The sequence below is a fragment of the Nitratireductor sp. OM-1 genome (assembly GCF_003296175.1).
GTDB classification, from domain to species: domain Bacteria; phylum Pseudomonadota; class Alphaproteobacteria; order Rhizobiales; family Rhizobiaceae; genus Nitratireductor; species Nitratireductor aquimarinus.
The window spans coordinates 3839762-3947568 of the sequence record NZ_CP029208.1; the positions used below are offsets into that span (position 1 = coordinate 3839762).

Below are 107807 nucleotides of genomic sequence, written 5' to 3' on the forward strand. Positions count from 1 at the left end.
TGCCTCGTCGTGGTCGGGTATCTCTCCGTCACCCTGTGGGTGGCCGGTGCGGTAAGCGTCGGCGCCGTGGCCGTGGTGCTCGGCCTCGTGCTTCGCCTGTGGGGCATGTCGCAGTGGATCATGTGGGAGCTGACGGCGCTGTTCGAGAATGTCGGCACCGTGCAGGACGGCATCAGCTCGATCTCCATGCCCCGACTGGTCGATGACAAGCCGGACGCAAAGCCCCTTGCAGTGCCGGAAGGCAAGATCGAATTCGACGGGATCGGCTTCCACTACGGCAAGAAGGGCGGCGTCATCGAAGAGCTGTCGCTGAGCGTGAAGCCCGGCGAAAAGGTCGGCCTCGTGGGCCGTTCGGGCGCGGGCAAGTCGACGCTCGTGAACCTGCTCTTACGCTTCTACGATCTGGAACGCGGGCGCATCGTCATCGATGGCCAGGACATCGCCGACGTGTCGCAGGACACGCTGCGCGCCGCGATCGGCATGGTCACGCAGGACACGTCCCTGCTGCACCGTTCGGTACGCGACAACATCCTCTATGGCTGCCCCGACGCGACCGAAGAGATGATGCTTGAAGCGGCCCGGCGCGCCGAGGCGATGAGCTTCATCGGCGGACTGACGGACCCGAAGGGCCGCGTGGGCTTCGACGCCCATGTGGGCGAGCGGGGCGTCAAACTGTCAGGCGGCCAGCGCCAGCGCATTGCCATTGCCCGCGTCATGCTCAAGGATGCGCCGATCCTCATCCTCGACGAGGCGACCTCCGCACTCGATTCCGAAGTCGAAGCGGCGATCCAGGAAAACCTCTACCGCCTGATGCAGGGCAAGACGGTGATCGCCATCGCCCACCGGCTCTCCACGATCGCCGCCATGGACCGCCTGGTGGTGATGGACAAGGGCCGGATCGTCGAGGAAGGCACGCATGACGATCTGGTTGCCGCCGGTGGACTCTATGCAAGCCTCTGGCAGCGCCAGTCCGGCGGGTTTCTCGATCTCGAAGCAAACGAGGCTGCGGAATGAAGGAAGACAGCGAAAAGACGGAGCCCCACCAAACCGACAGCCTGTGGCGCAGTCTCGAAGAGGTCATAGACCCCTTCGGCGACACGCCGCGGGCGGTCCTGCCGGTCAAGGCGCATGAGTTCATTCTCTTCTTCGCCCGGCAGGCCAAATGGCCGTTCATCCTGCTGCTGATCGCCGGCGGCCTGATGGGGGCCGTCGATGCGGGGCTTTACTGGGCGCTTGGCTGGCTGATCGACCTGCTGGATTCCTCCTCGCCGGCAACGCTCATCGCCGACCACTGGACGAAGCTGGCCGGTTTTCTGGCCCTGCTTCTGGTAATTCGCGCCGTGGTCATCATCGTCAACACGGTGCTGGAAGAGCAGGTCATCGCGCCTGCCTTCTACCAGCGTGTGCGCTGGCAGTCGTTCCGGCGGGTGATCGAACAGCCCTATGAGTTCTACCAGAACGACTTCGCCGGCCGCATCGCCACAAAGATCCTGCAGGGCGGCGAAGCCACGGGCGACTTCATCATCAACGTGCTGCAGACCATGTGGAGCTTCCTCACTTTCGTGGTGCTGGCGCTCTCCATCCTGACGGTGCTCGACCCGTGGATGGGCGTGGTCATCCTGCTCTGGCTCGCGACCTACATGGCCATCGCGCGCTTCCTGCTGCCGCCCCTGCGGCGGGCGGGCCGGCGCACGGCGGACCAGCGCTCGATCCTCAACGGACGCATGGTTGACGCCTTCACCAACATTCTGGCGGTGAAGCTGTTCGACAGCGGCCAGCGCGAGCATTCCTATGTGCGCGAGGGCATGGCGCATTTCCTGAGCGCAGTGCAGAAGCTGACGCGCGCCATCACCCGTGTGCGGGTGACGGTGGCCATCGTCAACGGCTTCATGATGGCGGCAATCTTCGTGCTGGCGGTGTCGCGCTGGCTCGACAGCGCCATCACCACAGGCGAGATCGCGGCGGCCATGGGCCTCGTCTTCCGGCTGAACCAGATGTCGGGCTGGATGATGTTCAACATCAACGGGCTGATCCGCAACTACGCGACCGTGCAGGACTCAACCACCGTCGTTTCGGTGGAGCCGTCCATCCGCGACGCCGAGGGCGCAAAGGTCATGCCGCGCGCCAAAGGCGACATCCGCTTTGACGACGTGACGTTCAATTACGGCAAGGAAAGCGGCATCATCGAGGGGCTGAACCTGCACATCAAGCCGGGCGAGCGCGTGGCGCTGGTCGGCCCTTCGGGCGCCGGCAAGACCACCATTGTCAGCCTGATGCTACGGCTTTTCGAGGCCGAACACGGGCGCATCCTGCTCGATGGTCAGGACATCACGCAGGTGACGCAGGCCTCGCTGCGCGCACAGTTCGGCGTGGTGAGCCAGGAGCCGATGCTGATGCACCGCTCGATCCGCGACAACATCGCCTATGGGCGGGGCGACGTCACCGAAGAGGAAATCATCGCGGCGGCCAAGCGCGCCTCGGCGCATGAGTTCATCCTCGATGTGACCGACCCGAAAGGCCGGACCGGCTATAACGCGGTGGTAGGCGAGCGGGGCGTAAAGCTCTCCGGCGGCCAGCGCCAGCGCATCGCCATCGCCCGGATGATGCTGAAGAATGCGCCGATCCTCATCCTTGATGAGGCAACATCGGCGCTGGATTCGGAAATCGAAGCGGTGATTCAGGAAAATCTTGAGCGGTTGATGGAGAACAAGACGGTTATCGCCGTGGCGCACCGGCTCTCCACCATCGCCGCTCTCGACAGGATCATCGTGCTGGACCGGGGCCGCGTTGTCGAAGAGGGCTCGCACGACGCGCTGGTGGAACAGGACGGGCTTTACGCCCAGCTGTGGAAACGCCAGTCAGGTGGCTTTCTGGGCGAACGGATGGCTGCTGAGTAAGCCTGGACACGAATGCCGGTGGCTGCACTGAAGGTGCGGCCATCGGCTCTTCTTCCTCATGGTCTTCAAAGTTGGAGCGACGCAGCGGCAAATCCGCCAACTCGCGCTCCGACATGCCGCGAAGAGCCGGATGCGCCAGCGGATCACGCCACCAATTGTCATCCCAGGCATCCTGCACCGCTCGCCGGTGATTGTCCCTGAAGGTTTGAACCATTATCCAGAAAAACTGAAACATGGGACCTTCTCCATCTATGAGATTTCTCTACGAGAGCCAAAATCCCGGCGTTTGGCATTATTTTCAATGGAGATTGCCTGCTCTTTGTTATAGAAAAACTATATGAAACACCTGCCACGTGTTCACCTGAACGGATTGCGCGCCGTCGAAGCGGCGGGCCGGTGCGGCTCACTCAGTGCGGCTGCCGATGAACTCGGCGTTTCAGTGGGAGCCGTCAGCCAGCAAATCATCAAGACCGAGGCACAGCTCGGCGCGGCAATCTTCGAGCGGACGGGACGCGGCATCCGGCCAACCGGGCTCGGCCAGCAGTTCATCGACCGGCTGAGCCTCGGCTTCCAGACACTCGATGCGGCGGTGGCGATGACGCGTCACGATACGGATTCGGTCCTGACCATCTCGGTCGCGCCCGTCTTCGCATCCAAATGGCTCGTGCCACGGCTGGCGCGCTACACGAGAGCGCATCCGGAAACCAAGCTGCGGCTGGAGGCCTCGACCGACCTCATCAATCCCGACAGCAGCGACATCGACCTGGCGATCCGTGTGGGCGAAGGCGACTGGCCGGGCGTGAAGAGCGAATATCTTCTGCCGCAGGAAGTGTTTCCGGTCTGCGCCCCGGCGCTGGCAGATGCGCTCGAAACGCCCGAAGACATCCTCACAGCGCCGATCATCCGCGACGCCAACTCGAACATTGCATGGGATGTGTGGCTGAAACCGCTTGGTCTTGACCAGCGCGACCTCGTTGAGGGCGACAGCTTCACCGACGCCGCGCTCTGCCTTGATGCAGCCATCGCCGGACAGGGCGTCATGCTGGCCTGGCACACACTCGCCCATGACGCTCTCGAAGGCGGGCGACTGGTCGCACCGTTTCAACAGCGCGCCAGAACACGCTACAGCTATTGGCTGATCACCTCGGAGAACCGGCAGGAACCGGCAAAGGTGCGTGAATTCAAGGCATGGCTGCGCGGCGAAATCGCGGAAATGCTGGAGATATGACGGCACGGCGGCCACCGCCCGGCTTCAATCACGTTTGTTTCCGCCAGCAACCTCTCGCCGCATTCCGTGTTATAGTTTAAGTCACGCATCAACCGAGAACAGGAGGACAGTCTCATGAAGGAATTTCATTGCGGCTCGCTCGTTCCAGGCTGCGACTGGCACACACGCCATGAGGAAGAAGCGGAGGTCATCCGCCGCGCAGCCGAACATATGCGCGATGCCCATGGTGAAACGGTGATCCGCGAGAGCATGGTGGAAGCCATCCGCTCACGCATCGGACAGGCCAAGAACGCGGCCTGAGCCGCGCCCTGCCCCGAAAGACTGCGGCCCCCGAAAAGGGTCAGCCTGCGGTCGAAATCATCTTTGCGGCGCGCTCAAGCAGCGCGTCGCGCTTCATTGAGAAATCAGACTCGATCCACTCGTCCTGAAGCCGCGACAGGACTTCACCGACTGCGCGCCCCTTTTCCAGCCCGAGCTTTGCCAGATCGCCGCCATCGACCGGAAGCACCGGCTTCCGCCATGCAGCGGCGAGCTTCATCAGACGGGTGAAGCCGGCAGCCTCCATCAGCGCCTTGTCATCCTCGGCGGCGCGCGCCCGCGCGCTCACAAGCGCAAGCTTCAGCCGCCACAAAAGACCTTTTTCATCAGACCTGTAGGCAAGTTTTCTGAATCCGGCCTCATCGAGATCCGGCTGCGGAACCGGCGCCCTCGCCCAACCCAGGAGCGTCGCCTTTTCCGCGTTGGAAAGGCGCAGCCGCTTGCCAAGTTCCGATATGCGCGGCTCATGGGGCGGAATGATCGCCGCAAGACGCAGAAGCGGCTCCGGCTCCCAGCCAAGCGTGCGCTCCGCCTCCATCAGCGGGCCGATCGTGTCGATGCCCCATTTCTCCGATTCCGGCAGGATCTTCGTCAGCACACCGGTCTGGCGCATCCACAGAAGCGCACGCGAGGGATCGGGCGCGGACAGAAGCTTCTTGAGTTCCGCCCAGACACGCTCGGCGGAAAGACGCTCCAGCCCGTCGCGGTGCCGCGTGCAGGCCTTCAGCCCGGCGGCATCCGGACGGCCAGCGCCATACCAGGCGAAAAAGCGGAAGAAACGCAGAATGCGCAGATAATCCTCGGTGATGCGGGTGTCTGCATCGCCGATGAAGCGCAGGGTGCGGCTGTCGAGATCCGCAAGCCCGCCGACCAGATCGATGATGTCGCCATCGGCGCGGGCATAGAGCGCGTTGATCGTGAAGTCGCGGCGCTCGGCATCGTTCTGCCAGTCGCGCCCGAAGGTGACGCTGGCGCGGCGGCCATCGGTTTCCACGTCGGCGCGTAGCGTCGTCACCTCATAAGCGTGACCATCGGCAATCACCGTCACGGTGCCATGATCGATACCCGTCGGCGCGGTGCGGAAACCTGCCTTGCGCGCGCGGCGCACGGTTTCATCCGGCGTCGTGGTGGTGGCGATATCGATGTCGGTGACAGGCTGGCCAAGCAGCGTGTTGCGCACCGCGCCGCCGACGACGCGCGCCTCATCGCCCCCGGTGGAAAGGGCTGCGAGCAGTTTCTGAAGCTTTTCGTCGGCCAGCCATTGCGATTCTGAAATCAGTCGCTTGTCCATCAAGCATAAAGTCTTTCGTAAAGGGTGCGGATAATGCCGGCGGTCACGCCCCAGATGAAGCGCTCGCCGAATGGCATGGTGTAATAGAACCGTTCCTTCTCCTGCCACAAACGGCTCTCACGCCGATGGTTGGCGGGATCCATGAGAAAGGCAAGCGGCACCTCAAAGGCGGCATCCACTTCGTCGGGATTGAGGTGCAGCCGGAAGCCCGGACGGACGATACCAAGCACCGGCGCGATGCGATAACCGCTGCCGGTCGAATAATCGGGCATGCGCCCGACCACATCGACGATGCGGGGCCGAAGGCCGATTTCCTCATCCGCCTCGCGGAGCGCCGCAGCCTCGGGCGACACGTCCTCCGGGTCGATGCGGCCGCCGGGAAAGGCGATCTGGCCGGAATGGTTGCGCAGCGCCAGCGTGCGCTGGGTCAGGATGACCGATGCGCCATCGGCGTGATCGACAACCGGAATGAGCACCGCCGCATCGCGCAGGCCGGGCCGCACGATCATTTCGCGCAGGTCCGGGTTCAGGCTGTGATCGCCATAGTCTTCCGCCCCTGCCGGTCCCTGCTGTCTTGCAGCGCGGCGGCGGAATTCCTCTGCCGAGAACAGGCTTTTGGGCGCGGTCGTCATGGTCATTGCGAAAGTCTATCCAGTTCGGCGACAGGCATCACGGGAAAAACCGAACCGCGCGAGCGGATGGCAAACATGAGCTGCCCGTCAATCTCGATCTCCTCGCCCGCTTCCACAAGATCATACATGACCGAGCGGGCCACCAGCGCCTCGAGACGCCCGCGCACATGGAGATAGGGTTTTAGCCCGCCGGTCTCCGGCTGGTCCACGAAGCGCAGTTCATGCTCTGGCCCGGCCTCGACCAAATCGCCGACATTGGTGCGGAAAGTGAGCGCCTGTTCTTCGCCCGCGCCGGTCACGACCATCTCCACGGCGAGGAAAGGCGCATCCTCGACGCGGATGCCAACTTTTTCCACCGGAGTTACGAGATAGGTTTTGCCGTCCTCATCCTTGCGCAGAACGGAGGAGAAAAGCTGTACCAGCGCCGGGCGGCCAATCGGCGTTCCCATGTAGAACCAGGTGCCATCGGCTTTGATCTCCATGTCGAGATCGCCACAAAAGGCGGGGTTCCAGCGTTCGACGGGCGGCGCGCCTTTTCCGGAGCGGGCCGCGCGCGCTATCATCGCCTCAAGACTGACGGCGTCGCCAGCTTCAGCGAGACTTGATGTGCTCTTAGTCGTTTCATCGTCCATGGTCACGAAATAGTCACTGTTGTTTCGCTTGTCAGCCTTGTTCAGTGTTTTAAATTTCCCAAAGGGACGTGACGGTACGAATCGCTTCAGACACGTGCCGGCCTGGTCCGTTCCTCCCGCCCCGCACTATACCCGCGGGCCTCAACAAGGATCGAGACGGCATGAGCATTGTTTCCAAGAACGAAGTCCCCGGCGAAAAGCCCATGAGCGACAAGGAGATGATCGCCGAGGCCGAACGCGCGCTTGCGGACATCGCCCGGGTGCGCGATGGCGTCGGACAGGTGATCTTCGGCCAGGAAGCGGTGGTGGAGCGCACGCTGGTGGCGCTACTGGCCGGTGGCCATGCGCTTCTCGTCGGTGTTCCGGGGCTGGCCAAGACCAAGCTGGTGGAAACGCTGGGCGTCGTGCTCGGCCTCGACGCCCGACGCATCCAGTTCACGCCGGACCTCATGCCCTCCGACATTCTGGGCTCGGAAGTGATGGAGCAGGATGAGAAGGGCAAGCGCTCCTTCCGCTTTCTCCCCGGTCCGATCTTCTCGCAGCTTTTGATGGCCGACGAGATCAACCGCGCCAGCCCGCGCACCCAGTCGGCCCTTCTCCAGTCGATGCAGGAATATCACGTGACCGTGGCCGGCCACCGGCACGACCTGCCCGCGCCCTTCCATGTGCTCGCGACGCAGAACCCGCTGGAGCAGGAAGGCACCTATCCGCTGCCGGAAGCGCAGCTCGACCGCTTTCTGATGCAGGTGGACATTCTCTATCCCGAACTCGAAGCCGAGCGCCGCATCCTTCTGGAAACCACCGGTGTGGGCGAAGCGGAAGCCGCCAATGTGCTGACCGCCGAGCGGCTCAAGGAGATCCAGATGCTGATCCGCCGCATGCCGGTGCCCGAAAGCGTGGTCGACGCCATTCTCCAGCTCGTGCGCACGGCAAGGCCGGGCGTTGGCAATCCCGACACCGACCGCCATGTGGCGTGGGGTCCCGGCCCGCGCGCCAGCCAGGCGCTGACCCTGTGCGCCCGCGCCCGCGCGCTCTATGATGGTCGGCTCGCGCCCTCGGTGGACGATGTGCGCGCACTCGCCGAACCCGTTCTCCAGCACCGCATGGCGCTCACTTTCGCGGCCCGTGCAGAAGGCATGACCGTGCGCGACGTGATCCGGCGTCTTGTGAAAACGCTCGACTAATGGGCGGCCTGCCCCAGATAGGATCTTGATGGCAAAGATCGGCGAAGTCTCCACACCGGTTGCATCGAACGATGCGCTGGTTCGCGCTCGCGCGCGAGCCGCGCTGATGCCTGACCTGCTGGTGGACGCCCGGCGCGTGGCCAACAATGTGATCGCCGGCTGGCATGGCCGCCGCAAGCGCGGCATTGGCGAGAATTTCTGGCAGTTCCGGCCCTATGTGGATGGCGAGGCCATCTCGCGCATCGACTGGCGGCGTTCGGCGCGCGACGATCATCTTTATGTCCGCGACCGCGAGTGGGAGGCTGCCCACACGGTGTGGCTCTGGGCCGACCCGTCGCCCTCCATGCTCTTCAAATCCTCGCTTGCGCCAACCGCCAAGGAATCGCGCGCGCTGGTTCTCACCCTTGCGCTGGCCGAGCTTCTGTCACGCAGTGGCGAACGCATTGCCTGGCCGGGTGTCACCGACCCGTTTTCCGCCCGCAGCGGCGCTGAGCGGCTGGCGACGCAGCTCATGCACGCGCCGAGCCTTCCCGCACGGCCCGACCTCTTGCAAGTGCGCCGCTTCTCCGACGTGGTGCTGGCGAGCGATTTCCTCGATCCGGTGGAGGAAACCATTGCCTGGCTCGACCAGTTGGCGGGCCGTGGCGCACGCGCCCATCTGATCGAGATTGCCGATCCGGCAGAAGAGAGCTTTCCCTATTCCGGCCGCACCGAATTTGCCGATCCGGAAACGGGCGACAAGCTGACGGCCGGCCGTGCGGAAACGCTGGCCGACGATTATCGCCGGCTTTATCTCGCGCGGCGCGAAGAACTTGCCGGCTGGTGCAAGCGGCTTGGCTGGAGCTACACCGTGCATCACACGGACCGGCCAGCCGCACAGGCGCTCGTAACGGTCCATAACGCCATGAGCGTTGACGCAGGCTTCGGCATGGAGGGCGGGCTTTGAACTGGCTTTCCCTCTCTTTCGCACAACCGTTTCTGCTCTGGGGTCTGATCGCCCTGCCCGTGATCTGGTGGCTCTTACGTCTCACCCCGCCGCGCCCGCAGACCGAAACCTTTCCGCCCCTGAAAATTCTGGCCCGCGTGGCAAAGCGCGAGGAGACGCCCCACAAGAGCCCGTGGTGGCTGACGCTGCTCAGGCTGCTGCTTGCCGCGCTGGTGATCCTGGCGCTTGCCGATCCCGTGCTGAACCCGCGCGAGAAGGCGGCCGGCGACGGCGCTGCGCTCGCCATCGTGCTCGACAATGGCTGGGCTTCCGCGCCCGACTGGGATGAACGCGTGGCCACCGCCGCACGCCTGATCGAAGATGCCCGCGCCAATGAACAGCCGGTCGTTCTGGCGCTCACGGCTGAAGAACAGAACCAGGAGATCGGCCCCTTCGACGCCGACACCGCGCTTGAACGGCTGAACGCCGCGCAGCCCCGCCCCGTGCCGGGCAACCGGCCTGTAATCTATGGCCGGGTGGCAGGCGCGCTGGAAGACTTTCCGGGTGCGGCCATTGCGGTGCTCTCCGACGGGCTCGCGGCGACGGGCGATGAGGCGGCGTTCGGCGAACTGTTCGCCAGCGCACCGGGCGAAGTTCTCTGGGCATCGCCCGAGCGGCTCGGCCTACTCGCCGCAACGGATGCGCAGAACACGGCGGAAGCCTTCGAAGTGACGGCGACACGTGCCGCAGGCGACACCGGGCCACGTCAGGCGGTCGCCTTTGCGAGCGACGACAGGGGCCGGCGCATCGCCGAAACCACGATCACGTTCGGCGTCGGTGAAACCCGTGCCGTGGGCGCAATGCGCCTGCCGTTTGAGCTGCGCAATGATTTCGTTTCCGTGGGGCTTGAGGGCGAAAACCAGGCCGCCGCCCTTCGGGTTCTCGACGAAAACAGCAAGCGCCGGCGGATCGGCCTGATCTCCCAGAGTGAGGCGGATCAGGCGCAGCCGCTCCTTTCGCCGCTCTACTATATCGAGCGCGCGCTCTCGCCCTTTGCCGACCTGTTGCAGCCCTCAAGCGCGGAACTGACGGAAGCGCTGCCGGAGCTTCTGGAGCAGAACCCGGCCGTGATCGTCATGGCCGATGTGGGCACGCTTCCCGCATCACCCCGTCAGGCGCTGATCGACTGGGTCAACGCCGGCGGCACGCTGGTGCGTTTTGCCGGCCCAAGGCTCGCCGCAGCCGAGAATGACGAAGACCTGCTGCCGGTGCGGCTGAGGCTGGGGGAACGCTCACTGGGCGGCGCGCTCTCCTGGACCGAGCCGCAGCCCGTGGCGGAGTTCCCGCCCAATGGCCCCTTCTCCGATCTCGCCCCGCCCCGCGACGTAACGGTGAACCGGCAGGTTCTCGCCGAACCTTCGCCCGACATCGTGGAACGCAGCTGGGCCAATCTGGCCGACGGCACACCGCTGGTAACCGGCGTTGCGCGCGGCGAAGGGCAGATCGTGCTCTTTCACGTCACGCCGGAGGCCACATGGTCGAACCTGCCGATTTCCGGCAGTTTCGTGGAAATGTTGCGCCGGATCGTCCAGCTCTCGCGCAATCAGGGCGCCCTCAATGAGCCGGGCGCCGAAGGCGGTCGGGCGCTTGCCCCCTACCGCATGATTTCCGCCGACGGACGCCTCGTCCCGCCATCGGGCGATGCCGAACCGCTTGCCGCAGGCGCAACCGCCGTCACGCTCAAGAACCCGCCCGGTCTCTATGGAAGCGAAGAAGGCGTCGTGGCGCACAATCTGCTCGCACCCGATGCGGAACTCACCCCGATCACCCGCCCGGAGGCCCCTGCCCCGATGACCGCGATCAGCTATGGCTTCGATGAACAGCAGCCGCTAAAGGGGCCGCTCTTTGCCGCCGCCCTCGCACTGCTTGCGCTCGATACGCTGGCCGTTCTGTGGCTTGGCGGACGACTGCGCCGCAAACCGCAACTGGCCAGGGGCGCGGCCGCCATGCTCGCCATGGGACTGGCGCTTGCAATCATGTCGCCGGATACAGCCCGCGCGCAGGACGAGCGCACCGGCGAGGCCGACGCCATCGCCGCCATCTCGCAGACACGCATTGCCTATGTGCTGACCGGGCTTTCCTCGCTCGACGCCACGAGCCGCGCAGGCCTTCAGGGGCTTTCCACCTTCCTCGCCGCCAAGACCGCGCTCGAACCCGGGGAGCCGGCAGGCGTCGACATCGCAACGGACGAGCTCTCCTTCTACCCGCTCATCTACTGGCCCATCGATCCCGACGCACCGATGCCCGGCGAAGAAGCAATAGCCCGCATCGACGCCTACATGCAGTCGGGCGGTACGGTGCTGTTCGACACGCGCGACCAGTATTCCACCGGCTTTGGCTCTGATGCGGTGACGCCAGCAACGCAGCGCCTGCGCGACATCCTTTCCGGTCTCAACGTTCCGCCGCTGGAACCGGTGCCGGAAGATCACGTATTGACCAAGGCCTTCTTCATCCTGCCGGAATTTCCCGGCCGCTATCGCGGAAGCCCGCTCTGGGTGGAAGCCTCGTTCAACGCCCCCTCACGCACCGACCGCCCGGTGCGGGTGGGCGACGGGGTGACGCCGATCATGATCACCGGCAACGATCTGGCCGGAGCCTGGGCGCTCGACGCCAATGGCGAGCCGCTTCTGCCGACCGTGCCCAACGATCCGCTGCAGCGCCTTTATGCCTACCGCGCGGGCGTGAACATCATGATGTACATGCTCACCGGCAACTACAAATCGGACCAGGTGCATGTGCCGGTCCTGCTTGAACGACTGGGGCAGTAGCATGAACTGGTCGCTCAGTTTCGAACCCTTCTTCTCCTGGCCTGTGCTGGCCGCCCTTCTCGCGCCCGTCGCGCTTCTGGCGCTTGCCGGTCTGTGGACCCGGCAGCGCGGGGCGTGGCTGCGGCTTGCAGCCCTTGCCGCACTGGGTGCAGCACTTGCCAATCCCGTCCTGCTCGATGAGGAACGCGAACCGCTCAAGAGCGTCGTGGCCGTGGTAGTGGACGAAAGCCAGAGCCAGACCACCATCGACGGTCGCAGCGAGATGACCGACCAGGCCGCTGCCGAACTGGAAGCGCGGCTGGCGCGTTTCAAGGAATTCGAAACCCGCGTGGTGCGCACGGGCCGCGCGTCTTCGGCAACGGAAAACGCACAGACACATCTCTTCGAGGCGCTGGACGGCGCGCTGCGCGACGTGCCGCCCTCCCGCGTCGGCGGGGCGGTGCTGATCACCGACGGGCAGGTGCATGACATTCCCGAAAATGCGGCAGCCCTTGGCGCGCCGGTTCATGGTCTGATCACCGGCGAAGCGGACGAAATGGACCGCCGCATCCGTTTCGAACGTGCGCCGCGCTTCGGCATTGTCGGCAAGCCGCTGGAGATGACCTACCGGGTGATCGCCACGGACGAGCAGCGCGGACCGGTGGAAGTGCGCGTCATCATCAATGGCGAGGAACTGTTCATCGAAGACGCCCTGATCGGCCGCGAAACGCGGCTCGAGATCGACGTGCCGAGCGCCGGGCGCAACATCATCGAACTGGCCATCGACCCCGTTGAGGGCGAGCTGACCGACGTGAACAACCGTGCGGTCGCGCTGGTCGATGGCATTCGCGAGAACCTGCGGGTTCTGCTGGTTTCGGGCGAGCCGCATTCTGGCGAACGCACCTGGCGCAACCTCCTGAAATCCGACGCCTCGGTGGATCTGGTTCACTTCACCATTCTGCGTCCGCCGGAGAAGCAGGACGGGACGCCCATCAACGAATTGTCGCTGATCGCCTTTCCCACCCGTGAGCTCTTCGTGGAGAAGATCGACGATTTCGATCTCATCATCTTCGACCGCTACCAGCACCGCGACGTGCTGCCGATCCTCTATTACGACTACATCGCAGAATATGTGGAGAATGGCGGCGCGCTTCTGATTGCAGCCGGACCGGAATTCGCCGGCAACCAGTCCATCGCGCGCACCCCGCTCATCTCCGCTCTGCCGGGTCTGCCAACCGGCGACGTGCTCGAACAGGGGTTTCACCCCCGCCTGACCGAAACCGGCGAACGCCACCCGGTCACGCGTGGCCTTGAGGGCTCGGCATCCGAACCGCCGGAATGGAGCCGCTGGTTCCGTCTGATCGGCATAGACCGGCCCGACGGTCAGGTGGTGATGCAGGGCGCGAACGACCAGCCGCTTCTCATCCTCAACCGCAAGGGCGAAGGCCGCGTCGGCATGTTTCTGTCCGATCAGGGCTGGCTGTGGGCGCGCGGGTTCGAAGGCGGCGGCCCGCATGTGGCGCTTTATCGGCGCATCGCCCATTGGCTGATGAAGGAACCGGAGCTGGAAGAGGAGCGCCTTTCAGCGGCAGGTCGCGGCATGCGGCTCGAAATCACCCGCCAGACGATGGAAGAGGGTGCACCACCCGCCGAGATCACCACGCCGTCCGGCAATCTGCTTTCCGCAGAGCTTGGCCCGGCTGGCCCCGGCCGCTTCTCCACCAGTCTGGAAACCAACGAGATCGGCATCTACAGCATTGCCAATGGCGAGTTGACGACACTCGCCCATGTCGGCCCGGTCAACGCACCGGAATTCGGCGACATGGTTTCGACGCTGGAGAGGCTCACGCCGGCAGCAGATGCAACGGGTGGCTCGGTGCGCCGGATTGCCGATGGCAATCTGCCCAACATCGTTCCCGTCCGCCGCACCGGCACCGCTTCGGGCAATGACTGGATCGGTTTCAGAACAACGGATGACAGCGTGCTGAAAGCCGTGCGCCGGGTGCCCGTCTTCACCGGTCTTCTGGCGCTCGCCCTGCTGCTCTTTGCTTTCGGGGCGATGTGGTATCGCGAGGGACGCTGAGGGAAGCGGCTTCCCGCCCTCGTGGTTCGACAGGCTCACCATGAGGGCTGTGGTTGTGCAGCGGGGGCATCAGCCTGGAACACAGGCGCCACCCGAGCCCTCATGGTGAGCCTGTCGAACCACGGGGGCGGAGCGGTTTTCCGCAGTTTTTCTGGACTGCCCTATCGCGCCAGCGCCGCGTGGGTGACATCACCCTGAAGGCGGACGACCGCGCCTTCCTGCAATTCCACCGCCAGAAGTCGGTTTGGATCAACCGGGCGCGGCATCTCGATCTGGCCATAGGGGATTTTCTCAAACCCCAGCGGCCCGTAGTAAGGCGCATCTCCCACGAGCACGACAGCGCCCGCTCCGGCCTCACGCGCGGCCTCGATGGCGATGTGCACCAGCTTGCGGCCAATGCCGATGCTCTTGAAGGCAGGCCGCACCGCCAGCGGCCCGAGCAGAAGCGCCCTGCCCTCGCCGGCGGCGATCCACGTCATCCGCACCGAGGCGATCACCACATCCTGATGAATGGCGACAAAAGAGAGCACACGATCATGCAGGCCGCCTTCGCGGATCTTGTAGGCCGCGCGGGTGAAGCGGCCGGGGCCGAAGGCTTCTTCGTTGATGAGTTCGATTTCAGCGTCGTGGGCCGGCTGTTCCGGCAGGTAATGAATTTCGGCAGAAGCCATGATCGTCTAGTCCGGTGGTCTCGAAAGGTGGAAGCGGCCATAGGCCCGCCCGCCCCATGCCAGGGGCCTTTAGTCCTTTCGTCGTCGCTCCACCAGAAACAGGATCATGTCGTGCGTTTTCCTCGCTGAATGGTTTTCCCGCTACCAGCAATTCCCTGCCTCGTCCACTGGAACTTTACCGCGGAACCAAAATTGTTGACGCAGTGTTTACAACCAGAACGGTTGGGTTCACCCCGGCAATAACCTACATGCGGCTGGAACAAAGGAGTTTCGAGAATGGGTTTGCTCGTTGACGGTGTCTGGCGCGATCAGTGGTACGACACCTCCAAGACCGGCGGCCGCTTCGAGCGGTCCAAATCGCAGTTCAGGGATTTCGTCACGAAGGACGGCGCACCGGCTGAAGGCCGCGAGCGCGGCTTCAGGGCCGAACCCGGGCGCTACCACCTCTACGTATCGCTCGCCTGCCCGTGGGCGCACCGCACGCTCATCTTCCGCAAGCTGAAGAAGCTGGAAGACGTGATCTCCGTTTCGGTCGTCCATCACTTCATGGGCGAAAATGGCTGGACCTTCCTCAGGGAAGACGGTGCGACGGGTGACGACCTCTACGGTTTCGACTTCATGCACCAGATCTACACCAAGGCCGACCCGGATTATTCCGGCCGCGTCACCGTGCCGGTGCTGTGGGACAAGAAGACGGAAACCATCGTCTCCAACGAGTCGGCGGAGATCATCCGCATGCTGAACGAAGCGTTCGATGAGTGGGGCGACGCCACGCTGGATTTCTATCCGGAAAACCTGCGCGCCGAGATCGACGCCACCAATGATCTTGTCTACGACAACATCAACAATGGTGTTTACAAGGCCGGTTTCGCCACCACGCAGGCCGCCTATGAAGAGGCGTTCAAAGCGCTCTTCGATACGCTGGATCAGGTGGAGGACCGCCTCTCACGCCAGCGCTACCTCACCGGCTCACAGCTGACGGAGGCCGACTGGCGGCTGTTCACCACGCTGGTGCGGTTCGACCCGGTCTATGTCGGTCACTTCAAATGCAACCTGCGCCGGATCGACGACTATCCGAACCTGTCGAACTATCTGCGCGAACTCTATCAGGTGCCGGGCGTGGCCGAGACCGTCGACATGCTGCACATCAAGGCCCACTACTACGGCAGCCACAAGACCATCAATCCGACCGGCGTGGTGCCGCTTGGACCGGAACTCAATCTGGACGCACCGCACAATCGCAGCGAATGGGCAAAGGCAGCCTGAGTTTTTCAGCCTCTAAGGAACGTGCGCCAACGCCAAAGCCCCCTTCTCCCCGCATGCGGGGAGAAGGTGAGGATGAGGGGCCAGTGCCTGCGGTGGCGACCAGCGCATGGCACTGAGTGAAAGCGGGAACATTGTTCTTGGCAGCGCCCGCCCCTCATCCGCCTGCCGGCACCTTCTCCCCGCTCACGGGGAGAAGGACGAACACCAGTCCCGCCGCACTACCACTCGTCGGAAACGGGTGCGTTGTCGAAAATCTCCGCGATGCGGCGGCGGGTGCCGTCGCTGGTGCCGTCCGGCAGCGCGTTCAGCGGGAAGAAACGCGCCTCGGCAATCTCCCGGTCGGGCACATGCGGATGCGTCTGGCGAAAGCCGGTGATGAGATAGACCGCCACATGGTCACGATTGCTGGCCATGCGGTTGAAATGAAACGACCGCAGAACCGGCCTTTCAAGAATCTCGATATTGCCTTCCTCGACAAGCTCGCGCGAAAGCGCCGCCTCGGTGCTCTCGCCCGGCTCCACGCCGCCACCGGGAAAGTGCCAGCCCTTCACATAGGTGTGCCGCACGAGGAAGACCGCATGGTTCTCCGCGTCATAGACCACACCACGCATGCCCAGCGTCATGGGCCTGCTCAACCGCAGCCAGAAATGAAAAAGACGGGCACTGAGCGCCGCCTTTCGGGGCGGTGAAGCAGGTGCGTTCATCGGTTGCCCCCGGATCGGCCTTCGACAGAGAAGCGGCCGGACCGAAAACCGGATGACACTTTTCGCTCCGGTGCTCTGGCGGGCTGGTCAGCGCGGTTTGCGTGTTCTACACACGAAACATGTTTCGCCTTGCGCATTTTTCCGACATCCATCTGGGGCCTCTCCCCGCTGTTACCTATCGTGAGCTCGCTTCCAAGCGCATCACCGGCTACATCAACTGGCGGCGCAACCGAAGGCTCAATCTCGACCACGGCCTGATCGACCGCATCACCGACGACATGCTCGAAGCCGCGCCCGACCACATTGCGCTTACGGGCGATCTGGTCAACCTCGCGCTCGACAAGGAAATCGAGATGGCGCGGCTCTGGCTGGAGAGCCTCGGACCTGCGGACAGGGTCTCGGTGGTGCCGGGCAACCACGACGCCTATGTACCGGGCGCGCTTGCGCGCTGCTGCCGCGCCTGGGCCGCCTACATGACCGGCGACGACGGGACACCCCCAAAAGGCAAAGACGCGTTCCCCTATCTGCGGGTGCGCGACCAGGTCGCCATCATCGGCGTTTCCTCGGCCCGCGCAACCGCGCCCTTCATGGCGTCGGGCCATTTCTCGAAAGCGCAGGCCAAGCGGCTGGCGAAGATGCTCGACGCCACCCGGGAGGCCGGACTGTTCCGGGTCGTGATGATCCATCATCCCCCCGTGCGTGGCGCGACCAATGCGAGCAAGCGCCTTTACGGCATCGGCCGGTTCCAGAAACTGATCCGCAAGCATGGCGCGGAACTCATTCTGCACGGCCACACACACAAGCCGACCGTCCACCGCATCGACGGGCCAAGCGGAGCTTCCGTGCCGGTCGTCGGCGTCGCTGCAGCCGGCCAGTCCCATGGCAGCGCCAAACCGCCCGGTCACTACAATCTCTTCGAAATCGACGGAAAGCCGGGCGCATGGGAAATCCGCTTTTCCCGCCGCGGCGTGACCGATGGCAATGGCACGATAGGCGAGGTTTCGGGCGCGCTCCTTACCGGAGACGTGCAGGCCGGCTGAGGATCAGGAGGCGCGCACGCACCGCCATGCAGCAATGCCAAGGCCGAACGTGCCGCTCGCCGCGCCAAGGGCCACGGACAGGGAACCGAGCGCAATCAGCGCAAACGGCTCATGCAGAAAACCTTCGGCATCAACACTGCTGCCGATCCAATTGGCTGCAAACAGACAAGCGCCACCGGCCACAACCAGAAAAACGGCGCAAAAGAACAGAAACTTCATCAAAATCGCTCGCAAACAGGTCCCTTCATCACGCAGGAAACCACATAAAGCGGGCGAGACTTTGATTTCTCCTCAGAAGCGGGAGAGGAACGCATCCAGTTCGGGGAAGCGGTCCCACATGGCGACGACAACCGTGGCGACACCGACAATGCCGCCCAGGATGACGAAGGCGACACCGCTGAAGAAGCTGCTCCAGGCGCTCCTGTTTGGCGTGGGAGCAACAGTTTCCTGCTCCTGTTTATCGCCGCGCGGCAGCGGCTCCACATCACCTTCCACGGCCCGCTGACGCTCCACAAGGCGCTCGGCAATGTAGCGCGTTACCTGATTGGCGACAGGAGCGATCTCCGCGCTTTCGGCAAGCACCACGCGGCCAAGACGTGTATCGCGGACAAACCGATAGGTGCGGCGGTCACGGCCCATCGCCACATGGGCAACGGCATCGATCCACAACCGGGGCTGCTCACCGGAAGAGATGGCGAAATCGAAGGTTGGATCGTCCGCCGGAACATCGTCGAAAACGGGCTGGAGTTCCTGCGCCAGAAGCTCAAGCCGCGTGCGGCTCGCCTCACGCATCTCCACGACCACATCCGCCCTGTCGGCAGCCGCATTCTTCATCTCGCGCATTGCATCGGAAAGCCTGCGCACATTGGTAACCGAAACTGCGGACTGACCAGCCTCACTCATGGGCGGTACTCCTGACGACAAGGAAGCGTTAACCCATCGTTAACATGGCTAAAACAGAAAATCATCACGTTTTGTTCCGCTCCTGAAAGCGGCGTAAACAAGACGAGTTTAAGGAAAACACGAGGGGAAAGCCGAATATCCGGATCAGACTGCGCCAGTGCTTTCAGCGATGATGCGCGCAATCTCGAACGGTGCCTCCTCCGGCAGCATGTGGCCAAGCCCCGGCAACCGATGCACGATGAAGCTCTCCGGCAACCCGTCCGCCTGATGCGGCGGCAGCACCGCATCGCACGACCCCCATGCCACGTGAACGGGCATGGCAAGCGCCTCCAGCATGGCGCGCGGGAAGGCACCCTGCTCCCCATCACGCACGATCAGAGAACTGATCTCGATCAGCTTCTCGCCTTGCCCCGGAACAGAATTGAGCTCAATCGCCGCTTCGACCACACCGCTCTCAACCTGCGTCTGCGCTCCGAACATCGCCTGAACGGCAGAAGCGATCTCATCGTCGGTGCGTGCATGGGCGCGCGCCGCCATCAGATCGCCGGCAATCTCGGGACCAAAGCCACCCGGTGCAATCAGCGCCAGAGAGGCGACGGACCGGGGCGCAAGATGAGCGGCGAGCACTGCGACCGCACCGCCGAAGGAGTGTCCGGCCAGGTGATATCGGGCAATGCCGCGCGCAGCGAGATCGTCGACAACCGTTTGCGCCACGGACTTGGCCCTGCCGGCGCCCGGCAGGCCAAGCGAACGGGCATGGCCCGGCAGATCATAAGCGATAATGCGAAGGCCCTTGGGAAGCGCGTTGGGCAGCACCTTGGGCAACGCCTTGCGCACGCCCTCCCAGACCCGGTGGCTGCCGGCAAAGCCATGCAGCAAAACGAGGGCGCATTCGCCCTCGCCCGTATCGTCAGCGTAAAGCGCGCGCGTCAACCGATGATCCGGTTGGCCGCCGAAACCACCGCTTCGAGCGATGCCGCGACGATGTTGGTGTTCACGCCCACGCCAAACAGCTTGCCGCCGGGATGCTGGACTTCCATGTAGCAGATGGCCGCCGCATTGGAGCCCTGCTGCATGGAATGCTCGGAATAGTCGATGACCGACATGTCCACGCCGAGATGCTTGGAGAGCGCGTCAATGAAACCATCGACCGGGCCGGTGCCCACGCCCTTGATCACGGTTTCCTTGCCGCCATCGGTGATCGTCGCCTCGACAATGCGCTGTCCCTTGACCGAAGTATCGGGGAAGGTCTGGTGATCGACAAATTTGATGCGCGCGTCCGGCTGGTCGACATAGAGCTCCATGAAGCGCTCATAGATCTGCTTGACCGGCAGTTCCTTGCCCTCACGGTCGGTAATGTCCTGAATGTCGCCACGGAACTCGACCTGCAGATTGCGCGGCAGGTTCAGGCCGTAATCGGCCTGCAGAACATAGGCGATGCCGCCCTTGCCCGACTGCGAGTTGATGCGGATGATCGCTTCGTAGGAGCGGCCAACATCCTGCGGATCGATGGGCAGGTAAGGCACTTCCCACAGCGGCTTGTTGGCCGTCTTGATGGCCTTCATGCCCTTGTTGATCGCGTCCTGATGCGAGCCGGAGAAGGCGGTGTAGACCAGTTCGCCGACATAGGGGTGACGCTCGGGAATGACCAGCTGGTTGCAGTATTCGTAGACATCCTTCATGCGGTTGATGTCCGTGCAGTCCAGCTCGGGATCCACGCCCTGCGTGTACATGTTCAGCGCCAGCGTCACGACATCCACATTGCCGGTGCGCTCGCCATTGCCGAACAGCGTGCCCTCGACGCGATCCGCGCCGGCCATCAGGCCCAGCTCCGTGGCGGCAATGCCCGTGCCACGGTCATTGTGCGGGTGCAGCGAAATCAGCAGGCTGTCGCGCCGGTCGAGATTGCGGCACATCCATTCGATCTGGTCGGCATAGATGTTCGGCGTCGACATTTCGACGGTCGACGGCAGATTGACGATCAGCTTGTTGTCGGGCGTCGGATCAATGATCTCGATGACAGCGTTACAGATCTCCAGAGCCACATCCAGCTCGGTGCCCGTAAAGCTCTCCGGCGAGTACTGGAAGCGATAGCCGCCGCCTGCCTTGGCGGCCATGTCCATGACCATCTTGGCGGCGTCCGTGGCGATCTGCTTGATGCCGGCAACATCCTTTCCGAACACGACACGGCGCTGCAACTCACTGGTGGAGTTGTAGAAATGGACAATAGGGTGCTTCGCGCCCTGCAACGCCTCGAAGGTGCGCGTGATCAGTTCGGGACGGCACTGCACCAGCACCTGCAGCGAAACATCGTCCGGCACGCCGGCTTCCTCGATGCACCAGCGGGCGAAGTCGAAATCGGTCTGCGAGGCAGATGGAAAGCCCACCTCGATTTCCTTGAAGCCCATGTCCACCAGCAGCTTGAACATGCGCGCCTTGCGGTCATGCCCCATCGGGTCGACCAGGGCCTGATTGCCGTCACGCAGATCGACGGAGCACCAGATCGGAGCCTTTTCAATGCGCCTGGAGGGCCAGGTGCGGTCTGCGAGGTCGATCTGCGGATAGGGCTGATATTTGATCGAAGCATCCGCCATGCCCTTGCGGCCCTGTGCGGTTGCTTCACCCTGTACTCGGTTTTCTGCCATGTCAGTCATTGTATGCGCGTCCATTCCATTTTCTCCCGGCACCGGTTGCGTGCGCTCGGCACGGCGGGCCTGTCAACAACAAATCGCGGTTTTGGAGAAAGAGCTGATGCCAGGCGGCGACATCGATCGCCGGGCGCTCCTTCAACGGACCCGGCGATCGCCGATAAGGCCAAGAAGAAGGAGGCTGGAAAATAGCGCGCGAACGGTCTCGCCGACGAAAGCGGCGCGACTGGACAAGATATCTGTCTGACGCGTGATCATGGGAGCTTCATTAAACGACCCCGGCGCGGCTTGCAAGTGCGGTGGACGCCTTGCGCGCCAGCACCTTTTCATAAGCCGCCTGCAAACGCATGCGCACCCCCGGTTCGCCGGCATTTTGCGCGGAAGCCAAGCCCAGGTGCGTCTCGCGCAATTCCTCCATGAACGCATCCCAAAGCGATGGCCCGCCTTCCGCCAGAAGCTTCGCGCGGATCGACAGCTCCTCGCTCACCGGCAGCCATTTGCTGCCCCATGCGCCAATCATGGCGAAGACCGGAACCAGCTCGATGCCCTTCTCGGTCAGGCTGTAAATCGACTTCTGCTTGTGGCTCGGATCATCCGCCTTCGAGACAAGGCCCTCCGCCAGAAGCCTGCGCAGCCTGTCGGCGAGAATGTTGGAGGCAATCCCCTCTTCCGAACCGGTCAGCAGTTCGCGGAAATGGCGGCGGTCGCCGAACATCATGTCGCGCACCACGATCAGGCTCCATTTGTCACCCAGCACCTCAAGCGTGAGGTTGATGGGGCAGCCCGAGCGATGCGGTGCGGCGGTCTTCCGGGTCTCGTTCAATCTGCGCCTCCAGAATCTGATTGCAAGATGCCACCGGGTTGACTCATTCGCAACCAGTTGCAAAACTTAATCAGTCTGTGACTATCGACAGGGAATGGCGGCCCGGAGGAAAATCGCCCCGGATTTTCTGCCACCGCATGTCGGATCGGAGGAACCCGTCTGCGTCTTATCCCTGACCGCGAGCGCGATACCGCGCTCGAACATGCAAGGAAGCGAGGAGGAAACCACAATGACCGCCCCAGAAATCGCATCCCGGGAAGACTGGCAGAAAGCGCGCGCAGTGCTGCTTGAAAAGGAAAAGGCGCTCACCCGCGCCCATGATGCGCTGGCGGCCGAGCGGCGTCGCCTGCCATGGGTTCGGGTCAAAAAAGACTATGCCTTCAGAAGCCCGGAAGGCACGCTGACGCTCAACGATCTGTTCGAGGGACGCCGCCAGCTGATCGTCTATCACCACATGCTCAGGCCGGCTGATCCTTCGCCATGCGCCGGCTGCTGCATGTTCGTCGACAATCTCGGCCACGCCGCCCATCTGAACGCCCGCGACACGACACTGGCGCTGGTCTCCAGCGCTCCAGTTGGCGAGATCGAAGCCTTTCGCAGGCGCATGGGCTGGCCGCAGCGCTGGTATTCCGTGGAGGACAGCACCTTCAACGAGGATTTCGGCGTTACCGGCGGCTTCGGCCTCAACGTCTTCATCCACGAAGGCGACACGGTGTTTCACACCTATTTCACCAGCGGGCGCGGTGTCGAGGCGCTGGGCAGCAACTGGACATTTCTCGACCTCACACCCCTCGGACGTCAGGAAAGCTGGCAAGACGCGCCCGAAGGCATCTCCCAGACGGCACCCTATCAATGGTGGCGGCTGCACGACGAATATGATGCGGAGACGACGGGATGACCGAAGTCCCCTCGCTTTCCCGCCGCCGGCTGATGACCGGTGGTGCGGCACTGGCCTTTTCTTCCGCCATCAGCAACAGGGCGACCGCCATGAACACGCTTTCCCCAAAGGCACTGGAAACGCTGAAAGACACCATGGAAGCGTATGTCGCCGAAGGCCGCATGGCCGGCGCGACATGGCTGATCCATCACGATGGTGTGGATCATGTCGGCACTGCCGGCACGTTTGCGCTGAACGGCAAAGGCGCACCCATGGCCCGCGACACGATCTTCCGCGTTGCCTCGATCACGAAGCCGGTCACGGCGGCGCTGGCGATGATGCTGGTGGAGGATGGCGTGCTGACGCTCGATGGTCCCGTCGATAACCTCTTGCCGGAACTCGCCGACCGCCGGGTTCTGAAACGCCTTGATGGACCACTGGATGACACGGTTCCCGCAAACGGCCCCGTGACGCTGCGCCAGCTCCTGACCATGACCTTCGGGCTTGGCGCGATCATGGTGTTTCCGGACGCATATCCGATCCAGAAAGCCATGCGCGAAGCCGGCATCGCGCCGAGTTGGGTGCTGCCGAAAATGTCGTCCGACGACTACATGGAGAAGCTGGGAGCCCTGCCGCTGGCAGCGCACCCCGGCGAGGATTTCTTCTACAACAACGGGCTCGATGTGGCCGGCATCCTGATCGAACGTGCAACGGGGCAGCGGCTCGGCGCTGTCATGCGCGAGCGCCTGCTCGATCCGCTTGGCATGAAGGACACGGGTTTTCATGTCCCCGCAGAAAAGCAGGACCGGCTGCCGAACCAGTATGGCCCGGATTTTACCATTGGAGGAGCGGAGCTTATCGTCTTCGGGCCGGAACAGGGCGTGGACTTCACCAATCCGCCGCCCATGGATTCCGGCGCAGGCGGTCTGGTGACGACGGTGGATGATTACGCCGCCTTCTGCCGCATGATGCTTCATGGCGGGACGCTGGACGGCAGACGCTATCTGAAGGCCGAGACGGTGGCCGAAATGACGCGCGATCAACTGACGCCCGAGCAGAAGTCAGCCCCGCACGCGACAATGTTCATGGATGAAGGCGGCGCAGGATGGGGGCTTGGCATGTCCGTCGGCCTAAGGAGAACGCGTCCCTGGCTCACACCGGGCAGTTTCGGCTGGAATGGCGGGTTCGGCACCACCGCCTATACCGATCCGCAGAACGGGCTGGTGGGCGTGTTCTTTAGCCAGAACATGATGACATCGCCCGAGCCACCCCGGACCTATATGGATTTCTGGACACAGGCCCATCTGGCCATTGCTGCCTGACGGTGCGGTGCCCTAGCCACCGGCCCAGCGCGCCACCATGCGGCTGATGGGCGGACCGGCCAGAAGCACAAAGAGAAAACGCGCCATCTGCACTGCCATGATGAAGGACAGATTGACGTTCTGCGAAGCGGCAGCCGCGATGATGGCGACCGAATCCATGCCGCCAGGGCTCGTCGCCAGATAGGCTGTCAGCGGGTCAATGCCCCATTCCACATGCAGGAACCAGGCGAGCGCGCCGCAGAAGGCCATCAGCGCCACGATCGATATCACCACCTGCGGCAGCGCCTTGAAAGCGGTGCGCAGAAGCGCCCGGTCGAATTTCAGGCCGATGGTCCAGCCGACCATCATGTAAGCGCCCCCCATCAGCCATGGCGGTAGCTCCAGCGTCAGCCCGCCGCCCAGATGCACCACCGCACCGGCCAGCATGCCACCGAGAAAGAACGGCGCAGGCAGGCGCACCAATCGCCCGAACGCCCCGCCCACCATGGCGGTTGCCAGCGTGATGGCAAAGGCGTTGAAGTCGATGGACGGGAACCACACGGTCGCGGGAACCTCAACGCCCGACGTGTCCACCCACAGCCTGGCGATAACGGCCGCAGCCACGGTGACGAAGATCACCCGGAGATACTGCATGAAGGCCACAAGCCGCGCATCCGCGCCAAACGCGCCAGCCATCAGCACCATCGCCGTGGCCGCACCGGGCGCGGAGCCCCAGACCGCCGTGGTGCCGGGCAGGATCTTCCAGCGGCTGACGATGAAACCCAGAAAGCTGCTCGCCCCCACCGTCGCCACGACGGCAATCAGAAGGATCGGCCAGATATCGACAAAGGAAGCGAGAATGGCCGGCTCCAGCGAACCACCGATCAGAAGCCCGACCAGCGTCTGCGCGGCGGCGAAAACCAGCCCCGGAACGCGAATGCCCGCGCCAAGCGCGCCCATGGTCACCGCCGCCAGCATCGGCCCGATGAGCAGCGCCGCCGGCATGGTTCCATAGAGCATCACGCCGGCAAACACCGCCGTAAGGCACACCAGAAAGAGCCACTGCAGAGCAGGCGTCAGCCGGGTAAGAGGGCCCTCGAAAGTTGCCTGCGGTGCGGTGTCCATCAAACCATGCGTCCTGAATTCTTGCCATCACGGCATACAGGATTGCCGGGCTCAGGGAAATGAGCCAGACGCGGACACGCGGATGGCCGCCCCATTTACCCTTTTGGGATCAGGCGAATTTCGCCTTGTGCGCGGGCTCCACATGGATGGTGACTTCAGCGCCAGGCTGCGATTTTTCAAGCGCGCCCTCGATGCGGTCACAAATGTGGTGCGCGACTTCAACCGTCATGTCGGACGGCACGACGAGATGGAACTCGATGAAGCGGGCGCGGCCTGCCTCGCGGGTTTTCAGGTCATGAAATTCGAGCGCACCGACACTGTTTTCTTCAACGACCCGGTGAATTTCGGCCAGTTCCTCGGGCTCGACAGACACGTCCATGAGCCCCTGTACGGAATCCCCCACCAGATGCCAGCCGTGCCACAGAATGTTGACTGCAACGATCAGCGCCATCACCGGATCGAGCCATAGCCAGCCTGTCACGACAGCCAGAACCAGACCGAAGATGACACCCGCCGAGGTGACGACGTCCGTCCAAAGGTGTTTGCCATCGGCAACCATGGCCGGCGAACGGGCCTTGCGCCCGGTCGAAATGAGGAGCCACGCCCAGAGACCGTTGCCCACCGCCGCCAGCGCATTCACCAGAAGACCGGCCACCGGCGCTTCCAGCGCACGCGGCGCAAACAGTGCGGTCCATGCCTCGTGGATGATCAAAAGCGCTGCAACAACGATCAGAACGCCTTCGAGAACGGCGGAGAAATACTCCGCCTTGTGGTGGCCGAAGGGGTGATTGTCGTCTGCGGGCCGGTGCGCGATGCGCAGCGCATACCAGGCGACGAAGGAGGCCACCACATTGACCACCGATTCCATCGCGTCGGAAAACAGCGCCACGGAATCGGTCAGCCACCACGCCGACAGTTTCAGCCCGAAAATGCCGAACGCCACCACGATGGACCACAGGGCAATACGCTGAAGATCACCGTTGGACGGCATGGTGGTTCCTTTCAATCGACGTCCTGCCCCACCGGGCAGGACCTTCACAGGGCATTACATGCCGAATGTGTCAGGCTGCTTTCACCCGCGCCTTTCGCGGCAGATGCGCCACCACATTCTCGATCATGCGCATACCGGCATTCTGTCCGAGCGTCATGATCGATTCGGGATGGAATTGCACGGCTGCAACCGGCTCATCCTCATGTTCGATGCCCATCACGACACCGTCATCCGTTTCGGCGGTGATCGTGAAGCTGGCTGGCAGACGCGCCGGATCGGCAAAGATCGAGTGATAACGCCCGACTGTCACTTCCGCAGGCAGGCCCGAGAAGACCAGGCTGTTGCCGCTGACGCGGATGCGCGAAGGCTTGCCATGCATCGGTTCGGCTAGCTGCCGCAGCTCGCCGCCATAGGCTTCCACCAGTGCCTGCAGGCCAAGACAGACGCCAAAGACCGGCAGCCCGCGCGCACGGCATTTGGCAATGGTGGCGCTACAGTTGAAATCTTCCGGACGTCCCGGCCCCGGCGAGAGCACGACCAGTTCCGGCTCCACCCGGTCGAACACATCATCGGCAACGGGCGAGCGCACCGTCACCACATCCGCGCCCGTCTGGCGGAAATAGTTGGCAAGCGTATGCACGAAGGAGTCCTCGTGATCGACAAGCAGGATCTTCACGCCCTCACCAACACGGGCGGTCGTGCGCATCTCGTTTTCCATATTGGTCTTCCCGGCATCGCGGATCGCCGACAGCATGGCCGACGCCTTGAGTTCCGTTTCGGCCTCTTCCTCCTGCGGATCGGAATCGAACAGAAGCGTGGCCCCTGCCCGCACTTCCGCCACGCCGTCCTTGATGCGGATCGTGCGCAGCGTCAGGCCGGTGTTCATGTCGCCATTGAAATGCACCATGCCGATGGCCCCGCCATACCAGGCGCGCGGGCTCTTCTCGTTTTCCTCGATGAAGCGCATCGCCCACAGTTTCGGCGCGCCGGTCACGGTCACGGCCCAGGCATGGCTCAGAAACGCATCGAACGCATCCATGCCCTCGCGCAGCCTGCCCTCAATGTGATCGACCGTGTGGATGAGGCGCGAATACATCTCGATCTGACGGCGACCGATGACACGCACCGAACCCGGCTCGCAGACGCGGCTCTTGTCGTTGCGGTCGACATCCGAACACATGGTCAGCTCGGACTCGTCCTTCTTGGAGTTCAGAAGCTTGATGATCTGTTCGGCATCGGCAATGGCGTCATCGCCACGCTTGATGGTGCCGGAGATCGGGCAGGTCTCGACCCGCCGGCCATTGACCCGAACAAACATCTCCGGCGATGCGCCGATCAGAAATTCCTGCTCCCCCAGATTGATGAAGAAGGAATAGGGCGACGGGTTGATCTGCTTCAGCCGGCGCGAAATCTCTGAAGGACGGCGCTCGACGCGCTCCATGAACATCTGGCCGGGCACCACCTCGAAGAGGTCGCCGCGATGGAAGCTGTGCTTGGCCTTCCCGACAAGACGCGCATATTCGCCGGGCGTGTGATCGCCACGCGGCGGCGCTTCCGCCGCTGGTTTGAATGTCTCGCACGCGCCCTCACGCGGCAGGCCTTCAGTCGAAAACCCTTCGCCCGCATAGTCGTAGCGATCATGCCAGGCTTTTGCCGCATGATGGTCGACCACGAGAATTTCGTCCGGCAGGTAAAGCACCAGGTCGCGCTGGCTCTCCGGCCGGTTCAGGGTCTGTTTGATCGGGTCGAACTGGAAGGCGAGATCATAGCCAAACGCGCCATAAAGGCCGAGATTGGAATCCTGATCGGAATGGAAGAGTGCGGTGACCGACCGCAGGACGGTGAAAACCGTCGGCGCGCGCGAACGCTCTTCTTCGGAAAACACGCGGTCAGGCTCGGCCACCGTCAGGGCAAGGCGCGTCTCGTCACGCTCGCGCACCGTCACCGTATCCAGTGCGGCAACCACATCGGCGATGATCGGCAGCAGCGCCTTGCCGCGCGCGTTCAGCGCCTCGATCTTCATCGCGCGCCCACGCGCCGAGATCACCAGCGGCGGGTCGATGATGGCCGTGTCCCAGCGCGTGTAGCGGCCCGGATATTCGTAATTCGAGGAAAAGACCGCGCCACGGCGCTCGTCCAGCGCATCGATATAGGCATCGATGGCGCCCGCATAGGCGGTCTCCACACGGCTTCGCGTGATGGTGACGCCGCCCGCCGTCGCAAAACGCTCGGCGCCATTTTCCAGAACTTCCAGGCTCATCATATGCTCCCTTTTTCAGGCATCGCCGGGAAGCGCAGACAAAAATGGCCGCCCGGTTTTCACCTGCGGCCATGGTCTTTCTTTACGCGCACACTGCACGGTTGGCCGCTGTTAGCGAACCCACCACCAGAGATTTGCGCAAGAAATCGTTGTCATGGCTTTTCCATAGCGTCCGCCGGGCTCTCGCGCAACTGGTTTCCCGCGCCATTCGCAAGCCTTTTGCCGCGATAAACCGCCAGCAGGCTGAGGCAGAGCCAGGTGAAGCTCGCCCAGGCAGCACCAAGCGCCCAGCCCGCCGCAACGTCGCTTGGCCAGTGAACGCCAAGATAGACGCGGCTAACGCCGACGATGAATGAAACGAACACCGCAACCGCCAGCACATAGAGCCTGACGCGCCAGTCGGGGAAGAAGCGGATAACGAGGGCCGCAAGCGTCAGATAGGCCACCGTGGTGACCGTGGCGTGACCGCTCGGAAAACTTGCCGTGTGGATCACATCCAGATGCTCCACGATGTCAGGTCGCGGCCGCTCGTAATAGTGCTTGAGCAGGTAAGAGACGAGCGCCCCGGAGCCCACGGAAAAGAGGGCGTAGAACGCCGCGCCATAGCGCCGCGTCACCACCAGAAGCCCCGTCACCACAAGAAGCGAAATGATGATGACCGGATAGCCGCCAATGGCGGTGATCTCCAGAGCGGTCTCCTCAAGCCATGGCGGCCCGATTGGATCGCCCGGATCCGCGGCAGTGCGCATCGAAAGCAGCACCCGCTCATCGAACGCCTTTATCTCGCCCTCGGCCACTTCATCGGCGATGGCGAGAAACACAAAGGAACCGACCGTCAGAACCAGAAGGAGCAGCGCCGGAGCCAGTGCCCTGCGCCTGCGCGAAACCCGCTGAATGAAGCCTTCCGTCTCAACCGTCATACCCACTCAACTCTCTCAAACAGATGATCCTGCAATGGCTCGATGCCAACACGATGCCGGATGCCAACACGATGCCCGATGCCAACACGATGATTGTCACCTAAATAAGGTATATACGGTTGTTGCCAACTGGAGCGACGTTCATGGGCTGGTCTTTCAACATCGGAAAAATCGGTGGCACAGTGCTCAGGGTGCATGTCACCTTCTTCCTGCTGCTGGTCTGGATCTGGTTCATGCACTACCAGATCGGTGGAACGGCAGCCGCATGGGAAGGCGTCGCCTTCATCGTCGCGGTGTTCGCCTGCGTGGTCCTGCACGAATTCGGTCATGCGCTTGCCGCGCGCCATTACGGCATCAAGACACCGGACATCACGCTTCTGCCCATTGGCGGGCTGGCGCGGCTGGAGCGCATGCCGGAAGAGCCAAGGCAGGAGCTCGTGATCGCCATCGCCGGCCCGATGGTGAATGTGGTCATCGCCGCGCTCATCATCTTTGCGCTTGGCGGCACCGCCGGCATCGAGCAGATGCTTCAGGTGGAAGATCCGCGCGCCGATTTTCTCGTACGGCTGGCCGGCGTGAACATCTTTCTCGTCCTGTTCAACCTCATTCCCGCCTTCCCCATGGATGGTGGCCGCGTGCTGCGCGCGCTTCTGGCAACCCGGCTGAGCTGGGCCAAAGCGACACAGATCGCCGCCAATATCGGACAGGGGCTTGCCTTCCTGTTCGGTTTTCTGGGACTGCTCTACAACCCGCTCCTCATCTTTATCGCCATCTTCGTCTATCTCGCGGCCTCTGCAGAGGCCCAGAACGCCCAGATCAAGAGCGTGGCCAACAGCGTTCTGGCGGGCGACGTGATGGTCACGAAATTCGCCACGCTGAGCCGTTCGGCAAGCATCGGCGAAGCCATCGACCTTCTGCTCGCCACCACACAGAACGAGTTCCCCGTGGTGGATGCACAGGGCCATCTGGAAGGGCTGATCACCCGTAACGACATGATCCGCGTGCTGCGGGATGCGGGGCCGGACGCCCCAGCCGCAAGCGCCATGCGGGCCGGCCTTCCCACCATCCACAAACAGCAGAGCCTGACCGAGGGCGTGCGCCTGATGCAGGAAACACAGGCCCCCGCCGTGGCCGTTCTGGACAGTCATGAAAGGCTTGCAGGCCTCATCACCCATGAAACCATCGGCGAAATGATCATGGTGCGCGCGGCAATGCCCGAGGGCTTTCGCTTTGCCGCCCTGCGGAAGCGAAACAGGCGCAACATGCAAGACCGGGCATAACATGTCACCGCATGATGCATTTACCGAAACTGCCTTGACATCGCCCCATCTGCGCACCACGTTTAGCACATGAGCACGAACCGAAAGCACATCTCCGTTCTTTTCCGGGTATGTCCCATTGCGGGATATTGACCCCCGGTTCGGTGCTGTGCGCCTCCGAACCGAGGGGCGCGTTTCCGTCTTCCGATCGATAGATCGAGTTTGAACGGCGGAACGAAACTCAGGGCGCATCACTTAAAAATTCGAACTACAGTCGAAGCCTGACCGGCACGCACAGGAGTTGCGTGACCGCACTATTCGCATGGACAAGCCAATGCAGCAGAAGACAGGGCGCAAGCCGAGCATCACGATTTCCCAGACCGACTATGATCGCCTCACCGGCCTCGCCGAAGCGCTGGAAGATCGCAATCCCGAGGTGTCGGAAACCATGATGGCCGAACTCGACCGGGCGCGCGTCGTGCGCGACGGATCGCTCGCCGCCACCGTCGTGCGCATGGGTTCCACCGTCGTCTACACAGCCGACGAAGGCCCCGAAAAGACCGTGACGCTGGTCTATCCCGGCGATGCCGACATCGAGAAGGGCCGCATCTCCATCACCACGCCGGTGGGCACCGCGCTTATCGGCCTCAAGGAAGGCCAGTCGATCAACTGGTCCGCACGCACCGGCCAGACCCACAAGCTGACCGTTGTGCGCGTGACGCAGGAAGAAAAAACCGCCTGAGCCACCAGCCCCGAGTTGGCGACCCCTGGTTGGAAAAATGACTGGTCCACATCACCGTTTCTTCACGGGACATCTCCTGACGGGAGCCTAGCCCCTGCGCCACAGCCTTTCGGCGCAGGGGGGCCGCTCGACCGATATTCAGTCTGCGCAGCCGCAGTGAGGCCGCGCGGGTTTGTTTGTTCGCGGTCTCCCGTCACGAAGCGCGGGAACCGCGTTGGAGATCGCCATGTGGACCAGACAGGGTTGCATCCTCACCACCAAGGATTTCACCATCCTCGAATTCCTGCAGGAGCGCAGGCACAGGTTCAGCGAAGCCTATGCCACGCTTCTGCGCGCCAAGCTTGACGGGGCAACGGTCATCTTTCGCGAAGACGTGCCGGCGAATGTGACCACGCTCAACAGCCGCGTGCGCTACCGCATCAACGGCGAAGCACCGCAGTCCCGCATCATCAGCCACGAGGAGCTGCAGGGCTTTGTCGGCCTGACGCTGCCCCTCACCACCCTGCGCGGTCTGGCCCTACTCGGCCTTTCAGCGGGCGATACGCTCGTCCTGCCCCACGAAGGCGCGGACACGCCCGACCGCATCACGCTGGAAGAGGTGGTCTATCAGCCCGAGTCCGCACGGCGAAAGATGGGCGCTTCATCGCAGCCACGGCCTGCCCTGCGGCTCGTTCACAGCGCAGAAGCGCCGGCGATGGCGCAACCCACATTCATCGCACCGGGCGGTGATGACGATCCCGGTCCGAGCGCCGCTTGACCCTCACACAGCGTGAGGGATTGTCCCTCCTGTCCTGCGGAGGCGCGTGTGATGAGAGAATGGACCGTCAGTGAACTGGCGAGGCTTGCCGGCATCTCGGTGCGGGCGCTTCACCATTATGACGAGATCGGCCTTCTTGTCCCCGCGTGCGTCGGCGAAAACCGCTATCGCCATTACGGTGAGGAGGAGCTGCTGCGCCCGCAGCACATCCTCCTTTACCGCGCGCTTGGACTGCCGCTCGAAAAGATCGGCGCCATTCTCGACGATCCCCATTTCGACGGCCTGACGGCGCTGCAAGGGATTCATCGGGAAGCAAGATCGATGACCGGCAGATAGCAACACGTATGCGGGATCTGGCCGGGATCGAAGCCAGCCTCGTCAAGGCAATGCAGAACAGCACGGTTCCCGAGGCACGCGCTCTCGACACCGCGCTCAAGGGGCAGCGGGCGTGGGTTTCAGACATGTGGAACAGGCCCTGCACGCCGACCGCCTATGCTGGTCTTGCAGACATCTACGAGAGCCACCCCGACTTCGTCCAGCGCGATCAGACGCTGGGCAAGGGCTTTTCCAGATGGCTCCCCGCGGCCATGCGCGCCGGCGCAAGGCGCATGCCGGAAGCCTAACGCAAGTCCCCGAAAAGCGGAGATGCTCCAACGCAGGACCTATCCCCTGCTTCCCACCCAGTATCGCGGCCCCGGCCCCGACCGGCTCGCCCGGTCGGCCGGGTTCGTGAGCGCGCATGTCTCCAGTGATAGGCAGCCGCAGGAGATGCATTCGGTGAGCCCGCGCTTCAGCCGCTCCATCTCTGCAATGCGCTCGTCAATGCGTTCAGTCCAGCTTTCAGAAAGACGCGCCCAGTCATCGCCCTTGGGCACATGATCGGTGGGCAGCTTGTCGAGTTCGGCGCGGATCTCATCGAGCGAGAGCCCCACCCGCTGCGCAAAGACGATGAAGGCCACGCGGCGCAGCACAGCGCGCTGATAACGCCGGTGCCCGGAGCCTGCGCGTTCGGAGACGATCAGCCCCCGCTCTTCGTAATAGCGCAGCGCGGAAGCCGCGACGCCACTGCGCCGCGATACCTGATTGATGGTGAGCATCGATGCCATGACGGTCTCCTCCAGCTTCAGCTCCAGCTCCAGCTCCAGCTCCAGCTCCAGCTCCAGCTCCAGCTCCAGCTCCAGCTCCAGCTCCAGCTCCAGCTCCAGCTCCAGCTCCAGCTCCAGCTCCAGCTCCAGCTCCAGCTCCAGCTCCAGCTCCAGCTCCAGCTCCAGCTCCAGCTCCAGCTCCAGCTCCAGCTCCAGCTCCAGCTCCAGCTAAGAAGCTCTCACAGGCCGGCTTCCAAATTCAAGCTCAATTGAACTTAATTTTTATACGGCACAGAGCTTTTTAGGAAACACGTTATTGCACAGTCCGGCATCGCAAATCCGGGGTCTCAGGCCCAGGGGCGCAAATCCGGTGTCGCAGGTCCGGAGGCGCAGGCCCGGCATCAGATGCAGTGGACAATCCGGCATCTCCCTGCGATGAGCCGGGCCAGCGCGCACCAGCCTGCGCCCCCCGAGCACCACCAACACAGCCTGCCGCTCGCGCCCGACCGGCGAAAGCACCACGCCAGTACCGGCCAACAAAAAGGCGGGCTTGCGGCCCGCCTCCTGCTTTCCGACTCAACTTATCAGGAAAGTCCTTCGATCTGCCCGTCATCGTTGAGGAAAATATGCTCAGATGACGGCACTTTGGGCAGGCCCGGCATGGTCATGATCTCACCGCAGATCGCCACCACGAAACCGGCGCCGGCGGAAAGCCGCACCTCGCGGATCGGCACCACATGCCCCGTGGGCGCGCCACGCAGATTTGGGTCGGTGGAGAAGGAATACTGCGTCTTCGCCATGCAGACGGGAAGATGGCCATAGCCCTGCTCTTCCCACTGCTTGAGCTGGTTGCGCACGGATTTGTCGGCAACCGCCTCGGACCCGCGATAGATGCGCTTCACCACCGTTTCGATCTTCTCGAACAGCGACATCTCGTCGGCATAAAGCGGGGCAAACTGCGAGACGCCGCTCTCGGCCAGCGCCACCACCTTGTGCGCCAGCTCCTCAATGCCGGCGGAGCCTTCCGCCCAGTGCCGGCACAGAATGGCCTCTTCGCCCTGCTCGGCCACATAGGCCTTCACCGCCTCGATCTCGGCATCCGTATCGGTGTGGAAATGGTTGATGGCGACAATGGCCGGCACGCCGAACTGCTTCACATTCTCGATATGGCGTCCGAGATTGGCGCAACCGGCCTTCACCGCCTCGACATTCTCCGCGCCCAGATCTTCCTTCTTCACACCGCCATTCATCTTGAGCGCCCGCACGGTCGCAACGATGACGGCAGCAGCCGGCTTCAAGCCCGCCTTGCGGCACTTGATATCGAAGAACTTCTCCGCGCCCAGATCCGCACCGAACCCGGCTTCGGTCACCACATAATCGGCGATCTTGAGCGCCGTCGTGGTCGCCATTACCGAGTTGCAGCCATGGGCAATGTTGGCGAAGGGGCCGCCATGAACGAAGGCGGGATTATTCTCCAGCGTCTGCACCAGATTGGGCTGCAGCGCGTCCTTTAACAGCACCGTCATCGCGCCATCGGCCTTGATGTCGCGCGCAAAGACCGGGCTCTTGTCGCGGCGGTAGCCGACGATGATGTCACCCAGACGCTTTTCCAGATCTTTCAGATCGGTCGCAAGGCACAGAATGGCCATGACCTCGGAGGCCACGGTGATGTCAAAGCCCGCCTCGCGCGGAAAGCCGTTTGCCACGCCGCCCAGCGAGCAGACGATCTCACGCAGCGCCCGGTCGTTCATGTCCATCACACGCCGCCAGGTCACACGGCGCGTGTCGATCTCTTCGGCATTGCCCCAATAGATGTGGTTGTCGATCAGCGCCGAGAGCAGGTTGTGAGCCGAGGTGATGGCGTGAAAATCGCCGGTGAAATGAAGGTTCATGTCCTCCATCGGCACCACCTGGGCATAGCCGCCGCCGGCGGCCCCGCCCTTCACGCCGAAGCACGGGCCGAGCGAGGCTTCGCGAATGCAGATCGCCGCCTTCTTGCCGATGCGGTTCAGTCCATCGCCAAGCCCCGCCGTCGTCGTGGTCTTGCCTTCGCCAGCCGGCGTCGGATTGATCGCCGTAACGAGGATCAGCTTGCCGCCCGTGTTGTTGCGGGTCTCTGCAATGAACTCGGCCGAAACCTTTGCCTTGTCATGGCCGTAGGGCAGAAGATGCTCGGAGGGAATGTCCAGCCGCGCACCGATCTCCTGGATCGGCTTTTTCTTCGCCGCCCGGGCGATTTCGATGTCGGATTTCATTTCGGCCATGACGATGATTCCCTCTCCCGATGGTCCGCAACGTTTGCCGATTGGCATAAAGCCGCGAATTGAAAACGTCCACCGTCGCAAAAGAGGCGCACAATGCGTGAAATGCGACAGGCTGCGTTCGACAGTGGTGGTGAAACGACAGGCGCGCGAAAAGCCGCGCCTGCCACACAGTGGCGAACCGGATTAGCGGTCGAGAACGAGGCGCAGTTCAACCAGGTTGGAGCGCACCCGCAGGATGTAGAAGCCCATCGTGGCCAGATGCGTGGGCATGATCCACCCATCCTCACGCCCATTGGAAATGATGAAGGGCTGCACGTTGAGCGCCGCGCGGAACTGCTCTTCCGTCGTGTCCCAGAGCGAGCCGAGCGAACGCTGCTTGATAACGTCCTCGAAGTCCGCGCCCGCTGCCGTCAGGAGGCCGTAATAGGCATAGAGCTGGCCATAGGCGAACCAGAAGCGGTCATCCGCACGCGTGTCGAACCAGCCAGAATTGTAGTTCTCCGAACGCTGGCGCAGCAGGTCCGAGGTCGACCCCAGATCGCTGGCGATGCGGTCGAGAAACTGGATCAGATTGTCGGCGCGGGCGTCAAAAACCGCCTCGCAGCTTTCAAGCCGGTCGTTGAACTTGCGCAGGTCGCGGATGGCGGACCGGTAGAAGCTGGGCGTCGGCGTCTTAGGACCAAACGGGCTCAGGCCGAAATACCAGGTTTCCTCATCGAAGGTCAGCGCACCGCGCGCATTCTGCAGATCACGGTCGATCTGCGACGTGCCGCGCACACGCCCAAGCGCATCCACCAGTTCGATGGCGCTGCGGCGGGCCGCCTGGTTGATGCCGCGCTGGAACGACGCCTTGTTGTCGAAGAAGGGCGTGTCATCCCAGTCGAGCGCGAAGAAAAAGCCGAGCTTGTAGAGCAGCATGGAGGAAATCCATGCATTCTCATTGACGTTGAAATCGGTCAGATCCGCCGTCACGTCGACAATGGCCGAGCGTCCGCAGGTGCGCGTCTCGCCGCCCTGTGTGGCAGCGGTCTGCTCGCCGGCGGAAACGCTGCGCTCCTCCAGCTTGTACTCTTCCACATAGTCCGGATTGAAGCCGGTCCAGACCTGCGTCTGCCAGAAGAAGTATCCGTAGAAACCCACGATCACGAGCAGCGCGAGACCAACGGAGCCGCGCACGATCCAGCCGCGGCGCGTGTACCAGCGCCCGACCGCCATGAACGGCCACAAGATCCAGGCGATCACGAGCCCGATGCCCCGGCCGATCCAGTGAAACACACGGGTGAAAAATTCAACGATCGGATCGAGCACGAAGCGCCTCCCTCAGGCGTTTTTAATCCAAGCCATAGAGGCGCTTTCTCAGCGCCGGTTTATCCCTGAGATAAGCGGTTTTGAGCTGCGCCACAACATATTCGCGCCAGGCGTCGGAATAGCTCTCGTAATCCTTGTAGAAACCCTGCTTGTTGAAAACATAGCGGGCGATGAAATCGGACGGCACAAAGTCGGAAATCAACCTGTTGGTGAGCCATGCATCCGGATGTTCAGGATCGGCCCGCGTAACGAGAAAGCGCAGGCGCGGCGGGATTTCCTCGATCTTGAGCCTGCCCGTCTGGCTGATCTCACGCACGGCGGCATTGAGGAAGGGAATGCTCCCCTCGCCCGCCACCAGCCCGGCATTGCGGTGTGTCCAGGTCTGCAGCCAGACCGGGTCGACGCGCGCAAAATCCGTATCCGGGTTTTCGCGGCGCACCAGATCAAGCAGCACCATCTCGCCGCGATGGGCAAGATAGTTCGACCGTTCGATCCACGAGGCGCGCGGCAGCTGAATGCGGCCCGTCTCCGCCAGAAAGCGGAAGATGCGCGCCGGATCGTCCTTCGACAGATAGCTCACCTGCCATGGCCGCGAGCGGCGAAAGCCCGGCGTTGCCGGATCGGCGATCACCGTTGTCGTGTCGCGGTCAATGAAGATGTAGACGCCGCCGAAATGGCTGGTCCAGTAGGCGTCATGGCGAAACACCACCTGTTCCGGCACGAGGCTGTTTTCGCGAATGTCACCGGTCTCGCGTGCAAGCGCCACCATGCGGTTGAGCAGCGCATCGTCACGCCAGGCATCCGGCTCGTGCTTCACCCGGTCGGCCAGCCGCCCCAGTTCCGCCGCCTTGCCGAGCAGGTCCTCCGCCGAGAGAACCTTGAACTCCACCTGCACGATGGAGAGCAGATCCTCTATGTCGCGCACCTGGTTCACCTGCTCCTCGATCTCGCCATAGACCACATCCTTGATCGTGATGGCGTTGATGGCGCGCGCATTGGCCATCATGAACTCGTAGACGAGCTGCGAGGTGTTGGAGAAGGCCGTGTGAACCACCGGCAATTCGATCTGCGCCGGTGTCAGAATGATGAAGCGCCGATTGACGCCATTGGGATCGAGGTACTGGATATCCTCCAGTTCCTCGGCGATCTGCGGCGAGAAGCCGGTGCGATCGATCTCGAAGGAAGCAAGCTTCGTCTGCGGCACACCAAAGGCATCCAGCGCCTTGTTGTAACGCGCAATCAGATGCGGCTCCTCGATCCTGAGCAGGCGGCCAAAAATAAGGTCGTTGTCACGCAGGAGGTTCATGACGCCAGCCCCTCCCACTGCACGCGTAAAAATGGAAGCATAAACGTCGCGGCCATCCGCCTTCTCCCCGTACTCACGGGGAGAAGGTCCCGGCAGGGGGATGAGGGGTCGGCTGGCAGATGAAAGCGGTGTAGCAACCGGAGCGCCAAAGCGCCCATGATGCGCCGAAGCCTTACCGGTCGCGCTTGCCCCTCATCCTCACCTTCTCCCCGCACACGGGGAGAAGGGCGCGCAGACGCCGGTTTGTCATTTCGAACGGGTCTGCTCATGCCCTGCGAGCGTTCGCGAACTCCCCGGTCCGGGAGTTGCAATTGACCAGCAACTGGCGCCTCGCCTCTGGCCAGCCTCCTTCTCCCCGCACCCGCGGGGAGAAGGTCCCGGCAGAGGGATGAGGGGCCGGCTGGCAGATGAAAGCGGTGTAGCAACCGGAGCGCCAAAGCGCCCATGATGCGCCGAAGCCTTACCCGTCGCGCTCGCCCCTCATCCTCACCTTCTCCCCGCACGCGGGGAGAAGGGCGCGCAGACGCCGGTTTGTCATTTCGAACGGGTCTGCTCATGCACCGCGAGAGTCCGCGGACTCCCCGGTCCGGGAGTTGCAACTGACCAGGAACTGGCGCCTCGCCTCTGACCAGCCTCCTTCTCCCCGTACTTACGGGGAGAAGGTCCCGGCAGGGGGATGAGGGGCAAATGCCTGCTTCAAAACTCAACTCGTTCACCTTTCACGATCCTTTGCAGGAGCAAACCGCATGTCATTCGCCACGACGGCCGACGAAAGCCGTTCCTCCAGAACAGCCAGAATCGTTTCAAGCACCTGTTCCCGCTCTTTCAGAACATCGACATTCCAGAAACGCAGCACAGACCACCCCTTCTCGTTCATATAGCCATCGCGACGCCGATCCGCAGTGTTTTCAGCATGTTGACTGCCATCGACTTCGACCACAAGGTGCTTCTCCCTGCAGGCGAAATCAGCAAAATACGCCCCGACAGGAAGCTGCCGTACAAATTTGAAGCCGTTCAACCGACGATTTCTCAGTTCCGACCACAGGGCTTCTTCCGCATCGTTTTCGGCGCGGCGCAGGGAGCGCGCCCTTTCGGTCTGCTCTGGCTTCGCATTCCGCATGGCGCTCGCCCCTCACCCGCCTGCCGGCACCTTCTCCCCGCGAGCGGGGAGAAGGAAGCTCACTCAACCGCCCCACACGCCCCTCGCCTTCATGTCCTCGATCTCGCGCAGCGCGCGTTCGCGCAGGCGCTGGTCGCGGACGATGCCCGAAACGGCGGCATCGTCGGAGCGGTCCGAGTAGCGGAACTCCGAATCCGCGTAGCGATTGATCTCCTGCATCACCATGTCCATCGTGAATGGCCGGCGCAGCTCGGCGATCATCGCTTTCTTCTCGTCATAGCCCCGGCGCATGAAGGCTTCGGGCGTCTCGAACCATTCGTCGGGAAGCTCGATATCCATGGCGCGCATCTTGATGGCGTCGGTGATGTTCTTGATGGCGCGGCCAGTGAAGCGCGGCTCCGCCAGCTTGATCTCATGCAGATAGGCGCCAATATCCGTCAGCGTCTTCGGCTCGCCGCGATCGTTCAGGAAGCGCTCATAGACTTTCGCAAGCCCGTCTTCCTGCGGTCTGGAATGCGCCTCATAGGCGGTTTCGACCGCGCGCTTGATCTCCTGCGTGGCGTAAAGCGCGTGCTCGCCAAGCGGGATCGAATGGTTCTTGCCGGCCAGAAGCACGAAGATGTCGACATAATCCTCAAAAGTCTGCGGCCCGTCGACAAGCCAGCGCGCGCCGGCGCGCTGCCGCAACGCGTCGTCCACATTCTCCGGATAGTTGGAGAACATGCCGAAGGAGCAATTGCCGCGCACCACCGTGCCCGCACCCGCAAAGCTCTCCATCAGAACGCCCGTCACCTCCTGCTGACCGGCAGACGCCCGGTCGTCGGAGCGCTTGGCCGCCACCTGGTCGATGTCGTCAATGGTGCCAAAGCCGATGGCGCGCGGGCTCAGCACATTTTCCACGAACTGCTTGCAGTTCTGGCCCGACTTGCCCTGATAGGAGGAAATCTGGTCGACGCCGAAATTCTCGTAGTGGAACGGCACGCCCGCCACCTGGCAGTAATCGTTCAACAGCCCGGCGGTCATCTGGATAAGGATGGTCTTGCCGGTGCCCGGTGCGCCATCACCAATGAAGGTGAACAGAAAGCCCCCCAGCTCCACGAAGGGGTTGAGCTGGCGGTCGAAATCATAGGCCATCAGCATCTTGGCGAGCTTCATGGCCTGATATTTGGCAATGTGGTTGCCGATGATCTCGTTGGGCTTCTTGAACGTCATGACAAGCGGCTTGCGCCGGCTTCCCGGCGCAATGTCGAACCCGTCCAGCGTGAAATCGTCGCCCTCAAGCCGCATATGCGTGTCTTCAAACGCGCCGAGACCGGTGAAACGGCCGCGCCGCTGCAACAGCCCCTCGATTGCGACGCGGGCAAGCGCGCGGGCGCGCGCCGTCATTGCCGTGTCGTCGGCAGCACCCGTGATCGCCCCATCAAGCGCGGCAAGAACGCTCTTCAGCGCATCCTGCGGCGTGTCGAACTGAAAGTCCGGCTCATCCGTGTCATTTACCGGCTCGCTGTCGGCGTCGAGCATCTGCAGGAGATAGGAGGAGAGCGTGAAGGCCGCGACATAGGCCGAAGCCTGCAAAAGCGCGTGATAGGTCTGCGCCGCATCGCCCTCAAGCGGGCTGCGGGCGTTGCGCTCCTGAAGGCTTTCAAGCTCGGTTGACCGCGCGAAGACATCGGCCACCGCAAGCGCCACTGCCGCCCCGCGCCGGGCGCGGAAAAGAAGCGTGTGCTGCGCAATGGAGAGCATCGGGTCGCCCTGGCGGATGGCGGCAATGGTTTTCGCCAGCTCCACCTCACGCGTCCTGCGCAATGCGCCGGTGGAAACGGTCGAAACGAAACGCCGCCCGGTGCCGGCAAGCCCGGTGCCGGAGCGGCCGCCATCGGCCTGAAGAACCACGAAGCGCGTCACAAGGCTCTGCGCCGTCGCCCGGTGCTTCTCGATGTCTTTCTCGTCGATGGTCGTCAGGCCGGTGTCCATGGAATGTCCTATACGTCGGTGATGACCCGCCCGCCCGAAATGACGTGCACGTCGTAGCCATCGAAAATCTTCTGCGCTTCGCCTGCGGCATAGAGCGCCTGATAGGCCTCATGCGGCACGAGCGCGTGCTGCTCATAGGCGCTCACGCCCATGCGGGCGGCGTCCAGATCGTCGGTATCAATGAAGAACTCTTCGCGCGCCGGCTGGCTGGACCACAGCCCCTTGCGGGCCGGGCGCTCGGTCTTGGAATAGACCTCCTGCACCGTCCAGGTGAGAAGCCACGCGTTTTCGCGCCGGCGCACCCTGCCGAGCACGTCAGACACGGTGGAATTGTTCTCCGTGATGCCGGCCGTGTAGAACGGCCCCAGCACCACCCGGCGCAGCTGCTTGGGGTGGAGATGGTCGAAATCCTTGTCGAGATTTCCGGCAATGGTGGCGGGCGACAGGGAATAGGCGGAGTTCTTTTCCGCGAAATCGTCGAATTGATGCGCAAGCTCCGGGTTGAGCAGACCGCCGACCGGAAACCCGATATCGACGTCCTCCCTGAGCTTTCCTTCGTCGGAAACCAGCGCCTTGAGCATGCCGGGCGAGGAATCCTCGACCGCCGCCATGTAGACCATGGGCAGGCTCGAATTTCCGTCAAAAGCGCCCCAATGCACCAGATAATAGGGCCGTTTTGTCTTCGGATTCACCGAAACGCGCACGGTTTCCGGCAAAATGAAGGGCGAGAAGATCTTTCCCTCCTTCACCTCCTCCAGATAGAGGCGCTCGGCCATGGACTGCTGGAGATCCGCAGGGAACGCGCGGTGACGCAGAATGAAATCGACCATCTCGGCGCGCAGCTCGTCCGGACCGGAAATGCCGGCCAGCCGCTGTTCCGCCTGCCGCCGGTCGTTCTCCAGTTCCAGAACGCTCTGAAACACCGGATATCCGCTTTCGGCCCGCTGGATGCGGAACTTTTCCATGAAACCGAGCCGGTTGCGCCAGCAGTCGAAGGACCGCTCCAGCCGGCCGATATAGGGCGCAACCACTTCGGCCACGAGGCCGTGGGACTGAAACGGCGAGGCCGTGCGGTCGCCGAAATAGACGCCTAGCCCTTCGAGCGCGGACGCAATGGCATCGAAATAACGCGCTGCGGCGTCAGGAGCGGTGTTCATGCAAAAGACCTGTTCTGGGACCTTGGCGTACGCCCCTCATCCGCCTGCCGGCACCTTCTCCCCCCATGCGGCGAGAAGGAAGAGGGTCGCCATGTAAACGTCCCCCTCTCCCCGCGAGCGGGGAGAGGGCAAGGGTGAGGGGCGAGGCTCCGCATTGAAGGTCCGCGCACTGTATGTCGTCACGCCCGGACGTAATTGGCCGCGTCGTGCTTCTTCATGACGTCTTCGAAGCGGCGGGCGAAGGCATCGTCGGCGAGCTTTTTGCGGCGCTGAATGTCGGCGGTGGTGACCATGTTCTTTTCGTGCAGCTCAAGCAGATCGCCAATGTGGCGCTGCGCGGCGGCGCCGATGCCGGCCATGGTTTCCTCGGCCGTGTTGTCGACCTGCGACCCAAGCGTGTTGATGCGGTGAGCCACATCCTGCTGGGCGGCGGTCTTCAGCGAATCTTCAAGCGCCTTGTAGAGAACGATGCGCTGCTCGGTGTCGATGGTCAGCTTGTTGATCAGCGTCGACTGGGCAGCGATCTGGTTGTTGAGCGAATCCACGAAGGTCTCGAACATGGACGTGTAGCGCTCAAGCGTCTGGCTCTCGGCGAGCAGTTCCTGCTCTTTCGCCTGCGCCTCATTGTATTCGGTGGCAAGCTTCGAGCGCTCGCCCTCAAGTTCCGTACGATCCTTCTGGTTCGTGGAAGCGGCAATGCGGTTCTCGATGTCGAGCAGCATCGGGTTCAGCTCCTCGATGCGCTTCTGCGTCGTTTCCAGATTGGTCATGGTGGATTTGCGGCGCTCGATCACCTGCCCAAGGCTTGTCTCGGACGTTTTGTAGCGGTCCTGAAGAACCTGCTTCTGGTCCTGAAGAATGCCGGTGATGGTGTCGGATTTGGCAAGCAGTTCCTGCAGATTGCCCGACAGCGACATGTTGCGCACGCGCTCGGTGCGCATGCGCTGCTTCTTCTGCTTGGAGAAGATGCCGATGAAGTTCTCCCAGCCGGTATAGCTCTTCATGCTTTCGAATTCGGAGCCGAACACATTGGTGGCGTCCTCGAGCCCGATGATCAGGTCGGCGATGTTGGCCTCCATCACCTTCTGCTGCGAAAGCACATCCTGAATGCGGGCGTTCTCGATGTCGAAATCGGCCTGGCCGATCTTCTCGTCGGTGCGCGCGAGCTTGTCGAGAACGGTTCCCGACTGCTCGATCCTGGAGCGCATGTCATCCACCACCTCGCGGGTCTTGGCGATCTCGGTGTCGAAATTCTGCAAGGTGGCCATGCTGGTGCGCTCCGCAAATGTCAGGGTTGCGGAAATATATGTGTGTCGATTGACGATTGAAAGACGTTGCCGGCCTCAACACACAATTCCTCCAGCGCCGTGGCAGCCCCACTCTGGCGTCTTTCCCTGTGTCGCAACAGGCTGAAATCACGCGCGCCGAGGTCGATATTGGCCAGTTTCAGCAGGCCGCGCTCCACCAGCGGCCCGGCAGCGGCCATGGAAACGGCAGCCGCGCACCCGCCTTCGCGCACGGCCGAGAGAACCGCCTCATTGGAAGGAAAATCCATCACCAGATCGAGCGCGGCCGGGTCGATGCCCATCTCCACGAGCGTGCTTTCAAACGCCGTGCGCGTGCCCGATCCCTCCTCGCGCATGATCCACGCCGCCCCCGTCACGAGATCGGCAGGTTGCAGGGCGGCGCCCGACGCCCAGACATGGTCTGGCGCAACGACAATCGCCATCACGTCGCGGTCCACCCGCCGGACGGAAAGGGCCGGTTCGTCCACCCTGCCCTCCACCAGCCCGACCTCGGCCACGCCCTCCAGCATCGCATCGGCCACCATGCGCGTGTTGCCGACCGTCAGCTTCAGGGAAATGCCCGGGTAGAGCTTGTGAAAACGCATCAGCACCGGCGGCAGCCAATAGCTCGCAACGGTCTGGCTGGCATGAACGTTGAGCGTGCCGCGGCGAAGCCCGCCAAGCTCGGACAGCATGGTTTCCGCCGAACGCACACGCGCAAGCGTCGCCTGCGCCTCGCCCAGAAACACCCTGCCGACACGGGTCAGCTCGATGCGGCGGCCAACCCGGTGAAAAAGCTCCACGCCGTAATAGCTTTCGAGCGCCTTGATGGAGGCGCTGACCGCGGAAGGCGTGCGCCCCACGGCGGCAGCTGCCTGGGTCAGGTGCTCCCGCTCGGCAACGGCTACAAAGATCAGCAATTGTTCAAAGGTCATGGCATCATTCGATTTTTACGAACGATATATGGCAAACTATTCGATAGAAGTCGATAAAGCGCCATGCGACCAAGAATGCGTCATTGCATCAGGTCGCATTCATGTCCGCACTTCGCCACCCGCTCCGGCTTCTGCCGGGCCTTCTTCTCTCCGTGCTCGTCGCGGGGCTGGCGCTGGCGGCCGCATGGGCGGAACAGGCGTGGTTCGGCGAGGCGTGGCTTGAAGGGCTTGTGCTCGCCATCCTGTTCGGCGCGGCCATCAGCTCCCTTGCCCGATTAAGCCCCGCCTTCCGGCCCGGCATAGACTTCTGCGCCAAGGCGGTTCTGGAAGTGGCGATCGTTCTGCTCGGCGCATCGATCAGCATCGCCGCGCTGGGGGAAGCCGGTCTCGGACTGGTGGGCGGCATCGTCGGCGTGGTCGCGCTGTCGCTCCTTGCGGGCTATGCGATCAGCCGCGCGCTGGGCCTTTCGCCCGGCCTTTCGACGCTGGTTGCCTGCGGCAATTCCATCTGCGGCAACTCGGCCATCGCCGCAGCAGCACCCGTGATCCGCGCCGAAGCCTCGGAAGTCGCGGCGTCCCTTTCCTTCACGGCATTCCTGAGCATTCTTGTCGTGCTGCTCCTGCCGGTCCTCTATGTCGCCATCGGCATGAGCCCGGTGCAGTCCGGCGTCTTTGCCGGCCTCACGGTCTATGCGGTGCCGCAGGTTCTGGCGGCAGCTGCGCCAGCCGGGGCCATCGGCATTCAGGTGGGAACGCTGGTCAAGCTGGTGCGCGTGCTCATGCTCGGACCGGTCATCTTTCTTCTCGGCCTAGCCCATGGCCGCAAGACCGGCGCGAAACTCACCTTCCTGCAAATGGTGCCGTGGTTCATCATCGGCTTTCTGGCCATGATGGCGCTGCGCTCGGCTGACCTGATCCCCGCCGCCGCACTTGCTCCCATGCACGAGGCATCCGGGCTTCTGACCGTGGTCGCCATGGCAGCGCTCGGCCTGACGGTGGATATTCGCAGCGTGATGAAAAGCGGCGGCCGGGTGATCGTCGCAGCGCTTCTGTCGCTCACCGTTCTGGGCATTGTCAGCTATGCGCTGATCCGGTTTCTGGGCGTCGCCTGACGGGGCGCTCTACCCGGCGGCGCTGCCGGCAAAGCCCACGAGATCTTCCGCCTTCCAGCGGCCCATCTCTTCTTCCCAATGCTTTCTACAAAGCGAGACATAGACATCCTTGCCGATGGCGACCTGTGCGCCCTTCCTGGCAACCTTGCCGTCCGGCCCCAGCCGCACCACCATGGTGGCCTTGCGGCCACAGCGGCAGATCGTGCGCACCTCGCGCAATTCATCCGCCAGCGCCAGAAGCGCCTGCGATCCGGTGAAGAGATTGCCCTGGAAATCGGTCCTCAGCCCGTAGCACATGACCGGGATGCCCAGCCTGTCGGCGACGCGGGCAAGCTGCCAGACCTGCTCTTCCTCAAGGAACTGCGCTTCATCGACAAAGACGCAGTGAACATTCGTGTGGCCGTGATGCTCTGCAACGCGGGCGTAGAGATCGTCTCCGTCGCGGAACATCTCGGCATCGCTTTCAAGCCCGATGCGTGAAGAGATATAGCCGCCGTCTTCCTTGCGATAATGACCGGCCACAAACAACATCGTGCTCATGCCGCGCTCACGATAATTGTAGGACGCCTGCAAGAGCATGGTCGACTTGCCGGCGTTCATCGTCGCATAGTGAAAATAGAGCTTTGCCATCGCGCTGCCTGTATCTTTCGCGCTCTTAAACACCACCAGCGCTCTTTAGAAAACGCCGCATTGTTTTTCTTCCACCGGAATACCGTCGCCAACGGCACGTTGCATGGCGCAAACAGACACTCGTTTGCACTTGCAGCGCCCCCGAATTGGTGGTTGCCTTTGAATAAATTGGCAAAGCCGGTTAAGACCCGCCCTTTGCCGGACAACAATCATAAAAGGAGAGCTGTCATGTTACCCAGCCGAAAGAAGACACTGGTACTCGGGCTCGCCGCAAGCCTGTTCTCGGGCGCAGCGTTCGCCGCAGAAGCCGATTCCTGCAAGGCCATCACATTCTCCGACGTCGGCTGGACCGACATCACCGCAACCACCGCAACCGCGTCCGTGGTGCTGGAAGGCCTCGGCTATGAGCCCGAAACCCAGGTGCTTTCGGTGCCGGTGACCTATGCCTCGCTGAAGAACAACGACGTCGATGTGTTCCTCGGCAACTGGATGCCGACCATGGAAGCCGATATCGCGCCCTACCGCGAAGACGGCACGGTGGAAACGCTGGTCACCAATCTGGAAGGCGCAAAATACACGCTGGCCGTTCCGAAATACACCTATGATGCGGGCCTCAAGAGCTTCGCCGACATCGCCAAGTTCGCAGACGAGCTGGATGGCGAGATCTACGGCATCGAGCCCGGCAATGACGGCAACCGCCTGATCCTCGACATGATCGAGAACGACACGTTCGGCCTGAAGGATTTCGAGCTCGTGGAAAGCTCCGAAGCCGGCATGCTCTCGCAGGTCCGCCGCGCCGTCGGCTCCAAGAAGCCCATCGTCTTCCTCGGCTGGGAACCGCACCCGATGAACGCCAATGTCGAGATGACCTATCTTGAAGGCGGCGACGACGTGTTTGGCCCCAATTACGGTGGCGCAACCGTGCACACCAACACCCGCGCCGGCCTTTCCGAAGAGTGCCCGAACCTCGGCAAGCTTCTGAAGAACATGGTCTTCTCGCTCCAGATGGAGAACGAGATCATGGGCAAGATTCTCGATGACAATCAGGAGCCGCAGAAGGCCGCCGCAGAATGGCTGAAAGCCAATCCGGACGCGCTCGGCCCGTGGCTTGAGGGTGTGACCACCTTCAGCGGCGAGACCGGTCTCGACGCCGTGAAGGCCCATCTGGACATGTAGTCCGGCAGCCGGCGCGCAGGCCTGCATGAGTGCAGCTTCGCGCCGGCTCCTCCTCCTCCTTCCCGACCGGGAACGGAGACTGCCGGTTCTTCACCCGGCACCTGCACACGCAAGAAGAAGAAATCCGCAGAAAGGAACTCCCCGGGCTCATGGACCCTGTTTCAGAATGGATCGCAGACTGGAAAATTCCCATCGGCCGGTGGGGCCGTGACTTTTTCGATTTCCTGACCACCAATTTTGCCTGGCTGTTCGACACGCTTGCAGAGGTGCTGGCCGACATCCTCGACGGCATGGTCGACCTTCTGCTCGCCATCCCGCCCATCGGGCTGGTGCTGGCCATTGCCGCCCTTGCCTATGGTCTTCAGCGCTCGTGGAAGCTCGCGCTTGCCGTGGCGCTCGGTCTTGCCTTCATCATCAATCAGGGGCTCTGGGAAGAAACGGTCGAAACGCTTGTGCTCGTCGTGGCCGCGGCCGCCGTATCCATGGCCATCGGCGTGCCGGTCGGCATCTGGGCCGCGCACAATGCGCGCGTCTACCAGTTCCTGCGCCCGGTCCTCGACCTGATGCAGACGCTGCCAACCTTCGTCTACCTGATCCCGGTGCTCATCCTGTTTGGCCTCGGCGCGGCCCCCGGTCTCATCGTGACCGTCATTTTCGCATCGCCCGCACCGATCCGCCTCACCTATCTGGGCATCACCTCCGTTCCACAGCCCATGCTCGAAGCGGGCCAGGCCTTTGGCGCAACCAAGCGCCAGCTTCTGTGGAAAGTGGAGCTGCCGGCTGCCCTGCCCTCCATCATGGCGGGGCTGACGCAGTGCATCATGCTGTCGCTTTCCATGGTGGTGATCGCCGCCCTGATCGGCGCTGACGGCCTCGGCAAGCCGGTGGTGCGCGCGCTCAACTCGGTCAACATTCCACTCGGCCTTGAAGCCGGTCTCGCCATCGTCGTGCTGGCGATCATTCTCGACCGCATCGCGCGGATCGAACGCAGGAGCGACAAATGAGCGTGGCCGTCGAATTCCAGAATGTCGACATCCTGTTCGGCACGGACAAACAGAAGGCCGACGCCCTGCCGCTGGTGGACGCGGGCAGGAACCGCGAGGAAATCCTTGCCGAAACGGGCGCGGTGCTTGGCTGCGCGGGCTGTGACCTCACCGTGGAGCGCGGCGAGATCTCCGTTCTCATGGGGCTTTCAGGCTCCGGCAAATCCACGCTTCTGCGTGCGGTCAACCGGCTGAACACGGTGGCGCGCGGCAATGTCATCGTGCATGACGGCGAGTGGCAGGCAGATGTGGTCAACTGCTCGCAGGCCGAACTGCGCAAGATCCGCCGCGAATGCGTGGCGATGGTCTTTCAGCAATTCGCACTCCTGCCGTGGCGCACGGTGGCGGAAAATGTCGGCTTCGGGCTGGAGCTTGCCGGCGTGCCCGCCGCCGAACGCAAGGAGCGCGTCATGGCGCAGCTCGAACTGGTTCACCTGACCGAATGGGCCGACAAATATGCCCATGAGCTTTCGGGCGGCATGCAGCAGCGCGTGGGCCTTGCCCGCGCCTTCGCGACGGAAGCGCCCATCCTGCTCATGGATGAGCCGTTCTCCGCACTCGATCCGCTGATCCGCACCAAGCTGCAGGATGAGCTGATCGAACTGCAGGAACGGCTCAAGAAGACCATTCTGTTCGTGAGCCACGATCTTGAGGAAGCGCTGAAGATCGGCAACCGCATCTCCATCATGGAAGGCGGCAGGATCGTTCAGACCGGCGCGCCGGAAGACATCATTCTGGCCCCGGAGAACGATTATGTGCGCGAGTTCATCTCCAATGTGAACCCGCTCTCGGTGCTGACCGCTTGGAACGTGATGCGCGATGTGCGCGATCTGGAGCCTGCCGGCGAAGGCTGGCTCTGGCTCGACCGCCGCCGCACCACCCGCTTCAAGTTCGATGAAAACATGCTGGTCATCGATGCCGAGCGCAACAAGAAGCCGGCCATCTGGGTTTCCTGCGACAATATCGAGAATCTGCCGGAAGACAGGCCAAAGGTCTTCTGGGCGACGGCCGGCACATCACTGAAAACGGTGATGCGCGCCATGCAGCAGTCGCAGACCGCGCCCGTAGCGCTGTTCGACGATGCTTCCCGCTTTGTCGGCGCCATCGGCATCCGCGACGTTCTGGGCTCCATCATCCGGCGCTGATGCAGCTTGAAACGCCTCGCTCGAATGAAGGGCGGGGCGTTTGATCCCGGACGAACGAACCGAAACCAGTTCGCCGTTTCCAGCGCCCGTGAACCGGTCTAGTCTGCCTCCCCAAATCAAAGGGAGGTCTTTTCATGAATCCATCCGGCGTTGTTGCACTCGTTTCGGGCGGCGGCTCGGGACTTGGCGAAGCCACCGCACGCGCACTTGCCGCCAGGGGGGCCAGGGTGGCCATCGCCGATATCGGCATGGAGCGGGCGGAAGACGTTGCCGCCGACCTTCAGGGCATCGCCGTCAAATGTGACGTGAGGAGCGAGGAGGACGTTCAGGAAGCGATCCGCATCACGACCGAAAAGCTCGGGGCCCCACGCATCCTCGTCAATTGCGCCGGCATCGCCATTGCGATGAAGACCGTCGGCAAGGATGGTCCGCACCCGCTCGACCTCTACCGCCGGGTGATCGAAATCAACCTTCTCGGCACGTTCAACATGATCCGGCTGTTTGCCGCACAGGCGCAGGAGCTGGAACCGCTCGACGGTGGCGAGCGCGGCGTGATCGTCAACACGGCCTCGGTCGCCGCCTTTGACGGGCAGGTCGGCCAGGTTGCCTATTCCGCCTCCAAGGGCGGCGTGGTGGGCATGACGCTGCCGATCGCGCGCGATCTTTCGCGCTCGGGCATTCGCGTCTGCACCATTGCGCCGGGCATCTTCAAGACGCCGATGATGGCCGGACTGCCGGAAGACGCACAGGCCTCGCTTGGCCAGCAGGTGCCCTTCCCGCCGCGCCTTGGCGAACCGTCGGAATATGCAGCGCTCGCCTGCCACATCGTGGAAAACCAGATGCTGAATGGCGAGACGATCCGGCTCGATGGCGCAATCCGCATGGCGCCGCGATAGGCAGGTCCGGATATCCCCGCCGGGGACTTGAAGCCGCCTATTTCTTGAGCGAAAGAAGCATATTAAAACAGACGAGGCGGCAATGAGCGACGAAAAGAAAAAAGACGTTATCCTTGAAACCGATGCAGACGCGATCCGTCTCGGGCGCACGCTGTTAAGGGTGTCGCGTTTTGGCGCGCTCGCCACGGTCGATCCGGACGACGGCGCTCCGTTTGCAACGCGCGTCGCCACCGCCACCGATCTTGATGGCGCACCGCTCATTCTCGTCTCCGGCCTCTCCGCCCACACAAAGGGGCTTGAAGCCGATCCGCGCTGCTCGCTGCTCATCGGCGAGCCCGGCAAAGGCGATCCGCTGGCCCATCCGCGCCTCACCGTAAAGGCCACGGCGCACAGGCTGGAGCGCGACGGCGATGCCCACGCGCTTGCCAAGCGCCGCTATCTGGCGCGCCATCCCAAGGCGAAACTCTATGTCGATTTCCCCGACTTCGCGATCTATCGGCTGGAGCCTGAAACGGCGCTCCTCAATGGCGGCTTTGCCCGCGCCTACAGGCTCACCCGAAGCGACCTTCTGAGCGACAGCCCGGCCCTTGCGGGACTGGCCGAGGCAGAGGCTGGCGCGATCGCGCATATGAACAGCGACCATGCCGATGCGGTGGAGAACTATGCCCGGCATTTCGCCCGCGCGCAGGCCGGAAAGTGGCAGCTCACCGGCATCGACCCCGACGGCGTGGACCTGGCGCTTGGCGACGATACGCGCCGCGTCTTTTTCGCAGAACCGTTGAGCGACGCCGCACAGATGCGCCCCGCCCTCGTTGAGATGGCCAGGGAAGCGCGCGCCGCGCTGGCCGCATGAAACGCACGCTGATCCGCATCGAAGAGGCTGACGATCCGCGCATTGCGGCCTATCGGGATATTCGCGAGCGCGATCTGGTGGGCCGGCAGGGCCGCTTCGTGGCCGAAGGCCGCGTGGTGCTGAACGTACTCTTCTCCACCAGCCGCTTTTCGGCAGAAAGCGTCTTTTTGCGGGAAAACCGGGTCGACGGCCTCGCCGATCTGATCGAACACATCCCGGACGACGTGCCTGTCTATGTGGCCAGCGGCGCGGTGATGGACCAGATCGCCGGATTTGAAATCCATCGCGGCATTCTGGCCATTGGCAAAAAACCGGAGACGACCGGCAACGAGCTGCTCGACACGCTGCCGGCGCAGGCGCTGGTCGTGGCGCTCTCCGGTATCTCCAATCATGACAATATGGGCTCGATCTTCCGCAACGCGGCGTCATTTGGCGCAGCCGCAATCCTGTTGACCGACGATTGCTGCGACCCGCTCTATCGCAAGGCCATCCGGGTTTCGGTCGGTGCAACGCTCAAAGTGCCGTTCGCGCGGATCAGCGATCCCGACGCCCTTGCCGGAGCACTGGAGAGCCGTGGCTTCTCCATTCTTGCGCTCAGCCCGCGTGGCGGGATCGACATTGCCGATGTGGAGCGCACGCCGCGTCACGCGCTGCTTCTGGGCAGCGAGGGGCACGGGCTTTCACAGGATGTGATGGACCGGCTGCCGACTGCACGGATTTCCATGGCGGATGATTTCGACAGCCTCAATGTGGCTGCGGCGTCGGCCATCGCGCTTCATCGGCTCTGGCGCGGCTGAACGCGGCGTTTGGCGATTTAGCCCTTCGTCTGCGCGCGCAGCGCACGCACCCGCTCGGCAAGGCTGAGCGGGCGACCCTCGGCGCCTTCGGGCTCCGCCTTTTCAAGCAGCCTGGTAATCGGCGTGTCCGTGCCTTCCAGCGCCGCCGTTAGGCTCACAACCTCGGCTGCGAGGCTGTGGATCTGCTCGCGCAGCGCATCGTCTGCGCGCGCGGTATCGGCTGGAGCCTTCTGCTTCGCGCCGCCAGCGGTCTTCGCCTTTTGGGCTGAAAGGTCTGCGCGAAGTTTCTTGTTTTCCTGCATGAGGCGCGAAATGCGTGTCTGCAATGTCTCTCGCTCGTCATTAAAGTCTTGCGCTGGGAAGCCTTGCGCCCGGAAGTCTTGCGCCGGCGTGCTTCTGCGCACGCCGCCTTCGCTCAGAACCGTTCCAAGCTGCAGCGATTTGTCGGCCAGTTCACGCGCGAGCCGGTCGCGCTCTTCTTCTGCTTCGCGAAGCCGCCGGGCGGCCTGCGTGGAGAGGCTTTCCGTGCTGGCGTTCGTAATGTCCTGACGCAGCCGCGCGATTTCACCCTCGCGGCGCTCCAGCTTTTCCTCAAGCTCGTAGAGAACCCGCATCTGGCCCTCAAGCTTCTTCTGCAGATCCGCATTGCGCTTCTCGGCCACCTTGAGCCCGGCCTCGGCCTGATCGCGCGCCGTCTCCGCGTCGCGCGCTTCGCGGATCGCTTCCTTGCGTTCCCGGCGAAGCAAGGCCAGATCGCCCTCGACCTTGCGCAGCTCGGTTTCGCGCGCAACGAGTTCGATCTGCCGGCTGCTGGCAAGCAGCCGCTCTTCCTCATAGGCGTCGTTGAGCTGAAGCAGCCCCGCGCTGCGCGTCTCGAGCTCGGCAAGCGTCTCATCGAGCCTTGCTTCCAGCGAGGCAATCGCTTCGGCCTTCTCATCGAGCGCCTTGGCCTGCCGCTCAACCTCCCCCTTCAGCCGGGCGATCAGCCGCTCCTGGGCAGCCCGCTCTTCGGAAAGGCGGCGCGCCTCTTCACTCATGCGGGAGAGTTCGACCAGTTGCGCGGACGTCTTGTGGTTGAGATTTTCGATGTTCATCTCGAGCCGGCGCGCAGCCATGGCGTGGCTTGCGCGCAGCCTGTCCTTCTCCGCCTCCAGCTCATTGGCCGAAAGCGGCATGCTGGCTTCAATGCGCTTGGTCGTGAGACGCACAGCACGACGCCAAAGGATCGGCGCCAGCAGAAGAGCCACAAACCCCGCTATGAAGAAGCCCAGAAGAAGGAGCAGTATGGTCTTGATCACCGCATGAAACCCATGTCGTCGTGAAAGCCACAGCGATTTGCCGCTTGCAGCCGGTTCCTTGGGTCACGCAAAAAGGCGTCCACGTCAAGCTGATAGGCACGCCTGCACGGCCCAAAGACGGAAAGAGCGGCGCATCGCATCTGCGCGGCGCCGCTCCCGAATGGTCTGACGTCTGGTCTGGATCAGAAGGGATTCCAGGTCGGACGCGGGGTCAGCTTCAGATAGCCGAGATTGACGCCCAGACGCGCGCCGACACCGGTACGGATCGGAACCAGAACCATGTTGTCGTTGGTCAGCGCGTTGAAACCGAGACCCGCAACCAGATAGGCCGAGCCGGCAACGCCGCCGAAACGACGGTAAAGATCGTTCACCGAGTTGAGATTGTAGACCAGGATCATCACGCGCGATCCCTGGCCGCCATAGTCCCAGCCGATGGAAGGCCCCTGCCAGAAGACCTTATGGTCACCGGCATTCTTGGTGTAGAGCATGCCCTCGCCATAGGTGAGGCCGCCGATGAAAGCGCCAGACCCTTCTTCGCCGAGAACATAGCCGTTCGGCAGACCGTAATTGGAAAAGATCCGCTCGACCACGGCGGCAAGACCGCCGGTCGTCGCGCCGAAGAAGCCGTGACCGGCCTCAACGATCTCTCCTGCCGAGTAAGTATTGTTGGCGCGCGCCGCGTTCGTCGTCAAAGACAAGGCGCCAAGGCCGACCGCACAAACAATCAACGCGGCCTGGATGAGCCGCGTCCAGTCAAAAAGCCTTGCAGGCATTGTTCATTCTCCATCAATGAGTGGCTGTCAGAGACCGCCCCGTCATCGCCCCGCACAGAGCCACAACTGCTTAAAACTAGGCTCCGAATCTTTTCTAATTGTTAACCTCACATCAAAGATGCTTGGCAAAGGTTCTTCAGACCCCGAAAAACCGGCCACGGCAGCCGGATCTGTTTGCGATCAGAGCCAAACTGTTGCCGGTTTTAACGGGCCTGTGTAACCAGAAATCGTGCGTTTCATGATCTGATTCGGTCAGGGACTGGAGCCTGCGCAAAGTCAGAACCAATGGATTGCCGTGCGCCCCTTCGGGCGCACAAAGGACAGTCCGAACCATTAACGAAGCATCGGAATAGCCCGAAAACCGGTTTCCACTTTTCGGACCGATGCTCTGGAGCAGAGACCGGCCAGCCCCGTGGCGAAAGCAGACGGAAAAGGCCTGATTGGCAACAACGTCTGGAGGACAGATGCCCGTGTCCGAACTTTTCTCGCTGAGCGCCCCCGATCTGGCAGCTCTTCTGTGCAGCCGCGTTTGCCACGACATCATTTCTCCGGTGGGCGCCATCAACAATGGCCTCGAATTACTGGATGAAGGCGGCGCCGACGAAGACGCGATGAACCTGATCCGCGCAAGCGCGGTCAACGCATCGGCGCGTCTCCAGTTCGCCCGCATCGCCTTCGGCGCAGCCGGTTCTGCCGGCATGCAGATCGACACGGGCGACGCCCAGACGGTCGCGGCTGCCTTCATCAACAATGAAAAGCCCGAACTCGAATGGCACGGCGTGCGCGCCCTTCTGCCCAAGAACCAGGTCAAGCTGCTGCTCAACCTGCTTCTGGTCGCCAATGCGGCGATCCCGCGCGGCGGCAGGCTGCGGGTCTATCTGGAAGACACCGACACCAATGCGCATTTCGTGATCAAGGCCGAAGGCCCGATGCTGCGCGTCCCGCCGAAGTTCCTCGAACTGCACTCGGGATCGAAGCCGGATGAGCCCGTCGACGCCCACAGCGTGCAGTTCTATTACACGCTGCTTCTGGCCAAAGAGACCGGCATGAACGTGAACATTCGCGCCACGGCGGATGAGATCATTCTCTCTGCGGCAAAATAGAGAAGATTAACCATACCTCTTTGCCGCAGCTTTACCTGCAGCGGGCCATAGTCCTTTCTGTCGTCTAATCAGCGGCACCGGCTTTGCATGAAAGGACATGAAAATGGCTCGCTGCCTGATCGTTGACGATTCCAGTGTGATCCGGAAAGTCGCCAAGCGCATTCTGACGAGTGCGGACATGATGGTGACCGAAGCCGCAACCGGGCAGGAAGCGATCAATCTTTCTGCACACGACATGGCCGACATCATCATCGTCGACAGCTCGCTGCCGGACATGGCTTCCAGCGAACTGGTCAGACAGCTGATGGCGCTGCCAGCCGAATTCAAGCCCTACATCCTTCTGTGCCTTGCCGAGCTCGATCTGGGCGCAATCATGCGCGCCAAGCGCGCCGGCGCAAAGGGCTACATGCTCAAGCCCTTCACCCGCACCCAGCTTCTGGAGCAGTTCCGCGAATTCCAGTCGGCCGCCTGAGAGCGCTCTCCGGCAGATGAGGCGTGTTCTTGCGAGGCATGTTCTGGCGCCCTGCGGGCGACGCCCCTGCCCGGAATTTCCGAAAACGAGTACGCAACAAGAAAAACCCGGCCTCGCGGCCGGGTTTTGCGCGTTCCAAGGGGATTTGAAGCGGATCAGGCGCTTTCGCGGACTTCCTCGGGTTCACGCAGCACATAGCCACGGCCCCAGACCGTCTCGATGAAATTCTGCCCGCCGGACGCTGCATCCAGCTTCTTGCGAAGCTTGCAGATGAACACGTCGATGATCTTCAATTCCGGCTCATCCATGCCACCATAGAGGTGGTTCAGGAACATTTCCTTGGTGAGCGTCGTTCCCTTGCGGAGCGAAAGCAGCTCCAGCATCTGGTATTCCTTGCCGGTCAGGTGAACGCGCTGACCACCAACCTCGACCGTCTTGGCGTCGAGATTGACGATGAGATCGCCCGTGGTGATGACCGACTGCGCATGCCCCTTGGAGCGACGCACAATTGCGTGAATACGCGCAACCAGCTCGTCCTTGTGGAACGGCTTGGTCATGTAATCGTCCGCGCCGAAGCCCAGGCCGCGCACCTTGTCCTCAATGCCGGCCATGCCGGACAGAATGAGAATAGGCGTCTTGACCTTGGAAAGGCGCAACGTCCGCAGGACCTCATAACCGGACATATCCGGCAGATTAAGGTCGAGCAGAATAATATCGTAGTCATAGAGCTTGCCGAGATCGACGCCCTCTTCACCGAGGTCCGTCGTATAGACATTGAAGCTCTCAGACTTGAGCATCAACTCAATGCTCTGTGCCGTGGCACTGTCGTCTTCAATCAGCAGAACGCGCATCTTTATCCCCTTCTCGCCGCCGACCCGGCCTGGCAGGCACCCGGCACCGAAGCAATGATTGCCTGAATCGGAGGCTGCCAGTTAATGGTTAACAAAATCTAATTCGTTCTGGCAAGCGCCAGAATCCCCTTTTAGCTTTTGAAGGCACCGGTTTGATTCCAATGGTGAAATTTCCGCTCCTGGACAACGCAAATTGCATTAGAAATTTACGCTAACCGACTCTCCAAGCAATCAAATTACGGCTCCTCACGCACAATCTTTACCGCGCCTTAAGCCATCACCCATATGATTAACAATGCCCGTAAACGAATGGTTACCGGGAAAGCTAAATCTTAGGATTTTGTTTCCTAAGTGCGTTTAGCATTTGTATTCCGACCCGGCGTAAAAGGGACGGACAGCCGCCGCGAGGCGCTGGTGTGTGCGTATTGTGGGAGTAACGAGCATGAAGCCGCGTGAAAATCTCGTCCGTCTGAAGCAGTTTCAGGTCAATGAGAAGCGGCGCCGGATGGCGCAGCTGGATACGATGATCGCAGAATTCGACCGCATGGCGGCGGAACTGGATGCACAGATCGTCTCCGAGGAAACGAAGGCGGGCATTACCGACCTCAATCACTTCGCCTACCCGACCTTCGCAAAGGCCGCTCGCCTGCGCCGCGACAATCTGCGCACCTCCCAGGCCGAACTGGTCGAGCAGCGCAAGAGCGCCGAAGCAGAGCTGAACGAGGCTGAAGCCGAACTCGCCAAGGCCGAAGCGCTTGAAAACCGCACCCGCCCGGATGCCGCGCCCTCGCGCGCGATGACCGGCTAGACCTTTACGCTCACGCCACACCGCATTCTGCACGAGGCGGCAGGGTTATCCCCTGCCGTTTTTTTTTGCGTTCAGCGCTCGGGAATCCACAGCAGGAATCCACAGACTGAAACCGGGAACGCAAAAAGGCCGGCGACGAGCGCCGGCCCTTTTTACGGTTTTGACTGGAAGTCGGCCCGCCCCTTCTAGCGAAGAGAAGCGCTCCGAAAGCCGATCAATGCCTGTATTGCTGGATCCGCGTCGTGCGCAGACCTGCAAGGCCATGATCCTCGATAGAAGCCTGCCATGAGAGGAACTCCTCCACCGTCAGACGATAGCGCTGACAAGCTTCCTCAAGGCTCAAAAGCCCGCCGCGTACTGCGGCAACCACTTCCGCCTTGCGACGGATAACCCACCTGCGCGTATTGCTCGGGGGCAAGTCCGCAACAGTCAGCGGGCTGCCATCCGGGCCGATGACATATTTTACGCGTGGTCGAACCATTTCGGTCATAGTACTCTCTACCTGAACTCAAGACCCGTTTCACAAGCTAGTGCGCCGGCTTTAAAATTTGCCTAAGCACATGGTAAGCATACGGTAACGGACATGAATCCCGCGTTAGGGATTTGCCTGAGATTTGTTTCAAATTGCGCCGGAAACGCTCCGGACCCCTTGGAAAAGCTGGGGTTTGCAGGCAAAAGGGGCGTTAACCTATCAGGGTGGCGGTGGCCCGATCCTTGACCTATATTCGCCGCATTGGCATGTAATCGGCCACGATAAAGACAAAGAAGACCTAGCGAATGAACAGCCTCGACCTGCCCGGACGCCCGCAGGACTGCCGAATCGTGGTGGCGATGTCGGGCGGCGTAGACTCCTCCGTTGTTGCCGGCATTCTTGCGAAACAAGGCTACGACGTGGTTGGCGTCACCCTTCAGCTCTACGATCATGGCGAGGCGGCTCACCGCCCCGGATCATGCTGCGCGGGTCAGGACATCGACGATGCGCGCCGCGTTTCCGAGACGCTTGGCATTCCGCATTACGTGCTGAATTACGAGCAGCGCTTCCGCGAGGCCGTGATCGATCCGTTTGCGCAGAGCTATGTGGCCGGTGAAACACCGATCCCCTGCGTCTCGTGCAACCAGACCGTCAAGTTCGCCGATCTGCTGGAAACCGCCCGCGAACTCGGCGCCGATGCGCTGGCCACCGGCCACTATATCCGCAGCCGCGCCAATGGCGCTCACCGTGCGCTCACGCGCCCCGTGGATGCCGAGCGCGATCAGAGCTATTTCCTGTTCGCCACCACGCAGGAGCAGATCGACTATCTGCGCTTCCCGCTGGGCGGGCTCTCCAAGCCCGAGGTTCGCGCCATCGCCGAAGAGATGGGCCTGAGCGTCGCCACCAAGCAGGACAGCCAGGACATCTGTTTTGTTCCGCGCGGCAAATATTCCGACATCATCAGCAAGCTGAAGCCGGAAGCCGCCACACCGGGCGAGATCGTGCATCTGGACGGGCGCAGGCTCGGCCGCCATGACGGCGTGATGCATTACACGATCGGCCAGCGCCGCGGCATCGGCGTCGCGACCGGCGAGCCGCTCTATGTGGTGCATCTGGACGCAGAGAATGCGCGCGTGATCGTCGGCCCGCGCGAGGCGCTCGAGACGCACAAGGTTTTCCTGCGCCAGGTGAACTGGCTGGGCGACGGACCGCTTGGCGAGCTCCCCAAAGGCGGCATGGAAGTGTTTGCGAAGGTTCGCTCCACGCGGCCGCCCCGCCCTGCGGTGCTTCACCATGAAGACGGCGTCACCTGGGTCGAACTGACGGAGGGCGAAGCCGGTGTCGCACCGGGCCAGGCCTGCGTGCTCTACTCCGACGACGGCAATGAGGCCCGCGTCTATGGCGGCGGCTTCATCGAGCGCTCCGAGCGCGGCACCGAAGCCGAAGCGCAGCTCACGCGCCTCTCGACCATGGCTGGTCAGGGCGCGTAGAGCGCCCTGCGCCGCACTTCACGCCAAACCAGCCTGCATTTTTCTGAAATCAGCAGCGCACACGCGCCCGCTTGGGCGCGTTATTGATCACGATTGCGCCTGAAAGGCAGTGCCCGTCAGCCGTGGGTGACGGAGCCTGCCGTGAGAATGCGCAGAACCTCGATTGCCTCTTCACCGGTGGTGCGAGGCTCCTTGCGGGTTTCAATACAATCGATGAAATGCTGCAGCTCACGCGTGAGCGGCATTCCCTCTTCCACGTCCACATAGGTCGGTTCATTGGTCGTGAACGCCCAGTGACCGCTGTCATGCCAGACCGCATGACGATAGACGGCAAGCTTGCGCCCCCATGGCTCGACATCGTCGAACACGGCCATCGCCTTGTCGCCAACCACCGTCAGGCGGCGTTCGCGATAGGGGTTGAGGCGCGAGGTGAACAAATGGCTGCGCAGACCGCCGGGAAAGCGCATGTGCAGATGCGCGAAGTCGCTCAGGTGGTCGAGCAGCGCCGCGCCCTCGCCGCGCACCTCTTCCGGCGCAACGCCGGTCAGCGCGAGAATCATCGAGAGATCGTGCGGCGCCAGATCCCACAGGGCGTCATTCTCGGTGTGAAACTTGCCAAGGCCGAGACGATGCGAATGAATATAGCGGATTTCGCCGAGATCGCCCTTGTCGATCAGCTCCTTGAGCTTCTCGAAAGCCGGGTGGAAGCGCAGCACATGACCCACCATGATGATGCGCCCGGTCTCGCGCGCAACGCCGACCGCGCGCTTGGCGTCATCGACGGTCAGCGCGATCGGCTTTTCCACAAGAACGTCCTTGCCGGCCTGCATGGCGCGGATGGCATATTCGGCGTGGTACTGCGGCGGCAGGGCCAGAACGATTGCATCGATATCGTCGTGCTCGAAGAGCGCCTCCGGGGAGATTGCGACGCAATCATGCTCACTGGCAAAGCCCTCGGCCCGCGCCTCATTGGCGTCGGAGACGGCTGCCAGCACTCCAAGAGACTTAAGCGTGCGAATGTGGTTTGAGCCCCAATAGCCACATCCGAGTACTGCAATACGCGGTTTCATCAAATCCTTCGCCCGAGATTTTGGCGCTGAAAACACATACAGACGCCGCACCCGCGACTCAACCCTGCCAGGGAAAACCCGGCCCTTTCTTAAGGGAATTCGACAGCCACGACAAATTCCCCCAAGAAACGAAGAACCCCGCTTGACAGGGCAGACACAGCCACCTTATATCCGCGCGTCTTCTTGAGGCAACGGACTCGCAGCCGACGCAGCTGTTTTTGTCCTCGGTTGGCGGAGTAGCTCAGTCGGTTAGAGCAGAGGAATCATAATCCTTGTGTCGGGGGTTCGAATCCCTCCTCCGCTACCACCGGACCCCACACCAGCAACTTTCTGTGCTGGAACCCCACCTTTTCCGGGCTTTTGGGACTCTTGGTGTAGCAGCATATTCAGGTGTCCGTGGATCGTAACCTCTACGCGGCCCGTCTTATCGTCCTTGTAGACCACCACCTTCACCAGAAGCTCCCGCAGCAGCTGCGCGCCAAGCGATAGCGGATCGATCTCCCCTGCTTCCATCTCTTTCTGCAGGTCCGTGACTTTTTCTTCGAACAGCTGCGCCGCGACCGGGTGCACCGTGATGACCGGCGGCAGCTCCGGGGTGTCAGCCAGCAGTTCCTGAAGCTCCTTGCGCCGGGGGCGAAGCTTCTGCATTGCGGCGCGGGCATCCTCGGGGTCGATGATGTCGTCTGCGATCTGCATCACGATCTTGTCGATCTTCGCCACGACCCTATCCAGCTCACGCTCATAGACGCCGCGCTGGGACCGCCTCTCATTCACGAGACGGGCCTGCTCCTCTTGGTAGGTCTTGATGAACAGGGCCAGGCGTTCGGGCTTGCGGAGGAATTGCTGCACGACCGAGACCACCGACCGTTCGATCCGGTCGAGGTAAAACGTCCTCGGGTTCGGACACGTGTCGCTCTCGCGGGACGCCGAGCATCGGATACGCACCCGGCCCGACTTGTCCTTGCCCATGGCGGCCAGACCCGAACCGCAGCTGCCGCACTTCAGCAGGCCGGACAGAAGGCGCTTCGGTCTCTTGTGGTAGTTGGCCGGGGTTCCCGGAGGAGAGCGGCGTTGCTTCTGCGCGATCTCCCAGAGCTCGTCACTGACGATGCGAAGCTCAGGCACCTGAGCCCGCTCCCATTCGCTTTCGGGATTGGACCGCGATACCCGACGCCCGGTGTCCGGGTCTTTGACCATCGTGGTCCGGTTCCAGATGCGCTCTCCGACATAGAGAGAGTTATGCAGGATGCCATTGCCGCGCTGTGCCGACCCGTTGAGCGTCGAGGCGTTCCAGTTGTTGCCCCGAGGAGGCGTGATCCCGTCGCGATTGAGGCCGTGGGCGATGGAGCGGGGCGAGGAGCCGGCGGCGTACTCTTCGAAGATGCGTCGGACGACGTTGGCCTCATCTTCAACGATCAGCTGCCGCCCCTTGTTCGCGGGGTCGGGTCGATAGCCGTAAGCTTGCCCGCCACCAGACAGCCCCTGCTTCACACGACCCGACATTCCGCGCCGAACCTTCAGCACATTGTCCTCACGGAAGAGCTGCCCGACCAGTCCACGCAGGCCGACAGTCACGGTACTCGCAACGCCATCATGAACCCCGACCAGATCGATGCCTGCGAACTTCAGTCGCTTGCTGATGCCGGCCAGGTCTTCCATGTCGCGGGACAGGCGATCCAGAGCCTCGACGATCACCACCTCGAAATGACCCATCATGGCGTCGGCCATCAGGCTTCGGACGCCATCGCGGTTGTGCATCGAAGCACCCGACTTGGCCGCGTCCGAATAGACCTCCACGATCTCGTAACCGTTCTGGATGGCGAAGGCTTTACAGAGCGTCACTTGGTCGTCGATTGACCTGTCGGACTGCAATGTCGTCGAGAAGCGTGCGTAGATGGCTGCGCGGGTCACGGTAGGGTCTCCTTGGTGGACCGCTCATAATCCTCGCGCGCAGCCTTCTTTGCAAGAAAAATGACGAGATCGTCTAACGCCTTGTTGGCTATCTCGATTGATTGGGCAGCAGAGTACCCCTCGACCAAAAGCTCATCCTCCCCGTCATCAACAACAGGATCGACATTAACTCTCTGCTTTTTCTTGATAATGATCGGCATCGCGCAAACTCTTCTTTGAAATTAATTGCACTAGCTTGGTATGTACTTGATGGATAGCCCCATGTTGCTATCCACAAGACCGACCGCTGCAGCCTTCGTCCTGTTGGGGTAGTCCTTGGCTGTCAGCCGGAAGAGCGTGCCGGCCTTTAGGTCATCGACCGTGATCAGATGCTTATGATCGTGCTCCAGCTCTGGCCACGCTTCAAGCATGGCTTTGGCTATCATGTCGTAGAGCCCGTCAGACAACAGGGACACGTCGTGGTGGTAGTAGAGGTAGCTCGCCATCAGCCACCACGGGATCGCTGCGTCAGGACTTTGCCCCAGGACACCGAGGCACATGCTATCCAGATGCTCGGGTGCCTGCTTCCGGGAGACGACCGGCTGCGGCTTTGGAGCCTTCACCCTGCGCTTGATCACGATAGCCATCAGACCAGCCCCTTGTCTTCGAGGTAACCCTGCTCGGCGGTGAGCACCCAGGAGCGCCCTCCCTTGTGCTCCAGCTCGCACATGGACTTCGGTATCCAGACGGCATTCGCCTCGTTGCCGTCATCGCTTACGAGCACAGCAGAGTGGGTCTGGTGGTGCATACACACGTCGATGTCTTCGAGGTTCGATCTCATTGAGAGCTCCCCAGAAGCCGCAGAGCGCGGTCGGTATCGATCTTGATCGCGCCGTCCCCCGGCCCCGCCATCAGGCGACCCATCTTGTCCCGGTACAAATCGCCGTCGAAGCTGAGCGTTTCGAGGCGCATGCGGGCCTTGGTGGTGGACCCATCCGCCATCAGCTTGACGAAGCCGCCGGCCACCTTGGCGTAGAGCCTGCCGTGACGAGCGTACAGATCGACCTGCTTGTACACGCCGTTCTCTATGACGACGGCGGCCTCGCCTTCCAGCTGCTGAAAAAAGGACATCGGTTTCTCCCTGTCAGATAAATCCCCGGCGGCACTACGCCGCCACTTCCTTGCCGCGCGCCCGAGCCCACTTCGCGTTCATGCAGGTGGCTTTCTCGCCGTGGCAGGGGAAGCCGTACAGGTGCCCGCACAGCTTGCAGGTGGTCGGAGCCGGGGCGCGCATCTTGCCACCGCTGGCAAACAGCTCCTCCACCGACGCGGCGACCGGAAGCTTCTCGAAGGGCGTCCGCTCGGTGGCCGGCGGCGGGGCCTTGGCTGCGGGCTTCTGAGGCCGGGGCTCCACCAGCGCGTCCGGGGCCGGCTTTTTCTTCAGCACCCTCTTCTTGATGATGATCGGCACGTTCTTCTCCTGCCTTTGCAATTAATTGCAGAACGACAACATGCGGCAATACAGCCACACGGCTTGGGGCTCACCCAGCTTCACCAGGGCGGCCTGCCCGAGGATCACGACAGCTGCAAGGATCGCGACAGTCGCGACGTGCAAGAGCTTCATCCCTTGGGCACCTTCTTCACGATCTTTATCTTGCCGGGCTTGGTCTTCGGCTCAGGGGCCGGTAGTTCCAGAGGAGCCTTCGCGTCAGGATCGCCACCCGTGAGCTGCCGAACCATGTGGCCGTGGATTTCCTGCCGGGCCTTGGCTACGGTCTCCTCCATATGCTCGCCGAACCGCTCGGCCACGTAGTCGATGTTCGGGCCGAGCTGGCGCTTGGCCGCATCGATCCGGGACGTCAGCCGCTCGCGGGCCGCGTTGGACAGCCCCTTCGTATCGGCAAGCATCTCCATGACCTGATCGAGCTCGCGCAGCCCGTCGTCCAGCGTTTTACGCGCCTCCCGGCCAAACACGTCCCGCTTGTCCTCCGGGTCAGGCAGAAGGGGCATCATCTCGCCGTTGAAGCTATCGATTGTGCAGGGCACACCGGTTCCGATATTCGGCGCGCTGATGAACTCCGCCCACTGCGCTTCCGTCATATCGACAGCAATGATCGAGCGCAGGCTGCCGTGGTAGCGATCACCGGACAGGCTGCGTACGTGTTCGCTCGTCGTGATCGTGACGCGCATGAAGTGCCGGTGTCGGAAGTCGCTGCCGAAGAGGGCTCGGTGCCCAGAAATGCGGTGCGCGACGATCCCGCCAAAAGCAGGGTGCCTGCTGATCGTATCATCGGGGCGAATACCGCTCTCGTCCTTCTCGACGGTCGGCGCTACGACTTCTCTCTTCATGGTGCCCTCCTTGGCAGGTGCCCGGTTTCTGCTGGACATTTTCAAAGGCCGTCTTGTGAAACCGGAGCCGGAAACAGTCATCCAGCCTTCCGTGGGCGGTCAGTAACCGACCGCAACCCTCGCCTTCTCGGCATACTCTTCGGGCTCGACTTCTCGAACGGTGATCTCGAAGCAGCGCTCGCCAAACTCGTAGAGCAGCACGCCGTCATCCTCCTCCAGGACGGACATGTTGCCCTTGGACCGCGCCTTGTAGCGATCTGGCACCTTTGCCACCGCACCGACCTGCGCCGTCTTGCCCTTGCGGGTCAGGAAGACGCCGGACCCGTCACGTCTCTTTTTCAGGGACAGCTCTTCGAGAGGATTGTGGTTGCGGCACTTGCGGCCCAGCCACTGCGTGAACTTGCCAATCTCGCTCGAACCGTTTCTCAGCTTCGGCATCTTTCTCTCCTGCCTGAGTGTTGCGTGTAGCGAGGGCCGTGCAATTAACTGCACAGCCCCGGCCAAAGAAAATCAGAAGGGAATGAATGCCTTCAAGAAAACTGCCAGCTGCATGGCAAGTACGAAGCCCACCATCCACTTGACGACGGATACGTCGTGCTTGAGATCGTTGACGTCCTTGTCGCGTACGCTCAAGGCTTCTGCTGCTTTCAAGGCTTTATCCTCCGGGACTTCTACGGATCGGAATGCCTGATAAACATCGCTCTGAAATGCACTCATGTCTAGCCCTCCTTGGCTCATTGGTACAATCCATACTACCAAATGGGTGCATGGCGTCCAGTCGAAAGTGCAATTAATTTCGCTATTTCGACGACAGGGCATCCGCTGCGTCTGCGGCCTCAAGGAGCGTTTTTGCGAGGCGTCGGGCACCTGCGCTATCTGTCACGATCTCGTTGCCGAACAGGTCTTTGAACGACTCGACGTCGCCAAGCGTATCGTCGTCAGGCTTGATGATGCGGATCAGGCCGGTCACCGACGTGTCGTTGAACCTGTATTTCTCGTGCACACCGACCACGATCACCTGATGATCGTCCCAATCAGTCTGCTCGAACAGCGGGTTCTCGATCTCTTGCTGGAACGGTACGGTCAAGCTCCCATCTCCTTCACGATGTCGTTCGCCTCTTTGGCGTCCCGCGCCAGGTCTGCGAACTCGGATTGCGATAACTCATCAAGCGGGCGATTGTTCTCGCCACGCATGATCTCCTCGATCTGGGCCAACTCGTCGGGCATACCGACGCCGGTTGCCTCCATGATCGCTGCCTGAAACGCGTTCAGCACATCAGCCTCCAATGGTCTGCAGGGCTTCGATAACGGGGGTGAACAGCTGGGCACCGACGGTCCAGCCGGAGTAAATGACGACGCCAAGGAAGAGAGCCATCATCACGTAGAAGACGAGACCTTCGACACGCACCTTGCGGGCGGTCTGATCGACAGGCTGGGACGGCAGATCGAACGCTTTCTTGGAGCCACGACCACCATTCCAGTTGTCGTTGTCTTCGCGTTCACTCTTCGGCATCACGGCCTGCGCCTTGCGGCGATCAAAGTCGCGAGTGCATTTAATTTCACGCTTCCGGCCAAATGTCTTTCTCATGTCGCCCTCCTTGGCGCGTTGAGTGGGTTGGATTTCCCTATGCCTCAATCTTACCAGGGTGCCGGCTCCCGTCCACCAGAATTTGCAATTAATTGCACGAAATCGACATCAGTCGGATGCCGACATCACGGTAGACCAATCGATCCGCGCGACCAGCTCACGCTTCTTCTGCGGCATGGCCTTGAAGCCCATGTCTTCGAGGTCCGTGATCCATGCTTCCATCTCGGCCATCAGGCTTTTCTCGGTCACGTCCCGCGTTCGCGCTTGGTGCATCAGACGCATCTGAAGTGTCACCAGTGGATCGAACAAGGCCGCGTCCCCGCCACGCTGAACCGCAGAGAAAATTTCGAAGCTCTCGCACCTCCTGTACGGGCCAATCACGTTCACCAGCTTGTCGTGGACATCGCAGGTTCGTATGGCGACCTCGGACTCGCCGCGCCCCATATAAGTGAACAGCACCTTCTCGGTGTCCGCGATCCCCTCGATCATGACTGGCGTGGCGTCAGAGCATCGGTTGGCGAACCAGAGGGCCTTGCCCCGATCCACGCTCCACGAATAGTCGCTGTACGGCCTCTCAAGCGTAGCGCCACGGCAGATACGGGGGTTTCGCCTGAGCATGGTCATCAGACGCCGGTCCTCGTCGCTCAGGACGGGCATCACGACGTTTGCGTGCACACCCCTGCGGTCGATCAGGCGGTCGATCAATCCGAGGTTCAGGTCGTTGCTCTCGCTGTTGGTCCACACCTCGACGAACAGGGCGTAAAACTCGGGGTCCGGCAGGAACTGCTCGATCTCGTCCAGTGCCACCCAGCGCTCAGGCTTGTCGTGCTGCGAGAAAATGGCGTGCTTCAGGGCTTCGGGGCTGGGTGTCGTCTTCGTCATCGGTAGGGTCTCTTCGGTCTGTGACGTGACCGTCGGGTCTTGTCTCGCGAAATCATGATCTCTGCGTGGTAGGCGCAGAACCGGAAATTCTCGTTCGCCAGAGGCCGGCAGCCGCAGTACCGCACCGGGCTCTCCTGCACAATGACGGCGCACATGCCCGCCTCCAGTGCCAAGATACTGACGGGCGGGTTTGTCGGCGGTGCGAGCGTGGGGCGGATGGGCTCCTCGTCCTCCTCCGGCAGCTCGACCTTCGGCTTGGGTTCGGGCTTGGGCTTCTTGGGTTTCGGGGTGACGCGCGACTTAGGCTTGTCCTGTCCCGGAAGCGTGGGCAGGAGCCCAGCCTTTCGGAGGCGGTGGACGCGGCCACTCACGGCGTTCCGCGACACACCCAACTCACTTGCCAGAGCCGAGTACGAGCGCCCCGTCAGCAGCAGCGCATGAAGCTGCTCCGGCGTGATCTCGTCCCAGGTCCAGGTCTTCTGCATCAGGAAGCGCCAAAGACGTGCTTCGGATCGCGCAGCGGCTCCTTGCCCTGAAGCTTGGGCTGGTCACTGCGCAGAGACGCCACGTTCATCTGCTCATACTCCGAGAGGATGCGCGAAAGGCGGATGGCGTCGGCGGGCTGGTAGTTCACGGTCCCGCTATACGACTTCATGGCGTGAAGGTCGGTGTTCAGCACATTGGCAAACACCTGGGCGCTGTCCATCTCCTGAACCTTGGACGCGTTCTTCATCACTGTCGAAATTCCCGACATTGCTTTCTCCGTGAAATTAATTGCACACGATCATACGAAAAGGAAGGCGATCAGGAAAGAGAAGACTGCAATCAAAAAGCAGTTCTCGATGATGTCTCTGATGGTCATATGCACGACCCCCTCCTTGGTTGCTGGTAGTCTCCTTGACCCTACACTGCGGGCGCGGGCCGGTGAAGTTCAGTGCACTCTGCGCTCTCCTTCTCTGCCAGTTTCTCTTCAAGCTGAGCGATACGCTGACGGGCGTCCCACAGCTCACAGGAGAGCTTCAGGATGCGGTCCCGCGCCGCGTACTGCATCTGCGCCAGGTTGACGTCCGTACGGCCCACCACGACCGTCTGGTGGGCAAGCTGCGCGTCGGTGTAGTTCTGGAAGCTTGCCTCCGCTGCCGCCCTGCGGGTGTGATTGGTGGGCTCGGTGGTGGTGTCAGGATAGTTCATGACGTCTCCGTGAAATTAATTGCATTCATCACGCAAGGGAGGACCGCCGTTGTGGCGGTTCAGCGAGCGCGCTTCCACCTTCCTCCTCTGGTTCTGCTTGGGCGTGACAAGATCAAGGTGCCTGTCCGAGATGCAGAGCCGGTTGCGGCAGAGGTGATCGAGCTGCTTCTTTCCGGGCACGTAGCCATGTTCGTTCGTCCAGTTCACGATGTGCACAGCCACCGTCTGCCCGTTCAGGCTCATGCGTGGGTATCCTCCCCCTCGCCCGTCACCGCTCGTCGGGCCGGTCCAGAGCAGACAGGGGCCGAGGTCCGCCGGCATCCAGTCGGGTGCGGGGGCCTCCACCACCCTTGCCCTTATTCGTTCGCGTATGGCGTCCCTTCGGCTGCCCGTGTCCGTCTTCGATGTCACAATAGTCCACCCCTTGGGCCGTTCGCTGGGTAAAGACCGATCCTCGGAAGCCGTCATCGATCATACGTACCCCATTGTCTTGAGCATCTTGGCCACGAGGTGCCAAACGGTCAGGGCGTGCCGTCTGTGGTCCTCGACGCGGGCTTCACGGGTCACCTCCCGGAAATCAGGCTTGCGCATGATCGCTCCGTCGTAGTGGCTCTTGGCATCGGTGCCGGTGCCATCGTTGGAGATGCGCATTTCCGCAAGCTTTCTCTTCTTGCCGGTGACTGCGCTCCAGAGCTCCACCTTTACGACGATCATGGCGTCTCCTTCGGCGGCAGGTCGTGCTTCACGCTGATGGAGGGACTGCCCCCACCCTTGGCCAGGTACGCATCCACCACCTTCTGGAAGCCGATGTCGTAGGCTTGGGTCAGCACGGCGGCGAGGCCGACAACACTGATTTCCAGATCGCGGCAGGTGAAGACGCAGCTTTCGCCCACGGTCAGGCGCACCATGCCTTCCTTGACGGTCTTGAAGTCCCGCTCGAACACCTTCTCGATGCGGATCAGGGAGCCGCCCCGGTTGCCTTCCGCCTCGAAGAAATCGGGGCTCGCCTTGGCCTGTTTCAGGCGATCCTTGAGCCGGCGCTTCTCCTTGCGCAACTTGCGCACCAGATCGCGCAGCTCGTCTTCGTTCATGTCGAGGAAGGTCGTGCGGGTGCCCCTGTGGCCGACGTCACGGGCGCTCATGACCGGCCCCTAAAAGGATCGGGCAGCGGACCCCCGGTGCTGATGGCCGCGCCGAGGTCATTCATGAACTTCTGCTGCTCGTTGTTCGCCTTGCGCACCTTCTGCTTCTTCTCTTCCGGCAGGTCTTCCCATTCGGGCAGATCGTGCTCGGGGTGAGCGTATCGCACGGCGTCATACTGCGACTTGTGCCAGCGATCCGTGAGTTCGTCGTGGTTCATTGAGGACTCCCTTCCTGATGCCTCGTCCAAAAGAGTTTGCGCTTCCACTCGGCATTGAGATCGACCATCAGACTGTCCCGTGAGACGTCACCCTCCCCGATCATGCGGGCGTAGACCGTCTGAAGGTCCAACACCTCGCGCTCCAGGTGATGGCGGTTTGTGATTGTCGCCGGATCGTCTGGGTGGTGGTTGTCGTATCCGTGGCGAAGAACTTTTGTGGCTATGGTGATGATCTCGCCGGCTTCCTCGATCAGCATTTCGAGGCGTTCTCGTTCAGCTTCGGTCAGGTTCGCGTACGCCGCCATGGGCATCTCCTTGCAATTAATTGCGCATCGCAGATCAGGTCTCGGCGAGCAGCACGGCCTTCTCCTCAGCCTTGGCTTTCCGGCGTTCGACCCCGAGCTGGTACTTGTCCCAGGCCCTTGCCTTGCGGACGATGTTGGCCAGCGCCGCCTCGCGGTTCCTGAGCTTGCTGCCGTGGAAGAACGCGCCGTTCTCAGCGAGGTACGGGGCGAACATCTGCCAGAAGTCGGCGGGGAACGTGAACTGCTCGACCACCGTCTCTTGGATCACACGGGTGCGGGAGGCGTGACGCACGGACAGCACCGTGCCTGTGACGGCCAGGCCGACCATCTCGCGCATGTTCTGGTTGGTGAGGCCGCGCTGCATGGCGGCAAGCTTCTCGACACCGATCTGTGCGGCCACCTTGTCGGTCAGGCCGATCCCGTTGCGGATGCGCAGCTTCACACGATGCGCCCGGACGAGTTTCATGGCCTTCTGGTAGTCCACGCCGATCTGCACCAGATATTCGTTCCAGTCCGGGAAGCGGTCGTCGGTGTAGAGCTCGTGGAGGATTTCGGCCAGCCGCAGCTCGGACGCGGCCAGTATGCCGACATGCTTACGGGCCTCGGCGATCAGGGCCATCAGGCGCTCCATGCAACCCGGATCAGTCTTCTTGGGCGCGCTGCCCTTGCTGACCGTGACCTTCGCGGTCTTCTTCCCGGTCTCGTCCTCTGGTGTTTTCTTCGTCACGGCACCCTCCTTGGTTGGTCCGAGAGGCCCTGCCCCGAGGCAAGGCCCCGAAAGTGAAATTAATTTCCCTTCGCCATCGCAGCAAAGGGGCTCCTATCTACCTTCTTCAACATCTCTTCGATGTTTGCCCGGTTCCCGTCTTCGGCGAGCGTTTCCGTCATCGCCATGCGCACCACCGTAAGCATGTCGTGCGAGTCTGACGCTTTGATCGAAAGGGCGGTGGCAAGCAGCTGCATGACCGATGCGACCTGCATGACCCAGAGCACGCAATCATTGTCGAGCATCTCATTAGTCAGCTTCAGGGCCGCGTCCAACGCATCCTGTTTGGTGCCGCAGAAGCAGACGTTCTTGTCGTGATCGAAGGCGTCGTCAGTTTCCGACAGGAGGGCCAGAACCTCCTTGAGTGCGTCTTCAAGGTTCATGCTGGTTCTCCTGCTGTCTCACTGATGGTCTGTTGGAACACTGACGAGAAGGTCTCGGTGTCGAGGAAGCACTTGCCGCGATCCATGACCTGCGCCTTCAACGCGTCTTCAACGGGGAAGTCCCCAAAGGCGTCGCGGTTGACGACGACCCAGCGACCCGTCGGCGAGATCGAACTGCCTTTGCTGAAGGGCGGGTGCCCGGTCTTGTGGGGTTCGTCCGCCTCCATGCAGGTGATGCCGAGGGACATCTGCTGCTCGCATGCCTCACAGGGCACGTAGTCGAGGACCATCTTCATCGGGGCCTCGCCTTTGTACGAAGACCCCAGAAGAGCGACTTCGCCCTTGTCCTCGCCGCACCAGAAGCAGACGGGCATTGTGGGGTTGAGGCCGTGTTCGCGGTGCAGTCGGATGCGGCTCATTCAGCGCCCCCGAGTGCCTTGGTCTGGATCATGTCACCCTCCTTGGTTGATCCCATAAATCTACACTGCCACCGAACCGGCGACAGTGCAATTAATTTCACATTATTCATTTGGAATTGCTCACGTATCATTGTCGGCCCGGTCTGTTACGGGCACGTCCAAGCCGTCGATCTTATCCAACGTCTCCGCCAGGGTTACGGTACTGGTGGTTCGCCTGCCGTCCGACCCCACAGAAGCAGACTCCATTCTAGTTGTCGCTGGGTCCAGGCTCGTCTCGTGGATCAGTATCTCTAGCCACTGCCGCGCCTCGATCAGGAGAAGCAATTCCCGGCTGACTTTGGTCATGCCCTATGTCCTCGTTGTTCAACGCAGCTACACCTGCCCACGCCGTGACCGCTGCTATGGTCGCCATGATCCAGAACTTCCAGTGTTCCTGAAGATGCTCGACAACCGACCGTGCCGCGTTCGAAGTCCAGTGTCTTTCGAAATATCCGCCTATAACAATGACTCCGTTCCTCGGGTCATTTTCATAGGGACGATACTCTCCCTCCCACCATCTCTCGATTTTAGCGATTATCCACTTCAACGCCGCCCCCCCCAGAGTTTACATTGGCGTCGGAAATTCTACCCGAGAAAACCTTGGGGTTCCATCCTCGTTCTTGGACATGAACGCCTTCGGATGCCGCAGCAGCTGCCGATTGAAGCGCGAATACTCGCAAGCGTAGAGCGGTATGTAGCTCACGTCCACCGTGTCGGTCAGCGTGTTGAAGGTCGAGCCCTCGATCTCGTAGCGCCCTCCCGTCTTGGTGTGCTCCCAGATTTCACCCTTCTTGGGCAGTTGTTCAAAAAGGTCCGCCATTCTTTCTCTCCTCTGCAATGCGAATTATCTCGCCCTTGAGTTCCTTGATGCGCCGCTCGGCATCATGGGTCCGGCTCTGCTGGAGCATGTGCCATTCGATCACAAGCAGCAGTTCTTCCTTTGACCAGTCATTCGCGACCGAACCGAACAGACGCATCTCGCGCGCATGGAGCTGGTTGTCCACACGCCCTTCGCGCCGGCATTCGATCTGGTTGTCGATGATGTCGATCATCTTGCGCAGCAACCCCGCCAGGGCTCCAGCGCCTTCGGCGTTCCAGCTGGCCGTGCCATTGAACTTCGACGCGACGTCCAGCTTCTGGAGGATCGGCTGCATGATCGTCTTCCATTCAGCCATCAGGGCGCTCCATGCACACGGCCACATGGACGCCGACCCCAGCCTCCTGCTGTACGATGACGCAGCCCGGCTTGATCCTCCAGCCGGCAATGTGATGCCAGATCAGCAGCCACCCCAGCCGCCACAGCGTTACGGGCTTGCTCATCGCATCCTCTCAGGTGCTTCCGGGTCCAACTCCCGCAGGCGTTCGTACTGCTCGGCGAACTTCGCCTTCAGCTGTGGGCCTACGGGGCTGATGTGGTCGGCCAGATGGATGCCGCAGTCGAACCGGGCATAGTGGTTGTGGATCGCGCGGGACAAGCTCCGCAGTCGGGCCTTGAGGAGCCGTATGCGAGACTTCTTGACGAGCGCCCCGATCATGGCAGGGACCGGATGGCGTCACGTGCACGGAAGGCGTCCTGAAGGGTCAGCATGCGTTTGCCACCCCTGCCTTGATACAGCTCGACCGTGGCGGGGTCGGTCTCGCCCCATTCCTTCCGGGCCTCGTCGAGTGCGTTGCTATCATATGCGTCCGCGATGTCGGCGAGCGGCTGCAGCGCGCTCCTGATCGCTTCGGCGTCCACCAGGTTCAGCATCTATCGACCCTCCTTGGTCTTGATCCTGTTCCATTCTGCCAGCCTGTCAGGCTACGTGCAATTAATTGCACGTTATTTGCGAAAAGAAAGCGCAGCGAACCGCGCCCTCCAGGTCAGCGGTTGGCCTTGTAGCACGCCAGCTCAAAGATATTTCTGAACTCTTCGACTGCACGCTCCTGACCGGAGGTCGAATTATACCTCGGGCTATCGTAGGCCATGATCACCATATCCTCGGCCATCCTAGTGACAGCCTCAATATCACTGTCCCGTACTAGCTCCATGGCTTTCCCGAGGGGGAGTCCGGTTTGTCGGCCAAGCATGATGCCCTTGGCCAAGTCCCCAATCGCATCGCAGTCCATCGCCTCGTAATTGCTGGACTGTGCATAGGACGGAGCGGCAAGCGCCACGAGGGTTGCAACCAGGGCTGCCTTCATAACTTTCAAAACACTTCCCCCACGTCCTGTCTGTCAGCGACTGACCTTGTAGCACATCAGCTGGGCATCATTGATGAAGTCGCTAACCGCGCGCTCCTGAGCAGAGTCCGTGCTATATCTCGGTCTATCATAGGCCATGATCACCATCTCCTCCGCCAGCCTAGTGACAGCGGCATCCGTACTGCTCCGGGCGATCTCCATGGTTTTCCCAATTGGAACTCCAGCTTGCCGGGCCTTCATGAGGCCCTTGGCCAAATGCCCGATTGCATAGCACTTGTCCGTCTCGTCGTTGCTGGATTGCGCATAGGACGGGGCGGCAAGCGACACGAGGGCTGCGGTCAGGGCTGCTTTCAGAATTTTCAAGGCACTTCCTCCATTCTGTCTGTCGTTCTAGCCGTCAGGCCACCGGCATCAATTACGGGTTCGCATTAGGCCAGAGGGTATTTTGGTTCGGCCAGCCGGGGCGGTCACGGGATGCCCGAGTATGAGCCGATGAACGAGTGCCCGATCTCGTCCGGGAGGTCGGTGATGACGTGCCGCCGCCAGATGCTGCGGGGGAGCATGCGGGCCAGCATGCCCCGGTGCCCATCGAGATAGGCCGCGACGTATCGGTGATGGCCGTCCACGACCAGATGCGTTCCGTCGATCCAGTGCAGGATCAGGATCGGGTCCAGCTTGGGCAGGCCGCGTAGCCTGTCCAGTCGGTGCTTCTCGATGCCCCGCTTCGCCATGAACAGGGACGCCCCGGCCTCATCGACCGGTATGTGGACGGGCGACCGCGCCCGAACCCGCCAGTCGTCCTCCATGGACGTCACATTGAAGTGGGTGGACACGCCGGTCTTCTCATCGACATGCGTAAACACGCTGTCCATCGCACCCATATCTTTCATGCGCATCAGTCCCAGCCCTCCTTCTGGATGCGGCGGAACTCACGGATCGCCTGATCGATGGCGGCGGCGAAATCCTTGAACACCAGGAGGTTCACGTCCGTGGTCACACGGCGGATTGCACCCCACTCGTGAGTGTTCGGGCTGCGGCTGTCTCCCTGCGCCCGGTACTGAGCGACCAGCAGCACGTCGCCGTAATCGACCCCGAAGTGCTTGGCGATGGACAGATACGGGTAGCTTCTGCTGATCTTCACCGCCGCCCCCTACCAAGGATGGCAAGCATCACCAGCACGAGGCCGAGGATGATCGCGATCTGCACAGCTGCTTCAGGCCACGTCATGGCTCATTCTCCTTTTGCAATTAATTGCACAATCATCCCACGTTTTCAGCCGCTTCCAAAGTGCCGACGATCTCCTCGCCGACGCCCCTTTTCTCGGCGATCTCGCGGGCATGTTCCTCGGACCTCGCGATGATGCTACCGCCGCGCGAGACCCCGCCCCATTCGGTGGTGGTCATGAACACCACACCCCTGTCTGCGAGCAGGTTCATCTGTTCGTCCGTCATGCCGGCGGTGTCATCGAGCTGTACGCGCAACTGCGCCATGGTTCTCTCCTCGTGTCGGGGACTTGCCCCAGGTCTCAGGTATTCTGGAGTGCGTGTTCAAGGATGGCGCGGGCCTGCCCCTTTGTGGCCGCGACGCCATTCAATTCACCTTCGATTGCATCGATAGCCCGATCCACCATCTCTGCCGTGGGGGCGCTCTGGGCCTCCAGGGCATCGGCGATGCGTTCGGCAGCGGTGACAAACCGATCCATCAGATCGGTGATCTCCACGTCCTTCTCATCGATGACGTCGGGGCGACCGTACCGCGTCTCGCTGGCGCGCAGCTTGGCTTCCCGTTCTGCCCTGCGGCGTTCGTACTGTTGCTTGGGGGTCATGGGGCTCCCTATCGGTGGTGACTGATGACGTGCCAGCCGAGGGCACTGCGTGGTGCACCCGGTGGCAGGTCGAGACGGGTCAAAAGCGCGCTCAGGGGTTCGAGGAAGTCTTTGGCCGGGGCCTTCATGTCGCCAATGGCCGACACGGGGTTCTCGAAGTGCTCGAAGTTCCCCGTCTTGGCGATCACGTGGCCGATGGCGATGTACTTGCCACACATGCCGTCATACAGGACCGTCAGCCCGTCCTTCGGGTTGGTTTCGGTCTTGAACGCATCATCCATGTAGGGTTCGAGGACATCGAACAGTGACGGGTGCGCAGGGTCGTCGTGCCGCCAGACGGAGTGCGCCTGCTCGTAGTCGAGGATCACCCCGAACATGACATAGGTGTTCACCTGCGCGCTCATCAGAACCCCCACTCTTCGTAGACGACGTGGGGATGCTCCAAGGCGACTTCCGGGTGCTGGGTCCGGGGCTCCTTGTTGCAGCCGACTTCGGCTGGCGGGGTGGTACACAGGACCGCCAGCAGGCGGTAGGTGCCCGTGAGGTCGAGATAGGCCATGCCGGCCTCCATCGCCGCGTAGGGCTCGTCCCGTCCGATTGCAGCGGCCATTCGGTTGATGACCCCGGTCGCCTTGTTCGTGTCGGTCAGGCCCATCTGCCTGCAATGGTCGAGGGCGGCCTGTTTGCGGTACGCGGGCACAGGCTTGCCGAATGCATCCATGCCGTCTGCGGACATCGCGTCGGATGCGCGCTGGTTCACCTGCCCCGGCGTGTTCATGAACTCAGCCATCGGCGTTCCCCTGCTTCTCGAAGAAGTTCTGGACCCACGCCCCGGCGTAGTCGGACACCCTCTCGTCAGGGTCCAGATCGGGCAGGATGAAAGCCCGACCCAGATCAGCATTTTCACGGTGGAAGCTGACGTGCATCTCCTCGCAGGCCAGCACGTGCTCCCAAGCGTCTCGGGCGCTGGTGCCTTCGTAATCCACCTCGTCCGGGAATGCGTAGACCCGCATCGTCAGACCTTCAGCCTCGGCAGTTTGGAGCAGGCGCTGGGCGACGCAGGGCGGTTCGTCCACCTCTTCCACATGGACGTTGCTGATCTTCGAGATGCGGGCATAGACATCGCTGCCGGCCCACACGTCCTCCTGCCACTCAATCAGAAAGGACATCGCCTCGGTGATCGTACCAATGACCTCTTCGGGGTTCTGCTCCGCCAGGGTCGGCACGGGTGGCACATAGCCCTCGGCGTTCTCATCTGCCGGGAGCCCATCGGTGCCGATCTTGTCGCGGCTGACGAAGCTGATGCCGTCTTCCAGCTCCTCCCGCTGCTCGTCGGTCATGTCACCGATCTCGATCTCCATGGTGATCTTGAGTCTCACTTCGACCCTCCTTGGTCATTTGCAATTAATTGCACATTCCACTCTACAGATTTGTCAGGCGTGTGCAATTAATTTCCAATAGACCCACAACTGTCTTACGCCTCGCCGAGCGCCGCCTGTATCCCCCGGAGGAGCTTCAGGGTGGGTACGGCATAGGTGCCTTGGTTCTTGGAGAGGAGCTGACGGGCCGTGCGTGCCTCCTGCTTGGTGTCGTAATCCAGACGCAGAGGATCGCCGCCGGCCTGCAGCAGAAGGAAGTGGTAGTGCGTCGAGCGCTTGCCGGCCCGCACCAGCGTGTCCGTTGCGACTGGTCCTACGAACGTGGTCTTGCCAGGGCTTCTGTCCATGATGATCTCCGTGCAATTAATTGCATCTGGCACCTGTAGGCATGAAGGGTCCGCGACTACCCTTCACGACTAAAGACGTCAGTCTGACTTGGCTGCTTCAAGGATTTTGAGGATGGCCTTTTCCTTATCGACAAGGCCGCGCCCCGACTTGGATGCACCATGCTGCTCAAGGGCTTCCATGATCTTGCTGTGCTCTTCGGGGCTGAAGTACAGCACCAGCGACTTCGAGTTATCGCCGATTGGCTCGCCTTTAAGATAACGCTTGATGTCCGCTACGTTATGCTTGTCGGCGATCTCAAGGAGTTCATGCACGTTTTGCTTTGTCACGTGCGGCTGGATCGTCGTCAGCTTGGTCCAGCCAAGGTCAACGAGCTTCTTCTTCGGTATCTTCAGCGGAGTGAACGTCTTGTCCACGGCAACCAGATAGTAAACTTTCCTTCGGCTCATCCCGGTCGCATTAATGAAGTCTCGGAAACGATCCGGGTCGTTCTCCTGCAGACGGTGCAATTCCTTCGCCAGATCGACGAAGTTGTCGTCAAATGCTTTGGCAAGGGACATTGCCTCCGCATAGACCTTTTCTGAATTCTTAACCACCAATCCCTCCTTGAATTATCGCGGTTTGCCGACAAGCGGACCAGTGACCATAACCCTCGTCAACTGCGCAATCAAATGCACAAATCGGGCCGTCACAACAAATCCGAAGGGTCCATCCCCTCCGTGAAATCGGGCACCAGCAAATCCTTGTCGATGCGGTCCATATACCGGTTCGGTTTTCCTCCGCTAAGGATTTCAACCCCGTGCAGATAACGATTGATGAATTGCGGATATGAAAGCACGACGACACCGTTGGCGGCGGCTGCTTTTGCTTTAACGGTGTCCGTTCTGCTTGCCACCAGAAGGTCGGTGGACATGTTGACACGTTTCGCCACGGACAGTTTTCCTGTCTGGTGGCATGCAGCAATCAGGTTTTCCCTGATGATCGAGCGGCCCGCATTGTCGATAGCAGGGCCTGTGAGTACGACAGACAACATCTCACTTCTCCTTTTGTCTCATTTTATCTTGCCGATGGAGCGCTCCCCTGTCCTTCGGATTTGCAATTAATTGCACGGGATGGTTACCGACCCCCTGCCACTTCTTCTGCCAGGGCGTCCAGCTCACCGGATCGGTCGAGGCGGTCCCACCAGCTCTGCGGGATGGGCTTCATCACGACCCTGCGGTCTCTCTTGCGGACCCGTGTCGTGTAGATGCCGTCGATCTCGTAATAGGCGTACGCGATGCCCATGGACCGGTCAGCCGGCAGCAGGCGGGCCTCCACCACAACGGGGAGCCCACCAAAGATGGTCGCATCAACCTGCATCACCGGCCCTCCGCGTTCTTGGGGGCGAACATCTCGTAACCCTCTTCCATGAACTGGTCGAACTCGTCCCGGACCTCCTGACTGAACAGGTGCCTGTTGTCGCGGATCGCCACAAGCGTTTCGAGGTTCAAGTGACTCCCCCTCACGAGGGTGGCCACCTTCTTCAGGTTCTCGTATTTCATCTGTCGGTCTCCTTGAGGTGCCCACGCCAGCAGACGCCGTACTCGTCGAAGTCTGCCTTCAGCGCCGGGCGCATCTGGTCCTTCATGCCAGCGATGTGCACGGGGCCATTCTTCCAATCGTGCCCGCCCTTGAGGACACTGCCGTGCAGCACCCCCATCCAGTCGGGGAAGTCCGGCAGGATGAAGCCAAGCGTATGCTCTCGCAGGACAACATAGCTGGGGTTCAGGCTCGCTACGTGGTGCATCAGTCGCCCTCCCCCAGACCTTCGTGGATCGTCATCTTGGACAGCAGCTTGACGCTTTCCTCCAGCACGGTGACGCGATACTCCAGAGCCGCCATCTCGCAGGCCCCCTTGCGCTGGCCAAGGTGCTTCTCCAGGGCTTCCACCACTTCCGCGTTGAGGCTGCGGTTGTGTTCTTTGGCAGCCGCCTCCAGCCGGTCCTTCAGCTCTGGAGAAATGCGAATGCGCATCATTGGGTGTCCTCGCATCACGCTGCCTCCTTCTGGATCAGGCCCTTCTCTTCGGCGATCTTGGCGCTCACCTTGAGGCGCAGCATGATCGTGTCGTCGTTGTTGGTGACGAGGGACGCGCTGATGCAGTGGTTCTTATGCAGGTACTGCACGTCGCCGCCATCGAAGTACCACCATGCTTTCGTCTGCCGCAGGAACGGGAACTCGAACACCATGGCGTCGAGCGTGTTGCTCTCGGCAGATGCGAAGGTCTTGTTATTCACGGGTGCCGGCTTCTTGGGCGGCATGGCAGACGGGCAGACCGTGATCGGGACAATCTGGTGCCCCCCGCTGACCGGCATCACGGTGTACTTTCTCTCGGGATAGCGCTTGCGCATCTTGCCCAAGATCATGTTCGCCACCATGGCGTCAGGGTAGATCATTTTCGCGGTCTGGGTTGCTGTGGTCATTCTAGCCTCCTTGCTACATGCCCTGTCGGGTTGACCTTCTGGAAACCGTTGGGTTCCCGATAATCTGATCATCCCAAAGTTGGTCTCTGGCGTACAGCCAAAATTGCAATTAATTGCACTTGTCGAGTGCGGAAAACAGGTGATGGTTAACGGTCGCGCCGCCGCATTTTCTAAGCAGCGCAACCTCGTTTTCTAAGGGGTGTTACCGGCTGAGGTGGGCATCAGCGATCTCCTGCACAAAAGACTGGAGACCAGCCCCAAGGACTAGGCCGAGCGTCAAGCACATCACTGCGCCGATCCCTACAGCGAGCACCCATGCACCCTTTGTCAGCGTCTGCAAGAACCCCAGCCTCCCCTCGGCCAACAGGAACACATGACCCGCGACGCCGATGGCAATAGCTTGCCCACAAACCATCGCTGCCACGCGCAGCAGCATGCTTGAGCTGATCTCTGCGAGATAGAACAGAGCACCAGCCACCGCGAGATTACGGACAAACTCTGTGACCCACTTTGCAAAGGCGATCACCTTGCGGACGAAACCGAACGTGTCTCTTTTCTGCGTCGCCGCCGGCTGATCTGTCATCGTTTCCCCCACAATCCTCTAGACGGGTCATTCCTACTCACAGCGGGAGCGACTTGTACAGACGACCCAGCAAGCGCCGGTAAATCGCAGATGAGGTTGCAGAGCGACAACCAGAGGGGCATCGCCCGCTTCTGCTGTTGGTAATTGAAGAAACATCGAAGAATGTAGACTCAGAGAGGTTGGCGGGTCGCTTCTGAACGCCAACGTCGGTGCTCTTCCCTTATTCTTTTCTCTACAGCCGCCAGAGCTTCATCGTAGTTTTGGATCGACGGGCTGCGCTCCGCGAGCTCGGAAGCAATCTTGATTATTTCCCAGGCATCAAAGTCATGGAACGGATTGAGCCCCATCACATTACCCAGCGTATTATCCTTAGCATCAGGTGCCGCAAACATCTTGGAGTAGCACCCGATGGCTTCGTCCATGCTCCAATCAGAGATGAAAAGAACCAACGCACTAAGAGCCAACAATGGGGTGGGAGCCCCCTTGGAACGATAGTGCGCGGGATTATTCTTGTGAGGGAACTCCGAATTGGCAGCAACGAAAGACGAGAGAGTGATCGACTTTTCGTACTGCTCCCGCAACACGGAGCGGTCGAAAGCCTCTTCTGCGGGACGCGACTCCACAATGCTCTTTGCGCGCTCGTAGCTGCTTGAGAAGCGCGCCCTTCGCGCCCTCTCGTGATACCAGCTCAAGAACTCCCGGTTATCCTCCGTAAACTGCCTCATCGCCGCTTCCCGCCAATTGAAATTCGGCATCTCTGCGTGGACCGGGCTGAAGGACCACCGGCCACCGTGGGGGTAATGTCTATCTAGCTTCTGCATTGTCACAATGCGTTCTGGCGAAGCTGGTATCGTGATCCGCGATTTGGCTTTCTGATCATAGAACCACTGCCGCATCGCACGGATCGAACTCTGGTCGAACAGCTTCCTCTCGATACCCTTGCACACAAGTGAGCGCACGAACCGCGCCTCTTCGGTGCGAGCGCTTGCGAAACTAACCCTCCACCCGGCTTCGCGTTCAGGGGCTTCTCTACCGAACTCGCAGTATCGACGGTGCGCGTCCTCGCCACCCGGCCCCTCAAACCGGAAATGTGGTTTGCGCACTGCCCTCCCGCTGCTCCGTCCGAAAGAGGTTCTGACAATTTGCGCGCCACCTACCCCACAGGACGAGCAGATCACGTCGCTCTTGATTTCTTGCCTTTCTTGCTCAGAAATGTCCTCCATTGTGCCAGCAGAAGCAAATAAGTCCGCTCTCATCAACTCCAGTAATTGCTGGGGATCGAGTTCCCTTCTAAATTCCGTTGAATAAGCGGTTTCAGGCATACTCAGCCCCCATCATTCCCGTCGCGCCAAGTGGTTACCGTATTCTTTAAACGACTGACGATGATGGTCATATCCGCGACGGGGAAATAGTACGCATCATGCAGATTGAGTGCAGCCTCCGTCTTCTGAAAATCGCCCAACTTCTCCACAAACAGGGTCGCATCCCAAGGCGTACCCGAAGAGACGTTCATCATGACCCAACGCTGTGCGTTGTTACGCCGATCCGCTTCCTCAATGCTTTCGCCGGCCCCTCCCAGGGTCACGTCATCAACGCCGATGATTTCGTTGGTGATGGACTTGGCCTCGCGGGGACCATCCTTCGCGCCCCAATCTGGGTAGAACGTGACGTCAGCGGTATAATCGCCAGACGGTAGCCCCTCCCCTTCCATTTCAATGGTCTGCTTGGGAGAAGTTAGCCTCACACGCTTGGAGAAGCCGATATACACATCGTTGGGGCTTTGGTTTTTCGCGGACACGCTCGCCATCACATCTATCGGAAGCGGAATGTTCGTGTCCACGTCAAGATGAACGACGGACGCACTCAACGGCCTAGCTTCTACCGAGATGGTATATTCTTCCAGACTCACAGCCTCCGAGGAAGCCACCTCGCGCTTGACCACTTCCTCACCACTAAGGAAAAGATAGGCCAAAAAGCCCGACAAAATGAGGATTACGAATATTACTACGGTTCTCAACTCATTCCCCCACAGAAATTCAGGACCGGTTCTTCCATAAACTTAATTTTATCTGCACGCGACCACGCAGCGGCTAGCATAGACGACCTAACAACTCAATTGGAAGCCCGTTTCGTACGTCATTGGCGCTCTGCGTATTTTACCCGTCGTAGCCGGGTTCGGGGATGACCTCCCTGAACACGCGGCCATCGACACTGACGTACAGATCGTCGTACTCAGGGCTCTTTGTGCAATTAATTGCAATTGAAGGCGCTGACTTTGCTCCCGTAAGGCAGGTTATAATGTTTCGCGCAGACCGGGCCGTATCCGACCGCCGTGCTCTTCTCGTCTTCGAGCTTCCTGCGGCAGAAGCAGCAATGGCCGGTCAGCTTCCCGTAGGCGCTGGCAGTGCCGGCTGGGTCCGCAGACAGAGCCTTGAGCAGGGTCTGTACCTTGCGGGACATGGCGAGGTCGCTTTCGACGGCCCCGGACTTCTGCCAGACACCATCGGGCGACACGCGGCCATACCAGACATTGCTGCCGTAAGGCCCGCCGTCGGGCAGCTGAAGGGCTATAGCCGGGTATTTCAGATGCTCTTTGGCGGTCTCGAAAAGCTTGATGAGGCCGTGCATCTGGCCCACGGTTTCCGTCTCCTTGGTGAAGTCCGGCACCCCGGCGAACTCGGCGTCCTCGGCCAGCTTCTGGACCCAATACCACTGCTTGTTGGAGAGATCGCCCTTGCGCTCGAACTGATGGATCAGGGAGCCGGCGAAGTCTTGCTGGCGAGCAGGCACCCTCGGGAGTGCCGCTTTCAGGTTTTCGATCTGGGTGTTCATCTCGGTCTGCCTCCTTGCAGCATTCTTGTCTGTGGCGAGAGCCTTGGGGTCAGCCCCAAAGCTCCTGTGCCCATTTGCCGGTTGCCCTCCAATGGTCGAGCGGCTTGGCCTTCAAGTCTGCGATCTGGGCACGAACGCCGGGAACGCGCGAGCAAAGAGTGGGGTGCTTGGCCCAGCGGTCGGCGCGATCCTCAAGGACAGCGATCTGGGCTTCAACTTCGGCTGCCGCCTCTTCATAACGATTGGTCATTTTCTGCATATCTCTTGCCCTCCTTGGCACGGTGAGATCGGGTAATTCCCTATGACCTCAGTCTACCAAATGGGGCCGTGGCGTACAGAGAAAAATGCAATTAATTTCACAGAAATCGTTGCGTTGCCGGTCGAGAGGGCAAACGGTATGTTTGCGGGCATGATCGATCTCTCGAATTACGTCATCACGTACCCACTCAAGGTGGACACCCTCTGGAAGCTGAAGAAGCTCGGGATGGGCCTAACGGCCTACTGTGGCAACCCGCAGTGCGAATACTTCGGGGCGCTCGACCTCGACCTCCTGATGGAACGGCTCGGGCCGGAATTTCGGTTCGTGGGGGACGAGACCATCGACCGGTCAATCCGGTGCCCCGTCTGCCAGCACAAGGGCGGTGTGGTCAAAGTGCAGGCGAACACTACCGCCCAGAACGTATAAGAGCCCGCCAGGGCTCTGGCAGGCTCATTTCTGGTTCTTCAGATCGTCCACGGCGTCTTTGAGGGATTTCCCGATCCCCTTCAGATCAAGGGCCATCTTGTTCATCTCGCTGACCATGTGTTTCATCATGTCAGACAGCTCGGTGCTCGGCTCTACGAACGACAGGGCGGATGACATGCCGTCGGTGCTTACTACGCTCAGCGCGCTAACGTCCCCATCAGCCCCGGCCAGATCAACGAAGAACTCTTGGGGGGCCAGCGCATGGAAGTGCACCAGCCCGCCATCGGCCAAGGCACCCGGAGGTGCCGTAAGTCACGCGGCCTCGTCTTCCTCGCCTTCGGTGAGCTCGACGTTGATCGCGGCGTTCGGATAAGCCTTTTCCAAAGCTTCCAGAGCTGCCTCGATACCCAGGCTCTTCAGGCGCTGGGCCATCGTCTGGGAGGACAGGTAGTCTCCGCAGATGTACTCCAGGGCCACCGTATCCACGGCAGTCCCGGACTCCGACTTGGCCTTTTCGAGAGCCGCTTCGATGACCTGCTTCTGCTCCTCGTGGACCTTGAAGGTCTTCGTGGTCACGGTCTTCGAGGTCTGATCCTCGATCCCCTTGGGCGTGTCCTTCGACAGATGCGCCTTGACCGTCTCGATGAGCTGGAGCGTCGTCTGGCCCTCGGCCACCTTCACCCACTGGTCAACGTTGTCGAGCGTGATGACGCCGGCAATCTCCTTGAGCTTGGTCCAGCCAAGGTGCGACACCTTCGACCACGGAACCTTGCTCTCGGAGAGGTTGTTGTAGATGCCGACCCAATAGGTTGCCTTGCGGTAGTGCAGGCCGTGCTCGTTTTCCACGAACTCGCGGAAGGACGCATAGGGCTCGTACCAGCCGTTGGCCTGAATGACCGACAGGACGCCGCCCAGCTTGAAGAAGGTGAACTCGGTCTGCTCGGACAGCTCGGTGACGAGGCTGCGGGCTTCCTTCTCCTTCATCGTCTCGATCTCGTGGATCAAATCGACAAGGGCGTCGTCACCCGGCTTCGAGACTTCGCCGCTCTTGCTGGTGGACTTCGCAGGGGCCTTGCTGGCCGGCTTCTTCGCGGCCTTGGGCGCGGCCTCCGTCTTGGCGTCCTCAGTCTTGGCCGGGGCCTTCTTAGCAGCAGGCTTCTTTGCCGGCGCTTTCTTGGCGGCAGGCTTCTTCGCAGGGGCCTTCTCGGCTTCCGGCTCGGGCTCGGGCTCGGGCTTCTCCTCTTCTTCGGAGGAACCATCGTCGAACTGTTCCTTCAGCCAGACGCGCTTTGCGTCCGCGTCCCAGCCGGACCATTCCGCCGGGGTCTCAACGCCGAACTCTTCGACCAGGGCATCCAGCTCCTTGCTGCTCATGCCATCGACTTCGACGGAAGCCTCTTCGACCTCTTCAGTCTCTTCTTCCTGCGCGGTCTCCTCGGCCTGCTCGGCAGTGGTGTCCAGCTCTTCTTCCACGGCAGTCTTCTTGCCGCCCTTCAGGAGGCTCAGGCTTGCTGCGCTCATGCGACTTACTCCTTGCTTGGGTTCCAGACCAACAGAAGCCCTCCGTGGCAGCGTTGGTAATTTGACCCATCGACACTAACAGTTGTGCAATTAATTTCAATTCCCTGATGCAATTAATTGCAATTGATCGAGAGTTTTCCGACCACCATGCGCATCTCCTTCGTGATGCCGGGGAGCCGGTTCGATACGGCAAGCCCCATGGCCGCAAGGCCGTAGGCGTCCGCCGTATTGTTGCTGCTGGCGGTGTGTCCCCAGCGTTTGAGCACGTACATCATCACCTGCTCTTTCGGGGAGCCACCCTTGCCGGTGACGAACTTCTTCAGCTCCGAGGCGCGCGGGTCGTACCATTTGAAGCCGTCCAGCACGAGCATGAACCGAAGCAAGCCGCCCAGCTCCACGAGCGGGATGGTGGCGTTCGGGTTCTTGCCGAGGGAGTAGCCTTCAACGACGATGCGGTCGGGCTTGACCTCGTGCAGGGTGGTCATGATCCGCTCGACGATGTGCCGGGTGCGTTCAACGCCGCGCATGCTTCCCGTTTTGATCTCATCCTCAAGCAGAAGGTCCGGTGTCGTGGTGCCATTTTCGCGCAGCACCACAAGCCCGGTGGCCGTGGCAGAGGGATCGATACCCATAGAGACGAGCGCCTTTTGCACCGTCTTCTCCTTGTCCTGTTCACTTGCCATTGTTCTTCCAGTCGTACTCCGGGGGGTAGTCTCCGCTGAAACACGCCTTGCGCACCGCGCAGCCGGCGGCCCGCTTGCTCATGGCCGATGAGCAGATGCCGCAGGGCATCCCGACCTTCCCGTCACGGAAATCCTTGACCACCTTGGCCGACTTGGCGAGGTCTTTCGTGTCCGCATCCTTCCGCTCGATCTCGAACTCCTTGAACGGGCTGAAGTTGTCGGACAGGCCCCACTTCTTCACCTCGGGGTCAGCGCATCCGTAGCCGCCCTTGGTGGTGTAGAGGATATAGCCGTGGCTGGTTTCGATCTGGGAGGCGAAGGGGTAGTCGCTCTCGGCGATGATCCGCAGATACAGATTGGTGCGCCACTTGTGCTCCGCCAGCGGGGCCTGCAGCGCCTTGAACTGATCCTTGTCCATCGTCTTGATCTCGTGGGGGATCAGGCGTGGGCCTCCAAGCGCCAGGAGCATGTCCACGCCGCACGACGCCCCGGTCTTGGTGCTGGTGAAGCGCACCTCCTTCGGATCAAACTTACGGGTGCCGCAAACCTTGCACTTCTCGGGACGCAGACAGAACTCGTGCACGGAACCACACGCGACGCACTTCCAGTGACAGACCGCCCTCCCCATATCGGCAAACCAGAGCACGATGTTCTTCTCCTGATCGCGACCGATCTGGAAGGTCATGCGCTCGGAGGCCGAGAGCCACTGATCCTTGGGCTTCTGCCCGGTGACGTCGTGCAGCGCGTAATACCGTGGGCAGAACCCACCGGGGCGGGTCAGCTCAGACGCGTGGACGAGGGCCAGAGGCCGGGCCTTCTCAAAGCCGCTCAGATGCTGGTGGAGGAAGAACTTCGCAGTCTTCTTCGGGACCAGCTCCTTGGCTTTCTTCAGAAAAACTACCATGAGCCCTTGGCCTTCCCGAATATCCATTTCTGTAGGTCAGTAGAAGCCTGAAGACCTAACGCAGGGTCGGCAATGACCGTCATGTTGATGTCGAGAGCCAGACCGCCGGGGAGGTACTGTGTGGTCTGGGTTACGCTCTCCACCACGATGCCGTTCGCCTCAAGGGCATCGAGAGCAAGCCCCACGGGCACGTCGTGCGGGGCCGGCAGAAGCACAGCAGCACCGGACCCGAGGGGGACGGGAGCTGGCGCATTCCCGAGGTTCTGGGGCAGCGCCTTCGCGGCAGCGATCCACTTCATTTCAGGTGACCCTCCCAAACGTGCCGAGGCACCGCCACCCACTCACCGTCGAGGATCGGCCTCCCGTCGGGTGTGACGAAGGAGATCGCCAGCGCGGGGTTCTTGCCTTCGGAACGCGCCTCGTGGGCAATCTTCAGGAGCCAGTCCCGCTTGAGGCCCATGGACAGCCCTGTGGTGCTCTTCGCCTCCATCAGGACGCTGCCGAGGTCGATGTCCCCCTTGGCACCCTCCATCGCCCCGGAGGCTGGCCGCGCGCGACCACCCAGCTGGCGGGAAAGGCGTTGTTCCGAGGCCCTGCCCGCCTTGCCGATAGAGTGCTTCTGCTTCCGCTTTAGGTAGGGGTTATTCATCAGAGCCCCCATCATCGTCGATCTCGCCCCCGGCCATCATCGTCTTGATGACGTGCCCCCGGACCTTGTTCGCGTAAGCCGGCTCGCTATAGAAGCGCTCCTTCCACGCCTTCTGGGTGGCGTAATGCTCCCCGAAGATGCTCCAGCCCTTCTTGTCGGCGGCAAACCATTCGCCGAAGCTTTCGAGATAGCCCTTGATCGTGTTGGCGTCGTCGCACTGACCGATCTCCAGACCGCCATGGGGCTGCGTCGCCATCTCGAACTTGCCGCTCGCTGCCAGGATCGGAACCTTGAACTTCTTGATGACGAAGCTCACCTCCTTGCGGACAGGCATCACCTTCGAAATCTTGCTGTCGATGATGTTGTTGCCGTAGACCCGCAGGACAATCGCCGACTGGAACCACGGCTTCTTGCCGCCGGGCGTGGTCTCGGGGTTCCCGAACATCACGCCGATCTTGTAGGTGATCTGGTTGATGTAGAAGAGCGAGGGATAGCGCCCCCTCTTCTCGGCCTCCACGAAGGCGGCAATCGTCTTCCTGTAGAGTTTGCCGGATATGCGACCCGCCGCACCGGGGGTCTCCCCCTCGGCGCTCTTGTCCAGCTCTGCTGTGCCCACGAGGGCGGCAAGGCTGTCCAGCACGACGAGGCCAACGTCATCGGCCAGCAGCATGGCCTCGACCATATCAACGGCCTGCTCAGCGTAGGCCGGCTTCAGCAGAATTAGCTTGTCCGTGTCCACTCCGAGGCTTTTCGCCCACGGCGCGTTGTACTCGTTCTCCAGATCGACAAAGACGCATGTGAGCTCAGGCCAGAGCTTCTGGTGTTGTGCGATGGCCAGCAGAGCGATGTTCGTCTTGTTCGAGCTTTCCGGCCCGAAGATCATGGAGACCTTGCCGCGCGGGAACCCGCCGGACAACGCCAGGTCCAACTCGAACATGCCCGTCGGGATGCGGTCAGCGTTGACCCAATGGCTGCCGTAACTGCCGGCCCCGTCGCCCATGTCCTTCTGGAACTGTTTGAGCAACGAGGCGGCTGTGACGGTGTTCTTCTGTACTTTCTTGATCGTAACGGCCACGACCTACTCCTGCTTCACCCAGGTGATCGTCTCGGTCTCTGCGTCGTAGATGACGTCGTAGGACGGCACCTCACTGCCAGCAGGAACCTCCTCGAAATGCTCCGAGATCGCGGTGTAGTCGATGACGTCGGAAGCAAGCATGGCCTCCGCCCGGATGATGATCGTCTGCGCCATGATGGCGTAGACAACCTCTGGCACGTCATTGATGACTTCGACTGCGATCTCGAACTTGCCGCAACGGCGGTCGTTCAGCATGCGTTTCACTCCTGTGCAATTAATTGCATACTGAACGCGGGACTACTCCTCCGAGAGTTCCGCAACCATCCCCTGCAGCTTCTGGTCGGTCCATTCCTTGGCGAAGTCGAACACCTGATCGACCTCGGAATGCAGGCAGGGAACCTTGAGACTGACCTGAAGGCGAGCCGACTGGTAGTTTCCGAGGTTGTGCGTGTACGACATCTCAGTGCCCACCTCACACCACGGGCCGGAAGACCCTTCAGAAGCTGCCGTCTCGTCCGGCAGATCAACGATCTCTTCCGTGGCGTCTTCGCTGATGACCTCGCCCTTGTTCTTGGTGGCAGAGCTTACCGTAGCCTTGCCCTTCTTCTTCGTGATTGTCAGTGCCATCTTCGCCTCCTTGCGCGTCTATAGCATGTCTTTGACTTCTGCTCCGATGGAGCTGTACCACTTTGCCCTACTGTTACTGTAGGCAAGGAACACAGGGCTGTCCGCATCGATGACGTCCATCACTACGGGCTCCTTCTTGTCCGGGTACTCCCGCCTGATGCGACCCACCGCCTGAAGCGGCGCGGCCCTCGGCATCGCGAGAATGCAGGTGTCCAGCCAATCGATACTGGTCCCCTCACCCATCATTGCGTAGGTGGTGAACAGGATCGGCTTCACCTTCTCCCGCTCACGGTGCTCCTTGTCGGCCTTGGTGGTCGCACCGAGGTAGAACCCCATGTTGCGCCCGCTGATCTTGAACTCCTTGGAGCACAGCCGGTGGATCGACCGCAGGTGGTCGTGAAGCGTCGAGAACACGACGAGCTTTCGCCCCTTCTCGAAAGCGCTGTTCGTCAGCTCCGCCAGCAGGTAATTCCGTTCAGGGTCCGCCGCCAGCATCTTCTCCAGGTGCGTGGTCTTGCCCGGCTGGTGCGGCAGCCGGATAACCTCTTTCTCGCCGGTCTCCTCATTCTCCCGAAGGACGCGCGGGCAATTCCAATTGGAGGTGAAGCGCAGCACCTTCGGAACCATGAGCTCGGCTTCGGTGCGCGCCCGGACAGGCCCGATGTGGGCGTATACCAGCTGCTCCTTGCCGTCAGAGCGGTCTATCGATGCGGACAGACCCAGACGCAGCTTCGCCGGAAACATGTCCACGACAGTCTGAAACTGGTCGGCGGGAACCCGGTGACACTCGTCGAAGATCACCAGCCCGAAGTCTTCCGTGATCCAGTCGGGATACTTCCCGTCCTTGGACAGGGAGTGGATCATCGCCACTACGAATTTGGTCCCGACGACCTCGCACTTGTCACCCCTGATCTCGCCCACATCAATCGGGTCCAGGCCGAGGAAGTTCGTGCCGTTGGGGTTCGTTGAAGAGACCCGGCCACACGCACCGTCGATCCACTGCTGGTAGATGTCGTCCTTGGTGGTGATGACGAGCGTCTTGCGCTGCGTGATGGCAGCGGCGTAGTAACCGAGGACAGTCTTGCCCCAGCCCGTGTACGCGGAAACCAGCCCGCTCTCGCCCTTCAGCAGGAACTTCCGGGTGGCCTTGAAAACGCTGACTTGGTTCGGGCGAGGCTCCGGAGTATTCGGGAACTCGATGAACTCGCCATCGGCCCGATTGTCGTTGCTGCTCACGGGACACAGGGCGCGCGGCAGGTGAACAACGTTCCCTTCGCGCCGGAACAACTCCACCTCATCACCGAAGCGAGACGTGAAACGGTACTTCTTCTCGAAGAAGGGCTTCCACGAATAGACAGCGGTCGCCCCGGTGGACAGGGGCTTATCCGTGCGTTTCAGTTCAGAAAGCAACGCCATCGGTGTCTCCGAAAGAAAGAAGCGAGAGGCAGCCGCACGAGGTTTGGGCGGGGGACGACGACTGCCTCTCACATTTCCTGCAAATGGGGACCGCAGGAAATTTGCAATTAATTGCACAAATCGGGAGCTAGAGCTCGTCCGATAGGTTCTTCTTGGAGCCAGTGCCCCCGCTGTACCCGACGCCGGTCTGGGCCTTGCCAACACCGAGTTCAAGCAGCTCTTCGGGAGAGCGGTACACGATCTCCTCGTTGTAGTCCGCCGGCAGAACGCCGTCCTCGTCCTCGATCTCGTAGTGGTCCTTGATCTCCTGACGGGTCGCGAACTTATGCTGGAAGTCGAACTGGCTACCGACGCCGGCAGAGTTCTCCCCGGTGCGGTAGACATCGAAGGTGCAGCCGACGAGCCCGCCGCGCTTCTTCGCCAGCGTCGTAAGCTGGATGATGGTCTGCCGCTTGGCCACGAAGAGCTTCCGCGTGTTCTTGATCGTCTTGCCCTTGTTCGGGCCGTTCTTGATCGTGTGTTCGGTGTGATCGATGATCGTCATGACACCGCAGAGAGACGACCGTGCCCCGCTCTCGCAGATCGGGCAAGGCTGGCTCTGATCGGCCTCGGCGGTACAGACAAATTCCGACCAGTTGCCGTTCACGCGAATGCGGTGCTCGTAGAACATCAGAATGTCGAGCATGCCGGAGTCGTCGAGCTTGCCGTCGAGGAAGGTAATCTGCCGCTCTTCACCTTCAGGCATCCAGAACCGCCAGAGCTTGCCGGCCTCGGCCTTACGAAGTTCGGCCTGAGCCTCTTCGTTCGCGAGCGCTTCCTGCGCAGCTGCACCCTTCTTCATCCAGCCAGCGGCTGAAGACGAGGATTTCTTCTTGGGAGGGGATTGGTTATCGACGCTCTTGTCGGAGGTCGAGCCCGAAGTCTTCGAGGAGACTTTCTTCGCGAATTTCAGTGCCATAGCAAGGGGTTCCTTTGGTTTCCAAGTTTTCCCAGCAGACCTCCAGGGTCTGATTTAAGGATAGCGATTAGTCGCCCTTGGTCAACAAAATTGTGCAATTAATTTCACGATTTCTCAACCCCCACGAAAGGGTCGAGGAGCAGGTGCGGAGAGAGCAGGTCCACCAACTGATCCACCGTGCATTCACCGGGGTCTTTCGCCCCTTCAGGCGGCGTCAAGTGGACAAGCACGTGGTCTTTCCGAAGGGTTCGCGAGACCTTCTCCCGGCCTATGTCGCCGCCCTTCCCCCGGTCGTACAGGGTCACCCACTCCAGGGCGTCCGCCATGCGCATGAGCTTGTCCATTGAGGGGTTCACGAAAAGGGGGCTCACGACATTCCGGTACACCCGGTAGACGCTGGCCAGGTCCATGGGGCCTTCGACCACCACGATGGGCTTGTCGAGGTTCACCCAGCTCTCCCCGAGCCAGACGATGGGGTTGTTCCTTCCCGCCTGCAGATACATGCGATAGCGGGGGTCCACCTCCGGCTTGATGGCCCGACCGTGCAACCCGACCAGACGACCATAGAAGTCCCGAACGGGGAAGCAGACCCGCTGCTGTTTGGTGTCGGTGCGCAGGTCGAGCGCCTTGGCCACCTCCAAGGACACGCCCCGCTCGGCAAGGTAGTCCCTCGCGAAGGGAACACTCTCGACCGGGGGAAAGCTCTCGATCCACCAGTCCGGGAACTCGTGCAGGGTCGCCTTCTCGCCGAACAGCATGTCCTCAATGGTGGGGCTGTCGAGGTTCAGATAATCCTCGGCCTCCGCGTCTTCGATGATGGTCAGGGCGTCACCCCAATTGACGGTCAGCTCCTGCTGGGTCGCGTTGCGGTGCCGCACCTCCAGCACCAGGGCGGACAGTTTGCCGTGGAAGCCGCAGGCGAAGCAGTTGCAGAAGGCGTCTCCCCCTTCCTTCTTCACTGCGAAGGCCGGGTTCTTGTCGGTGCCGCCGTCGTGCGTCCATGGGGCTAGAGGGCACGAGGACACGAACCAGCCGGCCCTCTGCTGGGCAATCGGCACCTTTGCGTTCAGCATCTTCAGGAGCTTGACGAGACGATCCGTCTTCACAGAGGGCCAACCGCTTCCGGTGCGATGGGCGGCGCGGTCAGCAGAGACTCCTTGTGAGCCGCGTTCATGGCCTCAGTACAAAGTGTGTCGCAGCGCTCGTTGAACTCGTTGCCGGCGTGCCCCTTCAACCAGTGGAACGTCACCTCGTGAACCTGATAGAGCTTCAGCAGCTCTTCCCAGAGGTCTTGATTGATCACGGCCTTGCCTGCTGCGGTCTTCCACCCGTTGCGGACCCAATTGCGGCTCCACACGGTGACCCCCTTGACCAGATACTCGCTGTCAGAGAACAGCTCGATGGGGACGCCGATCTCCACGCTCTCCAGAGCCCGGATTGCTGCGGTCAACTCCATCCGGTTGTTGGTGGTGTCGAACTCGTGGCCGGCCTCTTCCTTGTACTCACCGGTCGGGAGGTGCGCGGTATACGCCCACGCTCCCAGGCCACCCTTGTTCCGGTCGCAGCCGCCATCGGTATGGATCACGATCTGAGAGGGTGCCTCCTGCAGGGGGCTTGCATGAAGCACCTCCACCCCGCTGCCGTTGAGAAATTCGAGGATCGCATCACGCACCTGCTCACCGCCCTCGGCGTTCTCCGCGCCAAACTGGAGCAGGAGCTGGTAGGTCATGCCTCCTCCCTGCGGAACAGCTTGATGGTCCGCGAGGAGCGTTCGGAGGCCAGAACCTCCTCCAGCTGCGGCGGGGTCAGGTACTTGTCGAGGTCCGTCAGCTTGATGGTGGCCAGCTGCATGAACGTCTTGACGCCCAGATGCTTCTTCGCCTTCTCGATGCTCTTGATCGACCGGCTTGTGCCCTTGGTCCCGGCTTCCATGCGGAACTTGGCGGCGTCCTGCTCAACGGTGTCGTCGGGATCGTTTTCGAGCGCGTCCACCTTTGTCTGCAGCTCCTTCATGGCTGCCTTGTAGGGCTTCAGCTTCTCGGTGTCCTTCTTGATCCGCTCCATGATCGGTGCGGCTTCTTCCTGCAGATCACCCACCTTGTCGATCAACTCGGCGATCTCGGCGAGCTCCGGGGACAGCATCGCGAGGCCCGAGAGGTCCGGTGCCGTCGGGGGCGTTGCAACCCGCTTCTTCTTGGTCAGAACAATCGCCATTACAGCAACCCTCCATGGTTATCGTGTTGATTTGATCCTACCGGATTGCCGGTGCCGGACAAGAGATTTGAGAAATTAATTGCACACTAGAGGAACTGCAAGTCTTCGACGTCTTCCTGAACGATCTCGGTGAAATCCATCGTCTCGAAGTCCCATGCGGTGGAGAACGATCCGGTCTCACCGTTACGCCCCTTCAGCACTTCCACCTTGCGCTGCTTGATTGTCTCCACGCTGTCCTCCTGAAACAGACCGAGGACGAGGGACGACACCTGCGCGATGGCGTCGGTGTAGCCGATGTCGTCCATTGTGACCTTCTCGCCCTTCTTGGCGTTCTTCTTGCTGGCCGACTTGGCGAACTGCCAGCTGCACACGGTCGGAGCGATGGGGGCCAGCTCCTGCTTGATCAGCTCGGCGTTCTCGGCCACGCGCCGGAAGCGGTCCCTCTCGGTCGGGTGCTTCACCAAATAGGCCCCGTCGATAAAGATCGCCCCAGGCTTCAGCTGGCGGGCCAGCGCCCAAATGTCCTCGACCGTCGCGGCCAGATTGCCGTCAACGACCCAGAAGGGAGCCCCGTAGTCCTGAATTTCGGCCAGCCCCGACTTGAGGTTCTTGATGAGCCCGGAGCCGAGCGAGGCGTTCTTGAGCTTGAGCGCCGGCACGTGCGTCTGCATGGCGGCAAGGCGTTGCTGGATCGGCAGCAGGCCGATCTCCATCGAGACGAACAGGCGGGACTGGTCGGCCTCCGGGTCGTGGTGTTTGCCCGCCTTGTTCCAACCGCTGTGCGCCGCGTATAGAAGCTGCCAGGTCTTGCCCGCCGCAGGCCGGCCAACGAAGCTGGCGACGTCCCCTCTTCCGAGCCCGCCGGTCATCGCATCGATGTAAGGCCACCCGAAGTGGAGGCCCTTCGTTTCTCCGAGGTTCCATTTCGAGGCGTAGTCATTCACCACGATCTCGTAAGCGTGGCGGAAGTCCACCACCTGCTTCTGGACCTTCTGCGAGGCGAGCTCCATGACCGCGTTGGTCATCAGTTGCAACGCGCTCGGAATATCCTTGTTCTCGGGAAGGAAGAGCTCGCCCGCCTGCTTCATCGCCTTCTTCAGGCTGAGCTCCGTGTGCCGAAGCTCCATCAGGTCGTGGTAATAAGCCGCCGGCTCGACATGGGGCATCAGCGTGGTGCCCGTGTGCGCCTCAATCGTCTCCTCGGACGGCAGGGACTGGTACTCCTTCACAAACTCCCGGACGAACTCATACGCATCGATCTCATTGGCCTTGAAGAGGTGTTCGATCCGCCCGTATTCGAGCAGAGCCCCAACGGACCCCTCTGCCAGCACCGCTGACAGGAACATCTTGCCCATGGACATAGGTCCGCCCCCCTAAAACTTTGCTTGCATGTAATGGACTTCGATATGGCGCTTGAACGCCAGCCCGTACTCCTTGCCCAGCAGCCCCAGATCGGTCGCGTAGAGGATCGTCTGCAGGCCGGCCACCTGCCGATAGGTCAGGTAATCGAACAGGGAGTTCACCTGCCAAGGCGCGATGGTCCCGGTCTCGCTGGCAGTAAGGAAGAAGTTCGGAATGAGGAGGCAGGTCAGGTCGGGCATCTCCTGCTTCGCCAGAAGGTCGATGACCGTCCCGAGGGTCATCACCCGAGCCCGGATGAAGTTTCGCACCAGAGCCCCGGCCATGGCCGACATGTGCGCCTCCACGAACCCCTTGTCGTTCTTGCCGAGGATGATCAGTCCCGACGTGCCCTCGGAAGCGTGCTTTCGGAACTGCCTCAGATAGGCCAGCTGGCTGCCCGTCATGTCTTCAGGCAGCTGCGACCAAATCCAGTGCGGCTGAATGCCGGCGTCCCGCGCGAAGCTTTCGAGATCGGCGACAAGCCGCTCGTGGTGCTCCTTCTTCAAGACGCCGGATGCGTAAGGATCGGCAAGCAGGGTCATAGCTTCGATTTGTCTCCCGAGCCGAGGATGGCCATCAGCTCCTCGAAGGTCTTGGGCTGATCGTCGTCATCGTCTTGTGAAATTAATTGCACACTCTCTTTCGTCGAAGTCTCGGCAGTAGCCTCCTGCTTCACCGGCTCCGGCGATTTCTGAGAGAGGGCCGAGTCTACAGCGATCCATGCGTGTTTCAAGAGAAATTCGAGATCGGGGTGGCTGGGTGTCCATTTCGTGCCGGCCTTGGTCTCGACATCCTTCACGAACTCGATCCAGTTTCGGATTGCCCACTCAAGCACCTCGGCGGCAGAGCCCTGCGGACACTTCGCGAGGAAGTGCTTCAGCAACCCGGCCTGCTTCTTCGTCAGGTGGACCATCCCCTGATCGTAGACTTCGGCGAACGTCTCCTTCCAGACGAACTCCAGCTGCTTCACCGTATCGGGCTTGTGGTGATGCTTCTTCGCCGCCTGAGACGCCAGGACTTCGGATACGGTCATCCCTTTCCCGAGCTTTCCCGAACCCTTCCGTGCCGCCTTGGCGGGAGGCTTCCCGCTAAACTCCATGTTGTCACTCCCTGTTGTCTCTCCCTGTATATAGAGCGGTCCCTGTAGGGCCTGCTTGGGTGGTCCCTCCAGGGTCTGCTTGGGCGGTCCCTCAAGGGCCTTCAGCCCCTTCCCCGTCAACTGGAAATGATTGACGTTCCGGTTGCCGAAAAGACCCTGCTTCGAGACGATCAGGTCGGCCTCCCGAAGCTTCGCGAGAGCCCGTTTGATCTGCTTCTGAGAGCAGCCTGTCTCGCCCATGAGGTCGTCGTAGGACTGCGCGGTCCACTCCCGCCCGGCCCTCACCGCCTGATGGTATCGAAAGGCTATGCGGAGGAAGACCACGGCAGACACCATGTCCCCGGCAGCCTTGTGTGCTCGTGCAAGCATGTTCGACATCAGTGCATCGCCCCCATCAGTTTGTGGAGCTCCAGCTTCCGTATGTGCGAGGGAAGCCAGAACATCTCTCCTTCGAGAATGATCCCGCCGTGCCCGTTGTTCGGGGCCGTCTTGACCACCATCGTGCAAAGAACGCGCGCCGCCTCCTCGTCGCCCACGAGCTGCCGGCAGCGCTTGTACAGGCGCGGATGCGCCTCGTAATCGGGTTTGGTCTGGTTCATGGCTCCCCCTGTCTCGCCAGTACCCAAAGAACCGCCGGGGACTGAAGCCCCCAGCGCTTGCAATTAATTGCGCGCCCTATGCCGGGGGATGGTATTCGTCTTCCACGATGTCGGTGCTCGGGTCGGCATTCTCGTGCACCTTCTCCACCTTGGCGTAGACCTTCTTCAGGACGTCCGCCTGCACACCCACGACGCCGACCGTCTCCTTGATCGCTTCCTTGAGTGCCTTGCGCTTCTCGTTCTGTTTCAGGAGCGCCTGCTTGATCTCGCCGTAGTGATAATCGAACCACTCGGTGATCAGCTCCTTGGAGGTCTTCAGGTTCTCCTCTCCGACCAGATTGACGACATAGGCCGTCATCTTCGCAGACAAAGAGCCGTCTTCGAGGTTTTTCAGGAACTCCTTCAGCTCTTCGTCAGTGCCGTCGGGCGCACCTTCGAGCATGACGCCGATGGTGGTTGACGCCCTCTGACTGCCGTTATTGTCCCACGAGACGTCAGGCAGCGCTTCGCTCGGCCTGCTGAATTTCTGGGCGTTGGCGAGGGACACGACGGGACCATCGTCCTGCTCGATGAGATCGCCGCCGGGGGCGACGCGCAGCTTCGATCCGAACCACGTATTGCCAGGGCTGCCGAACGCCTCGCCACGCATGACCACGGTCGGCTTGATGCCGATCACCATGTTTCCACGCCGACCAAGAAGCAGATACGTCATACCCGAGGACGAGCCAGGCATCAGGGGGAACTTTTCAGGGATTTGGTTCTCCTGCATCAGGTCACTCCTTTGATTTGATGCAATTAATTTCAATTCTATCAGGCGTCCTGCTCGGACAAAGCCTGTTTCGTCAGCCCCTTCACGAAAGCGTAGGTGGCCTTCGTGAGCGCGGCTTGGCTGTACCGCATGGGCTGGGTGCCTGCGATGGCAGGGGTCTTCTGGATCATATCGGCGAGCTGGGTGAGCTTTGCCTTCTTGCCGACGCTGAACGTCTTCAGGATCGCCTGCACGAAGGGCAGCGCCTCCTCGCCCGTCAGGCCCCCGAACCACATGCTGGCGTCGATACGACCCTCGCGATAGAGCTCCTTCGGCAGCGCCTGTGCGTTGTTGGTGGTCATCACCACAAAGACCTTCGACCGCCGCTCGGCGAGCCACCAGAGGAGCTGGGAGAGCATGCTTGAGGTCGTCCCGGACGAGTCGCCCTGCGACGTCGAGAAGACCTTCTCCACCTCGTCCAGCAGAGCCACACAAGGCTCCTCATGGTCGAGCCGGGCCAGATTGGTGAGCATGTTCGCTTCGGATTGCCCGACATACTTGTTCTTGGTGCCGGCGATGTCCACGCGGTAAAGCGGAATGCCCCACTGTTCGGCCAGATAGCGGGCACCAGCTGTCTTGCCTGTGCCGGGTGGGCCGTCGAACAGCAGACCACGCGGGATCAGCCTGTGGTCCTTGCCTTCGAGGAAGAACCCCTTCTCGGCGTGCGCGAAGGTCGAGAGGTATTCCGGCGGGTCATAGAAATCCTGCCGAAGATCGACTTGGGTCAGGCCGCTGGAGCCCTGAAAGCTGCTCCGCCGCGTCTCGCCGATGCCCTGCACTGTGAGGCTGTTGTCCCGCGCCATGGTCAGGCGCATGTAATCTGAAGCCTCCTTCAGCGTACAGCCGCCAAGGCCCCGAGACAGTGCTGCAGATTTGGGAAGGTTATCGACGACCGAGTTCACGAACTTCAGCATCATCTTCTTCGGGGTCGGCACCTCCCCCGCGTCGAACAGAGGCTCGACCACCTTCTTCGGGTTGACGAGGATCAGCGTGCTCTCCCTCGCCAGCAGGTTCTTGTACAGCTCCAGCAGTGGGAGCTTGGTCGGGTCTTCAATCGTGAAGATGTAGAGCGTGTCCTGCTCGACGCTCTTGTTCGGCAGGTATCTGACCGGAGCCCTCCCCGTGATCTCTTGGAGCACGTCGGGCAGGTTCAGGGTATCTCGTGTGGTGACTGCAATCATCGGCAGCTGCGCTTGAACCGCGAGCTTCAGCATAGGTATTCGCCCTCCTTGGCTTACCCCTCAACTATGCCAGATTGTCTGGGCGAGGCAAGTGCAGTTAATTGCACTCGCCGCATTTTGCCTGTGGATGGTCGATCTCGGCTGGCGTCGCTGTGCGCGCGGTGCCCGGCAGGGCGAGCAGCAGAAGAAAGAGCCAACCGATCACGAGGATCGCCGGCCAAGGGTCACGTTCTTCGCTGGTCACCGGGGGTGTCTCCAAACCTTTAGAAACTCGATGGCTTCTTTCGGATTGTTTGCTGCGAAGATCGACCATTTCATCAACCCTTCCCCGGTCAGACCGGCGAGCACCGCGACCGCGATTGTGTAGGTGTCCCCGTCGAGGTTCAGGAAGGCCAGCACCGGGCGCGTGAACACCCAGGCGGCGAACAACGCAGCGAACACCGAGATGAGACTACGAAGCCACGTCAAACGCGGCGACGTGGCCAATTTGAAAAGCGCCGCCCCGAAGACGGCTGCCCAGAAGGATAGGTCGTGTCCAAAGAACTGCACGGGGCGTATCCTTCTGTCACAGAACGCTGAGCGCCGAGGATCGTTCCCAGCACCCAGCCCGGACCCCGCGCTCGAAATGCGCGTCGATCCTCCTGTTTCCTTCCTGCGTGGTGGCCTGCACGTCACCCAACGGGTCAATGATGACGCCGCAGGGCTTATTCACCGGCTGGGTGGTTACACACGCCGCCAGCGCGATCCCAAGTGCCCCCAGAGCGGTAGCATTCGTCCACCGCGTCCTGCCCCTGAGCAGCCCTGCCTTCACTCGCCTGATTTGCTTCTTCGACATCTTGGATGGCCTCCTGCCGGGCTCCCTCCAGGAGCTTGTGGACCGTCCAGCTGACGCCGCCCAGCAGGGCAAGCGCCAACAGACCGTGGATTATCAGTTTCGGAGCAGTCATCGGCGTTCCCCGGTATGGAACGCCTCGACCCCCTTCCGCTCGCCATTGCGGCTGATGATAAAGATCGCCAGAGCTATGCCGGCGATCACAACCAGCCACAGAGGTGTCGGGATGCTTGAGGCGTATTCCTTGACCGGTTCGACATACGCTTTGGCTGCACCCAGGTGATCGGCTGTGCCCGTGACGAGGGCGGCTGTGCCGCTACCCAGAGCCGTAAAGGCCGAGAGCACCTTGGACCACCAATTGGCCTTGACCTCGGGCACCCTCTTCGCCACGTCGCTGACCGGAGCCTTCGACCGACCCGGATCAACGGCGCGTGGGCGGGCTACCCGCAGAGCACCCAGCAGATCGTGATCGATGATCGTCGCCAGGGGCAGGCCATTGTCCGACCGGAACGCGAGAATGGCTGTCCGGGTGAACCTGCCGATGATGCCGTCATCTGCACCGACTTCGGTGTACCCCAACGCCTTCAGCTTCCGCTGGACGTGCTGGACCGTCCCCTTGTCAGTGATGCCATGCGTAGCAGCTACGTCAGGCCAGACGGCAAGCGCCTGCACCAGATAGTGCTCGACGTGATTGAGGCCGATCAGACCGCCATTGATGGCGCGGCGGACGCCTTTCGTATCCCCTCGGTCGGCAAGACCGTTACAGCCCCGGTTCTGCCACTCACGTACAGCCGCGAGGAAGGCCCGGTCTGCGTCCCGCTGCAGGACCGACGGGTTGTCTTCAAAGCCCATGCTCCGATAGCCGGCGCGGCCAGAGGTCATCATCATGCCGCCGCCACGGAAGCGCCAGCCATCGTCGCTGGGGTACGCGGCGTTGCCCATACGACCGCCATACACCTTGATGGCGAGCTTCTTTGCCTGGCGCACATAGGGGCGGGCCTCTGCATCACTGGCAAACCGGGAGGGCCACGTCTGACGAATGCGGCTGGCGCTCGAATAGGTCATGCTCTCAACCAGCTTCGTCAGGCCACCGGTCTCTGTGGCGATGTTCGCGAAGAACTGGCGCTTGCGGGCCGGTGTGACGATGCGAGCGCGCTCGGCAGCATGCCAGTTGCGCACGACGGCATCGACAAGCGCGGACTTGGCGTTAGGCAGAAACTTGCGGAGTTCGCTCTTCGTAACCATGGGAACCTCGACACCTGCGGGCTTGTGCAATTAATTGCATTTCCGCCTGTATAGCAGTCCCCCTGCCATGTGTCGCGGGAACCTCGACAAACCGGTACGCGGTTTATCCCCCGGAGCAGAGCGCCTCCTGCTCCGGGGAATGCAATTAATTGCAAATCTACGGTTTCTTGCGAACGCTGACGGCCATGAAGCGGTGCAGCGTCGTGGCGTTGTTGTGGAGCTCGGCGAGCACCATCAACCCCGCATCGACCCCGGTGTAGCCCGTGTCATCGAGGGAGATTACGTGGGCAGGGTCATCGGCCCCGATGGCCTTGTCGCCAAGCACCATCTGGTAATTCGAGCTGTTGAAGCTGTGCCCACCCACGGCAAACACGTGGCCACCAGCCTCCACAGGCACAGCCACACTACTCGAAGACAGGTTGTCGCCGACAGCTGTCCCGATCACTTCAATGTCGCCATCCACGACCCACGCGGCCCCCGCAAACCGATACTGGCTGGAAGGCCAGCTCACAAGAATGTCCGCCCTGCCGGCCACGGGCATAGGGAACTTCCAGAGCTGGAGAGTAGCGTCCACTCCAGAGTAAGCCTCAAACGGGTCGGATGCGTGAACGAGGGTGGCCGGTGCCCCGTTTACGGTGACTGCTGTGGGCTCCGCGCTCTGTGTGGGGCCGCACCCTGTAAGGATGGCGATCAGAACAGTCTTGTCGTCCGCCCCGGTGCGCAGACCCCAGCCGTAACTCTCCAGATTGGCTCCCGCCCCATACTGGGCGTAGACCTCTGGGTTCAGCGACCCTGGTGCTCCGGGAAGGCCCTGCGCGGGGAACCGGGAGGCCGGCGGCACGAAGTCCTCCGTATATCGAATGACCCCTTCGGTCAGGCGGAACTCGTCGATGTATCCCGGCCACGAGGCATAGCTTGAGGATGTTCCCGAGCGACCGACATTGAACGCTGCGGGGAACGCCGTGGTCTCGGCACCCCCCATACGCTGCCGCTCACCATTCACGAACATGCTTAGCGCACCGAGATCATCCCGGCACAGCGCGACGTGATACCACTCACCAATCGTCAGAGGTCCGTCGGCATGGATCGTATTACGACGCATGTGCAGGGGTTGGCTATAGTAATCCCCCATGCCACCCCAACCGGTCATCAAGCCGCTGTATGATCGCGGGTCCGGGCCAGTCTTCCGAAGCCACAACTCGACCGTGAACGCGCCGGCAATCGTATCGCCTATCAGGTCCACGTCGATGTAACTCGCCGCGCTTGACGCTCCGGCCACGTTGATCCCGAGGCTGTTCCCATCACCGAATGGCCCCTCCCCAGCGGCGACCGCCACAGTCCCATGTACGTCGTGCTTCACCTCAACAGACCGCGCCAGGTTCTCGATGACGCCATTTCGCGAAGAGAGGAGGTAGCGGACCTTGCCCCAATGCGGGTCGTGGGTGAGTACAGGCCCCGGCGGACGCGGAGCGGGTAGCTCCTGCGGCGTGGTCAAACACCAGCTGAAGCCCGTCGGGTAGAAGTCGGCGTATTCGGTCGAGCTCTCGTTGTGGCTTCGGATGGCCGTCACACCCAGGCGTACACTGCGCGCCCCCGCCGGCACAGCAGCCAGCAGCGAGAAGCTGGCACCGGCTTCGTCGTGGATGAGATTGCTGTACCTGTCTCGGATGCGTTCCCCCAGCTGGGTGTCCACCCCATCAAAGAACTCGATCCAGACATGCCCGCCATCGGAGGAGTCTACGTCCCGGACGCCGGCCCAGGTCAGGGTCAACGCGCACTCCCCTGTGTCGATCTGGGAGTGCATATCCGCAGGAAGCGCTGCCGGGAAATGGTACTCCGCAGTCATCGCCTTCTGACCAAGGACCGATAGGCCGTAGTCCGTCGAACGTAAATCAAGGGAGCCCTGCGAAGCTACCCACTCGGAGGCGACCATGGGGTATGTTGGTCCGGGCATGTAAGTCACGGGCTCCGCCCTTCGCTCAAGGCGTGCGCTGAGGCTGGTTGCCATCACTTCTACGGAGCTCGGTTTGTTGTACACCCCGAACGCGATCTCGACGGCCACAGTGTCCGGAGGGAGAGGTGTACGAACCTCAACCTCATGCCAACCCCCAGAGCTCAACCGGGGGCCAGCCACCCAACCAACACGAGCACCGGAGGCGGTTACCGGTCTGACGTGGAAGCTCGCGCAAGACCCATCGACCGCCTGCGCCAGGGCCATGAGAGACCCGCAGACCACATCGACAAGCCCCTGATTGATGTCTTCGGCATACCCGCGCGGGATCGTAAGGGTCTGGGTGACGAACGTCCGGGTCGTGTTGTTGAAGTGCATGAACCAAAACTTGTTCGGGGCTTCGTCAACAGGGCCTACGTGGGTGTATTTGTTGTACCGCCCCGGCGTATTGCCCGCGACGGCCTTCCACTCGGAACCCGGCTCGTCCCGTGTCTCGGGGTTCACGACAACAAGCTCGCGTGGATATACGGCAGGCGGTGTGGGTGTCGGAACGTAAGCAGGCCCCTGCAGAGGAAGGGGGTCGTTGACCTCGTGAGCCGGCAAGCCAAACGCATCATCCCAGCGCGCTACGCCCTTTGTGATACGAACCTCGGTAAGGAGGACGTTGCCCCCGGTATAGATCGTCAGGTTCGGGTTCGCGACAGGCGGCAGGCCCGGTCCCCCGCTCTGCGCCGCGAGCCCACCATTCAGGTACAGGGAGTAGACGCCCGTGCGGTCTCGCACCACGGCGACGTGATCGACCTTCCCGTACCTTTCGATGAGCCCGCCTTCAGAGACCACAGTAACCCACGCACTGCCGTCCCACACCTGGAACAACCAAGCGTTCCTGTTTACATTAACGCGCCACTGGTCCGGCACTGCGAGAACAGTAGCTGCTGAGGCCGCCGAAGTGTTATATCCAGCGACGAGTTCAATCGTGAACAGCCCGCCCGATAGGTCGAACTGGCCGTCAACGTTCTCCGCAACTATTGGGGTAGCGCTGTTCCAGCTGAAGCGACTGGTGTCGCCATACAGCATGGTGAGGTAAGTCGTTTTTTCAGTCACCGGGGTCAGGGGCGTGGATCGCTTCGACCGGTCTACGGGCGTGGGTGTCTCTGCGTCGAAGCAGAGGCTCACCAAATCCCAATAGGGGTCGTTTTCGTGATCCAGCGGGTCAAGCTGCGGTGTTGCCACGCGTCTGGTCGGAACATCGAACCCTGTGTCCGACGCGTAGCGGGCCACACCGACAGTCAAACGAAGATCATCGGCACGACCGGCGAACCCAAGGTCTGCGGCTGTGCTATACCCAAGCACGTTGAGGTGCGCAGCGCTCTTCCTGATCTCGATACCTGACACCAGGGAGGCGACCATAACCCCGTTGACATACATGCGGAACTTCCCAGACGCATCCCGGTCAACGCAGACGTGTGTCCACGTATTGAGTGGGATCACCGGCCCTTCGATGTTCACGTCTGCTTCAATGTTGCTCTCAGAACCGTAAAACGTCAGCCTTCGACCGTTGCGGAGGAGAAGAGCCCAACCCCGCTCACTGCTATCGGTGTCGTAGCAACTGAGCACGCCACATGTATCTTTGGAGGGTCGGACCCAAGCCTCAACGGTGAAACCGCCGCGCCCGAAATAGAAGGCGTCCGGGTCAGGTGCCGCTCGTGCCCCCAAATCCGTCCGACTAACCATATTGGAAAAGTAGTCGGGGTCACCCATATGGAACGCCGTCCCGAACAGCGTCGGGTCTTCGATTACGCGGGGGCCGAACCTTTTGTCCCCCGATATGGTTCGCCTGTACTTGCTAGCGTCACGCGCACCCGTGCGGGACGACATCAGGAACGCGACGCTCCGGTAGTACAGGTCGCCAGCGATGCCACGCGAGGATGTCATCGTGGTAACCACCGGAACCTGTTTGGTCGGGCTCCGGGGCTTCTTGGCGCGGTGCAACACCATGATTGCTGCCTGAGTGAGGCGCGCTTCCGGGTTGCCTGTGCCGACGACGGCGGCAGACACCTGCGTAGCCCGAGCATCGGGGGTCTGATTTGAAACCAGGCTCGTACCCGCCTGGGTTACGCGGGCTTCGGTCATACCGACACCTTAACCTTTGTTTTCACAGCCTGTGCAGCAGCCCCGGTCCACGGAGCCGCCGTCGCGGGGTCTTGCTCAAACACCACGGTTGTCAGGCCGTAGGTGAGACCAAGCGACTGGTCCTCAGACAGTGCCTCGACGGCACCACTGACGACCCCGTGCGCGATGGATCGGGGGCCGCTATCATCCTTACGCGCCAGCACCTGGGACGAAACTGCAAGCACCCGTTCGGGCGTCACGGGGAGAGCCCCCATTGTGAAGGTGGCAGCGTCGTCCAACGTGGAGGACGAGATGTATGTCGTGTCGCCGTCCGGGTCCGCCTCGTCGATGGCCTCCCAGAGCGCACCAGTATTGGCAACCCACGTGCCGGGTGTGTCATCCCCAGACGGGAGAGACGTGAGCACTTCGACGTCCCCCAGCCAGTCGTTATTTGTCGTTCCCTGAGTGTCCCAGACCACCCAGCTGTCTCCAACATAGACACCCTGGCGAGAAGAACTCGACGAAACCGAACAGAACAGAGCAACGTTATCCAATACGCCGGTTCCGCCATACTGTGTGTCGAGCCCCGACGCCGCCCCCCATGTTTCGCCGTTAATGCGAACTTCAACCTCCCCGGTAGCGTCGGATACGAGCACCCGAACCTCGACGTGATACCAGACGTTCAGATCGAGCGGCCTGTTGAATATCGGGCTTACGCTAGACGAGCCGCCACGAACAAATTGAAGGAAGCCTTTGTCGTCCAGGTCGAGACAAATATGCGAAGTTGAGCCCTCGCGGAACTGAATGATGTTGCAGTAGCCGTGACCATACGGATAGGACTCGACTTTGAGCCAGAAGGACGAACCAACGTATGCGCCTTGTGCAACGGAGGGGATGGCCTTCGTCAAACCCGCATGAGCCCCGCTCGTACGGTTATGCCGCACAGACCGGCCACGCCCGAGGGGGGTGTCCGTGCGTGTTTCGAACGAACCCGGATTAGGCACGGCGTAGGCTGACGCGATGTCCGCCTGTGTCGCGTACTGATCAAAACCTTCAATGTGGAGGATACTCATACCCGGCTCCCTGCAAACGTGATGGTGATGTCGGCGATGTTCTGCACGGTGATGGGTGCAACCAGTGTCAGTCGGTCGCCAGGCGCAAAGGTGACATCGGCGAGGAAGGTGAAGCTCCCCTGATTTTCGCCGTAAGCGAACACCAGCAGACCTATTTCGACACCGTTCTTCTGGATCGAGAATGTCACCTGCGCGTCCGGGGCCTGATCCGCGTGGGCGAAACTACCGATGAGCCCGGTCGGCAGGACGTACTCTCTGGCCGCAATGTAGCTGAACGCGGAAACCTCGACATCGGGCGTCCCCGTTACGAACACCGAGATGTCGAACTCGGTCGCCACATTGCCGAAGCCGGCACCCGCGACCCATTTGCCGAGATCGCCGTCGTAGACGAGGGAATTGCCGGCGACGGGCGACGACGGGAAGGTGACGTCGGTCAGCGCATCGAGCGTTGAAGACGGCGTGTTCGGGAGCCATTTGTTCTGAACTCCATCCCAGACAAGGGCCTGCCCCTCCTCTACGGTCTCCGCCTCCACATCGTACAGATCAGCGAGGCGCACTCCACGTGGAGGCTCCGTGACGGGTGCGAGGACCACCATCGCATAACCGACATGGCTCTCCCCTGTGAGATTGACCAGAGAAGGCGTCAGCGTCTCCTGGTCTGCGGGAAAGGCGTGCCCACACACAAAGTCGCGATTTTCGCCGACGGACTGACCGTCGAAGTTCTGGTCCTCAGTCCACCCGGCCCCTAGCCCCTGATTGTCGGAGGTGGATGTAGTGCGGTTGCTGTAGGCAAGCAGCACCGTGCGTGCCGGGCCGGACGCTACATACGGTGTCCCATCATAAGGTGCGGCCAGTTGGTCGTCGGACGCACCCTGAACAACCTCCGCAAGCGAGGCCCAATCCGGGGTCTGGCTCGCGACCTCATAGACTACCGCGTAGCCGTACTCCGCAGCGCCAGCATCAGCTACGGGAAGGACAGGTCCCAATCCGGCGGTGGCCTTCCGGTAATAGACAACGGTGTTGATACGCGCGCCCGTGGTAGAGACCGGGACTGCCGTCCAGCCAGCCTCCGCCACCGGGACTGTAGACTGATAGGTCAGGATGCAGATGAGCCAGTTACCCTCCGTCGGAGCGAAGTCCAGCGTCACCGAGTAATTACCGCTTTCTACAGGTGGGCTGAGCTTGTGCTGGACGATCTGTGGCGCGACGGGCGGCACCTGCCGAGGGTGGTTCAAGGCATCTACGACCGTCGTAGATGCCCAATCTCCGTTGACGAACTGGAGG

136 protein-coding genes, 1 tRNA gene and 1 pseudogene (2 of these 138 running past the window's edge) are annotated in these 107807 nt (G+C 61.6%); 31 read left to right on the forward strand and 107 right to left on the reverse strand.

Annotation, left to right across the window (positions count from 1 at the left end):
• From DEJ54_RS18360 to DEJ54_RS18375, 5 genes are all read left to right on the forward strand, one after another.
• A protein-coding gene (locus tag DEJ54_RS18360) for an ABC transporter ATP-binding protein (RefSeq protein ID WP_113155830.1) crosses the window boundary here: on the forward strand, positions 1–1014 show its 3' portion. The gene continues 834 nt to the left of window position 1, outside the view; 1014 of the gene's 1848 nt are visible here — the last part of the coding sequence; the start codon falls outside the window, past its left edge; it ends in the stop codon at positions 1012–1014.
• The gene (locus DEJ54_RS18365) at positions 1011–2897 is read left to right on the forward strand and encodes an ABC transporter ATP-binding protein (protein WP_113155831.1); all 1887 of its coding nucleotides are present in this window, start codon (positions 1011–1013) and stop codon (positions 2895–2897) included. The genes DEJ54_RS18360 and DEJ54_RS18365 overlap by 4 nt, the downstream gene beginning before the upstream one ends.
• 58 nt (positions 2898–2955) lie before the next feature.
• Positions 2956–3225, forward strand: coding sequence for a hypothetical protein (locus DEJ54_RS23275; RefSeq protein WP_162742342.1), 270 nt, complete (start codon positions 2956–2958; stop codon positions 3223–3225).
• 9 nt (positions 3226–3234) lie between these two features.
• Positions 3235–4125, forward strand: coding sequence for a LysR substrate-binding domain-containing protein (locus DEJ54_RS18370; RefSeq protein ID WP_113155832.1), 891 nt, complete (start codon positions 3235–3237; stop codon positions 4123–4125).
• Between the two features lie 114 nt (positions 4126–4239).
• A complete protein-coding gene (locus DEJ54_RS18375; protein WP_113155833.1) occupies positions 4240–4425 on the forward strand; it encodes a DUF1059 domain-containing protein in 186 nt (61 codons plus the stop codon).
• A 40-nt stretch (positions 4426–4465) separates the two neighbouring features.
• On the opposite strand, the gene DEJ54_RS18380 is transcribed toward DEJ54_RS18375, so the two are convergent.
• Genes DEJ54_RS18380 through DEJ54_RS18390 form a run of 3 tightly spaced genes read right to left on the reverse strand, consistent with a single transcriptional unit; the run spans position 4466 to position 6998 of the window.
• Positions 4466–5734 carry a CCA tRNA nucleotidyltransferase gene (locus DEJ54_RS18380; RefSeq protein ID WP_113155834.1) on the reverse strand — a complete coding sequence of 423 codons (1269 nt, stop codon included), beginning with the start codon at positions 5732–5734 and terminating at the stop codon, positions 4466–4468.
• Positions 5734–6372, reverse strand: coding sequence for a CoA pyrophosphatase (locus DEJ54_RS18385; RefSeq protein WP_113155835.1), 639 nt, complete (start codon positions 6370–6372; stop codon positions 5734–5736). The genes DEJ54_RS18380 and DEJ54_RS18385 overlap by 1 nt, the downstream gene beginning before the upstream one ends.
• Positions 6369–6998: a DUF1285 domain-containing protein gene (locus tag DEJ54_RS18390; protein WP_113156394.1), complete on the reverse strand. Its 630-nt coding sequence runs from the start codon at positions 6996–6998 to the stop codon at positions 6369–6371. The genes DEJ54_RS18385 and DEJ54_RS18390 overlap by 4 nt, the downstream gene beginning before the upstream one ends.
• Positions 6999–7159: 161 nt before the next feature.
• On the opposite strand from DEJ54_RS18390, the gene DEJ54_RS18395 reads away from it, so the two are divergent.
• Genes DEJ54_RS18395 through DEJ54_RS18410 form a run of 4 tightly spaced genes read left to right on the forward strand, consistent with a single transcriptional unit; the run spans position 7160 to position 13997 of the window.
• A complete protein-coding gene (locus DEJ54_RS18395) occupies positions 7160–8182 on the forward strand; it encodes a MoxR family ATPase (RefSeq protein WP_113155836.1) in 1023 nt (340 codons plus the stop codon).
• A gap of 28 nt (positions 8183–8210) precedes the next feature.
• Positions 8211–9128 carry a DUF58 domain-containing protein gene (locus DEJ54_RS18400; RefSeq protein ID WP_113155837.1) on the forward strand — a complete coding sequence of 306 codons (918 nt, stop codon included), beginning with the start codon at positions 8211–8213 and terminating at the stop codon, positions 9126–9128.
• A complete protein-coding gene (locus DEJ54_RS18405; protein WP_113155838.1) occupies positions 9125–11935 on the forward strand; it encodes a DUF4159 domain-containing protein in 2811 nt (936 codons plus the stop codon). The genes DEJ54_RS18400 and DEJ54_RS18405 overlap by 4 nt, the downstream gene beginning before the upstream one ends.
• A 1-nt stretch (position 11936) precedes the next feature.
• Positions 11937–13997, forward strand: coding sequence for a glutamine amidotransferase (locus DEJ54_RS18410; protein WP_113155839.1), 2061 nt, complete (start codon positions 11937–11939; stop codon positions 13995–13997).
• A gap of 161 nt (positions 13998–14158) precedes the next feature.
• On the opposite strand, the gene DEJ54_RS18415 is transcribed toward DEJ54_RS18410, so the two are convergent.
• Positions 14159–14668, reverse strand: a complete 510-nt coding sequence (locus DEJ54_RS18415; RefSeq protein ID WP_113155840.1) for a GNAT family N-acetyltransferase — start codon at positions 14666–14668, stop codon at positions 14159–14161.
• Between the two features lie 276 nt (positions 14669–14944).
• Here DEJ54_RS18415 and DEJ54_RS18420 point away from each other — a divergent pair, with 276 nt between their 5' ends.
• The gene (locus DEJ54_RS18420) at positions 14945–15934 is read left to right on the forward strand and encodes a glutathione S-transferase family protein (RefSeq protein ID WP_113155841.1); all 990 of its coding nucleotides are present in this window, start codon (positions 14945–14947) and stop codon (positions 15932–15934) included.
• A 218-nt stretch (positions 15935–16152) separates the two neighbouring features.
• Here DEJ54_RS18420 and DEJ54_RS18425 read toward each other — a convergent pair whose 3' ends face one another.
• Positions 16153–16557 (reverse strand): NUDIX domain-containing protein, encoded by a 405-nt coding sequence (locus DEJ54_RS18425; RefSeq protein WP_371685925.1) that lies wholly within the window; start codon positions 16555–16557, stop codon positions 16153–16155.
• A gap of 200 nt (positions 16558–16757) precedes the next feature.
• Between DEJ54_RS18425 and DEJ54_RS18430 the strand changes: the two genes are divergently transcribed.
• Positions 16758–17678 carry a metallophosphoesterase gene (locus tag DEJ54_RS18430; RefSeq protein WP_113155843.1) on the forward strand — a complete coding sequence of 307 codons (921 nt, stop codon included), beginning with the start codon at positions 16758–16760 and terminating at the stop codon, positions 17676–17678.
• Between the two features lie 3 nt (positions 17679–17681).
• Here the strand turns inward: DEJ54_RS18430 and DEJ54_RS18435 are convergent, their stop codons facing one another.
• The 5 genes from DEJ54_RS18435 to DEJ54_RS18455 all read right to left on the reverse strand — a co-directional run bounded on the left by DEJ54_RS18435 (position 17682) and on the right by DEJ54_RS18455 (position 22052).
• Positions 17682–17897 carry a DUF3955 domain-containing protein gene (locus DEJ54_RS18435; RefSeq protein ID WP_113155844.1) on the reverse strand — a complete coding sequence of 72 codons (216 nt, stop codon included), beginning with the start codon at positions 17895–17897 and terminating at the stop codon, positions 17682–17684.
• A 72-nt stretch (positions 17898–17969) separates the two neighbouring features.
• On the reverse strand, positions 17970–18581 hold the full coding sequence (locus DEJ54_RS18440; protein WP_113155845.1) for a hypothetical protein: 612 nt from the start codon (positions 18579–18581) through the stop codon (positions 17970–17972).
• Between the two features lie 144 nt (positions 18582–18725).
• Positions 18726–19514, reverse strand: a complete 789-nt coding sequence (locus DEJ54_RS18445) for an alpha/beta fold hydrolase (RefSeq protein ID WP_113155846.1) — start codon at positions 19512–19514, stop codon at positions 18726–18728.
• Positions 19511–21250 carry a 2-isopropylmalate synthase gene (leuA, locus tag DEJ54_RS18450; RefSeq protein WP_113155847.1) on the reverse strand — a complete coding sequence of 580 codons (1740 nt, stop codon included), beginning with the start codon at positions 21248–21250 and terminating at the stop codon, positions 19511–19513. The genes DEJ54_RS18445 and leuA overlap by 4 nt, the downstream gene beginning before the upstream one ends.
• A 247-nt stretch (positions 21251–21497) precedes the next feature.
• Positions 21498–22052 carry a helix-turn-helix domain-containing protein gene (locus DEJ54_RS18455; protein WP_113155848.1) on the reverse strand — a complete coding sequence of 185 codons (555 nt, stop codon included), beginning with the start codon at positions 22050–22052 and terminating at the stop codon, positions 21498–21500.
• Positions 22053–22281: 229 nt separating this feature from the next.
• On the opposite strand from DEJ54_RS18455, the gene DEJ54_RS18460 reads away from it, so the two are divergent.
• Together DEJ54_RS18460 and DEJ54_RS18465 are read left to right on the forward strand one after the other, a co-directional pair.
• Positions 22282–22950, forward strand: coding sequence for a DUF899 domain-containing protein (locus DEJ54_RS18460; protein WP_113155849.1), 669 nt, complete (start codon positions 22282–22284; stop codon positions 22948–22950).
• Positions 22947–24251, forward strand: a complete 1305-nt coding sequence (locus DEJ54_RS18465) for a serine hydrolase (RefSeq protein ID WP_113155850.1) — start codon at positions 22947–22949, stop codon at positions 24249–24251. The genes DEJ54_RS18460 and DEJ54_RS18465 overlap by 4 nt, the downstream gene beginning before the upstream one ends.
• Before the next feature lie 12 nt (positions 24252–24263).
• On the opposite strand, the gene DEJ54_RS18470 is transcribed toward DEJ54_RS18465, so the two are convergent.
• The 4 genes from DEJ54_RS18470 to DEJ54_RS18485 form a co-directional block, all read right to left on the reverse strand.
• Positions 24264–25355: an AbrB family transcriptional regulator gene (locus DEJ54_RS18470; protein ID WP_113155851.1), complete on the reverse strand. Its 1092-nt coding sequence runs from the start codon at positions 25353–25355 to the stop codon at positions 24264–24266.
• 109 nt (positions 25356–25464) lie between these two features.
• Positions 25465–26346, reverse strand: a complete 882-nt coding sequence (locus DEJ54_RS18475) for a cation diffusion facilitator family transporter (protein ID WP_113155852.1) — start codon at positions 26344–26346, stop codon at positions 25465–25467.
• Between the two features lie 70 nt (positions 26347–26416).
• Entirely contained in the window at positions 26417–28606 is a 2190-nt protein-coding gene (locus DEJ54_RS18480) for an anthranilate synthase (RefSeq protein ID WP_113156395.1), read from the reverse strand.
• A 152-nt stretch (positions 28607–28758) separates the two neighbouring features.
• Positions 28759–29526 (reverse strand): phosphatase PAP2 family protein, encoded by a 768-nt coding sequence (locus DEJ54_RS18485; protein ID WP_113155853.1) that lies wholly within the window; start codon positions 29524–29526, stop codon positions 28759–28761.
• Between the two features lie 143 nt (positions 29527–29669).
• On the opposite strand from DEJ54_RS18485, the gene DEJ54_RS18490 reads away from it, so the two are divergent.
• The 5 genes from DEJ54_RS18490 (at position 29670) to DEJ54_RS18510 (ending at position 32907) form a co-directional block, all read left to right on the forward strand.
• Complete coding sequence (locus DEJ54_RS18490) at positions 29670–30806, forward strand: site-2 protease family protein (protein WP_113155854.1); 1137 nt, start codon at positions 29670–29672, stop codon at positions 30804–30806.
• Between the two features lie 313 nt (positions 30807–31119).
• Complete coding sequence (rnk, locus tag DEJ54_RS18495; protein WP_113155855.1) at positions 31120–31527, forward strand: nucleoside diphosphate kinase regulator; 408 nt, start codon at positions 31120–31122, stop codon at positions 31525–31527.
• Between the two features lie 226 nt (positions 31528–31753).
• The gene (locus tag DEJ54_RS18500; protein ID WP_113156396.1) at positions 31754–32284 is read left to right on the forward strand and encodes a nucleoside-diphosphate kinase; all 531 of its coding nucleotides are present in this window, start codon (positions 31754–31756) and stop codon (positions 32282–32284) included.
• Positions 32285–32335: 51 nt separating this feature from the next.
• A complete protein-coding gene (locus tag DEJ54_RS18505) occupies positions 32336–32620 on the forward strand; it encodes a MerR family transcriptional regulator (RefSeq protein WP_113155856.1) in 285 nt (94 codons plus the stop codon).
• An 8-nt stretch (positions 32621–32628) separates the two neighbouring features.
• A complete protein-coding gene (locus DEJ54_RS18510) occupies positions 32629–32907 on the forward strand; it encodes a TipAS antibiotic-recognition domain-containing protein (RefSeq protein ID WP_113155857.1) in 279 nt (92 codons plus the stop codon).
• Between the two features lie 39 nt (positions 32908–32946).
• Here the strand turns inward: DEJ54_RS18510 and soxR are convergent, their stop codons facing one another.
• The 9 genes from soxR to DEJ54_RS18560 form a co-directional block, all read right to left on the reverse strand.
• Positions 32947–33390 carry a redox-sensitive transcriptional activator SoxR gene (gene soxR / locus DEJ54_RS18515; protein ID WP_113155858.1) on the reverse strand — a complete coding sequence of 148 codons (444 nt, stop codon included), beginning with the start codon at positions 33388–33390 and terminating at the stop codon, positions 32947–32949.
• Positions 33391–33953: 563 nt separating this feature from the next.
• Positions 33954–35633, reverse strand: coding sequence for a formate--tetrahydrofolate ligase (locus DEJ54_RS18525; RefSeq protein WP_113155859.1), 1680 nt, complete (start codon positions 35631–35633; stop codon positions 33954–33956).
• 183 nt (positions 35634–35816) lie between these two features.
• The gene (locus tag DEJ54_RS18530) at positions 35817–36941 is read right to left on the reverse strand and encodes a DUF2333 family protein (RefSeq protein ID WP_113155860.1); all 1125 of its coding nucleotides are present in this window, start codon (positions 36939–36941) and stop codon (positions 35817–35819) included.
• 22 nt (positions 36942–36963) lie between these two features.
• Entirely contained in the window at positions 36964–38247 is a 1284-nt protein-coding gene (locus DEJ54_RS18535; protein WP_113155861.1) for a DUF6638 family protein, read from the reverse strand.
• 712 nt (positions 38248–38959) lie between these two features.
• Positions 38960–39367, reverse strand: a complete 408-nt coding sequence (locus tag DEJ54_RS18540; RefSeq protein WP_113155862.1) for an endonuclease domain-containing protein — start codon at positions 39365–39367, stop codon at positions 38960–38962.
• A gap of 63 nt (positions 39368–39430) precedes the next feature.
• On the reverse strand, positions 39431–41341 hold the full coding sequence (locus DEJ54_RS18545) for an AAA family ATPase (protein WP_113155863.1): 1911 nt from the start codon (positions 41339–41341) through the stop codon (positions 39431–39433).
• An 8-nt stretch (positions 41342–41349) separates the two neighbouring features.
• Complete coding sequence (locus DEJ54_RS18550; protein ID WP_113155864.1) at positions 41350–42498, reverse strand: hypothetical protein; 1149 nt, start codon at positions 42496–42498, stop codon at positions 41350–41352.
• Positions 42499–42677: 179 nt separating this feature from the next.
• The gene (locus DEJ54_RS18555; protein WP_113155865.1) at positions 42678–43766 is read right to left on the reverse strand and encodes a hypothetical protein; all 1089 of its coding nucleotides are present in this window, start codon (positions 43764–43766) and stop codon (positions 42678–42680) included.
• Positions 43767–43786: 20 nt separating this feature from the next.
• Complete coding sequence (locus tag DEJ54_RS18560) at positions 43787–44719, reverse strand: LysR substrate-binding domain-containing protein (RefSeq protein WP_113155866.1); 933 nt, start codon at positions 44717–44719, stop codon at positions 43787–43789.
• Positions 44720–44820: 101 nt separating this feature from the next.
• Here DEJ54_RS18560 and DEJ54_RS18565 point away from each other — a divergent pair, with 101 nt between their 5' ends.
• Entirely contained in the window at positions 44821–45831 is a 1011-nt protein-coding gene (locus DEJ54_RS18565; RefSeq protein ID WP_113156397.1) for a YeiH family protein, read from the forward strand.
• A 9-nt stretch (positions 45832–45840) separates the two neighbouring features.
• Here the strand turns inward: DEJ54_RS18565 and DEJ54_RS18570 are convergent, their stop codons facing one another.
• Positions 45841–46461, reverse strand: coding sequence for a thymidine kinase (locus DEJ54_RS18570; RefSeq protein ID WP_113155867.1), 621 nt, complete (start codon positions 46459–46461; stop codon positions 45841–45843).
• Positions 46462–46689: 228 nt separating this feature from the next.
• Here DEJ54_RS18570 and DEJ54_RS18575 point away from each other — a divergent pair, with 228 nt between their 5' ends.
• The 6 genes from DEJ54_RS18575 to DEJ54_RS18600 all read left to right on the forward strand — a co-directional run bounded on the left by DEJ54_RS18575 (position 46690) and on the right by DEJ54_RS18600 (position 52371).
• Positions 46690–47637 carry a choline ABC transporter substrate-binding protein gene (locus DEJ54_RS18575; RefSeq protein WP_113155868.1) on the forward strand — a complete coding sequence of 316 codons (948 nt, stop codon included), beginning with the start codon at positions 46690–46692 and terminating at the stop codon, positions 47635–47637.
• 149 nt (positions 47638–47786) lie between these two features.
• The gene (gene choW, locus DEJ54_RS18580; RefSeq protein WP_113155869.1) at positions 47787–48641 is read left to right on the forward strand and encodes a choline ABC transporter permease subunit; all 855 of its coding nucleotides are present in this window, start codon (positions 47787–47789) and stop codon (positions 48639–48641) included.
• Positions 48638–49825: a choline ABC transporter ATP-binding protein gene (choV, locus tag DEJ54_RS18585; protein ID WP_113155870.1), complete on the forward strand. Its 1188-nt coding sequence runs from the start codon at positions 48638–48640 to the stop codon at positions 49823–49825. The genes choW and choV overlap by 4 nt, the downstream gene beginning before the upstream one ends.
• Before the next feature lie 134 nt (positions 49826–49959).
• Positions 49960–50721 carry an SDR family NAD(P)-dependent oxidoreductase gene (locus DEJ54_RS18590; RefSeq protein WP_113155871.1) on the forward strand — a complete coding sequence of 254 codons (762 nt, stop codon included), beginning with the start codon at positions 49960–49962 and terminating at the stop codon, positions 50719–50721.
• A gap of 82 nt (positions 50722–50803) precedes the next feature.
• Positions 50804–51574: a HugZ family protein gene (locus tag DEJ54_RS18595; RefSeq protein WP_113155872.1), complete on the forward strand. Its 771-nt coding sequence runs from the start codon at positions 50804–50806 to the stop codon at positions 51572–51574.
• Positions 51571–52371, forward strand: a complete 801-nt coding sequence (locus DEJ54_RS18600; protein WP_113155873.1) for an RNA methyltransferase — start codon at positions 51571–51573, stop codon at positions 52369–52371. The genes DEJ54_RS18595 and DEJ54_RS18600 overlap by 4 nt, the downstream gene beginning before the upstream one ends.
• 17 nt (positions 52372–52388) lie before the next feature.
• Here DEJ54_RS18600 and DEJ54_RS18605 read toward each other — a convergent pair whose 3' ends face one another.
• Positions 52389–53669, reverse strand: a complete 1281-nt coding sequence (locus DEJ54_RS18605) for a hypothetical protein (RefSeq protein ID WP_113155874.1) — start codon at positions 53667–53669, stop codon at positions 52389–52391.
• 182 nt (positions 53670–53851) lie between these two features.
• Positions 53852–54442: a DUF1134 domain-containing protein gene (locus tag DEJ54_RS18610; RefSeq protein WP_113155875.1), complete on the reverse strand. Its 591-nt coding sequence runs from the start codon at positions 54440–54442 to the stop codon at positions 53852–53854.
• Between the two features lie 470 nt (positions 54443–54912).
• Between DEJ54_RS18610 and chpT the strand changes: the two genes are divergently transcribed.
• Both chpT and DEJ54_RS18620 read left to right on the forward strand, forming a co-directional pair.
• Positions 54913–55545 carry a histidine phosphotransferase ChpT gene (chpT, locus tag DEJ54_RS18615; RefSeq protein ID WP_113156398.1) on the forward strand — a complete coding sequence of 211 codons (633 nt, stop codon included), beginning with the start codon at positions 54913–54915 and terminating at the stop codon, positions 55543–55545.
• Between the two features lie 103 nt (positions 55546–55648).
• Positions 55649–56017, forward strand: coding sequence for a PleD family two-component system response regulator (locus tag DEJ54_RS18620; protein ID WP_204360832.1), 369 nt, complete (start codon positions 55649–55651; stop codon positions 56015–56017).
• A 155-nt stretch (positions 56018–56172) separates the two neighbouring features.
• Here DEJ54_RS18620 and ctrA read toward each other — a convergent pair whose 3' ends face one another.
• The gene (gene ctrA / locus DEJ54_RS18625) at positions 56173–56868 is read right to left on the reverse strand and encodes a response regulator transcription factor CtrA (RefSeq protein WP_113155877.1); all 696 of its coding nucleotides are present in this window, start codon (positions 56866–56868) and stop codon (positions 56173–56175) included.
• 442 nt (positions 56869–57310) lie between these two features.
• Here ctrA and DEJ54_RS18630 point away from each other — a divergent pair, with 442 nt between their 5' ends.
• A complete protein-coding gene (locus DEJ54_RS18630; protein WP_113155878.1) occupies positions 57311–57676 on the forward strand; it encodes a flagellar export protein FliJ in 366 nt (121 codons plus the stop codon).
• A 214-nt stretch (positions 57677–57890) separates the two neighbouring features.
• Here DEJ54_RS18630 and DEJ54_RS18635 read toward each other — a convergent pair whose 3' ends face one another.
• The gene (locus DEJ54_RS18635; protein WP_113155879.1) at positions 57891–58166 is read right to left on the reverse strand and encodes a DUF1153 domain-containing protein; all 276 of its coding nucleotides are present in this window, start codon (positions 58164–58166) and stop codon (positions 57891–57893) included.
• 287 nt (positions 58167–58453) lie between these two features.
• Between DEJ54_RS18635 and mnmA the strand changes: the two genes are divergently transcribed.
• Entirely contained in the window at positions 58454–59638 is a 1185-nt protein-coding gene (gene mnmA, locus DEJ54_RS18640) for a tRNA 2-thiouridine(34) synthase MnmA (protein ID WP_113155880.1), read from the forward strand.
• Between the two features lie 116 nt (positions 59639–59754).
• Here mnmA and DEJ54_RS18645 read toward each other — a convergent pair whose 3' ends face one another.
• On the reverse strand, positions 59755–60708 hold the full coding sequence (locus DEJ54_RS18645) for a Gfo/Idh/MocA family protein (RefSeq protein WP_113155881.1): 954 nt from the start codon (positions 60706–60708) through the stop codon (positions 59755–59757).
• 230 nt (positions 60709–60938) lie between these two features.
• Here DEJ54_RS18645 and DEJ54_RS18650 point away from each other — a divergent pair.
• Positions 60939–61015, forward strand: a tRNA-Met gene (locus DEJ54_RS18650).
• 599 nt (positions 61016–61614) lie between these two features.
• Here DEJ54_RS18650 and DEJ54_RS18655 read toward each other — a convergent pair.
• From DEJ54_RS18655 to DEJ54_RS18905, 51 genes and pseudogenes are all read right to left on the reverse strand, one after another.
• Positions 61615–62619 (reverse strand): annotated as a pseudogene (locus DEJ54_RS18655) (recombinase family protein); the annotation flags it as partial.
• On the reverse strand, positions 62616–62819 hold the full coding sequence (locus DEJ54_RS18660; protein ID WP_113155882.1) for a hypothetical protein: 204 nt from the start codon (positions 62817–62819) through the stop codon (positions 62616–62618). The gene DEJ54_RS18660 and the pseudogene DEJ54_RS18655, both read right to left, overlap by 4 nt.
• A gap of 30 nt (positions 62820–62849) precedes the next feature.
• Positions 62850–63245, reverse strand: coding sequence for a hypothetical protein (locus tag DEJ54_RS18665; RefSeq protein WP_113155883.1), 396 nt, complete (start codon positions 63243–63245; stop codon positions 62850–62852).
• Positions 63245–63439: a hypothetical protein gene (locus DEJ54_RS18670; RefSeq protein WP_113155884.1), complete on the reverse strand. Its 195-nt coding sequence runs from the start codon at positions 63437–63439 to the stop codon at positions 63245–63247. Before DEJ54_RS18670 ends, DEJ54_RS18665 begins: the two co-directional genes overlap by 1 nt.
• Positions 63436–63729: a hypothetical protein gene (locus tag DEJ54_RS18675; RefSeq protein ID WP_113155885.1), complete on the reverse strand. Its 294-nt coding sequence runs from the start codon at positions 63727–63729 to the stop codon at positions 63436–63438. The genes DEJ54_RS18670 and DEJ54_RS18675 overlap by 4 nt, the downstream gene beginning before the upstream one ends.
• A gap of 34 nt (positions 63730–63763) precedes the next feature.
• On the reverse strand, positions 63764–64069 hold the full coding sequence (locus DEJ54_RS18680) for a hypothetical protein (protein WP_113155886.1): 306 nt from the start codon (positions 64067–64069) through the stop codon (positions 63764–63766).
• A 149-nt stretch (positions 64070–64218) separates the two neighbouring features.
• On the reverse strand, positions 64219–64947 hold the full coding sequence (locus DEJ54_RS18685; RefSeq protein WP_113155887.1) for a hypothetical protein: 729 nt from the start codon (positions 64945–64947) through the stop codon (positions 64219–64221).
• 99 nt (positions 64948–65046) lie between these two features.
• Entirely contained in the window at positions 65047–65385 is a 339-nt protein-coding gene (locus DEJ54_RS18690; RefSeq protein WP_113155888.1) for a hypothetical protein, read from the reverse strand.
• Positions 65386–65457: 72 nt separating this feature from the next.
• Complete coding sequence (locus tag DEJ54_RS18695) at positions 65458–65664, reverse strand: integrase (protein ID WP_113155889.1); 207 nt, start codon at positions 65662–65664, stop codon at positions 65458–65460.
• Between the two features lie 82 nt (positions 65665–65746).
• Positions 65747–66034 carry a hypothetical protein gene (locus DEJ54_RS18700; RefSeq protein WP_113155890.1) on the reverse strand — a complete coding sequence of 96 codons (288 nt, stop codon included), beginning with the start codon at positions 66032–66034 and terminating at the stop codon, positions 65747–65749.
• Complete coding sequence (locus tag DEJ54_RS18705; RefSeq protein WP_162742343.1) at positions 66031–66222, reverse strand: hypothetical protein; 192 nt, start codon at positions 66220–66222, stop codon at positions 66031–66033. The genes DEJ54_RS18700 and DEJ54_RS18705 overlap by 4 nt, the downstream gene beginning before the upstream one ends.
• A 1-nt stretch (position 66223) precedes the next feature.
• The gene (locus DEJ54_RS18710) at positions 66224–66535 is read right to left on the reverse strand and encodes a hypothetical protein (RefSeq protein WP_113155892.1); all 312 of its coding nucleotides are present in this window, start codon (positions 66533–66535) and stop codon (positions 66224–66226) included.
• Positions 66536–66643: 108 nt separating this feature from the next.
• The gene (locus DEJ54_RS18715; RefSeq protein WP_113155893.1) at positions 66644–67417 is read right to left on the reverse strand and encodes a hypothetical protein; all 774 of its coding nucleotides are present in this window, start codon (positions 67415–67417) and stop codon (positions 66644–66646) included.
• Entirely contained in the window at positions 67414–67902 is a 489-nt protein-coding gene (locus tag DEJ54_RS18720) for a GcrA family cell cycle regulator (protein ID WP_113155894.1), read from the reverse strand. Before DEJ54_RS18720 ends, DEJ54_RS18715 begins: the two co-directional genes overlap by 4 nt.
• Positions 67902–68171 (reverse strand): hypothetical protein, encoded by a 270-nt coding sequence (locus tag DEJ54_RS18725; RefSeq protein WP_113155895.1) that lies wholly within the window; start codon positions 68169–68171, stop codon positions 67902–67904. Before DEJ54_RS18725 ends, DEJ54_RS18720 begins: the two co-directional genes overlap by 1 nt.
• A 149-nt stretch (positions 68172–68320) precedes the next feature.
• The gene (locus DEJ54_RS18730) at positions 68321–68608 is read right to left on the reverse strand and encodes a hypothetical protein (RefSeq protein ID WP_113155896.1); all 288 of its coding nucleotides are present in this window, start codon (positions 68606–68608) and stop codon (positions 68321–68323) included.
• A gap of 15 nt (positions 68609–68623) precedes the next feature.
• Positions 68624–69019 (reverse strand): HNH endonuclease signature motif containing protein, encoded by a 396-nt coding sequence (locus tag DEJ54_RS18735; protein WP_245447626.1) that lies wholly within the window; start codon positions 69017–69019, stop codon positions 68624–68626.
• Between the two features lie 60 nt (positions 69020–69079).
• Entirely contained in the window at positions 69080–69322 is a 243-nt protein-coding gene (locus tag DEJ54_RS18740) for a hypothetical protein (protein WP_113155898.1), read from the reverse strand.
• A complete protein-coding gene (locus DEJ54_RS18745; RefSeq protein WP_113155899.1) occupies positions 69319–69750 on the reverse strand; it encodes a hypothetical protein in 432 nt (143 codons plus the stop codon). The genes DEJ54_RS18740 and DEJ54_RS18745 overlap by 4 nt, the downstream gene beginning before the upstream one ends.
• Positions 69747–69968, reverse strand: coding sequence for a hypothetical protein (locus tag DEJ54_RS18750; protein ID WP_113155900.1), 222 nt, complete (start codon positions 69966–69968; stop codon positions 69747–69749). The genes DEJ54_RS18745 and DEJ54_RS18750 overlap by 4 nt, the downstream gene beginning before the upstream one ends.
• Positions 69965–70273 (reverse strand): hypothetical protein, encoded by a 309-nt coding sequence (locus tag DEJ54_RS18755; protein ID WP_162742344.1) that lies wholly within the window; start codon positions 70271–70273, stop codon positions 69965–69967. The genes DEJ54_RS18750 and DEJ54_RS18755 overlap by 4 nt, the downstream gene beginning before the upstream one ends.
• 34 nt (positions 70274–70307) lie before the next feature.
• Positions 70308–71000 (reverse strand): hypothetical protein, encoded by a 693-nt coding sequence (locus DEJ54_RS18760; protein ID WP_113155902.1) that lies wholly within the window; start codon positions 70998–71000, stop codon positions 70308–70310.
• 59 nt (positions 71001–71059) lie between these two features.
• On the reverse strand, positions 71060–71422 hold the full coding sequence (locus DEJ54_RS18765; RefSeq protein WP_113155903.1) for a hypothetical protein: 363 nt from the start codon (positions 71420–71422) through the stop codon (positions 71060–71062).
• Positions 71419–71841: a hypothetical protein gene (locus tag DEJ54_RS18770; RefSeq protein WP_162742345.1), complete on the reverse strand. Its 423-nt coding sequence runs from the start codon at positions 71839–71841 to the stop codon at positions 71419–71421. Before DEJ54_RS18770 ends, DEJ54_RS18765 begins: the two co-directional genes overlap by 4 nt.
• A gap of 120 nt (positions 71842–71961) precedes the next feature.
• Positions 71962–72186, reverse strand: coding sequence for a hypothetical protein (locus tag DEJ54_RS18775; protein ID WP_113155905.1), 225 nt, complete (start codon positions 72184–72186; stop codon positions 71962–71964).
• Between the two features lie 259 nt (positions 72187–72445).
• Positions 72446–72700 carry a hypothetical protein gene (locus DEJ54_RS18780; protein ID WP_113155906.1) on the reverse strand — a complete coding sequence of 85 codons (255 nt, stop codon included), beginning with the start codon at positions 72698–72700 and terminating at the stop codon, positions 72446–72448.
• Positions 72684–73055, reverse strand: coding sequence for a hypothetical protein (locus tag DEJ54_RS18785; protein WP_113155907.1), 372 nt, complete (start codon positions 73053–73055; stop codon positions 72684–72686). Before DEJ54_RS18785 ends, DEJ54_RS18780 begins: the two co-directional genes overlap by 17 nt.
• Positions 73048–73200, reverse strand: a complete 153-nt coding sequence (locus tag DEJ54_RS23280) for a hypothetical protein (RefSeq protein WP_162742346.1) — start codon at positions 73198–73200, stop codon at positions 73048–73050. Before DEJ54_RS23280 ends, DEJ54_RS18785 begins: the two co-directional genes overlap by 8 nt.
• A 211-nt stretch (positions 73201–73411) precedes the next feature.
• Positions 73412–73630 carry a hypothetical protein gene (locus DEJ54_RS18795; RefSeq protein ID WP_113155909.1) on the reverse strand — a complete coding sequence of 73 codons (219 nt, stop codon included), beginning with the start codon at positions 73628–73630 and terminating at the stop codon, positions 73412–73414.
• A 113-nt stretch (positions 73631–73743) separates the two neighbouring features.
• Positions 73744–74064 (reverse strand): hypothetical protein, encoded by a 321-nt coding sequence (locus DEJ54_RS18800; RefSeq protein WP_113155910.1) that lies wholly within the window; start codon positions 74062–74064, stop codon positions 73744–73746.
• Between the two features lie 33 nt (positions 74065–74097).
• Positions 74098–74427 carry a hypothetical protein gene (locus DEJ54_RS18805; RefSeq protein WP_113155911.1) on the reverse strand — a complete coding sequence of 110 codons (330 nt, stop codon included), beginning with the start codon at positions 74425–74427 and terminating at the stop codon, positions 74098–74100.
• 104 nt (positions 74428–74531) lie between these two features.
• On the reverse strand, positions 74532–74960 hold the full coding sequence (locus DEJ54_RS18810) for a hypothetical protein (protein ID WP_113155912.1): 429 nt from the start codon (positions 74958–74960) through the stop codon (positions 74532–74534).
• Entirely contained in the window at positions 74960–75205 is a 246-nt protein-coding gene (locus DEJ54_RS18815) for a hypothetical protein (protein ID WP_113155913.1), read from the reverse strand. Before DEJ54_RS18815 ends, DEJ54_RS18810 begins: the two co-directional genes overlap by 1 nt.
• Before the next feature lie 118 nt (positions 75206–75323).
• On the reverse strand, positions 75324–75554 hold the full coding sequence (locus DEJ54_RS18820; RefSeq protein ID WP_113155914.1) for a hypothetical protein: 231 nt from the start codon (positions 75552–75554) through the stop codon (positions 75324–75326).
• Between the two features lie 35 nt (positions 75555–75589).
• Positions 75590–75889: a hypothetical protein gene (locus DEJ54_RS18825; protein ID WP_113155915.1), complete on the reverse strand. Its 300-nt coding sequence runs from the start codon at positions 75887–75889 to the stop codon at positions 75590–75592.
• Positions 75890–75897: 8 nt separating this feature from the next.
• Positions 75898–76293 carry a hypothetical protein gene (locus DEJ54_RS18830; protein ID WP_113155916.1) on the reverse strand — a complete coding sequence of 132 codons (396 nt, stop codon included), beginning with the start codon at positions 76291–76293 and terminating at the stop codon, positions 75898–75900.
• Positions 76293–76679: a hypothetical protein gene (locus DEJ54_RS18835; RefSeq protein ID WP_113155917.1), complete on the reverse strand. Its 387-nt coding sequence runs from the start codon at positions 76677–76679 to the stop codon at positions 76293–76295. The genes DEJ54_RS18830 and DEJ54_RS18835 overlap by 1 nt, the downstream gene beginning before the upstream one ends.
• A complete protein-coding gene (locus DEJ54_RS18840) occupies positions 76672–77268 on the reverse strand; it encodes a hypothetical protein (protein WP_162742348.1) in 597 nt (198 codons plus the stop codon). Before DEJ54_RS18840 ends, DEJ54_RS18835 begins: the two co-directional genes overlap by 8 nt.
• A 95-nt stretch (positions 77269–77363) precedes the next feature.
• A complete protein-coding gene (locus tag DEJ54_RS18845) occupies positions 77364–77615 on the reverse strand; it encodes a hypothetical protein (RefSeq protein ID WP_113155919.1) in 252 nt (83 codons plus the stop codon).
• Positions 77616–77693: 78 nt separating this feature from the next.
• The gene (locus tag DEJ54_RS18850) at positions 77694–78209 is read right to left on the reverse strand and encodes a hypothetical protein (protein WP_162742349.1); all 516 of its coding nucleotides are present in this window, start codon (positions 78207–78209) and stop codon (positions 77694–77696) included.
• A 92-nt stretch (positions 78210–78301) separates the two neighbouring features.
• A complete protein-coding gene (locus DEJ54_RS18855; protein ID WP_113155921.1) occupies positions 78302–78646 on the reverse strand; it encodes a hypothetical protein in 345 nt (114 codons plus the stop codon).
• An 83-nt stretch (positions 78647–78729) separates the two neighbouring features.
• Positions 78730–78972 (reverse strand): hypothetical protein, encoded by a 243-nt coding sequence (locus DEJ54_RS18860; RefSeq protein WP_113155922.1) that lies wholly within the window; start codon positions 78970–78972, stop codon positions 78730–78732.
• Complete coding sequence (locus tag DEJ54_RS18865) at positions 78972–79154, reverse strand: hypothetical protein (RefSeq protein WP_113155923.1); 183 nt, start codon at positions 79152–79154, stop codon at positions 78972–78974. Before DEJ54_RS18865 ends, DEJ54_RS18860 begins: the two co-directional genes overlap by 1 nt.
• Positions 79151–79399 (reverse strand): hypothetical protein, encoded by a 249-nt coding sequence (locus DEJ54_RS18870; RefSeq protein ID WP_113155924.1) that lies wholly within the window; start codon positions 79397–79399, stop codon positions 79151–79153. Before DEJ54_RS18870 ends, DEJ54_RS18865 begins: the two co-directional genes overlap by 4 nt.
• Positions 79399–79644: a toxin-antitoxin system HicB family antitoxin gene (locus DEJ54_RS18875; RefSeq protein WP_113155925.1), complete on the reverse strand. Its 246-nt coding sequence runs from the start codon at positions 79642–79644 to the stop codon at positions 79399–79401. Before DEJ54_RS18875 ends, DEJ54_RS18870 begins: the two co-directional genes overlap by 1 nt.
• Positions 79644–80075: a hypothetical protein gene (locus tag DEJ54_RS18880; protein WP_113155926.1), complete on the reverse strand. Its 432-nt coding sequence runs from the start codon at positions 80073–80075 to the stop codon at positions 79644–79646. The genes DEJ54_RS18875 and DEJ54_RS18880 overlap by 1 nt, the downstream gene beginning before the upstream one ends.
• A 202-nt stretch (positions 80076–80277) precedes the next feature.
• The gene (locus DEJ54_RS18885) at positions 80278–80658 is read right to left on the reverse strand and encodes a hypothetical protein (protein ID WP_113155927.1); all 381 of its coding nucleotides are present in this window, start codon (positions 80656–80658) and stop codon (positions 80278–80280) included.
• A gap of 170 nt (positions 80659–80828) precedes the next feature.
• Positions 80829–81980, reverse strand: a complete 1152-nt coding sequence (locus tag DEJ54_RS18890) for a hypothetical protein (RefSeq protein WP_113155928.1) — start codon at positions 81978–81980, stop codon at positions 80829–80831.
• 2 nt (positions 81981–81982) lie between these two features.
• Positions 81983–82675, reverse strand: a complete 693-nt coding sequence (locus tag DEJ54_RS18895) for a hypothetical protein (protein ID WP_113155929.1) — start codon at positions 82673–82675, stop codon at positions 81983–81985.
• Between the two features lie 233 nt (positions 82676–82908).
• A complete protein-coding gene (locus DEJ54_RS18900) occupies positions 82909–83490 on the reverse strand; it encodes a DUF6011 domain-containing protein (protein WP_113155930.1) in 582 nt (193 codons plus the stop codon).
• Positions 83491–83539: 49 nt separating this feature from the next.
• Positions 83540–83740: a hypothetical protein gene (locus DEJ54_RS18905; RefSeq protein WP_162742350.1), complete on the reverse strand. Its 201-nt coding sequence runs from the start codon at positions 83738–83740 to the stop codon at positions 83540–83542.
• Positions 83741–83791: 51 nt separating this feature from the next.
• On the opposite strand from DEJ54_RS18905, the gene DEJ54_RS18910 reads away from it, so the two are divergent.
• Positions 83792–84175, forward strand: coding sequence for a hypothetical protein (locus DEJ54_RS18910; RefSeq protein ID WP_113155932.1), 384 nt, complete (start codon positions 83792–83794; stop codon positions 84173–84175).
• A 24-nt stretch (positions 84176–84199) separates the two neighbouring features.
• Here the strand turns inward: DEJ54_RS18910 and DEJ54_RS18915 are convergent, their stop codons facing one another.
• The 27 genes from DEJ54_RS18915 to DEJ54_RS19040 form a co-directional block, all read right to left on the reverse strand.
• Complete coding sequence (locus tag DEJ54_RS18915) at positions 84200–84466, reverse strand: hypothetical protein (RefSeq protein ID WP_113155933.1); 267 nt, start codon at positions 84464–84466, stop codon at positions 84200–84202.
• A gap of 21 nt (positions 84467–84487) precedes the next feature.
• Complete coding sequence (locus DEJ54_RS18920; RefSeq protein WP_113155934.1) at positions 84488–85696, reverse strand: hypothetical protein; 1209 nt, start codon at positions 85694–85696, stop codon at positions 84488–84490.
• A gap of 113 nt (positions 85697–85809) precedes the next feature.
• Positions 85810–86379: a crossover junction endodeoxyribonuclease RuvC gene (locus tag DEJ54_RS18925; RefSeq protein WP_113155935.1), complete on the reverse strand. Its 570-nt coding sequence runs from the start codon at positions 86377–86379 to the stop codon at positions 85810–85812.
• Complete coding sequence (locus DEJ54_RS18930) at positions 86369–87283, reverse strand: hypothetical protein (RefSeq protein ID WP_113155936.1); 915 nt, start codon at positions 87281–87283, stop codon at positions 86369–86371. Before DEJ54_RS18930 ends, DEJ54_RS18925 begins: the two co-directional genes overlap by 11 nt.
• On the reverse strand, positions 87277–87582 hold the full coding sequence (locus DEJ54_RS18935) for a hypothetical protein (protein ID WP_113155937.1): 306 nt from the start codon (positions 87580–87582) through the stop codon (positions 87277–87279). Before DEJ54_RS18935 ends, DEJ54_RS18930 begins: the two co-directional genes overlap by 7 nt.
• Positions 87579–87932, reverse strand: coding sequence for a hypothetical protein (locus DEJ54_RS18940; RefSeq protein WP_162742351.1), 354 nt, complete (start codon positions 87930–87932; stop codon positions 87579–87581). Before DEJ54_RS18940 ends, DEJ54_RS18935 begins: the two co-directional genes overlap by 4 nt.
• A complete protein-coding gene (locus DEJ54_RS18945) occupies positions 87925–89007 on the reverse strand; it encodes an AAA family ATPase (RefSeq protein ID WP_113155939.1) in 1083 nt (360 codons plus the stop codon). The genes DEJ54_RS18940 and DEJ54_RS18945 overlap by 8 nt, the downstream gene beginning before the upstream one ends.
• Positions 89008–89010: 3 nt before the next feature.
• The gene (locus DEJ54_RS18950) at positions 89011–89262 is read right to left on the reverse strand and encodes a hypothetical protein (protein WP_113155940.1); all 252 of its coding nucleotides are present in this window, start codon (positions 89260–89262) and stop codon (positions 89011–89013) included.
• A gap of 42 nt (positions 89263–89304) precedes the next feature.
• Entirely contained in the window at positions 89305–89634 is a 330-nt protein-coding gene (locus DEJ54_RS18955) for a hypothetical protein (protein WP_113155941.1), read from the reverse strand.
• 18 nt (positions 89635–89652) lie between these two features.
• Positions 89653–91050, reverse strand: a complete 1398-nt coding sequence (locus DEJ54_RS18960; RefSeq protein WP_162742352.1) for a DEAD/DEAH box helicase — start codon at positions 91048–91050, stop codon at positions 89653–89655.
• A 127-nt stretch (positions 91051–91177) separates the two neighbouring features.
• On the reverse strand, positions 91178–92008 hold the full coding sequence (locus DEJ54_RS23285) for a hypothetical protein (RefSeq protein ID WP_162742353.1): 831 nt from the start codon (positions 92006–92008) through the stop codon (positions 91178–91180).
• Positions 92009–92112: 104 nt separating this feature from the next.
• Positions 92113–93114 carry a hypothetical protein gene (locus DEJ54_RS18970; protein ID WP_113155944.1) on the reverse strand — a complete coding sequence of 334 codons (1002 nt, stop codon included), beginning with the start codon at positions 93112–93114 and terminating at the stop codon, positions 92113–92115.
• Positions 93111–93737, reverse strand: coding sequence for a ribonuclease HI (rnhA, locus tag DEJ54_RS18975; protein ID WP_113155945.1), 627 nt, complete (start codon positions 93735–93737; stop codon positions 93111–93113). Before rnhA ends, DEJ54_RS18970 begins: the two co-directional genes overlap by 4 nt.
• Complete coding sequence (locus tag DEJ54_RS18980; RefSeq protein WP_113155946.1) at positions 93734–94222, reverse strand: hypothetical protein; 489 nt, start codon at positions 94220–94222, stop codon at positions 93734–93736. Before DEJ54_RS18980 ends, rnhA begins: the two co-directional genes overlap by 4 nt.
• Before the next feature lie 86 nt (positions 94223–94308).
• Positions 94309–95577, reverse strand: coding sequence for a DnaB-like helicase C-terminal domain-containing protein (locus DEJ54_RS18985; protein ID WP_162742354.1), 1269 nt, complete (start codon positions 95575–95577; stop codon positions 94309–94311).
• Between the two features lie 18 nt (positions 95578–95595).
• Positions 95596–96165: a hypothetical protein gene (locus DEJ54_RS18990; RefSeq protein WP_113155948.1), complete on the reverse strand. Its 570-nt coding sequence runs from the start codon at positions 96163–96165 to the stop codon at positions 95596–95598.
• Complete coding sequence (locus DEJ54_RS18995) at positions 96162–97100, reverse strand: hypothetical protein (RefSeq protein WP_113155949.1); 939 nt, start codon at positions 97098–97100, stop codon at positions 96162–96164. Before DEJ54_RS18995 ends, DEJ54_RS18990 begins: the two co-directional genes overlap by 4 nt.
• On the reverse strand, positions 97100–97321 hold the full coding sequence (locus DEJ54_RS19000) for a hypothetical protein (protein ID WP_113155950.1): 222 nt from the start codon (positions 97319–97321) through the stop codon (positions 97100–97102). The genes DEJ54_RS18995 and DEJ54_RS19000 overlap by 1 nt, the downstream gene beginning before the upstream one ends.
• Positions 97322–97397: 76 nt before the next feature.
• Positions 97398–98090: a hypothetical protein gene (locus DEJ54_RS19005; protein ID WP_162742355.1), complete on the reverse strand. Its 693-nt coding sequence runs from the start codon at positions 98088–98090 to the stop codon at positions 97398–97400.
• 41 nt (positions 98091–98131) lie between these two features.
• On the reverse strand, positions 98132–99343 hold the full coding sequence (locus DEJ54_RS19010) for an AAA family ATPase (RefSeq protein WP_113155952.1): 1212 nt from the start codon (positions 99341–99343) through the stop codon (positions 98132–98134).
• A 64-nt stretch (positions 99344–99407) separates the two neighbouring features.
• Entirely contained in the window at positions 99408–99554 is a 147-nt protein-coding gene (locus tag DEJ54_RS23290) for a hypothetical protein (RefSeq protein WP_162742356.1), read from the reverse strand.
• Positions 99551–99859 (reverse strand): hypothetical protein, encoded by a 309-nt coding sequence (locus DEJ54_RS19015; protein WP_113155953.1) that lies wholly within the window; start codon positions 99857–99859, stop codon positions 99551–99553. Before DEJ54_RS19015 ends, DEJ54_RS23290 begins: the two co-directional genes overlap by 4 nt.
• A 16-nt stretch (positions 99860–99875) precedes the next feature.
• Positions 99876–100145 carry a hypothetical protein gene (locus tag DEJ54_RS23295; protein WP_162742357.1) on the reverse strand — a complete coding sequence of 90 codons (270 nt, stop codon included), beginning with the start codon at positions 100143–100145 and terminating at the stop codon, positions 99876–99878.
• Between the two features lie 108 nt (positions 100146–100253).
• On the reverse strand, positions 100254–101387 hold the full coding sequence (locus DEJ54_RS19025; protein WP_162742358.1) for a peptidoglycan-binding protein: 1134 nt from the start codon (positions 101385–101387) through the stop codon (positions 100254–100256).
• 157 nt (positions 101388–101544) lie between these two features.
• Entirely contained in the window at positions 101545–105471 is a 3927-nt protein-coding gene (locus DEJ54_RS19030; RefSeq protein ID WP_113155956.1) for a LamG domain-containing protein, read from the reverse strand.
• A complete protein-coding gene (locus DEJ54_RS19035) occupies positions 105468–106523 on the reverse strand; it encodes a hypothetical protein (RefSeq protein WP_113155957.1) in 1056 nt (351 codons plus the stop codon). Before DEJ54_RS19035 ends, DEJ54_RS19030 begins: the two co-directional genes overlap by 4 nt.
• On the reverse strand, positions 106520–107807 hold the 3' end of the coding sequence (locus DEJ54_RS19040; RefSeq protein WP_113155958.1) for a DUF2793 domain-containing protein. It continues 2216 nt past the right edge of the window; only the last 1288 of its 3504 coding nucleotides appear in the window; the start codon falls outside the window, past its right edge; its stop codon occupies positions 106520–106522. Before DEJ54_RS19040 ends, DEJ54_RS19035 begins: the two co-directional genes overlap by 4 nt.

Excerpts from the sequence above, each read along its gene's own strand:
- DEJ54_RS18365 (WP_113155831.1), top strand. The coding sequence starts at position 1,011 with ATGAAGGAAGACAGCGAAAAGACGGAGCCCCACCAAACCGACAGCCTG.
- DEJ54_RS23275 (WP_162742342.1), top strand. The coding sequence starts at position 2,956 with ATGGTCTTCAAAGTTGGAGCGACGCAGCGGCAAATCCGCCAACTCGCG.
- DEJ54_RS18370 (WP_113155832.1), top strand. The coding sequence starts at position 3,235 with ATGAAACACCTGCCACGTGTTCACCTGAACGGATTGCGCGCCGTCGAA.
- DEJ54_RS18375 (WP_113155833.1), top strand. The coding sequence starts at position 4,240 with ATGAAGGAATTTCATTGCGGCTCGCTCGTTCCAGGCTGCGACTGGCAC.
- DEJ54_RS18380 (WP_113155834.1), bottom strand. The coding sequence starts at position 5,734 with ATGGACAAGCGACTGATTTCAGAATCGCAATGGCTGGCCGACGAAAAG.
- DEJ54_RS18385 (WP_113155835.1), bottom strand. The coding sequence starts at position 6,372 with ATGACCATGACGACCGCGCCCAAAAGCCTGTTCTCGGCAGAGGAATTC.
- DEJ54_RS18390 (WP_113156394.1), bottom strand. The coding sequence starts at position 6,998 with ATGGACGATGAAACGACTAAGAGCACATCAAGTCTCGCTGAAGCTGGC.
- DEJ54_RS18395 (WP_113155836.1), top strand. The coding sequence starts at position 7,160 with ATGAGCATTGTTTCCAAGAACGAAGTCCCCGGCGAAAAGCCCATGAGC.
- DEJ54_RS18400 (WP_113155837.1), top strand. The coding sequence starts at position 8,211 with ATGGCAAAGATCGGCGAAGTCTCCACACCGGTTGCATCGAACGATGCG.
- DEJ54_RS18410 (WP_113155839.1), top strand. The coding sequence starts at position 11,937 with ATGAACTGGTCGCTCAGTTTCGAACCCTTCTTCTCCTGGCCTGTGCTG.
- DEJ54_RS18415 (WP_113155840.1), bottom strand. The coding sequence starts at position 14,668 with ATGGCTTCTGCCGAAATTCATTACCTGCCGGAACAGCCGGCCCACGAC.
- DEJ54_RS18420 (WP_113155841.1), top strand. The coding sequence starts at position 14,945 with ATGGGTTTGCTCGTTGACGGTGTCTGGCGCGATCAGTGGTACGACACC.
- DEJ54_RS18425 (WP_371685925.1), bottom strand. The coding sequence starts at position 16,557 with ATGACGCTGGGCATGCGTGGTGTGGTCTATGACGCGGAGAACCATGCG.
- DEJ54_RS18430 (WP_113155843.1), top strand. The coding sequence starts at position 16,758 with ATGTTTCGCCTTGCGCATTTTTCCGACATCCATCTGGGGCCTCTCCCC.
- DEJ54_RS18435 (WP_113155844.1), bottom strand. The coding sequence starts at position 17,897 with ATGAAGTTTCTGTTCTTTTGCGCCGTTTTTCTGGTTGTGGCCGGTGGC.
- DEJ54_RS18440 (WP_113155845.1), bottom strand. The coding sequence starts at position 18,581 with ATGAGTGAGGCTGGTCAGTCCGCAGTTTCGGTTACCAATGTGCGCAGG.
- leuA (WP_113155847.1), bottom strand. The coding sequence starts at position 21,250 with ATGGACGCGCATACAATGACTGACATGGCAGAAAACCGAGTACAGGGT.
- DEJ54_RS18460 (WP_113155849.1), top strand. The coding sequence starts at position 22,282 with ATGACCGCCCCAGAAATCGCATCCCGGGAAGACTGGCAGAAAGCGCGC.
- DEJ54_RS18465 (WP_113155850.1), top strand. The coding sequence starts at position 22,947 with ATGACCGAAGTCCCCTCGCTTTCCCGCCGCCGGCTGATGACCGGTGGT.
- DEJ54_RS18470 (WP_113155851.1), bottom strand. The coding sequence starts at position 25,355 with ATGGACACCGCACCGCAGGCAACTTTCGAGGGCCCTCTTACCCGGCTG.
- DEJ54_RS18475 (WP_113155852.1), bottom strand. The coding sequence starts at position 26,346 with ATGCCGTCCAACGGTGATCTTCAGCGTATTGCCCTGTGGTCCATCGTG.
- DEJ54_RS18480 (WP_113156395.1), bottom strand. The coding sequence starts at position 28,606 with ATGAGCCTGGAAGTTCTGGAAAATGGCGCCGAGCGTTTTGCGACGGCG.
- DEJ54_RS18485 (WP_113155853.1), bottom strand. The coding sequence starts at position 29,526 with ATGACGGTTGAGACGGAAGGCTTCATTCAGCGGGTTTCGCGCAGGCGC.
- DEJ54_RS18490 (WP_113155854.1), top strand. The coding sequence starts at position 29,670 with ATGGGCTGGTCTTTCAACATCGGAAAAATCGGTGGCACAGTGCTCAGG.
- rnk (WP_113155855.1), top strand. The coding sequence starts at position 31,120 with ATGCAGCAGAAGACAGGGCGCAAGCCGAGCATCACGATTTCCCAGACC.
- DEJ54_RS18500 (WP_113156396.1), top strand. The coding sequence starts at position 31,754 with ATGTGGACCAGACAGGGTTGCATCCTCACCACCAAGGATTTCACCATC.
- DEJ54_RS18505 (WP_113155856.1), top strand. The coding sequence starts at position 32,336 with ATGAGAGAATGGACCGTCAGTGAACTGGCGAGGCTTGCCGGCATCTCG.
- DEJ54_RS18510 (WP_113155857.1), top strand. The coding sequence starts at position 32,629 with ATGCGGGATCTGGCCGGGATCGAAGCCAGCCTCGTCAAGGCAATGCAG.
- soxR (WP_113155858.1), bottom strand. The coding sequence starts at position 33,390 with ATGGCATCGATGCTCACCATCAATCAGGTATCGCGGCGCAGTGGCGTC.
- DEJ54_RS18525 (WP_113155859.1), bottom strand. The coding sequence starts at position 35,633 with ATGGCCGAAATGAAATCCGACATCGAAATCGCCCGGGCGGCGAAGAAA.
- DEJ54_RS18535 (WP_113155861.1), bottom strand. The coding sequence starts at position 38,247 with ATGAACCTCCTGCGTGACAACGACCTTATTTTTGGCCGCCTGCTCAGG.
- DEJ54_RS18540 (WP_113155862.1), bottom strand. The coding sequence starts at position 39,367 with ATGCGGAATGCGAAGCCAGAGCAGACCGAAAGGGCGCGCTCCCTGCGC.
- DEJ54_RS18545 (WP_113155863.1), bottom strand. The coding sequence starts at position 41,341 with ATGGACACCGGCCTGACGACCATCGACGAGAAAGACATCGAGAAGCAC.
- DEJ54_RS18550 (WP_113155864.1), bottom strand. The coding sequence starts at position 42,498 with ATGAACACCGCTCCTGACGCCGCAGCGCGTTATTTCGATGCCATTGCG.
- DEJ54_RS18555 (WP_113155865.1), bottom strand. The coding sequence starts at position 43,766 with ATGGCCACCTTGCAGAATTTCGACACCGAGATCGCCAAGACCCGCGAG.
- DEJ54_RS18560 (WP_113155866.1), bottom strand. The coding sequence starts at position 44,719 with ATGACCTTTGAACAATTGCTGATCTTTGTAGCCGTTGCCGAGCGGGAG.
- DEJ54_RS18565 (WP_113156397.1), top strand. The coding sequence starts at position 44,821 with ATGTCCGCACTTCGCCACCCGCTCCGGCTTCTGCCGGGCCTTCTTCTC.
- DEJ54_RS18570 (WP_113155867.1), bottom strand. The coding sequence starts at position 46,461 with ATGGCAAAGCTCTATTTTCACTATGCGACGATGAACGCCGGCAAGTCG.
- DEJ54_RS18575 (WP_113155868.1), top strand. The coding sequence starts at position 46,690 with ATGTTACCCAGCCGAAAGAAGACACTGGTACTCGGGCTCGCCGCAAGC.
- choW (WP_113155869.1), top strand. The coding sequence starts at position 47,787 with ATGGACCCTGTTTCAGAATGGATCGCAGACTGGAAAATTCCCATCGGC.
- choV (WP_113155870.1), top strand. The coding sequence starts at position 48,638 with ATGAGCGTGGCCGTCGAATTCCAGAATGTCGACATCCTGTTCGGCACG.
- DEJ54_RS18590 (WP_113155871.1), top strand. The coding sequence starts at position 49,960 with ATGAATCCATCCGGCGTTGTTGCACTCGTTTCGGGCGGCGGCTCGGGA.
- DEJ54_RS18595 (WP_113155872.1), top strand. The coding sequence starts at position 50,804 with ATGAGCGACGAAAAGAAAAAAGACGTTATCCTTGAAACCGATGCAGAC.
- DEJ54_RS18600 (WP_113155873.1), top strand. The coding sequence starts at position 51,571 with ATGAAACGCACGCTGATCCGCATCGAAGAGGCTGACGATCCGCGCATT.
- DEJ54_RS18610 (WP_113155875.1), bottom strand. The coding sequence starts at position 54,442 with ATGCCTGCAAGGCTTTTTGACTGGACGCGGCTCATCCAGGCCGCGTTG.
- DEJ54_RS18620 (WP_204360832.1), top strand. The coding sequence starts at position 55,649 with ATGGCTCGCTGCCTGATCGTTGACGATTCCAGTGTGATCCGGAAAGTC.
- ctrA (WP_113155877.1), bottom strand. The coding sequence starts at position 56,868 with ATGCGCGTTCTGCTGATTGAAGACGACAGTGCCACGGCACAGAGCATT.
- DEJ54_RS18630 (WP_113155878.1), top strand. The coding sequence starts at position 57,311 with ATGAAGCCGCGTGAAAATCTCGTCCGTCTGAAGCAGTTTCAGGTCAAT.
- DEJ54_RS18635 (WP_113155879.1), bottom strand. The coding sequence starts at position 58,166 with ATGACCGAAATGGTTCGACCACGCGTAAAATATGTCATCGGCCCGGAT.
- mnmA (WP_113155880.1), top strand. The coding sequence starts at position 58,454 with ATGAACAGCCTCGACCTGCCCGGACGCCCGCAGGACTGCCGAATCGTG.
- DEJ54_RS18645 (WP_113155881.1), bottom strand. The coding sequence starts at position 60,708 with ATGAAACCGCGTATTGCAGTACTCGGATGTGGCTATTGGGGCTCAAAC.
- DEJ54_RS18660 (WP_113155882.1), bottom strand. The coding sequence starts at position 62,819 with ATGCCGATCATTATCAAGAAAAAGCAGAGAGTTAATGTCGATCCTGTT.
- DEJ54_RS18665 (WP_113155883.1), bottom strand. The coding sequence starts at position 63,245 with ATGGCTATCGTGATCAAGCGCAGGGTGAAGGCTCCAAAGCCGCAGCCG.
- DEJ54_RS18670 (WP_113155884.1), bottom strand. The coding sequence starts at position 63,439 with ATGAGATCGAACCTCGAAGACATCGACGTGTGTATGCACCACCAGACC.
- DEJ54_RS18675 (WP_113155885.1), bottom strand. The coding sequence starts at position 63,729 with ATGTCCTTTTTTCAGCAGCTGGAAGGCGAGGCCGCCGTCGTCATAGAG.
- DEJ54_RS18685 (WP_113155887.1), bottom strand. The coding sequence starts at position 64,947 with ATGAAGAGAGAAGTCGTAGCGCCGACCGTCGAGAAGGACGAGAGCGGT.
- DEJ54_RS18690 (WP_113155888.1), bottom strand. The coding sequence starts at position 65,385 with ATGCCGAAGCTGAGAAACGGTTCGAGCGAGATTGGCAAGTTCACGCAG.
- DEJ54_RS18695 (WP_113155889.1), bottom strand. The coding sequence starts at position 65,664 with ATGAGTGCATTTCAGAGCGATGTTTATCAGGCATTCCGATCCGTAGAA.
- DEJ54_RS18710 (WP_113155892.1), bottom strand. The coding sequence starts at position 66,535 with ATGAGAAAGACATTTGGCCGGAAGCGTGAAATTAAATGCACTCGCGAC.
- DEJ54_RS18715 (WP_113155893.1), bottom strand. The coding sequence starts at position 67,417 with ATGACGAAGACGACACCCAGCCCCGAAGCCCTGAAGCACGCCATTTTC.
- DEJ54_RS18720 (WP_113155894.1), bottom strand. The coding sequence starts at position 67,902 with ATGCAGAAGACCTGGACCTGGGACGAGATCACGCCGGAGCAGCTTCAT.
- DEJ54_RS18725 (WP_113155895.1), bottom strand. The coding sequence starts at position 68,171 with ATGTCGGGAATTTCGACAGTGATGAAGAACGCGTCCAAGGTTCAGGAG.
- DEJ54_RS18730 (WP_113155896.1), bottom strand. The coding sequence starts at position 68,608 with ATGAACTATCCTGACACCACCACCGAGCCCACCAATCACACCCGCAGG.
- DEJ54_RS18740 (WP_113155898.1), bottom strand. The coding sequence starts at position 69,322 with ATGATCGTCGTAAAGGTGGAGCTCTGGAGCGCAGTCACCGGCAAGAAG.
- DEJ54_RS18745 (WP_113155899.1), bottom strand. The coding sequence starts at position 69,750 with ATGAGCGCCCGTGACGTCGGCCACAGGGGCACCCGCACGACCTTCCTC.
- DEJ54_RS18750 (WP_113155900.1), bottom strand. The coding sequence starts at position 69,968 with ATGAACCACGACGAACTCACGGATCGCTGGCACAAGTCGCAGTATGAC.
- DEJ54_RS18755 (WP_162742344.1), bottom strand. The coding sequence starts at position 70,273 with ATGGCGGCGTACGCGAACCTGACCGAAGCTGAACGAGAACGCCTCGAA.
- DEJ54_RS18765 (WP_113155903.1), bottom strand. The coding sequence starts at position 71,422 with ATGAACCTTGAAGACGCACTCAAGGAGGTTCTGGCCCTCCTGTCGGAA.
- DEJ54_RS18770 (WP_162742345.1), bottom strand. The coding sequence starts at position 71,841 with ATGAGCCGCATCCGACTGCACCGCGAACACGGCCTCAACCCCACAATG.
- DEJ54_RS18775 (WP_113155905.1), bottom strand. The coding sequence starts at position 72,186 with ATGACCAAAGTCAGCCGGGAATTGCTTCTCCTGATCGAGGCGCGGCAG.
- DEJ54_RS18780 (WP_113155906.1), bottom strand. The coding sequence starts at position 72,700 with ATGGCGGACCTTTTTGAACAACTGCCCAAGAAGGGTGAAATCTGGGAG.
- DEJ54_RS18785 (WP_113155907.1), bottom strand. The coding sequence starts at position 73,055 with ATGGCTGAATGGAAGACGATCATGCAGCCGATCCTCCAGAAGCTGGAC.
- DEJ54_RS23280 (WP_162742346.1), bottom strand. The coding sequence starts at position 73,200 with ATGAGCAAGCCCGTAACGCTGTGGCGGCTGGGGTGGCTGCTGATCTGG.
- DEJ54_RS18795 (WP_113155909.1), bottom strand. The coding sequence starts at position 73,630 with ATGCTGAACCTGGTGGACGCCGAAGCGATCAGGAGCGCGCTGCAGCCG.
- DEJ54_RS18800 (WP_113155910.1), bottom strand. The coding sequence starts at position 74,064 with ATGAAGGCAGCCCTGGTTGCAACCCTCGTGGCGCTTGCCGCTCCGTCC.
- DEJ54_RS18810 (WP_113155912.1), bottom strand. The coding sequence starts at position 74,960 with ATGCGCATGAAAGATATGGGTGCGATGGACAGCGTGTTTACGCATGTC.
- DEJ54_RS18820 (WP_113155914.1), bottom strand. The coding sequence starts at position 75,554 with ATGGCGCAGTTGCGCGTACAGCTCGATGACACCGCCGGCATGACGGAC.
- DEJ54_RS18825 (WP_113155915.1), bottom strand. The coding sequence starts at position 75,889 with ATGACCCCCAAGCAACAGTACGAACGCCGCAGGGCAGAACGGGAAGCC.
- DEJ54_RS18830 (WP_113155916.1), bottom strand. The coding sequence starts at position 76,293 with ATGAGCGCGCAGGTGAACACCTATGTCATGTTCGGGGTGATCCTCGAC.
- DEJ54_RS18835 (WP_113155917.1), bottom strand. The coding sequence starts at position 76,679 with ATGGCTGAGTTCATGAACACGCCGGGGCAGGTGAACCAGCGCGCATCC.
- DEJ54_RS18845 (WP_113155919.1), bottom strand. The coding sequence starts at position 77,615 with ATGGACAGAAGCCCTGGCAAGACCACGTTCGTAGGACCAGTCGCAACG.
- DEJ54_RS18855 (WP_113155921.1), bottom strand. The coding sequence starts at position 78,646 with ATGTTGTCTGTCGTACTCACAGGCCCTGCTATCGACAATGCGGGCCGC.
- DEJ54_RS18860 (WP_113155922.1), bottom strand. The coding sequence starts at position 78,972 with ATGCAGGTTGATGCGACCATCTTTGGTGGGCTCCCCGTTGTGGTGGAG.
- DEJ54_RS18865 (WP_113155923.1), bottom strand. The coding sequence starts at position 79,154 with ATGAAATACGAGAACCTGAAGAAGGTGGCCACCCTCGTGAGGGGGAGT.
- DEJ54_RS18870 (WP_113155924.1), bottom strand. The coding sequence starts at position 79,399 with ATGCACCACGTAGCGAGCCTGAACCCCAGCTATGTTGTCCTGCGAGAG.
- DEJ54_RS18875 (WP_113155925.1), bottom strand. The coding sequence starts at position 79,644 with ATGCGAGGACACCCAATGATGCGCATTCGCATTTCTCCAGAGCTGAAG.
- DEJ54_RS18880 (WP_113155926.1), bottom strand. The coding sequence starts at position 80,075 with ATGACCACAGCAACCCAGACCGCGAAAATGATCTACCCTGACGCCATG.
- DEJ54_RS18885 (WP_113155927.1), bottom strand. The coding sequence starts at position 80,658 with ATGACAGATCAGCCGGCGGCGACGCAGAAAAGAGACACGTTCGGTTTC.
- DEJ54_RS18890 (WP_113155928.1), bottom strand. The coding sequence starts at position 81,980 with ATGCCTGAAACCGCTTATTCAACGGAATTTAGAAGGGAACTCGATCCC.
- DEJ54_RS18900 (WP_113155930.1), bottom strand. The coding sequence starts at position 83,490 with ATGAACACCCAGATCGAAAACCTGAAAGCGGCACTCCCGAGGGTGCCT.
- DEJ54_RS18905 (WP_162742350.1), bottom strand. The coding sequence starts at position 83,740 with ATGACCAATCGTTATGAAGAGGCGGCAGCCGAAGTTGAAGCCCAGATC.
- DEJ54_RS18910 (WP_113155932.1), top strand. The coding sequence starts at position 83,792 with ATGACCTCAGTCTACCAAATGGGGCCGTGGCGTACAGAGAAAAATGCA.
- DEJ54_RS18920 (WP_113155934.1), bottom strand. The coding sequence starts at position 85,696 with ATGAGCGCAGCAAGCCTGAGCCTCCTGAAGGGCGGCAAGAAGACTGCC.
- DEJ54_RS18925 (WP_113155935.1), bottom strand. The coding sequence starts at position 86,379 with ATGGCAAGTGAACAGGACAAGGAGAAGACGGTGCAAAAGGCGCTCGTC.
- DEJ54_RS18930 (WP_113155936.1), bottom strand. The coding sequence starts at position 87,283 with ATGGTAGTTTTTCTGAAGAAAGCCAAGGAGCTGGTCCCGAAGAAGACT.
- DEJ54_RS18935 (WP_113155937.1), bottom strand. The coding sequence starts at position 87,582 with ATGAAGTGGATCGCTGCCGCGAAGGCGCTGCCCCAGAACCTCGGGAAT.
- DEJ54_RS18940 (WP_162742351.1), bottom strand. The coding sequence starts at position 87,932 with ATGAATAACCCCTACCTAAAGCGGAAGCAGAAGCACTCTATCGGCAAG.
- DEJ54_RS18950 (WP_113155940.1), bottom strand. The coding sequence starts at position 89,262 with ATGCTGAACGACCGCCGTTGCGGCAAGTTCGAGATCGCAGTCGAAGTC.
- DEJ54_RS18955 (WP_113155941.1), bottom strand. The coding sequence starts at position 89,634 with ATGGCACTGACAATCACGAAGAAGAAGGGCAAGGCTACGGTAAGCTCT.
- DEJ54_RS18960 (WP_162742352.1), bottom strand. The coding sequence starts at position 91,050 with ATGGCGTTGCTTTCTGAACTGAAACGCACGGATAAGCCCCTGTCCACC.
- DEJ54_RS23285 (WP_162742353.1), bottom strand. The coding sequence starts at position 92,008 with ATGGCACTGAAATTCGCGAAGAAAGTCTCCTCGAAGACTTCGGGCTCG.
- rnhA (WP_113155945.1), bottom strand. The coding sequence starts at position 93,737 with ATGACCTACCAGCTCCTGCTCCAGTTTGGCGCGGAGAACGCCGAGGGC.
- DEJ54_RS18980 (WP_113155946.1), bottom strand. The coding sequence starts at position 94,222 with ATGGCGATTGTTCTGACCAAGAAGAAGCGGGTTGCAACGCCCCCGACG.
- DEJ54_RS18985 (WP_162742354.1), bottom strand. The coding sequence starts at position 95,577 with ATGGGCAAGATGTTCCTGTCAGCGGTGCTGGCAGAGGGGTCCGTTGGG.
- DEJ54_RS18990 (WP_113155948.1), bottom strand. The coding sequence starts at position 96,165 with ATGACCCTGCTTGCCGATCCTTACGCATCCGGCGTCTTGAAGAAGGAG.
- DEJ54_RS18995 (WP_113155949.1), bottom strand. The coding sequence starts at position 97,100 with ATGTCGAACATGCTTGCACGAGCACACAAGGCTGCCGGGGACATGGTG.
- DEJ54_RS19000 (WP_113155950.1), bottom strand. The coding sequence starts at position 97,321 with ATGAACCAGACCAAACCCGATTACGAGGCGCATCCGCGCCTGTACAAG.
- DEJ54_RS19005 (WP_162742355.1), bottom strand. The coding sequence starts at position 98,090 with ATGCAGGAGAACCAAATCCCTGAAAAGTTCCCCCTGATGCCTGGCTCG.
- DEJ54_RS19010 (WP_113155952.1), bottom strand. The coding sequence starts at position 99,343 with ATGCTGAAGCTCGCGGTTCAAGCGCAGCTGCCGATGATTGCAGTCACC.
- DEJ54_RS23295 (WP_162742357.1), bottom strand. The coding sequence starts at position 100,145 with ATGTCGAAGAAGCAAATCAGGCGAGTGAAGGCAGGGCTGCTCAGGGGC.
- DEJ54_RS19025 (WP_162742358.1), bottom strand. The coding sequence starts at position 101,387 with ATGGTTACGAAGAGCGAACTCCGCAAGTTTCTGCCTAACGCCAAGTCC.
- DEJ54_RS19030 (WP_113155956.1), bottom strand. The coding sequence starts at position 105,471 with ATGACCGAAGCCCGCGTAACCCAGGCGGGTACGAGCCTGGTTTCAAAT.
- DEJ54_RS19035 (WP_113155957.1), bottom strand. The coding sequence starts at position 106,523 with ATGAGTATCCTCCACATTGAAGGTTTTGATCAGTACGCGACACAGGCG.